At 44.1% G+C, this 112,088-nt stretch carries 125 protein-coding genes and 4 pseudogenes (2 of these 129 cut by a window edge); 73 read left to right on the top strand and 56 right to left on the bottom strand.

Going from position 1 to position 112,088, the window contains the following annotated elements:
• The 3 genes from ahcY to HFV01_RS28780 all read left to right on the top strand — a co-directional run.
• A protein-coding gene (gene ahcY, locus HFV01_RS28770; RefSeq protein WP_006622690.1) for an adenosylhomocysteinase crosses the window boundary here: on the top strand, positions 1–365 show its end. It extends 916 nt beyond the left edge of the window; only the last 365 of its 1,281 coding nucleotides appear in the window; its start codon lies beyond the left edge, outside the window; it ends in the stop codon at positions 363–365.
• A gap of 121 nt (positions 366–486) precedes the next feature.
• Positions 487–1,110, top strand: a complete 624-nt coding sequence (locus tag HFV01_RS28775) for an exopolysaccharide biosynthesis protein (protein ID WP_006622691.1) — start codon at positions 487–489, stop codon at positions 1,108–1,110.
• Positions 1,111–1,318: 208 nt separating this feature from the next.
• Positions 1,319–1,777, top strand: a complete 459-nt coding sequence (locus HFV01_RS28780; RefSeq protein ID WP_233497954.1) for a hypothetical protein — start codon at positions 1,319–1,321, stop codon at positions 1,775–1,777.
• A 140-nt stretch (positions 1,778–1,917) separates the two neighbouring features.
• On the opposite strand, the gene HFV01_RS28785 is transcribed toward HFV01_RS28780, so the two are convergent.
• A complete protein-coding gene (locus HFV01_RS28785) occupies positions 1,918–2,922 on the bottom strand; it encodes an iron ABC transporter substrate-binding protein (protein ID WP_006668990.1) in 1,005 nt (334 codons plus the stop codon).
• 283 nt (positions 2,923–3,205) lie between these two features.
• The gene (locus HFV01_RS28790) at positions 3,206–4,684 is read right to left on the bottom strand and encodes a bifunctional orotidine-5'-phosphate decarboxylase/orotate phosphoribosyltransferase (RefSeq protein WP_006622695.1); all 1,479 of its coding nucleotides are present in this window, start codon (positions 4,682–4,684) and stop codon (positions 3,206–3,208) included.
• A gap of 58 nt (positions 4,685–4,742) precedes the next feature.
• Here HFV01_RS28790 and HFV01_RS28795 point away from each other — a divergent pair, with 58 nt between their 5' ends.
• Positions 4,743–5,378 (top strand): DUF3611 family protein, encoded by a 636-nt coding sequence (locus HFV01_RS28795; RefSeq protein ID WP_006622696.1) that lies wholly within the window; start codon positions 4,743–4,745, stop codon positions 5,376–5,378.
• Between the two features lie 47 nt (positions 5,379–5,425).
• Here the strand turns inward: HFV01_RS28795 and pflA are convergent, their stop codons facing one another.
• Both pflA and pflB read right to left on the bottom strand, forming a co-directional pair.
• A complete protein-coding gene (gene pflA, locus HFV01_RS28800; RefSeq protein ID WP_006668988.1) occupies positions 5,426–6,175 on the bottom strand; it encodes a pyruvate formate-lyase-activating protein in 750 nt (249 codons plus the stop codon).
• Positions 6,176–6,297: 122 nt separating this feature from the next.
• The gene (gene pflB / locus HFV01_RS28805; protein WP_006622698.1) at positions 6,298–8,589 is read right to left on the bottom strand and encodes a formate C-acetyltransferase; all 2,292 of its coding nucleotides are present in this window, start codon (positions 8,587–8,589) and stop codon (positions 6,298–6,300) included.
• Positions 8,590–9,323: 734 nt separating this feature from the next.
• On the opposite strand from pflB, the gene HFV01_RS28810 reads away from it, so the two are divergent.
• Positions 9,324–9,671: a histidine triad nucleotide-binding protein gene (locus tag HFV01_RS28810; RefSeq protein WP_006668987.1), complete on the top strand. Its 348-nt coding sequence runs from the start codon at positions 9,324–9,326 to the stop codon at positions 9,669–9,671.
• Between the two features lie 9 nt (positions 9,672–9,680).
• Here the strand turns inward: HFV01_RS28810 and HFV01_RS28815 are convergent, their stop codons facing one another.
• Together HFV01_RS28815 and HFV01_RS28820 are read right to left on the bottom strand one after the other, a co-directional pair.
• Entirely contained in the window at positions 9,681–11,306 is a 1,626-nt protein-coding gene (locus HFV01_RS28815; protein ID WP_193520664.1) for a methyl-accepting chemotaxis protein, read from the bottom strand.
• Positions 11,307–11,512: 206 nt separating this feature from the next.
• Positions 11,513–12,178, bottom strand: a complete 666-nt coding sequence (locus tag HFV01_RS28820; RefSeq protein ID WP_006668986.1) for a uridine kinase family protein — start codon at positions 12,176–12,178, stop codon at positions 11,513–11,515.
• Between the two features lie 117 nt (positions 12,179–12,295).
• Between HFV01_RS28820 and HFV01_RS28825 the strand changes: the two genes are divergently transcribed.
• The 4 genes from HFV01_RS28825 to HFV01_RS28840 all read left to right on the top strand — a co-directional run bounded on the left by HFV01_RS28825 (position 12,296) and on the right by HFV01_RS28840 (position 18,902).
• The gene (locus HFV01_RS28825; RefSeq protein ID WP_006622702.1) at positions 12,296–12,925 is read left to right on the top strand and encodes a hypothetical protein; all 630 of its coding nucleotides are present in this window, start codon (positions 12,296–12,298) and stop codon (positions 12,923–12,925) included.
• A gap of 440 nt (positions 12,926–13,365) precedes the next feature.
• The gene (locus HFV01_RS28830; protein ID WP_006622704.1) at positions 13,366–13,920 is read left to right on the top strand and encodes a PadR family transcriptional regulator; all 555 of its coding nucleotides are present in this window, start codon (positions 13,366–13,368) and stop codon (positions 13,918–13,920) included.
• Positions 13,921–14,018: 98 nt separating this feature from the next.
• Positions 14,019–15,593, top strand: coding sequence for an efflux RND transporter periplasmic adaptor subunit (locus HFV01_RS28835; RefSeq protein WP_193520665.1), 1,575 nt, complete (start codon positions 14,019–14,021; stop codon positions 15,591–15,593).
• 42 nt (positions 15,594–15,635) lie between these two features.
• Complete coding sequence (locus HFV01_RS28840; RefSeq protein WP_193520666.1) at positions 15,636–18,902, top strand: efflux RND transporter permease subunit; 3,267 nt, start codon at positions 15,636–15,638, stop codon at positions 18,900–18,902.
• Here HFV01_RS28840 and HFV01_RS28845 read toward each other — a convergent pair whose 3' ends face one another.
• Positions 18,903–19,532, bottom strand: coding sequence for a TMEM165/GDT1 family protein (locus HFV01_RS28845; protein ID WP_006668982.1), 630 nt, complete (start codon positions 19,530–19,532; stop codon positions 18,903–18,905). It abuts the gene before it with no gap.
• A gap of 418 nt (positions 19,533–19,950) precedes the next feature.
• On the opposite strand from HFV01_RS28845, the gene malQ reads away from it, so the two are divergent.
• Positions 19,951–21,468, top strand: a complete 1,518-nt coding sequence (gene malQ, locus HFV01_RS28850; protein ID WP_046318902.1) for a 4-alpha-glucanotransferase — start codon at positions 19,951–19,953, stop codon at positions 21,466–21,468.
• An 8-nt stretch (positions 21,469–21,476) separates the two neighbouring features.
• Here the strand turns inward: malQ and HFV01_RS28855 are convergent, their stop codons facing one another.
• Positions 21,477–22,403, bottom strand: coding sequence for a helix-turn-helix domain-containing protein (locus tag HFV01_RS28855; RefSeq protein WP_193520667.1), 927 nt, complete (start codon positions 22,401–22,403; stop codon positions 21,477–21,479).
• A gap of 12 nt (positions 22,404–22,415) precedes the next feature.
• Positions 22,416–23,189 carry a pseudouridine synthase gene (locus HFV01_RS28860; protein ID WP_006622711.1) on the bottom strand — a complete coding sequence of 258 codons (774 nt, stop codon included), beginning with the start codon at positions 23,187–23,189 and terminating at the stop codon, positions 22,416–22,418.
• Positions 23,190–23,414: 225 nt separating this feature from the next.
• On the opposite strand from HFV01_RS28860, the gene HFV01_RS28865 reads away from it, so the two are divergent.
• Positions 23,415–24,107: an LmeA family phospholipid-binding protein gene (locus tag HFV01_RS28865; protein WP_006668979.1), complete on the top strand. Its 693-nt coding sequence runs from the start codon at positions 23,415–23,417 to the stop codon at positions 24,105–24,107.
• Here the strand turns inward: HFV01_RS28865 and HFV01_RS28870 are convergent.
• From HFV01_RS28870 to HFV01_RS28880, 3 genes are all read right to left on the bottom strand, one after another.
• Positions 24,104–24,994 (bottom strand): phosphatidate cytidylyltransferase, encoded by an 891-nt coding sequence (locus HFV01_RS28870; protein WP_006622713.1) that lies wholly within the window; start codon positions 24,992–24,994, stop codon positions 24,104–24,106. The two genes, HFV01_RS28865 and HFV01_RS28870, sit on opposite strands and share 4 nt — an antisense overlap.
• A 94-nt stretch (positions 24,995–25,088) precedes the next feature.
• Complete coding sequence (gene cbiT, locus HFV01_RS28875) at positions 25,089–25,691, bottom strand: precorrin-6Y C5,15-methyltransferase subunit CbiT (protein WP_006668978.1); 603 nt, start codon at positions 25,689–25,691, stop codon at positions 25,089–25,091.
• Between the two features lie 59 nt (positions 25,692–25,750).
• Entirely contained in the window at positions 25,751–27,241 is a 1,491-nt protein-coding gene (locus HFV01_RS28880; protein ID WP_006622715.1) for an aminotransferase class I/II-fold pyridoxal phosphate-dependent enzyme, read from the bottom strand.
• A gap of 114 nt (positions 27,242–27,355) precedes the next feature.
• Here HFV01_RS28880 and ychF point away from each other — a divergent pair, with 114 nt between their 5' ends.
• Both ychF and HFV01_RS28890 read left to right on the top strand, forming a co-directional pair.
• Positions 27,356–28,447 (top strand): redox-regulated ATPase YchF, encoded by a 1,092-nt coding sequence (ychF, locus tag HFV01_RS28885; RefSeq protein ID WP_193520668.1) that lies wholly within the window; start codon positions 27,356–27,358, stop codon positions 28,445–28,447.
• A gap of 146 nt (positions 28,448–28,593) precedes the next feature.
• Complete coding sequence (locus HFV01_RS28890; protein WP_083806237.1) at positions 28,594–28,938, top strand: phage holin family protein; 345 nt, start codon at positions 28,594–28,596, stop codon at positions 28,936–28,938.
• A 73-nt stretch (positions 28,939–29,011) separates the two neighbouring features.
• Here the strand turns inward: HFV01_RS28890 and HFV01_RS28895 are convergent, their stop codons facing one another.
• Positions 29,012–29,356 (bottom strand): hypothetical protein, encoded by a 345-nt coding sequence (locus HFV01_RS28895; RefSeq protein WP_006668975.1) that lies wholly within the window; start codon positions 29,354–29,356, stop codon positions 29,012–29,014.
• 95 nt (positions 29,357–29,451) lie between these two features.
• Between HFV01_RS28895 and HFV01_RS28900 the strand changes: the two genes are divergently transcribed.
• Both HFV01_RS28900 and ftsH read left to right on the top strand, forming a co-directional pair.
• On the top strand, positions 29,452–30,981 hold the full coding sequence (locus HFV01_RS28900; RefSeq protein WP_046318873.1) for a YifB family Mg chelatase-like AAA ATPase: 1,530 nt from the start codon (positions 29,452–29,454) through the stop codon (positions 30,979–30,981).
• Between the two features lie 34 nt (positions 30,982–31,015).
• Positions 31,016–32,881 carry an ATP-dependent zinc metalloprotease FtsH gene (ftsH, locus tag HFV01_RS28905; protein WP_006622720.1) on the top strand — a complete coding sequence of 622 codons (1,866 nt, stop codon included), beginning with the start codon at positions 31,016–31,018 and terminating at the stop codon, positions 32,879–32,881.
• Positions 32,882–32,890: 9 nt separating this feature from the next.
• Here ftsH and HFV01_RS28910 read toward each other — a convergent pair whose 3' ends face one another.
• Both HFV01_RS28910 and HFV01_RS28915 read right to left on the bottom strand, forming a co-directional pair.
• Positions 32,891–34,396 (bottom strand): inorganic phosphate transporter, encoded by a 1,506-nt coding sequence (locus tag HFV01_RS28910; protein ID WP_006622721.1) that lies wholly within the window; start codon positions 34,394–34,396, stop codon positions 32,891–32,893.
• Between the two features lie 77 nt (positions 34,397–34,473).
• A complete protein-coding gene (locus HFV01_RS28915; RefSeq protein ID WP_008056024.1) occupies positions 34,474–35,136 on the bottom strand; it encodes a DUF47 domain-containing protein in 663 nt (220 codons plus the stop codon).
• A gap of 284 nt (positions 35,137–35,420) precedes the next feature.
• Here HFV01_RS28915 and HFV01_RS28920 point away from each other — a divergent pair, with 284 nt between their 5' ends.
• A complete protein-coding gene (locus HFV01_RS28920) occupies positions 35,421–36,158 on the top strand; it encodes a hypothetical protein (RefSeq protein ID WP_318286047.1) in 738 nt (245 codons plus the stop codon).
• A 28-nt stretch (positions 36,159–36,186) separates the two neighbouring features.
• Here HFV01_RS28920 and HFV01_RS28925 read toward each other — a convergent pair whose 3' ends face one another.
• Both HFV01_RS28925 and HFV01_RS28930 read right to left on the bottom strand, forming a co-directional pair.
• Positions 36,187–36,759: a Uma2 family endonuclease gene (locus HFV01_RS28925; RefSeq protein WP_006622725.1), complete on the bottom strand. Its 573-nt coding sequence runs from the start codon at positions 36,757–36,759 to the stop codon at positions 36,187–36,189.
• A 422-nt stretch (positions 36,760–37,181) separates the two neighbouring features.
• Positions 37,182–37,511 carry a Uma2 family endonuclease gene (locus HFV01_RS28930; protein WP_006622727.1) on the bottom strand — a complete coding sequence of 110 codons (330 nt, stop codon included), beginning with the start codon at positions 37,509–37,511 and terminating at the stop codon, positions 37,182–37,184.
• Between the two features lie 793 nt (positions 37,512–38,304).
• On the opposite strand from HFV01_RS28930, the gene HFV01_RS28935 reads away from it, so the two are divergent.
• Genes HFV01_RS28935 through HFV01_RS31525 form a run of 3 tightly spaced genes read left to right on the top strand, consistent with a single transcriptional unit; the run spans position 38,305 to position 38,968 of the window.
• Entirely contained in the window at positions 38,305–38,589 is a 285-nt protein-coding gene (locus tag HFV01_RS28935) for a hypothetical protein (protein ID WP_006622729.1), read from the top strand.
• On the top strand, positions 38,586–38,822 hold the full coding sequence (locus tag HFV01_RS31520; RefSeq protein WP_006622730.1) for a hypothetical protein: 237 nt from the start codon (positions 38,586–38,588) through the stop codon (positions 38,820–38,822). Before HFV01_RS28935 ends, HFV01_RS31520 begins: the two co-directional genes overlap by 4 nt.
• Positions 38,819–38,968, top strand: a complete 150-nt coding sequence (locus HFV01_RS31525; RefSeq protein WP_231296511.1) for a toxin-antitoxin system TumE family protein — start codon at positions 38,819–38,821, stop codon at positions 38,966–38,968. Before HFV01_RS31520 ends, HFV01_RS31525 begins: the two co-directional genes overlap by 4 nt.
• A 64-nt stretch (positions 38,969–39,032) precedes the next feature.
• Here HFV01_RS31525 and HFV01_RS28945 read toward each other — a convergent pair whose 3' ends face one another.
• Positions 39,033–39,212: an antitoxin gene (locus HFV01_RS28945; RefSeq protein ID WP_006668967.1), complete on the bottom strand. Its 180-nt coding sequence runs from the start codon at positions 39,210–39,212 to the stop codon at positions 39,033–39,035.
• Positions 39,213–39,469: 257 nt separating this feature from the next.
• Between HFV01_RS28945 and HFV01_RS28950 the strand changes: the two genes are divergently transcribed.
• From HFV01_RS28950 to HFV01_RS28965, 4 genes are all read left to right on the top strand, one after another.
• Entirely contained in the window at positions 39,470–39,673 is a 204-nt protein-coding gene (locus tag HFV01_RS28950) for a hypothetical protein (RefSeq protein WP_006622733.1), read from the top strand.
• 6 nt (positions 39,674–39,679) lie between these two features.
• Positions 39,680–40,063, top strand: a complete 384-nt coding sequence (locus tag HFV01_RS28955; protein ID WP_006622744.1) for an HNH endonuclease — start codon at positions 39,680–39,682, stop codon at positions 40,061–40,063.
• A 498-nt stretch (positions 40,064–40,561) separates the two neighbouring features.
• A complete protein-coding gene (locus HFV01_RS28960) occupies positions 40,562–40,828 on the top strand; it encodes a hypothetical protein (protein ID WP_006622742.1) in 267 nt (88 codons plus the stop codon).
• The gene (locus HFV01_RS28965) at positions 40,819–41,199 is read left to right on the top strand and encodes a type II toxin-antitoxin system VapC family toxin (protein ID WP_006622746.1); all 381 of its coding nucleotides are present in this window, start codon (positions 40,819–40,821) and stop codon (positions 41,197–41,199) included. The genes HFV01_RS28960 and HFV01_RS28965 overlap by 10 nt, the downstream gene beginning before the upstream one ends.
• 170 nt (positions 41,200–41,369) lie before the next feature.
• Here HFV01_RS28965 and HFV01_RS28970 read toward each other — a convergent pair.
• Positions 41,370–42,599, bottom strand: a pseudogene (locus tag HFV01_RS28970) (NB-ARC domain-containing protein); the annotation flags it as partial.
• A gap of 27 nt (positions 42,600–42,626) precedes the next feature.
• Here HFV01_RS28970 and HFV01_RS28975 point away from each other — a divergent pair.
• From HFV01_RS28975 to HFV01_RS29010, 8 genes are all read left to right on the top strand, one after another.
• Complete coding sequence (locus HFV01_RS28975) at positions 42,627–42,770, top strand: hypothetical protein (protein ID WP_006622739.1); 144 nt, start codon at positions 42,627–42,629, stop codon at positions 42,768–42,770.
• A 260-nt stretch (positions 42,771–43,030) separates the two neighbouring features.
• A complete protein-coding gene (locus HFV01_RS28980; RefSeq protein ID WP_006622740.1) occupies positions 43,031–44,029 on the top strand; it encodes an AAA family ATPase in 999 nt (332 codons plus the stop codon).
• An 8-nt stretch (positions 44,030–44,037) separates the two neighbouring features.
• Positions 44,038–46,515 (top strand): S8 family peptidase, encoded by a 2,478-nt coding sequence (locus HFV01_RS28985; protein WP_006622741.1) that lies wholly within the window; start codon positions 44,038–44,040, stop codon positions 46,513–46,515.
• A 442-nt stretch (positions 46,516–46,957) separates the two neighbouring features.
• On the top strand, positions 46,958–47,224 hold the full coding sequence (locus HFV01_RS28990) for a hypothetical protein (RefSeq protein ID WP_006622742.1): 267 nt from the start codon (positions 46,958–46,960) through the stop codon (positions 47,222–47,224).
• A 394-nt stretch (positions 47,225–47,618) separates the two neighbouring features.
• On the top strand, positions 47,619–47,822 hold the full coding sequence (locus HFV01_RS28995; RefSeq protein ID WP_006622743.1) for a hypothetical protein: 204 nt from the start codon (positions 47,619–47,621) through the stop codon (positions 47,820–47,822).
• A gap of 6 nt (positions 47,823–47,828) precedes the next feature.
• The gene (locus tag HFV01_RS29000) at positions 47,829–48,212 is read left to right on the top strand and encodes an HNH endonuclease (RefSeq protein WP_006622744.1); all 384 of its coding nucleotides are present in this window, start codon (positions 47,829–47,831) and stop codon (positions 48,210–48,212) included.
• 529 nt (positions 48,213–48,741) lie between these two features.
• Complete coding sequence (locus tag HFV01_RS29005; RefSeq protein ID WP_318286048.1) at positions 48,742–48,972, top strand: hypothetical protein; 231 nt, start codon at positions 48,742–48,744, stop codon at positions 48,970–48,972.
• The gene (locus HFV01_RS29010; RefSeq protein ID WP_006622746.1) at positions 48,963–49,343 is read left to right on the top strand and encodes a type II toxin-antitoxin system VapC family toxin; all 381 of its coding nucleotides are present in this window, start codon (positions 48,963–48,965) and stop codon (positions 49,341–49,343) included. The genes HFV01_RS29005 and HFV01_RS29010 overlap by 10 nt, the downstream gene beginning before the upstream one ends.
• A gap of 170 nt (positions 49,344–49,513) precedes the next feature.
• Here HFV01_RS29010 and HFV01_RS29015 read toward each other — a convergent pair whose 3' ends face one another.
• Positions 49,514–50,884 (bottom strand): ATP-binding protein, encoded by a 1,371-nt coding sequence (locus HFV01_RS29015; protein ID WP_193520670.1) that lies wholly within the window; start codon positions 50,882–50,884, stop codon positions 49,514–49,516.
• Positions 50,885–51,203: 319 nt separating this feature from the next.
• On the opposite strand from HFV01_RS29015, the gene trpS reads away from it, so the two are divergent.
• From trpS to HFV01_RS29035, 4 genes are all read left to right on the top strand, one after another.
• The gene (gene trpS, locus HFV01_RS29020) at positions 51,204–52,205 is read left to right on the top strand and encodes a tryptophan--tRNA ligase (RefSeq protein ID WP_187758684.1); all 1,002 of its coding nucleotides are present in this window, start codon (positions 51,204–51,206) and stop codon (positions 52,203–52,205) included.
• Between the two features lie 79 nt (positions 52,206–52,284).
• Positions 52,285–53,835, top strand: coding sequence for a cobalamin-dependent protein (locus tag HFV01_RS29025; RefSeq protein WP_187758683.1), 1,551 nt, complete (start codon positions 52,285–52,287; stop codon positions 53,833–53,835).
• A 60-nt stretch (positions 53,836–53,895) separates the two neighbouring features.
• Positions 53,896–54,387, top strand: coding sequence for a prolyl-tRNA synthetase associated domain-containing protein (locus HFV01_RS29030; protein ID WP_187758682.1), 492 nt, complete (start codon positions 53,896–53,898; stop codon positions 54,385–54,387).
• A 21-nt stretch (positions 54,388–54,408) separates the two neighbouring features.
• Positions 54,409–55,917, top strand: coding sequence for a sodium:solute symporter family protein (locus HFV01_RS29035; protein WP_187758681.1), 1,509 nt, complete (start codon positions 54,409–54,411; stop codon positions 55,915–55,917).
• A 196-nt stretch (positions 55,918–56,113) separates the two neighbouring features.
• Here the strand turns inward: HFV01_RS29035 and HFV01_RS29040 are convergent, their stop codons facing one another.
• From HFV01_RS29040 to HFV01_RS29070, 7 genes are all read right to left on the bottom strand, one after another.
• Positions 56,114–56,269, bottom strand: coding sequence for a hypothetical protein (locus HFV01_RS29040; protein ID WP_193520671.1), 156 nt, complete (start codon positions 56,267–56,269; stop codon positions 56,114–56,116).
• A 359-nt stretch (positions 56,270–56,628) separates the two neighbouring features.
• Complete coding sequence (locus HFV01_RS29045; RefSeq protein ID WP_006622758.1) at positions 56,629–56,994, bottom strand: DUF5615 family PIN-like protein; 366 nt, start codon at positions 56,992–56,994, stop codon at positions 56,629–56,631.
• Positions 56,995–56,999: 5 nt separating this feature from the next.
• A complete protein-coding gene (locus HFV01_RS29050) occupies positions 57,000–57,227 on the bottom strand; it encodes a DUF433 domain-containing protein (protein ID WP_006622759.1) in 228 nt (75 codons plus the stop codon).
• Positions 57,228–57,415: 188 nt separating this feature from the next.
• Entirely contained in the window at positions 57,416–58,519 is a 1,104-nt protein-coding gene (locus tag HFV01_RS29055) for a T3SS effector HopA1 family protein (protein ID WP_193520672.1), read from the bottom strand.
• A 24-nt stretch (positions 58,520–58,543) separates the two neighbouring features.
• Positions 58,544–59,713 (bottom strand): phosphotransferase, encoded by a 1,170-nt coding sequence (locus HFV01_RS29060; protein ID WP_193520673.1) that lies wholly within the window; start codon positions 59,711–59,713, stop codon positions 58,544–58,546.
• A gap of 240 nt (positions 59,714–59,953) precedes the next feature.
• The gene (locus HFV01_RS29065; RefSeq protein WP_006668952.1) at positions 59,954–60,193 is read right to left on the bottom strand and encodes a PIN domain-containing protein; all 240 of its coding nucleotides are present in this window, start codon (positions 60,191–60,193) and stop codon (positions 59,954–59,956) included.
• 16 nt (positions 60,194–60,209) lie between these two features.
• Entirely contained in the window at positions 60,210–60,434 is a 225-nt protein-coding gene (locus HFV01_RS29070) for a UPF0175 family protein (protein ID WP_006668951.1), read from the bottom strand.
• A gap of 434 nt (positions 60,435–60,868) precedes the next feature.
• Here HFV01_RS29070 and HFV01_RS29075 point away from each other — a divergent pair, with 434 nt between their 5' ends.
• The 3 genes from HFV01_RS29075 (at position 60,869) to HFV01_RS29085 (ending at position 61,946) form a co-directional block, all read left to right on the top strand.
• Positions 60,869–61,258, top strand: a complete 390-nt coding sequence (locus HFV01_RS29075; RefSeq protein WP_193520674.1) for a type II toxin-antitoxin system VapC family toxin — start codon at positions 60,869–60,871, stop codon at positions 61,256–61,258.
• 3 nt (positions 61,259–61,261) lie between these two features.
• Positions 61,262–61,477: a hypothetical protein gene (locus HFV01_RS29080; protein WP_111890891.1), complete on the top strand. Its 216-nt coding sequence runs from the start codon at positions 61,262–61,264 to the stop codon at positions 61,475–61,477.
• A gap of 199 nt (positions 61,478–61,676) precedes the next feature.
• The gene (locus tag HFV01_RS29085) at positions 61,677–61,946 is read left to right on the top strand and encodes a hypothetical protein (protein ID WP_006668949.1); all 270 of its coding nucleotides are present in this window, start codon (positions 61,677–61,679) and stop codon (positions 61,944–61,946) included.
• Positions 61,947–62,107: 161 nt separating this feature from the next.
• Here the strand turns inward: HFV01_RS29085 and HFV01_RS29090 are convergent, their stop codons facing one another.
• The 4 genes from HFV01_RS29090 to HFV01_RS29105 all read right to left on the bottom strand — a co-directional run bounded on the left by HFV01_RS29090 (position 62,108) and on the right by HFV01_RS29105 (position 63,839).
• Positions 62,108–62,398, bottom strand: coding sequence for a type II toxin-antitoxin system VapC family toxin (locus HFV01_RS29090; protein WP_006622769.1), 291 nt, complete (start codon positions 62,396–62,398; stop codon positions 62,108–62,110).
• A 2-nt stretch (positions 62,399–62,400) separates the two neighbouring features.
• Entirely contained in the window at positions 62,401–62,619 is a 219-nt protein-coding gene (gene vapB, locus HFV01_RS29095) for a type II toxin-antitoxin system VapB family antitoxin (protein WP_006622770.1), read from the bottom strand.
• A gap of 520 nt (positions 62,620–63,139) precedes the next feature.
• The gene (locus HFV01_RS29100) at positions 63,140–63,463 is read right to left on the bottom strand and encodes a helix-turn-helix domain-containing protein (RefSeq protein ID WP_006622772.1); all 324 of its coding nucleotides are present in this window, start codon (positions 63,461–63,463) and stop codon (positions 63,140–63,142) included.
• Positions 63,464–63,467: 4 nt separating this feature from the next.
• On the bottom strand, positions 63,468–63,839 hold the full coding sequence (locus tag HFV01_RS29105; protein WP_006622773.1) for a type II toxin-antitoxin system RelE/ParE family toxin: 372 nt from the start codon (positions 63,837–63,839) through the stop codon (positions 63,468–63,470).
• Positions 63,840–63,923: 84 nt separating this feature from the next.
• Here HFV01_RS29105 and HFV01_RS29110 point away from each other — a divergent pair, with 84 nt between their 5' ends.
• The 4 genes from HFV01_RS29110 to HFV01_RS29125 all read left to right on the top strand — a co-directional run bounded on the left by HFV01_RS29110 (position 63,924) and on the right by HFV01_RS29125 (position 66,301).
• Positions 63,924–64,160 (top strand): type II toxin-antitoxin system HicB family antitoxin, encoded by a 237-nt coding sequence (locus tag HFV01_RS29110; RefSeq protein WP_193520675.1) that lies wholly within the window; start codon positions 63,924–63,926, stop codon positions 64,158–64,160.
• Entirely contained in the window at positions 64,161–64,283 is a 123-nt protein-coding gene (locus tag HFV01_RS29115; protein ID WP_108615277.1) for a type II toxin-antitoxin system HicA family toxin, read from the top strand.
• A gap of 124 nt (positions 64,284–64,407) precedes the next feature.
• Complete coding sequence (locus HFV01_RS29120) at positions 64,408–65,601, top strand: AAA family ATPase (protein ID WP_048895302.1); 1,194 nt, start codon at positions 64,408–64,410, stop codon at positions 65,599–65,601.
• The gene (locus HFV01_RS29125) at positions 65,594–66,301 is read left to right on the top strand and encodes a hypothetical protein (protein WP_187758226.1); all 708 of its coding nucleotides are present in this window, start codon (positions 65,594–65,596) and stop codon (positions 66,299–66,301) included. The genes HFV01_RS29120 and HFV01_RS29125 overlap by 8 nt, the downstream gene beginning before the upstream one ends.
• A 98-nt stretch (positions 66,302–66,399) precedes the next feature.
• Here the strand turns inward: HFV01_RS29125 and HFV01_RS29130 are convergent, their stop codons facing one another.
• On the bottom strand, positions 66,400–66,651 hold the full coding sequence (locus HFV01_RS29130; RefSeq protein WP_006622777.1) for a hypothetical protein: 252 nt from the start codon (positions 66,649–66,651) through the stop codon (positions 66,400–66,402).
• Positions 66,652–67,066: 415 nt separating this feature from the next.
• Here HFV01_RS29130 and HFV01_RS29135 point away from each other — a divergent pair, with 415 nt between their 5' ends.
• The 3 genes from HFV01_RS29135 (at position 67,067) to HFV01_RS29140 (ending at position 67,581) form a co-directional block, all read left to right on the top strand.
• Positions 67,067–67,222 carry a hypothetical protein gene (locus tag HFV01_RS29135; RefSeq protein ID WP_006622779.1) on the top strand — a complete coding sequence of 52 codons (156 nt, stop codon included), beginning with the start codon at positions 67,067–67,069 and terminating at the stop codon, positions 67,220–67,222.
• Positions 67,219–67,353 (top strand): hypothetical protein, encoded by a 135-nt coding sequence (locus tag HFV01_RS31530; protein WP_318286050.1) that lies wholly within the window; start codon positions 67,219–67,221, stop codon positions 67,351–67,353. The genes HFV01_RS29135 and HFV01_RS31530 overlap by 4 nt, the downstream gene beginning before the upstream one ends.
• Before the next feature lie 72 nt (positions 67,354–67,425).
• Positions 67,426–67,581, top strand: a complete 156-nt coding sequence (locus tag HFV01_RS29140; RefSeq protein WP_187758228.1) for a hypothetical protein — start codon at positions 67,426–67,428, stop codon at positions 67,579–67,581.
• A 252-nt stretch (positions 67,582–67,833) separates the two neighbouring features.
• Here HFV01_RS29140 and HFV01_RS29145 read toward each other — a convergent pair whose 3' ends face one another.
• From HFV01_RS29145 to HFV01_RS29155, 3 genes are all read right to left on the bottom strand, one after another.
• Entirely contained in the window at positions 67,834–68,055 is a 222-nt protein-coding gene (locus HFV01_RS29145; protein WP_006622783.1) for a hypothetical protein, read from the bottom strand.
• Positions 68,056–68,057: 2 nt separating this feature from the next.
• Entirely contained in the window at positions 68,058–68,258 is a 201-nt protein-coding gene (locus HFV01_RS29150; RefSeq protein ID WP_235720187.1) for a type II toxin-antitoxin system HigB family toxin, read from the bottom strand.
• 255 nt (positions 68,259–68,513) lie between these two features.
• Positions 68,514–68,750 carry a hypothetical protein gene (locus HFV01_RS29155; protein ID WP_192808262.1) on the bottom strand — a complete coding sequence of 79 codons (237 nt, stop codon included), beginning with the start codon at positions 68,748–68,750 and terminating at the stop codon, positions 68,514–68,516.
• Positions 68,751–69,488: 738 nt separating this feature from the next.
• Here HFV01_RS29155 and HFV01_RS29165 point away from each other — a divergent pair.
• The 5 genes from HFV01_RS29165 (at position 69,489) to HFV01_RS29185 (ending at position 71,116) form a co-directional block, all read left to right on the top strand.
• Positions 69,489–69,851, top strand: a complete 363-nt coding sequence (locus HFV01_RS29165; RefSeq protein WP_006622789.1) for a DUF6972 family protein — start codon at positions 69,489–69,491, stop codon at positions 69,849–69,851.
• Positions 69,811–70,101: a hypothetical protein gene (locus tag HFV01_RS29170; RefSeq protein WP_006622790.1), complete on the top strand. Its 291-nt coding sequence runs from the start codon at positions 69,811–69,813 to the stop codon at positions 70,099–70,101. The genes HFV01_RS29165 and HFV01_RS29170 overlap by 41 nt, the downstream gene beginning before the upstream one ends.
• Positions 70,102–70,140: 39 nt before the next feature.
• Positions 70,141–70,353 (top strand): hypothetical protein, encoded by a 213-nt coding sequence (locus tag HFV01_RS29175; RefSeq protein WP_152343995.1) that lies wholly within the window; start codon positions 70,141–70,143, stop codon positions 70,351–70,353.
• Positions 70,354–70,405: 52 nt separating this feature from the next.
• The gene (locus HFV01_RS29180; protein ID WP_006622801.1) at positions 70,406–70,672 is read left to right on the top strand and encodes a hypothetical protein; all 267 of its coding nucleotides are present in this window, start codon (positions 70,406–70,408) and stop codon (positions 70,670–70,672) included.
• Between the two features lie 189 nt (positions 70,673–70,861).
• Entirely contained in the window at positions 70,862–71,116 is a 255-nt protein-coding gene (locus HFV01_RS29185; RefSeq protein WP_006622802.1) for a type II toxin-antitoxin system VapC family toxin, read from the top strand.
• Positions 71,117–71,399: 283 nt separating this feature from the next.
• On the opposite strand, the gene HFV01_RS29190 is transcribed toward HFV01_RS29185, so the two are convergent.
• From HFV01_RS29190 to dacB, 3 genes are all read right to left on the bottom strand, one after another.
• Complete coding sequence (locus HFV01_RS29190) at positions 71,400–73,220, bottom strand: ABC-ATPase domain-containing protein (protein ID WP_193520676.1); 1,821 nt, start codon at positions 73,218–73,220, stop codon at positions 71,400–71,402.
• Positions 73,221–73,311: 91 nt separating this feature from the next.
• On the bottom strand, positions 73,312–73,866 hold the full coding sequence (locus HFV01_RS29195) for a hypothetical protein (protein WP_006622805.1): 555 nt from the start codon (positions 73,864–73,866) through the stop codon (positions 73,312–73,314).
• A gap of 23 nt (positions 73,867–73,889) precedes the next feature.
• Entirely contained in the window at positions 73,890–75,314 is a 1,425-nt protein-coding gene (dacB, locus tag HFV01_RS29200; RefSeq protein ID WP_006668932.1) for a D-alanyl-D-alanine carboxypeptidase/D-alanyl-D-alanine endopeptidase, read from the bottom strand.
• A 77-nt stretch (positions 75,315–75,391) separates the two neighbouring features.
• On the opposite strand from dacB, the gene HFV01_RS29205 reads away from it, so the two are divergent.
• A complete protein-coding gene (locus tag HFV01_RS29205) occupies positions 75,392–76,177 on the top strand; it encodes a 2-phosphosulfolactate phosphatase family protein (RefSeq protein ID WP_006622807.1) in 786 nt (261 codons plus the stop codon).
• A 214-nt stretch (positions 76,178–76,391) separates the two neighbouring features.
• Here HFV01_RS29205 and glgB read toward each other — a convergent pair whose 3' ends face one another.
• Together glgB and HFV01_RS31535 are read right to left on the bottom strand one after the other, a co-directional pair.
• Positions 76,392–78,698: a 1,4-alpha-glucan branching enzyme gene (gene glgB, locus HFV01_RS29210; protein ID WP_008056071.1), complete on the bottom strand. Its 2,307-nt coding sequence runs from the start codon at positions 78,696–78,698 to the stop codon at positions 76,392–76,394.
• A gap of 52 nt (positions 78,699–78,750) precedes the next feature.
• A pseudogene (locus tag HFV01_RS31535) lies at positions 78,751–79,147 on the bottom strand (zinc ribbon domain-containing protein); the annotation flags it as partial.
• Between the two features lie 654 nt (positions 79,148–79,801).
• Here HFV01_RS31535 and HFV01_RS29220 point away from each other — a divergent pair.
• From HFV01_RS29220 to nadB, 4 genes are all read left to right on the top strand, one after another.
• The gene (locus HFV01_RS29220; RefSeq protein ID WP_006622812.1) at positions 79,802–80,380 is read left to right on the top strand and encodes a hypothetical protein; all 579 of its coding nucleotides are present in this window, start codon (positions 79,802–79,804) and stop codon (positions 80,378–80,380) included.
• A gap of 101 nt (positions 80,381–80,481) precedes the next feature.
• The gene (locus tag HFV01_RS29225; RefSeq protein ID WP_006622813.1) at positions 80,482–82,419 is read left to right on the top strand and encodes a peptidoglycan D,D-transpeptidase FtsI family protein; all 1,938 of its coding nucleotides are present in this window, start codon (positions 80,482–80,484) and stop codon (positions 82,417–82,419) included.
• 56 nt (positions 82,420–82,475) lie between these two features.
• The gene (locus HFV01_RS29230) at positions 82,476–83,273 is read left to right on the top strand and encodes an MBL fold metallo-hydrolase (protein WP_006622814.1); all 798 of its coding nucleotides are present in this window, start codon (positions 82,476–82,478) and stop codon (positions 83,271–83,273) included.
• A gap of 66 nt (positions 83,274–83,339) precedes the next feature.
• A complete protein-coding gene (gene nadB / locus HFV01_RS29235) occupies positions 83,340–85,115 on the top strand; it encodes an L-aspartate oxidase (protein ID WP_193520677.1) in 1,776 nt (591 codons plus the stop codon).
• Positions 85,116–85,183: 68 nt separating this feature from the next.
• Here the strand turns inward: nadB and HFV01_RS29240 are convergent, their stop codons facing one another.
• A complete protein-coding gene (locus HFV01_RS29240) occupies positions 85,184–85,453 on the bottom strand; it encodes an FmdB family zinc ribbon protein (RefSeq protein WP_008056081.1) in 270 nt (89 codons plus the stop codon).
• A 209-nt stretch (positions 85,454–85,662) separates the two neighbouring features.
• On the opposite strand from HFV01_RS29240, the gene HFV01_RS29245 reads away from it, so the two are divergent.
• Positions 85,663–86,274, top strand: a complete 612-nt coding sequence (locus HFV01_RS29245) for a hypothetical protein (protein ID WP_006622817.1) — start codon at positions 85,663–85,665, stop codon at positions 86,272–86,274.
• A 25-nt stretch (positions 86,275–86,299) separates the two neighbouring features.
• Here the strand turns inward: HFV01_RS29245 and HFV01_RS29250 are convergent, their stop codons facing one another.
• The gene (locus HFV01_RS29250) at positions 86,300–86,761 is read right to left on the bottom strand and encodes a hypothetical protein (protein WP_006668929.1); all 462 of its coding nucleotides are present in this window, start codon (positions 86,759–86,761) and stop codon (positions 86,300–86,302) included.
• Between the two features lie 121 nt (positions 86,762–86,882).
• Between HFV01_RS29250 and HFV01_RS29255 the strand changes: the two genes are divergently transcribed.
• Both HFV01_RS29255 and HFV01_RS29260 read left to right on the top strand, forming a co-directional pair.
• Complete coding sequence (locus tag HFV01_RS29255) at positions 86,883–87,473, top strand: EndoU domain-containing protein (protein ID WP_039932726.1); 591 nt, start codon at positions 86,883–86,885, stop codon at positions 87,471–87,473.
• Positions 87,470–87,784, top strand: a complete 315-nt coding sequence (locus tag HFV01_RS29260; protein WP_006622820.1) for a hypothetical protein — start codon at positions 87,470–87,472, stop codon at positions 87,782–87,784. Before HFV01_RS29255 ends, HFV01_RS29260 begins: the two co-directional genes overlap by 4 nt.
• Here HFV01_RS29260 and HFV01_RS29265 read toward each other — a convergent pair.
• The 3 genes from HFV01_RS29265 to HFV01_RS29275 form a co-directional block, all read right to left on the bottom strand.
• Positions 87,781–88,914, bottom strand: coding sequence for a glutathionylspermidine synthase family protein (locus HFV01_RS29265; RefSeq protein WP_006668926.1), 1,134 nt, complete (start codon positions 88,912–88,914; stop codon positions 87,781–87,783). The two genes, HFV01_RS29260 and HFV01_RS29265, sit on opposite strands and share 4 nt — an antisense overlap.
• Before the next feature lie 99 nt (positions 88,915–89,013).
• Positions 89,014–90,450, bottom strand: coding sequence for a hypothetical protein (locus HFV01_RS29270; protein ID WP_193520678.1), 1,437 nt, complete (start codon positions 90,448–90,450; stop codon positions 89,014–89,016).
• Positions 90,451–90,453: 3 nt separating this feature from the next.
• Positions 90,454–90,828 carry a hypothetical protein gene (locus HFV01_RS29275; protein ID WP_006622824.1) on the bottom strand — a complete coding sequence of 125 codons (375 nt, stop codon included), beginning with the start codon at positions 90,826–90,828 and terminating at the stop codon, positions 90,454–90,456.
• Between the two features lie 207 nt (positions 90,829–91,035).
• Between HFV01_RS29275 and HFV01_RS29280 the strand changes: the two genes are divergently transcribed.
• On the top strand, positions 91,036–91,350 hold the full coding sequence (locus HFV01_RS29280; RefSeq protein WP_006622825.1) for a hypothetical protein: 315 nt from the start codon (positions 91,036–91,038) through the stop codon (positions 91,348–91,350).
• On the opposite strand, the gene HFV01_RS29285 is transcribed toward HFV01_RS29280, so the two are convergent.
• The 3 genes from HFV01_RS29285 to HFV01_RS29295 form a co-directional block, all read right to left on the bottom strand.
• On the bottom strand, positions 91,296–93,302 hold the full coding sequence (locus HFV01_RS29285; RefSeq protein WP_193520679.1) for a CHAT domain-containing protein: 2,007 nt from the start codon (positions 93,300–93,302) through the stop codon (positions 91,296–91,298). The genes HFV01_RS29280 and HFV01_RS29285 overlap by 55 nt on opposite strands.
• Positions 93,303–93,310: 8 nt before the next feature.
• Positions 93,311–93,562: a hypothetical protein gene (locus tag HFV01_RS29290; protein WP_006622828.1), complete on the bottom strand. Its 252-nt coding sequence runs from the start codon at positions 93,560–93,562 to the stop codon at positions 93,311–93,313.
• Positions 93,563–93,651: 89 nt separating this feature from the next.
• Entirely contained in the window at positions 93,652–94,254 is a 603-nt protein-coding gene (locus HFV01_RS29295; protein WP_006622829.1) for a CHAP domain-containing protein, read from the bottom strand.
• A gap of 392 nt (positions 94,255–94,646) precedes the next feature.
• Here HFV01_RS29295 and HFV01_RS29300 point away from each other — a divergent pair, with 392 nt between their 5' ends.
• The 14 genes from HFV01_RS29300 (at position 94,647) to argJ (ending at position 105,904) form a co-directional block, all read left to right on the top strand.
• Positions 94,647–94,901 carry a pentapeptide repeat-containing protein gene (locus HFV01_RS29300; RefSeq protein ID WP_006668922.1) on the top strand — a complete coding sequence of 85 codons (255 nt, stop codon included), beginning with the start codon at positions 94,647–94,649 and terminating at the stop codon, positions 94,899–94,901.
• Between the two features lie 207 nt (positions 94,902–95,108).
• Positions 95,109–96,308: a magnesium/cobalt transporter CorA gene (gene corA / locus HFV01_RS29305; RefSeq protein WP_006622831.1), complete on the top strand. Its 1,200-nt coding sequence runs from the start codon at positions 95,109–95,111 to the stop codon at positions 96,306–96,308.
• A gap of 71 nt (positions 96,309–96,379) precedes the next feature.
• Positions 96,380–98,149 (top strand): serine/threonine-protein kinase, encoded by a 1,770-nt coding sequence (locus tag HFV01_RS29310; RefSeq protein WP_006622832.1) that lies wholly within the window; start codon positions 96,380–96,382, stop codon positions 98,147–98,149.
• A gap of 44 nt (positions 98,150–98,193) precedes the next feature.
• A complete protein-coding gene (gene pgsA / locus HFV01_RS29315; RefSeq protein ID WP_006622833.1) occupies positions 98,194–98,730 on the top strand; it encodes a CDP-diacylglycerol--glycerol-3-phosphate 3-phosphatidyltransferase in 537 nt (178 codons plus the stop codon).
• Positions 98,731–99,041: 311 nt separating this feature from the next.
• Complete coding sequence (locus HFV01_RS29320; protein WP_006668921.1) at positions 99,042–99,941, top strand: HAMP domain-containing protein; 900 nt, start codon at positions 99,042–99,044, stop codon at positions 99,939–99,941.
• A gap of 7 nt (positions 99,942–99,948) precedes the next feature.
• A complete protein-coding gene (locus HFV01_RS29325; RefSeq protein WP_006668920.1) occupies positions 99,949–101,004 on the top strand; it encodes a sensor histidine kinase in 1,056 nt (351 codons plus the stop codon).
• A 177-nt stretch (positions 101,005–101,181) separates the two neighbouring features.
• Positions 101,182–102,774, top strand: a complete 1,593-nt coding sequence (locus HFV01_RS29330) for a glycoside hydrolase family 57 protein (RefSeq protein WP_006622839.1) — start codon at positions 101,182–101,184, stop codon at positions 102,772–102,774.
• A 219-nt stretch (positions 102,775–102,993) separates the two neighbouring features.
• Entirely contained in the window at positions 102,994–103,191 is a 198-nt protein-coding gene (gifA, locus tag HFV01_RS29335) for a glutamine synthetase inactivation factor IF7A (RefSeq protein WP_006622840.1), read from the top strand.
• Between the two features lie 54 nt (positions 103,192–103,245).
• A complete protein-coding gene (gene gifA, locus HFV01_RS29340; protein WP_006668917.1) occupies positions 103,246–103,443 on the top strand; it encodes a glutamine synthetase inactivation factor IF7A in 198 nt (65 codons plus the stop codon).
• 85 nt (positions 103,444–103,528) lie between these two features.
• Complete coding sequence (gene gifA / locus HFV01_RS29345) at positions 103,529–103,696, top strand: glutamine synthetase inactivation factor IF7A (protein ID WP_193520680.1); 168 nt, start codon at positions 103,529–103,531, stop codon at positions 103,694–103,696.
• 54 nt (positions 103,697–103,750) lie between these two features.
• On the top strand, positions 103,751–103,948 hold the full coding sequence (gene gifA / locus HFV01_RS29350; RefSeq protein ID WP_006668917.1) for a glutamine synthetase inactivation factor IF7A: 198 nt from the start codon (positions 103,751–103,753) through the stop codon (positions 103,946–103,948).
• A gap of 54 nt (positions 103,949–104,002) precedes the next feature.
• The gene (gene gifA, locus HFV01_RS29355) at positions 104,003–104,200 is read left to right on the top strand and encodes a glutamine synthetase inactivation factor IF7A (protein ID WP_006668917.1); all 198 of its coding nucleotides are present in this window, start codon (positions 104,003–104,005) and stop codon (positions 104,198–104,200) included.
• A gap of 73 nt (positions 104,201–104,273) precedes the next feature.
• Positions 104,274–104,468 (top strand): glutamine synthetase inactivation factor IF7A, encoded by a 195-nt coding sequence (gene gifA / locus HFV01_RS29360; RefSeq protein ID WP_006668916.1) that lies wholly within the window; start codon positions 104,274–104,276, stop codon positions 104,466–104,468.
• A 194-nt stretch (positions 104,469–104,662) separates the two neighbouring features.
• On the top strand, positions 104,663–105,904 hold the full coding sequence (gene argJ / locus HFV01_RS29365) for a bifunctional ornithine acetyltransferase/N-acetylglutamate synthase (RefSeq protein WP_006622841.1): 1,242 nt from the start codon (positions 104,663–104,665) through the stop codon (positions 105,902–105,904).
• A 75-nt stretch (positions 105,905–105,979) separates the two neighbouring features.
• Here the strand turns inward: argJ and HFV01_RS29370 are convergent, their stop codons facing one another.
• From HFV01_RS29370 to HFV01_RS29405, 8 genes and pseudogenes are all read right to left on the bottom strand, one after another.
• The gene (locus tag HFV01_RS29370; RefSeq protein WP_006670568.1) at positions 105,980–106,681 is read right to left on the bottom strand and encodes a Uma2 family endonuclease; all 702 of its coding nucleotides are present in this window, start codon (positions 106,679–106,681) and stop codon (positions 105,980–105,982) included.
• Between the two features lie 118 nt (positions 106,682–106,799).
• Positions 106,800–107,522, bottom strand: a complete 723-nt coding sequence (locus tag HFV01_RS29375; protein WP_193520681.1) for a Uma2 family endonuclease — start codon at positions 107,520–107,522, stop codon at positions 106,800–106,802.
• Between the two features lie 118 nt (positions 107,523–107,640).
• A pseudogene (locus HFV01_RS29380) lies at positions 107,641–108,322 on the bottom strand (Uma2 family endonuclease).
• Between the two features lie 118 nt (positions 108,323–108,440).
• Positions 108,441–109,081: pseudogene (locus HFV01_RS29385) on the bottom strand (Uma2 family endonuclease).
• A gap of 118 nt (positions 109,082–109,199) precedes the next feature.
• Positions 109,200–109,880: a Uma2 family endonuclease gene (locus tag HFV01_RS29390; protein WP_193520682.1), complete on the bottom strand. Its 681-nt coding sequence runs from the start codon at positions 109,878–109,880 to the stop codon at positions 109,200–109,202.
• 118 nt (positions 109,881–109,998) lie between these two features.
• On the bottom strand, positions 109,999–110,763 hold the full coding sequence (locus HFV01_RS29395) for a Uma2 family endonuclease (protein WP_193520683.1): 765 nt from the start codon (positions 110,761–110,763) through the stop codon (positions 109,999–110,001).
• 118 nt (positions 110,764–110,881) lie between these two features.
• Entirely contained in the window at positions 110,882–111,667 is a 786-nt protein-coding gene (locus HFV01_RS29400; RefSeq protein ID WP_108615191.1) for a Uma2 family endonuclease, read from the bottom strand.
• 118 nt (positions 111,668–111,785) lie between these two features.
• Positions 111,786–112,088, bottom strand: partial view of a Uma2 family endonuclease gene (locus HFV01_RS29405; RefSeq protein ID WP_006670567.1) — the final stretch only. The gene runs 336 nt beyond the window's last position; only the last 303 of its 639 coding nucleotides appear in the window; its start codon lies off the right edge, out of view; its stop codon occupies positions 111,786–111,788.

A 112,088-nucleotide genomic window follows, 5' to 3' on the forward strand; every position in this document is an offset into this window, starting at 1 on the left:
AAATTGACCTGAAAGATCTCGCAGAACGTTCTACCGAAATCAAGGAAGTTCGTAATTTTACCCAACAATATAAGCTCAAAAACGGTAAATCTGTTGTGGTTTTGGGTGAAGGACGTTTGATCAATTTGGCTGCTGCTGAAGGTCATCCTAGTGCCGTTATGGATATGAGTTTTGCTAACCAAGCCATGGCTTGTGAATATCTGGTCAAAAATCAAGGCAAACTCGAACCCGGTCTGCACTCTATCCCCCAAGACGTGGATCAGGAAATTGCTCGTCTGAAATTGAAAGCCATGGGTATTGCTATTGATACCTTGACATCAGAACAGATTGAGTATATGAATTCCTGGACTGTTGGCACTGACTAATCTCTCCAGTTTTTCTTGGGGTTGGATTTAGGCAATATCTGTCAAGGCAACCGGAGACGGTTGCCTAAATATATTCTGGTTGATTGATTCCGGTTAGTTTTTTTATCTTTAGCTGTGGCTTGTGGCAAAACTTTCTGTTGAACTTCAGCGCTATTTTTGGGAAGAGTCCCGTTCCTCTCAGGTAACGCTGGGTGATATTATTACTCTGGCAGGAGAGCGGATTTTTGGGTTTTTGTTTGTGGTGCTGGCGCTGCCTTCCGCCCTTCCCATTCCGGCTCCTGGCTATTCGGTTCCCTTTGGGATTTTATTATTTTTGTTAGCTATTCAATTGGTGGCGGGTTCACAAACGCCTTGGTTTCCGGATTCATGGCTGAACCGTGAATTGCCTTTGGAAAAGGTACAGGGAATTTTAAAAGTGGGGATTCCTTGGTTACAGAAAATTGAGGTGGTTTGCCGTCCCCGCTTGAGTTTTATTTGTACTCATCCGGTGGGAAAGGTTGTGATTGGTTGTGCGATCGCAATTATGGCAGTCTCCATGATGCTGCCTATTCCCTTAACTAATACACTACCAGCGATCGGGATTTTTATTACCGGATTTGGGCTGTTGGATGATGATGGGGCGATTACCTTGGGGGGATTAGTAGTTTGTCTCATGGGAGCAGTCCTTTCCGGTTTAATTTTACTGTTTGGCTATGAAGCAGTGAAAGCCGGGATTAATTACCTACGGTTGTCCATCAGTCGCTAAGATCACCCCAACTGGCTCCGAAAAGTGATCACCATCACTACAACTTAGTTGATTGGGTCATCAGTTAATTTGCGTAGTCTCACCTAGAAACCCTATGAACATCACGAGAATCGATCCGAGAAATCACTGAGATTTTCGGAAACCTTTGGGATGATGAAGATACTAAAAGGTTGGCCGCTTACTTGTCCTGGAGAGAAATATGATTGTGATGACTACATCTACCAAAACTTATATCAACCCAGATGGCTCACTCGCGCAACTGCCTCTGTCCACCAAATTCGGGAATATAGAACTTAGACAGATTTACCATCTAGCCCAAACTCAGAATTGGGAACCTGAAACTCTGGAAAGTCGCATCGATCGCGCTTTGTCCATGGTGGATGCTAATTGGGCGAATCCCAAAGAACAGCTTTTGTTAGAATTAGTTCGTCAGGGTAGAGCCGACCAAATCGATGGTATCGAATATTGGACTACCCAAATTGACGAAACACGGGCGGCGGGAATTTGTCTTGACCCGGTTACATTGACACTAGAAGTTATGGTGATTGACTTACAGTGGTTTACCCCTATCCATCGGGAACAGGTGAGAACCCTATCAAGATTATGTCAGCTTACCAGTTTGAGTTGTTATGATTCAGAATCCGGCTCTACAAATTGGTTGCTATAGTTGACCTGAAGTGCAATAATGATCATTATACTTACCAACATATTTACGAAAATATCACGAAACTAGCGTTTAATCGCCCTCTCATCATCAACAGCTAGGGTGCGTCAATCGCCAATATGTTCGCACCCTAAAGTCTAGTTCTATAACACGCCCGCCCGTTGTAGCAGTACCATGGTCCCCTGTAAGTCAGCTAGATTGGCTAAGTCAATTCTTGGGGGATTGATTTGCTCAATAGATAACTGTCGCTCTGGGGCTGGTATTCCTTCGACTAGGGGATATTCTTTTGTTTCTCGAGCGAAGAAGTTTTGGGCGTTATTGGTGAGTAAAAACTGGATAAATCGCTGTGCATCTTGGGCGTTTCTGGCTGTGTCGAGAATAGCTACTCCGGCTATGTTAATTAATGATCCTGCGTCGCCACGGGTGTAGTGGTGAGCGACGGGGAAGTTAGGATCATCTGCTAAGAAGCGATATAGGTAGTAGTTATTGACTAACCCAATATCTACTTCTCCTCGACCTACGGCTTCAACAATGGTCGTATTGTTCCGGTAAACTACAACCCCATTATTTCTCATGGCTTGGAGCCATTGCATGGTTTTAGCATCACCTTCTACTAGGCGCATGGCGGTAACGAAGGACTGAAAAGAACCGTTGGTGGGAGCCCAGCCAACTCTCCCCCGCCATTTGGGTTGGGTGAGTTCGGAGATGGAGTTGGGTAGTTCGTTGCGGTTGACCTGCCTGGTGTTGTAGGCTAGTACCCGCGCTCTACCTGTAATCCCTACCCAGTGGTTGTTAGGGGAACGGAAACGAGAATCTACTCTGCTGATGATTTGTGCGGGAATGGCGCGAGTTCGACCGGCTTTTTGTAAGGCTCCCAAGGCTCCAGCATCTTGGGCAAAAAATATGTCAGCAGGGCTATTGCGTCCTTCTTCAATAATAGCGATCGCTAATTCGGCAGTGTCACCATAGCGGACTCTAATATTAAGACCTAGCTCCTGTTCGGCTCGTTTGATTAATGGACCAATCAGAGCCTCTTGTCGCCCAGAGTAAATAGTTAAAGTCTGATTCTGAGACTGGCTAACTTGGGCTATACCCAGAACTAAGGCTAGGGTGAGCATCCCCGCTAAAAAATGTCTACGTTTGAACATTTGTTACCCTCATATAGTTTTTGTTAGGGACAGTTATTAAGAATTAGTTGCATCTAATTCCAGATATACTATATCACTAGGTGGGGAGTTAAACAAGAATTTTTGTTAATAAACAAACGGCAATACGGCCATAAACCGGAGGTCAGAGGCTGGTTAATAGGTATTAATAGATTCTTGGTTGGTAGAAAAAAAGTGCTATTATATCATAACCGATCGCATTAAGTTTATTGATAAGTCATGTCAATATAGCCCAATGGAGGGAATAAATGACTATAATAGTCAACTAGATGTGCTGTTGGAACAGTTTAAATTGTTGAGATGAAATGTGGTTAGCCTGGTATAAGGTTTGGGAAATTTCATCGAGACTTAATACCGCATGACCACGATAGCCATTTTCTGTCAACCTTTCCATGACCTGGCGACCATGATCGATAAATACCACAATATCCTCAACCCTTAGTCCTGCGGCTTGTAATGTGGCGGCTCCTTTCATGACACTATTGCCAGTAATGAGGATATCATCGACAACGACAACGAGTTCCCCTGACTGAAAATGCCCTTCGATCGCCCTTTTAGCGCCATAGGTTTTGACTTCCTTTCGTGGAAACACCATAGGTCGTCCTAAACGGAGAGATAAACCAGTGGCTGTAGGTAGAGACCCATAGGGAATACCCGCAATGCGATCGAAATTAAGATTTTGGAGAATTTCTGCGTATGCTCCCACAATCTGATGAAAAATCTGGGGCATGGAAATAATCCGGCGCAAGTCAATATAATAGGGGAGAACCTCTCCTGATGATTGCACATGGTCGCCAAACATAATGCAACCAATATCATAAAGTTGCAGAATCAGGTCGCGGTGGGGTTCATTTTCCAAGAAACAGACATCAGGAAGCCACAGGTCACAGCTAGGACTACCTTGCATAACCCGCAGGCGTTCGTCATTGATAGCATCTCGCAAAGACCGCACCGCCTCTGTGACAGTTCCCCGTTGCAATAAACGTGGTGGTAGAGGTAGCAATAGACCCGCACCGTCAGCACCCAAACCCGCGGCCAGAATTTGGATCAGATCATCTTGTTCGGTTAGATCGTTTTCCTCAGCACTATTTCCCTGAACCAAAATCAAACGCTCTGGAGCTTGGCGACGAATTCGTGCTAACATATCCGCCATGACCCCGACCTCTAACCCGACCTGTTCTGGAGTTCCCCAGGTTTGGGTAGCTCGCACCAATTCCAAGTAAAGAGGATGTGCGGGGTTAGGATATTCTTGGAGTAGGTTAGCGGAGGGGTTAGCAGTCGCACACAGGACAAATACTGCTTTATTAGGATAGACCAGAAAGGGTGTGACCAAATCCTGTCCGGTGTAGGGGGATACGGTGCAAGCATCAACCCCCCATTCTGTAAAAATCATGCGCGCAAACAGGCTGGCGCTATTGAGATCAGCGTGTTTAGCATCGAGAATGACGGGTATTGTAGAGGGGATATGGTCTAAAATCTGCTGTAAAAGATGCCACCCGGACAAGCCAAGCCCTAAATAGGTATTTAAAGTTAGTTTATAGGCACAAACTAAGTTGGCGGTTTGCTCTACGATCGCCTTTAACCATCGATACCACTCCTCCACGAGTTTACCATCATCGACCAACCCTAGGCCCTGCTCATTCTCAAAGTTAGGCGGATATACTTCCGGGTCGGGGTCAAGGTTCACATAGAGCAAACTTTGGTTGCGCTCAATGCTGCTAATTAGTTTATCGAAAAAATTCATGTTGCCTCCATTTAATCGAACCGCTAGAATACTGTGATTCACTAGGAATTTATGGGCAATGTCTGAGCAAGTTAATTTCCAATCATCTCCGTCCCATATTAATCAAATTGCCTTGGCTTTTCAAAAGGGAGGGTTGATCGGCTTATGTTTGCAGGTTTTTTTTGGGGTTGTACCCATTTTTCTGTTGTTGTTTGCGTTATTTCTCAGTCCCGCCAGAAATAGACTCGGACAATCATTTGTGGGTTTAGTTCTGGCTTATGGCTGTTTGTTGGCTCTAGGGTTTACCATTTACTGGTGTTTTCACTATACCCGAATTGGTGATCAACTGACTGACCCAGACCGTCGTCCGAGTAAGGCTAGTGTAACTCGCTCTCTTTGGATTGGGTTAGGAACTAATATAGCGGGTATGATTTGTGCTATGGTCGTGGCAATGTGGAAGGTGGGGGCTCTATTATTTAGAATGCTGTCTGTGCCACCGGGAGCCGCCACGATTTATAATCCGAGTGAGGGAGCGACTATTTTAAGTCGCAGCGGTCCGATTATTGTACCTATGGATATGATTACACTACAGGCTGCTCTTAATGCTATGGCGGCGGAGTTTGTGGGGATTATTGTATCTTTATTTCTGCTCTATCAAATTACTCAAAGTTTCTCTAATCGGGAAAAAAGGGTGACTGATTTGGGGGGTGAATGAGGAGCGATCGCTTTAAAATTAAGTCAGATTAACGCTGGTAGTAAGTGTTAAGCTACCACCGCCAAACCATACTTTTCAAAGATGTTTATAGCTGTGCTGACTTGTTCTGGGGTGGGTTCGGGAGTATCTTTAAGTTTATATTCGTAGCCGATTTCCTCCCATTTATATTCACCCATTTTATGAAAGGGCAAAATCTCGACTTTTTCTACATTGGTGAAGCCGGACACAAACTTAGCTAATGCTTCCATATTATTGATGTCATTAGTTAAATTTGGTACTAACACAAACCGCACCCATGTCGGTTTATTAATCTCATGTAAATACTTGGCAAAATTCAGGGTTGGTTCTACGGAAACACAGGTGACTTTCCGATAGGTTTCGCTGTGATAAGATTTGATATCTAAAAGCACTAAATCGGTATAATCTAGCACTGGTTTAGCTACATTCAGGGGGATATAACCAGAGGTATCTAAGGCTGTATGAATCCCCAATTCCCGACAGCGGCGGAAGATTTCAGCGACGAATTCTGGCTGCATTAAAGGTTCGCCGCCAGTGACGGTAATACCGCCATTAGAAAACCGCATATAGGAGCGATATTTGACTACTTGTTGGATGATTTCTTCGACGCTGACTTGTTGACCGCCTGCTACTTCTTGACAGTCGGGGTTATGACAATAAAGACAGCGCAGAGGACAACCTTGGGTAAACACCACAAATCTAATTCCTGGACCGTCTACGGTGCCGCAACTTTCATAGGAATGAATTTGACCGAATATTTGACTTTGAGAATCAGACATAATTGCGATGAGAGACAACAGAAACCCGGATTGATTAAAACCGGGTTATTACAGACTAACTAATGATGGACAGCAACCGAGTTAATCACATTTTACTGCTGATTAACCCGGTGTATAAATCCCTAGATGCGACTATGGAAAGTACGATTAATCACATCTAATTGTTGTTCGCGGGTCAGCTTGATAAAGTTGACGGCGTAACCGGATACACGAATGGTCAGTTGTGGATATTTTTCGGGATGTTCCATGGCTTCGACCAAGGTTTCCCGGTTCAGGACGTTGACGTTAATATGATGACCGTCGTCGGCGAAGTAACCATCTAACATTCCCACGAGGTTGCTGATGCGATCGCTTTCCTGTTTTCCTAATGCTTGTGGCACAATGGAAAAGGTGTAAGAAATCCCGTCTTGAGAATGCTCATAGGGGAGTTTCGCGACGGAAGCCAAAGCGGCGATCGCTCCTTGTGTATCCCGTGCGTGCATAGGATTAGCACCCGGTGCAAAAGGTTCGCCAGCTTTCCGACCGTCTGGAGTATTACCAGTTTTCTTACCATAAACCACATTAGAAGTAATGGTGAGAATTGACTGGGTAGGAACTGAGTTGCGGTAGGTTTTGTGCTGACGGATTTTGTTCATGAATTGCTTAACCAAATTGGCAGCAATATCATCAACGCGATCGTCATTATTACCGAATTTGGGATAATCCCCTTCGATTTCATAATCCACTACCAAACCTTGGTCATTGCGGATAACTTTGACCCGAGAATATTTAATAGCAGAGAAAGCATCAGCCACCACAGACAGACCCGCCATACCACAAGCCATCGTCCGATATACATCACGATCATGCAGTGCCAATTCAATCCGCTCGTATGCGTATTTATCGTGCATGAAGTGAATAATGTTCAGGGTGTTGACATACAAACGAGACAACCATTCTAAACAGCGATCGAATTTTTCTGCCACATCATCATATTCCAGATAATCGCCCTGAACTGGAAGCCATGAGGGGCCGATTTGCTCGCCTGTGGTCTCGTCTTTACCGCCATTAATCGCATACAGCAGCGCCTTGGCTAAATTCGCCCGTGCGCCGAAAAACTGCATTTGCTTACCGATTTTCATGGCGCTAACACAGCAAGCAATGCCATAATCATCCCCATATTCTGCCCGCATCAAATCGTCATTTTCATACTGGGTAGAACAGGTTTCAATGGAGACTTTCGCACAGTAGCGCTTAAAGTTCTCTGGGAGACGTTCCGACCATAAAATAGTCAGGTTGGGTTCAGGAGCAGCACCCAATGTGTAGAGTGTGTGTAAGAACCGGAAACTGTTTTTTGTGACTAAGGGGCGACCATCTTCACCCATACCGCCAATACATTCTGTCACCCAGGTAGGATCACCAGAAAATAGTTGGTTGTATTCAGGAGCCCGCAGGAACCGCACCATCCGTAATTTCATCACGAAATGGTCGATAATTTCCTGAGCGCCACTTTCCGTGAGAGTGCCATTTTGCAAATCTCGCTCGAAGTAGATATCTAAGAAATTAGATACCCGTCCCAAAGACATAGCCGCGCCATTTTGTTCTTTGACTGCTGCTAAATAGCCAAAATAAGTCCACTGTACCGCTTCTTGGGCGGTGGCGGCGGGTCGTCCAATGTTTAACCCGTATGATGCTGCCATTTCTTTGAGTTCTTGGAGCGATCGGATTTCTTCGCAGATTTCTTCGCGCCGCGAGATGGTTTCTGAGTCCATTGCGTCTAATTCCAGAGACGCTTGTTGCTCCTTCTTGTCTAAAATTAGGCGATCGACTCCATACAGCGCCACCCGCCGATAGTCACCAATAATGCGACCGCGACCATAAGCATCTGGTAATCCCGTCACCAGTCCAGAATGGCGCGCTAGGAGAATTTCTGGCGTGTAAGCATCAAAAACGCCATCATTGTGGGTTTTGCGATACTGAGTAAAGATTTTTTCTGTTTCTGGGTCCAGTTCATAGCCGTAGGCTTCTAGGGATTTTTTCACTACCCGAATACCACCATAAGGCATAATCGCTCGTTTCAGAGGTTTGTCAGTTTGCAAACCCACGATTTGCTCTAAACTGCGATCTATATAGCCCGCACCATAAGCAGTAATCCCAGAAGGAATTTTAGTTTCTGCGTCTAAAATGCCCTGTTTGCGTTCCTCTGCCATCAGTTCCTTTACCTGATCCCAGAGGTTATTGGTGCGTTCTGTAGCATTAGCTAAAAACCCGCTATCTCCTTCATAAAGACTGTAGTTTTTTTGGATAAAATCACGAACATTTACTTCTTTTGTCCATTTACCCTGTTTAAATCCTTTCCATTCGGGAGTTATACTACCACTACTGTTGTCTGTAGGTGATGTCAGTTTAGTGGGTCTTTCTACAGTTGAAACCATATCTTTAAGTTTCCTCTTGTTCAGTTCTTTAGGCTTGAGGCAGTCTCACAAATTAGCAACCAGCATATTCCCCGATAAACACCGCCAAATCTGTGGGTAATTTACCTTGACCAACACAGTTCACAGATGGGGCGCTATCCACAACTCCAAACTACATACATAATTGGCAGACTATACATGACCGGAAAATGAGAAATCTTGACACAAAATAATTACAGCCATCTGGGTTGCACGTACTATCTATACAGTTGTTAATCGGGAAATCTAGTGGACAGTCGCAGGTGTTATTTTTCTTTCTAGCAGTAATTTTCAATCACCACCTACGACGGATTTTCGGATTTAACTTTCAACGAATACAGAGCTATTTGCTGACTAACCTCTTTTTTTTCTTATACTATTAATAACTCAAAATACAGTATTTGTAAATAGTAAAAAGTAGGATTTAGTATCCAGTTTTTGTCCTTATATATGCTTGGATGCCTACATTAGGTAGGATTAAGTAGGACAAAGTAGGATTAAGTAGGACAAAGTAGAATTTAATAGTCTGGTTTTCTGGCCAAAGCTGGCTCGGATCAGGAGTTGAGCAGCCCCTTTCCTGGCTGAGGAATTCAATAGCAATTTAGGTGTATTAATTATAGTGCCCAAAATTAAACTTTTTTTAAGAGTTCAGAGCTAATTTGCCCTTGTCAATTCGGGGGTATCATTGTATAATACGACAGTTTGGGGACCAAATTATGAGCAATTCAGAAACAATTTTTACGAAAATCATCCGGCGGGAAATTCGAGCGGATATCGTCTATGAAGATGACCTAGTGTTAGCCTTCCGAGACGTTGCACCCCAAGCACCCGTTCACATTTTGGTAATTCCCAAAAAACCAATTCCTAAATTAGAGGAAGCCAGCCCCGATGACCATGGGCTGATGGGACATTTACTGCTGAAGGTGAAACAAGTAGCCCAGGAAGCTGGGTTAACTAATGGTTATCGTGTAGTCATTAATAATGGTTCTGATGGTGGACAAACTGTAGATCATCTTCACATTCATATTTTGGGAGGTCGGGCCATGCAGTGGCCCCCTGGTTGAGGTTGATTTCTAGGTTTCCGACTTGAGATTTTGGGCAACTTGATTAAGTCGTTGAATACCGATTTTAGTTTCTCGCAAGCCGTTAGCAGTCTCAGCGGCACTTTGATTAAGACTATTCATAGCCTGGAAGACTTGGTGAATTGCTTGGGCTTGTTGTTGGGAACTCAGAGAGATTTGTTGGGAATTTAAAACCACTTCATTAACAGCCTCTAGGGTGGCTTCCTGGTTGCTAATAATCACATGATTAATGGCATCACTGACATCTGTAGAGGCTTTTAAAACGGGGTTAATGGCTTCGGTAACTTTTTCAAAGGCATTAACAGTCCCCTGGGAAAGTTCGATAGTTTGTTCTGTAGTCTTGCTACCTTCATTAGTGACTAATACGGTACTATCGATCGCCCTTTGAATATTATTAACTAAAACGGTAATTTTTTCGGCTGACTGTTTACTCTGGTCTGCCAATTTGCGGATTTCCGTGGCTACCACTGCAAAACCTTTACCATGAGCGCCAGCACGGGCAGCCTCTACAGCCGCATTCAATGCTAACATATTAGTCTGGTTAGCCAAATCAGCAGCCATATTAGTAATCATGCCAATTTGTTCAGTTTGCTGGCTGAGTCGAACAATTTGATCAGCAATAGCCTCTACTTTTTCCTTGAGATTTAACATTTTCTCTAGGGTTTGCTGTACCGCCTCCGTTTCGGACTGAGCAAGTTTTAACACCTGCTGGGCGCTTTCAGAAGAAAACTGACCGAGAGTGAGGACTTGCTGGGCGCTTTCGATGGAAGATTGAGCGAGACCCAAGACTTTACGGGCGCTTTCATCGGAGGATTCTGCCTGTTCTGCCATTGACCGGGCTGCTTCCCCTAACTCATCCATTGTAGCAGTAGTTTGATTAATTGCTCCGGCCTGTTGGCTGGCGTTGCGTTCTTGTTGTTCTGTGGTACTAGCAATCTGATTAGAAGAACTGGCAATTATACTAATACTATCATTAATAGTCCGGCTAATGCGGGAGGAAATTACCAGAGCCAAAATAATAGCTAAAGTCGCAGCTATGAACATTCCCAATGCAGCGATCATAGTGAGAGTATTCATGGCATTTTCCAACTCTCTATATTTAGCATTGAGAAGCTGTTGCTTTTGCTGGTCAAGATTTTCTCCTGTAGCTGCTAACTCACTGACACTGAGGGCTTGGGCTTGTGCCTGGGCTTGGGGTAATTGATTGTTCTCAATCAGATCAAATACGTTTCTGGAAATGCGATCAATCTCATTACCAGCTCGTCTAATTCTGGTTAATTCATCCCTCAAACTGGGATCATCAATCTGCCTCATCAAATTTTCATAATTAGTGGTGAACTGCTCAAAGCCTTCTTGATAGAGAGTTTCGTAGTCTTCTGACTGGGGAAATAAAAGGCTCATTCGCACATTTCGCAACATTTTAGAAATGCCAACAATTATTTGATCAACTCCTTCCATTTGCAGTTGAGTGGTCTCGACTGCGGCGGTGAGTTCGACGACGTTGGTAGCTTTGTAGTAGATTACTGATACTACTCCAAAAGAGAGTAAAATGGGTATAGCATATCCTATCAATATGCGCCATTGTAGTTTGATGGTTTGTCGTTTAGATTCAATCATTAATCAGTGGTGTATAAAACATTAACAGGGAAATAAAAGGCTTTCAGGTTGGTTCATCACAAGCCCATAGTTCAAAAGGTTGCTGTTGGGCTCTGGACTTGGGTAATATATATCATAAACTTGCCTATATAGGGATGTTGGAGATATATAGGCTCTGGAAATATCAGCAAGTTAAAATATTTGAGATTCAGGCTAAATAGATGAACTCAAGGGCTAGGGTCTGGCTTGAGTCCCGGCGATGCTAGTCGAAAATCGTTATTAATACTTGCTGTGGCTGCTTGTCTAGGTTGATCTCGTTCCCAGTGAATTTTTTGGGCGGGAAAGTAGATGGCCTGATATGCTTGAACTGTTTCTTGTTGAGATAAACCCTCTTGCGATCGCACAATAGCTCGTTCTAATGCGGTTTCCCAAGTACATTCAACCCAAAAAGAAAGGTCATAGTATGACTGGAACTCTTGTTTTAACAAAAAGATTCCTTCCAAGACGATTATATCAATATTGTCGAATTTATATCTATGCTTTTGATATTCTGTGGCGGTTTCTTGAGTATAATCAACGTCAATAGACACTGATCGCAGTTGGCGCAGGGGAAAGATTAATTGGCTAAATAACTGGTCGAAGCGAATCGCATATTGATAGAAGTGGGCGGCGGGGTTAGTCTGGCTAAATCTTTGGTGGGGTAGATGAAGCCACCCATCAACATTGATGCTGGCTACCCGCAGATTTCCCTGGCTAAGTATTTTGACAATTTGGGCGGCGATATAGCCTTTTCCAGAAGCATCAATTCCCGAAATGGCGACTAGGATTGCTTGCTGAGGTGACAGCAATTTACGCTGAATGGCGATCGCATCAATAATATCATTAAGATTCATGAGTTAATTTACTGCGATGTTGGTATATAATGGGTTAGCTACTAATTTTTATGGGGCTGTTAATTCGGGATTCTGTCTATCTGGTAAGGGGCGACAATCTTTACAGAGGTGAGTTCAATGGCTGAAATGACGGTAACAGATGCTTTGGCAGAATTAACGCTACTGGGTAAGCGCATAGAATCAGCTAGAACGGCTTTAGAAGGTAATACATTAATCACTGTGGTAGAAGTGGGAAAAACTCCTGTGGGCTACAGAAACCGGGATGAGTATAACACTAAAGCACGGGCGGCGGTGCAAAAAGTGGATGCTTTAATTGCCCGTCGGCGTACAATTAAAAGGGCAGTGGTTTTGTCTAATGCGGTGACCATGGTATCGGTAGCGGGGGAAGAAATGACTGTGGCTGAAGCGATCGAGATGAAAAACTTTATCGCCTATTATGAGTCAGTTCTGAATACGATGCAATCGGCTTATACTTCGGCGCGCAAAGATTTTGACATAGCGCAGGCGCGGGTAAAGGAAAGACTGGATAAATTGGCGATGGAAGTATTAGGCAAAAATGCGGCTTCGGAAAAGTATCAATCCCTGGCTGATAGTTTTTTGGGGCGGGAGGGAGTAGAAATACTTGACCCTACCAATTTGACTTGGGAATGCGATCGCCGCCAAGAGTTTGTGGAGGAGTTTAAATCCACTGTAGACCGGGTGCTTTCTATTAGCAACGCCCGCACTTTGATTAACATTCCTGATTAGCCTATTTATTATCGAGCATCAATAATTAGGTGCTGGTCTCTCGAAAAACTCTAAATTTATGGCTCAGAGATGGATCTTCTTGGCGAAGCATACCATCTCGGTTATCTGGCTTAAAGTTTAGCGGTCAACGATTAATCTTTAATCCTCAACCCTTAAACCTTAGACTGTCAACCCTCAACTGATAAAACTTAAACCTCGATTAAACCCTGGGGTTTGGTTATGGGTTCCATAAAACCTTGAGTTTATCCACCAGGCTGGGAGGTCAGCACCTTTTTATGAGATGATTGATACTGTTTTGTGGTGGTTGGTATGGGTGGATCTGCCATACAGAGGGGGAGAGAAAACCTGAGACTAAAGGCGATCGCCAACTTTTTTAGCCTATTTCTTGACTGGTAGGCGAAAATTGGCTATATTGTCAACACAAGTATCAATTTGATATAATGTTGGAACTATCTGCATTAGGGCTACTACAGCGCGAACCTTTACACGGCTATCGACTGAAGCAGCGCCTAGAGCTGTTTATGGGAAGTTGTATCAGTGTTAACTATGGTGCAATTTATCCCTTGCTGAAACGTTTGGAAGAACGGGGATATATTCAAGTTATCCTAGAAGAGGCAGGGGACGCGGGTTCGAGTCGGAAGGTTTATGGTATTACCGCGGCTGGACGTGAGCGATGGTTATACAAAATGCTAGAACAGCCACAAGAGAGCTGGGTTAAAAGCCGTTCTAGGTTTCTAATTAAGTATTTCTTTTTTAGTGACTTAAATCTACAAAACCGCCTGTTGTTGCTAGAATATCGCCTCAGAGCTTGTGAGGAAAGGATGAAATATCTGAATCATAAAGAGGTTGAATATGTGCCGATTGATTCCTATCAATTAGATATCTGGAAAAGGGCGAATTTTGTGTTGGAATCGGAGGCAAAATGGCTGAGTCAAACCTACGATAATTTGCAGCAGGAAATAGAGGGAGTGGATTCTCTGTCGGAAGATAGATAACAAATTTAAATAGCTGTCAGGTACAATGGCAGTAGACCAGGTAAATTTATCGGGTCGCTAATTTTCGAGAAAATCTTATAATCATACTACAATTTATTATGTCTTATCCATCATCAGAATCATCAAACCCGAATTATCATGAGTCTGTCGTGGCAGTTGAGGGGATACCTGAACAGTCACAAAGAGAAGACCAAAAGCAGATAGAAAGCGATCGCCATTCGCAATCAGAACCTAGTAATAAATCCAATTGGGTATCAGCCACGGTAGGAATATTACTCGCCCTAGGAGTAGGCTTTGCTGGGGGTCAGTGGTGGTACTCTAGTAAAGCGCAAGCGGACACTACCCCAGCGGCGGCGACTAATTCCCCCCAAAGACCGAGGGGAGTTCCGGTGAGAGTCAGCAGCATAGAAACTAGGAACTTTCAGGACGCTGGGGAATTTGTGGGAACGCTACAAGCGCGGGAGTCGGTGGAAGTAAGATCGGAAATAGACGGGAGAATCACCCAAGTATATGTTAGGTCAGGAGAAATAGTAAATCAAGGGCAGGCGATCGCCCGTTTAAGAAGTGATGACCTAGAAGCGCAACTGCGACAAGCCCAAGCCAACCTAGTACGAACCCAAGCCAGAGTATCAGAATTACAAGCCGGAAGTCGCCCGGAAGAAATTGCGGAAGCCCGTGCGAGATTAGGGGAATCTATCGCCCGCCTAAGTGATGCGGAATCGGGTAGTTTACTGGCAGAAATCAATCAAGCGAAAGCCCAAATAGATGCCAATATAGCAGCAGCAGAATTAGCGGAAAAACGGGTAACTAGATTTCAAGAACTCACGGAAGCCGGGGCAATTTCCAGAGATGAATTTGATGCTTTAGTGTCGCAAAAACAAACCGCCCAAGCCAACCTGAGAGCATCCGAAAGACGACTAGAACAATTGCAGCAAAATCGCCAATCAGAAATAGCCCTGAGACAAGCGGGAGTCGAACAATCTGAACAGGCGTTAAGACGATTAGAAAGCGGCACGAGACCCCAAGAAATCGACCAAGCGGAAGCCCAAGTAGCGGAAGCCGCCGCCCGTGTTCGCCAGTTAGAAGTGCAGCTACAAGAGACGACTGTACAAGCACCTTTTACGGGGATAGTTGGTGATGTGACGGCGAGACCGGGAGACTTTGTGAGCCGGGGTGGGACCTTAACCACCCTCACAGAAAACGATCGCCTAGAATTGAGATTATCTATTCCCCTAGAACGCCAAGGGGACCTACGAGAGGGACTAGCAGTAGAAATGCAAGACCCCCAAGGTGAACCTATCGGAACCGGACGCATTAGCTTTATTTCCCCGACGGTAGATCCTAATTCTCAAAGTATCTTAGCCAAAGCGACATTTACTAATCCTGACGGACTCCTCCGTACTGGTCAATTCGTGAGGGCGCGGGTAATTTGGAATGAAAAACCAAACACAGTAGTTGTACCCATGACCGCCGTACAATTTTCGGGAGATGAAAGGTTTGTATTTACCACGGAAGGGGGAGAAAATCCCACCGCCAAAAGACAGGTAATTCGCTTAGGTTTAATTAGGGACCAATATGCGGAAGTGGTGGAAGGTTTACGACCGGGTGAAAAACTGATAGTTTCCGGTATTCAAAGACTGTCAGATGGTGCAGCTATCAATCCTCAAAATTAACTGGGGTCGAGTCCAAGAGTCAATAAATAGTGAGGGTTAATTGTGTTTACCAATTTCTTTATCAAACGTCCTGTTTTTGCTACGGTCTGTTCCCTGGTAATTATCCTAGTCGGTTTTGTGGGATTCACCCGACTACCTGTGCAAGAATTTCCCAGCATTGATCCTCCGATTGTGAGAGTTAGGACGACCTATCCGGGGGCGAATGCGGAAGTAGTAGAAACGGAAGTTACGGAGATTCTGGAGGCGGCTATTAACGGGGTTCAAGGATTAAGAACCATGACCTCCTCTAGTCGAGAAGGGCTAAGTTCTATCAATGTTGAGTTTGAATTGGAACGGGATTTAGAAGTAGCCGTCCAGGATGTTCTCTCCCGTGTGTCTAGGGCGACGGGGCGACTACCTTCTGATGTGAATAACCCGGTAGTTTCTAAGGATGGTAGCGACGACGATCGCATTATGTGGATTGCCATATATGGCGATCGCTTTAGCACATTAGAACTCAGTAATTATGCCGACCAATTCCTGAGAAACTCCCTAGAAACTGTTAACGGGGTCGGTAGTATTTTCATCGGTGGGGAACGTCGCTACGCCATGAGAATTTGGCTAGATGCTAAACGGATGGCTGCCCGCAATGTGACCCCCCTAGATGTAGAAAATGCCCTACAGAGACAAAACGTAGAAATCCCTAGCGGTCGCATCGAAGGTGAGACCATGGAATTTCCCGTCCGCACCCTAGGAAGACTACAAACCCCCCCTGAATACGAAGACCTAATTATCAGACGCAACCCCGACGGTACACAAATACGCATCGGAGATATTGGCTATGCAGAAATCGGCGCAGAAAGCGATCGCACCATTGCCAGATTTAGGGGTCAACCCGCCGTTACCATAGGAGTTAGTAGACTTTCCGACGCGAACCTTTTAGAAGTGGCTACAGGGGTTAAGGAAAGAATGAAAGAACTTTCCCAAAACTTCCCCGAAGGCATGAATTATACCGTAGCAGTAGACTACTCGGAATTTGTGCAAGTTGCCATTGATGAAGTATGGCAAAGTCTCCTGTTAGCCATATCCCTGGTGGTGTTAGTCATCTTCCTATTTCTGAAAAACTGGCGGGCTACCCTAATTCCCACCATCACCATTCCCGTTTCATTAATTGGCGCATTTGGTGCCATGTTTTTTCTGGGATTTTCCATTAATGTATTGACCCTATTTGCCCTAACCCTAGCCACCGGATTAGTGGTAGATGATACCATTGTGGTTTTAGAAAATATCGTCCGCTATATTGACGAGAAGAAAATGCACCCTTTCCAGGCTGCCATTCATGCCATGGGGGAGGTGGTATTTGCTGTAATTGCCACTACTGTGGTGCTAATTGCCGTATTTGTGCCAGTCAGTTTTTCCGGGGGAGCAACCGGACAGATTTTTAATGAATTTGCCATCACCCTAGCCATTTCTGTGGTCTTCTCATCCTTCGTTGCTCTCACCTTAGCGCCCGCTGTTTCGGCGATTATCTTAAAACCATCCCACAGCAGTAAAAACCTGTTGATGAGGCTGCTATCAGCCCCTCTGAATGCCTTTGATTGGCTGCTCGATCGCATCGCGAATATCTATGATGCCAGTTTGCGATTGTTGATCTCATTTAAACCTGTGATTTTGCTGGGATTTGTAGCATCTCTGGGTCTCACAGCTTGGCTATTTGTACAATTGCCTCAAGGGTTTTTGCCAACGGAAGATAGGGGGCGGATTTTTGTGCCGATTAATGCTCCCGAAGGAGCCAGCCTCAACTATACTAATAATGTGGTTAAGCAAGTTGAAGAAATCTTGGCTGATGTCCCGGAAATGCGGGCATTTTTTACCCTAACCGGATTTGGGAGAGGCGCAGCCCAAGCTAACCGAGGCTTTGCTTTTACTAGCCTTGTCCCTTGGTCAGAACGTACAGAACCGGAACAGTCTCAACAGGCGATCGTGCGACGTTTATTTGGCAAGTTTTCGCAAATTACCGATGCCATGGTATTTGCAATTAATCCGAGTTCACTACCAGGAAGTCGCCTCGGTCAACCTGTACAATTTGTGCTTCAGGGAAATGATATTAGCGAGTTGGCACAAGTTTCGGAACAATTGGCTATGGCGGCGAATGAATTACCTCAGTTGGTCAATATGGACACCGATTTAAAGCTGAATAAGCCGGAATTGGTCTTAGAGGTAAATAGATCCCAAGCCGGAAATTTGGGGGTTTCTGTGCAAGAAATAGCCCGGACTTTGCAAATTATGCTGGGTGGTCGGGAAATTACCAATTTTAACCGGGGAAATCAACGTTATGAAGTGATAGTTAGGGGACAGTCGGAATTTCGGGCTAGTCCTGAAGATATTGGGGAAATATCTGTGCGATCGGAGTCGGGTCAAATGGTCCCCCTCAGTAATTTGGTGACTATCCGTGACTCGACTCTACCACCGCAAATTAACCACTTTAACCGCTTCCGGTCGGCGACTTTAGAAGGTAGTGCCGCCCCAGGATATAGTCTCGGTGAAGCCTTAGAAGCACTCCAAGATCTAGCCGATCGCACTATTCCTGAGACCATGAGAACAGACCTAGCTGGAGAGTCCCGCGAGTTTAGTCAAGCTGGAGACGCGACAATTTACATTTTCGGGTTATCCCTAGCCTTTATTTTCCTAACTTTGGCGGCGCAGTTTGAAAGTTTTGTGGATCCGTTTGTGATTTTATTAGCGGTCCCCCTATCCCTATTAGGTGCTTTTGGGGCGCTATGGTTTGCTGAATTGGAGTTAAATATTTATAGCCGCATTGGTTTGATTATGTTAATCGGACTTTCGACTAAAAACTCGATTCTCATTGTGGAATTTGCTAACCAACTGCGAGAAATGGGGCGGTCTATTACTCAGGCGGCGATCGAGGCGGGAAAAGTCCGTTTTCGACCCATTTTGATGACGGCTTTATCGACTATTTTTGGGGTCATGCCTCTGGCTTTTGCCACAGGTGCGGGTGCAGTTAGTCGGGTTTCTATTGGTATGTCCGTCATGGGAGGAATGCTGGTTTCCACTCTACTGAGTTTGTATATTGTGCCAGTGTTTTATATCATTGCTACCACTTTACAGTCCCGTTTAGTGGGTGATAAACACCCCGCCACCCGTCAGGCTTCAGAACCTGTGTATTATGCCCCTGAAAATGCTAATGGTAACGGCTACACTATCATAACTGGCAATGGCAATGGCAATGGCAATGGCAATGGCAAAACTACGGTTAATAAACCTTTAGAAACAGCCCCAAAATCCAGTCATGATAGTTCCCAAAACTGATTAAACGGAAACGTTTTCGACACCATTAATTAAAGCCACCAAGCCGAAAACAATAAATAAACATCCGCTAACGGCTGTAATGGTGCGTTCGGAAATGCGACCCGCAATTATGCGGCCTCCCAAAACGGCGATCGCAGTTGAGATACTATGCCCTAAAATCACCCCTGATATTACTCCCACGGGGTGATAAGTGGCTGCTAAAGCAATGGTAGCAATTTGAGTGCGATCGCCCCACTCCGCGAGGAAAGTTAAAGTAAACGCTTCCAGCAATATCCGCAGCTTCGACTTATTATTAGCTAAATTTGACGCGGCTACTGCCTTCCTAGCCTCCTCTTCTTCCTCACCACAGGACTGAGAGGACGGCATTTTACTTGCTTGGTATAACAATTTAATTCCAAATAAACCAAACAGGGAAATCGTCGCCCAGTGCAGATAAATTTCCGGCAAGAAAGCCACCACTCGACCCATAACCACAGCAATAATTGTCATAGATGCCAAAGCTGCCACCACCCCGGTAAAAACCAGCCTTCTCGGGTATCGCATTGACAAAATAACAGCAATAAAAAAGGTTTTGTCACCTAATTCCGACAAGCTAATCAATAAAAGTCCCGCCGTAAATGCAGTTAACATATTATCAGTGTTTCCTCCCCTTGAATAAATAGGACATAGAGCCGATAATTAGCGCCCCAAGCATTGTATCATAAAAATCCGATTTTCGTCGCAATTTACGGTTAATAAATAGGGCATTTCATAAATTAATCATCTTGGTTTCATCGAGGTTTCACAATTCCGGCAATCCGGTAATATCAACCCATGAAAGAGTAGGTAAGATGATAGTGATTATGAAGAGTCCCACTACCAGAACCGAGAGCGATCGCCCTAGAGTTTGGACAGAATCAGCTTTTAATTATGCCAAATCCGTCCCTAGCAGGAGTAAAATGTAGGACAGGGGATGGTATTTTCCTGATGGCAGGTGGATCAAGAAGCTGTGCCGAGAGGACAAGCCACCCTGTCACCAGTGGAAACAATTATATCTTTTAGGTTTCTTATGTCATTTCAGCCCAGATCTAGCGGCATTTTATTACACCCTACCTCCCTACCAGGTCGATATGGCATCGGGGACATAGGGCCGAATGCTTATCAGTTTGTGGACTTTCTCAGAGACAGTCACCAACAACTGTGGCAAATCCTGCCCCTAGGTCCAACCGGGTTTGGAAATTCTCCTTACCTTTCCTATTCCGCCTTTGCGGGAAATCCTCTGTTAATCAGTCCTGATATGTTAGCCGAGACCGGACTACTGACAGCAAAAGATTTAGACAAAATCCCCACCCTACCCACAGATATGGTGGATTTTGACCGGGTAAGAGAACTGAAAACCCCTCTATTTCTTAAAGCCTTCCAGAATTTTCGGAAACAGGAACCATCAGACCTTCATCGCGAATTTGATGAATTTTGTGGCCAGAAAAGCTACTGGCTAGATGACTACGCCTTTTTTATGGCTCTCAAAGATGCCCAAGACGGGGCGAGTTGGCACACTTGGGATGATGAAATTTCCCGGCGCAAGCCAGAAGCGATGAAAAAATGGCAGGAAAAACTGAGCGAAGAAATCTTTTTCCATAAGTATCTGCAATTTACCTTCAATCGTCAGTGGGCAAATTTGAAGCGCTACGCCAATGAACAGGGAATCCAGATTTTTGGAGATTTGGCGATTTATGTAGCCCATGATAGTGCGGATGTGTGGTCTCATCCCGAAATTTTCTGTTTAGACGGAGAAACGGGAGAGGCGGCGTTAATGGCAGGAGTCCCACCCGATTATTTTAGCGAAAGTGGGCAACTGTGGGGTAATCCGGTTTATAACTGGGATCGCCTTAAACAAAATGGGTTTGATTGGTGGGTGCATCGTATTCAATCAATGTTGGATTATGTAGACCTTATTCGGATTGACCATTTCCGGGGTCTGGAGTCTTTTTGGGCAGTTCCCCAGGGGGAAACTACTGCCATGAATGGTGAGTGGGTAAATGCACCGGGAGAGGATCTATTCCACACCATTGAGGAAAAGTTAGGGCGACTGCCGATTATTGCTGAAGATTTGGGGATTATTACGCCAGAGGTGGAAGCCTTGCGGGATAAATTTGAGTTACCGGGTATGAAGGTGCTGCATTTTGCATTTGATTCAGGACGGGATAACCCCTATTTACCCTATAACTACACTTCCCCTAATTGGGTGGTGTATACGGGAACCCATGATAATGATACGACTGTGGGTTGGTTTAATAATCGATCGCTTAAACAACAGGCTCATGTAACTCGTTATTTAGGTTATCTAGGTGAGGTGCTAAATGATGGCATTCACTGGGATATGATTCGGCTGGCTTTGTCATCAGTGGCTAATCAGGCAATTTTCCCCCTACAAGATGTGTTGGGATTGGGAAGTGAGGCTAAAATGAATAAACCCAGTACCGCTGAGGGTAACTGGGCTTGGCGTTGTGAGCCTGGGTTGCTAACTGATGAAATTGGCGATCGCCTGAAGTTCTGGACAGATACCTATGGACGCGCGCCTAGATAAAAGGTGAACTAGGAACTGGGAATATCGGCGGTTTCATCGCTATTCCCAGCCTTAAATACCGCTTCTTGCACCATTCCCGGTTCTCCCAAGCGTCTGGCTTCGCCGTTGTTGACCTTCACCAATACGCCTCCGGCATTTCCGGCCACTACCACCACTTCAGTTTTAGCTGTCCAGGTTTTTTGAGTGCCACCGGGTAATATTCCCTGAAATTCGGTTTTTCCGTCTATTTCAATCAGTACCCAAGACTCATCCTTAACCACTATTCCCACTTCAACATCCTGAATAATAGGTTGTGGTGCGGGTGCGGGTGTCGGTGCGGGTGCGGGTGTCGGTGCTGATGATTCTGCTACCACTACGGTAGTGGAAGATTGAGACACTAACTGACTCTGTGGGGGGGATGGTGTTGTGGTTACCGGATTTGGCTGTGGCGTGACCACAGTATCCCCACTAGCTGATTCTGTCTGTGTAACTGCTAATTCACCGGATTGGGGAACCAGATAAGACAGCGCATTAACGGCACAAATAATCAGTAGAGTATAAGTTAGATACAGATGAGTTGGCCGTAATTGTGGCAGAGACAGCAATTTAAGCGATCGCGCCAGAGTCTTTTCCCCAGGTTCCGGTAAAAAGAAATTGGCTAACTCCTCTCCATTCAGCCCCAAAGCATCCGCATATTGGCGAATCAGACCCTGAGTATAAATAGGTTCAGGTAGGTTATCTATTTCACCCTCTTCGATGGCTTGGAGTAAATGGGTGCGAATACGGGTATAAGCTGCCACCATACCCAAGGAGAAGGAATTTTTCATCCTGGCATCACGCAACTGTTGACCAATATCTGATAGGCGTTGTGCCTGGTCATGATCAACTCGATTTTGTGGTTGCTTGTGATTTTCGGATCTATTTTGAAAAATTGGGTGAGTAAGAGTTAATTTCATAAGCCATGATCCTCAAGAACAACTGCCAGATTTCCAGACACAGACTCGATTCTTTAGCAAATGCACTTCAGAGTTTTTCAGGGATCTATATTCACCTGAAGCTAATTCAGGTTTCCCAGTCGAGTTGAGATAAATAGGCCCAATTGCTGTCCGATGCAGTTGAACCACTGGATAACCGAGAGCCTCTGCTACTCGCCGAATCTGTCGGTTTCTCCCTTCTCGTAAAACCACTTCTAGCAAAGTCTGAGAGCGGCTCGGTTTCCCGATGGGCCTAACTTGAGCTGGTAATGTGTTTTTACCAGATAGTAGGATACCTTGTCTCCACTGTTCTAAAACAGATTCTGGAGGACAGCCTTGGACTAGAACTTGATAGGTTTTAGCTACATGATAACGGGGATGGGTTAAAAGAAATGTCAGTTCACCATCATTTGTGATGAGTAATGCACCGGTTGAGTCGCTGTCTAAGCGACCTACGGGGTGCAGTCCCTGTCCGACTCGCATTTGACGCGGCAGCAGGTCTAAAACCGCTTTTCGGCCTTGGGGTTCTGCACAGGTGCAAACTACGCCTAGGGGTTTATTTAGCAGTAGGTATAGGGGTTGGGGTTGACTGGAAGGGTGCAGTGCGCGTCCGTCAATTTCAATGCGATCGCATTTGGGATCTGCTTTCTGGCCTAAATAAGCGCGATCGCCATTTACTTTGACCCTTCCTGATAGTATCATCTCCTCGGCATGACGACGAGAGGCGACTCCCCAGTGAGATATGATTTTCTGTAGCCTTTCATTCATAGAGGTTGACGACAGGGCATCCCTTATGGATGTTGGATTACAACGGGGTGATTTGCTGGGTAGAAGGCACTGATTTTCCTTAACTATGGGAGTTATAGGAGTTTCCGTAGTAGTGGATCAATCTGTAGGTGAGACTGACGAGTTAGATTCTTGCATATATCTATGCTGCATATACCAATATTACAACAATTCTTGATTTTTTGATAACAAATTAACAGCGAGATTATGACGGGGACTAAAACTGAGGAAAAGAAACTGATCGCAACGGTTCTATCGGCGGCGCTACAGCTTTGGTTGCGATCGCAAGTGGAGGGGGTAGAATCTTTAAAAATCCACGTCGGAGGTGGTAACCGATCGCTACTAAGGGGATCTATTCCCACCGTGTCCGTCTCAGCCAAGGCTGTGATTTATCAGGGCTTGCATCTTTCCCAAGTGGCTTTGAGTAGTTCCGGTATCCGTATCAATTTACGTCAGGTTCTCCAGGGTAAGCCTTTACAGCTTCTGGAAGCGATCCCGGTTGATTGTGATTTGCAAATTCTCGCCTCGGATCTTAATGCTTCCGTGAGTTCGCCACTTCTAGCCAATGCCATTACCCAACTGCTACAGTCTCACTTACCACTGACTGAGGGAACCCTCGAACATCTGCAATTAAGGCTCAATAGCGATCGCCTGACGTTAAATGCTGATTTAATCACAGATTCCCATGGGGCGATCGCCCTTAGTTTAGATAGCCAATTACAGCGGATCAGTTCCACCCAACTGTTACTACACCAGCCCTATATCAAAGCCGATCCCCTCATTAGTGCCACTGTGCTAGAGTCAATTCCGATTGACTTAGGAACTGATGTAGATATTGAGGATCTGAGTATCAGTAAGGAACAGCTTACCCTACGGGGGAAAATTTGGGTCAATCCCTAGGTTTTGAATAAAGGTAGCACCAAGGTGACAAAGTAATAGACTAGGGGGGCGGTAAAAACATAGCTATCAGCGCGATCGAGAATGCCGCCGTGACCGGGGATGAGTTGACCGGAATCTTTGACTCCAGCATCGCGCTTCATCATTGATTCGGTCAGGTCTCCCAAAAGACTAGCTATGCCAATTATAATACCCAGGGCGAAACCTGTCCAGAGAAACTGCGGCCATTGCAGAAACCAAGCACCAGCGATCGCCACTCCAATGCTACCTAAAATCCCGAATATAGCGCCCTCTACGGTTTTTTTGGGGCTAATATCAGAAAGTCGGGTCCGCCCCAAAAATTTCCCAAAAATGTATGCGCCAATATCCGCCGCCCAAATGCAACCAAAAGCCAGCAGACTGGCGGTCAATCCTTCAGTGAGGGTATAGGATAAATCCCACGATGGCGGAAAGTATCTGAGTTGAGGTAGGTTAGTGGTGACATGGGTTAACAGGGGACTGGAACCATCTAGCCCCACCCGTAGCCTAATCCAATAACTGGGTAAGTATCCACCATAAAACAGACCCAAAATGGAGGCGGCAATATCAGCAATGCTAGAGATTCTGGGTTGAAATAGCAAGTAGAAGCAGATCAGGGTTCCGGCTAGAGCGAAGATAGCATCTACTAGGTTGGGGGCGATCGCCGCCGTAACTAATAGGGCTTGACTGACAACTAGGGTAGTTTTCCCGGCTGGTTCGATGCCTTTAGCCCGCACCAGTTGAAAGTATTCTAACTGACCTAGGTACACAATCACCCCAAAGCCGAGGGTAAAGTACCATCCCCCTAGGGTTAGCATGAGCAAGGCGAGGGCGATCGCCACAATTCCACTGATGACACGAGACCAAGACATGGTTGATTAACAAGTGAACTGAATAGCAAATTGGCAAAAGATGACAGAGAAGTTACCCTGACCGCCTAGGGTAGAATAAGGGGTAATTTCCGCATTAACTGATTTTCTCACCACTAAGGATAAACATAGGATCAATTGCTACTAAACTTTGCGATCGCCCTCGACTCTCCAGGCGGTTAATGGAAGATTGGACTACCTCCACATTCCGCACCTGTAATTGAGCAAACCCTTCCGAAATTAGGTACAAGGTCTCTAAATTTGACGCAGTGGCTACAAGACGGCCTTGGGGCTGTAAATATTGCCACACCGTAACTAGAATATCTTTGATGGCTTTTCCTCCCTCTAAACAGACGCGGTGGGGAAGGTTCTTGAGTCCATGCAAACAGTCGGGGGCGTTTCCTTCAATGACATCTACATTGGTGACACCGAAGCGATCGCAATTAGTGCGGATCAGATTAGCCACTTCCCCATCTCTTTCCACGGCAATAATTCTACCCTGGGGACATAATAAACCAGTTTCTACCGCAATGGTTCCAGTTCCCGCCCCAATATCCCACACTATACAATCTGGCTGTAGCCGTAGATAGGAAATCAACAGCAATCTTACCTCCCGTTTACTCATGGGAATTCCTGGTAAACGTTCAAATAGGTCATCGGGAATGCCTGGGGTAATATAAGGCCAAAGTGGGGAAGACATAAAATAATTGGTGACTTGTGCTGCTAGGGGACTTGAAATAGAAAGCCAGGGCGGGAGTTTCAATGATCAATTACCCGCAGGGTTGCTAAGGTATTATCGCTACATCCGGTAATTTCTCCCCCCAAGGCTTGTACCTGTTGCAAAAATGCGATCGCTTTTTTAGATATAGCTTCCCCCGGCCACAAAATTGGCACACCTGGGGGATAGGGACAAACACACTCAGCGCTAATTTTACCCGGACAGTCTGGAGTTGGTAGTGAGATGGTTTTGGCAAAAAAGGCATCTCGGACAGACATCGCCGAAACCTCAGCTATGGGGGTAGCAAAGGCTGATATAGTATCGATCATCTGCCAGTCCTGCTGGTTTAGTGTGGGGGAATTTTCTAGTTCTCCAGATACAGCCTGCTGGCTGAGAAATGCGAATCCCTTAATCATCTGATCGATATCCCCTTGGCTGTTGGCGGGACTGATGATCATCGTCAAGTGTTCGAGATCTGGTAACTCAGCAGTTACCCGAAACTGTTGATGCAGAATTGTGTCTGCTTCATAACCACTTAACCCGCAGTCGCTGACCTTAACCGTTAACCGGGTTGGGTCTAAAGCAACACACCCAGCAGTTACCGGGGGATGATAGACCCGTAAACCGGGTAAGTTTTCTAATTGAGTTTTTGCCCTCTGTGCTAATTCTAGCGCTTCTGTGAGCCTTTTTTGACCCTGATTGACCATTTGATGGCGGGCTGCATCCAGAGAAGCTAACAGCAGATAACTGGGGCTGGTGGTTTGTAGCATTTGTAGGGCGTTATCCAGACGGGTGAGGTTGATGCGATCGCCTTTAATCTGTACCATTGAGGCTTGATTCATTGCCCCTAGCACTTTATGGGTAGATTGTACCGTTAAATCAGCCCCGCATTGTAGGGCGCTTGGGGGTAGTTGCTGATGAAAGTGAAAATGTCCGCCATGGGCTTCGTCTACCAGTAGGGGGATGTTATAGTTATGAACTATGGTGGCTATGGCTGCTAAATTACCACAGATGCCGTGATAGGTGGGATATACTACCATCACGGCTTTGATGTCTGGGTGTTCATCTAGGGCTTGGGCGATCGCTTTTGGGGTCAGACTCAGCGGTAAATGCCAATCCTGGTCATATTCAGGATTAATAAAAATAGCCCGCGCCCCCGATATCACTAATCCTGAGATTACCGATTTATGAATGTTTCGCGGTAGGAGAATTTTGTCTTCTGGGTCACAGGTCGCTAAAATTGACGCGATAATCCCCACCGTTGAACCATTGACCAAAAATCTGCACAGGTCGCCCCCAAACGCTGCCGCTGCTAATTCCTGAGCCTGTTTAATCACTCCCTCCGGTGCGAATAGATTATCTAATTCTGGCAATTCTGGCAAGTCCGCCCTAAATACTTGCGACCCGAAAACCGCGGCCAAAGATTCGGGAATTCCCTGTCCCCGCCGATGTCCTGGGGTATAAAAAGCCGCACCCGGTGTTTCCGCCGCTTGTTTAAGGGCTGTTAATAGGGGAGTTTGATTTTGATCCATAATTGATCCACATCCACACAGGTCGCAGATTCCGGCTGATCTATTATTTAGATTTTGACTGTTTACTGGTATTATAACATATATCCAACCACTATAAAAATTTTATAGAACTGTATGCTTACCGCCGGAATTGTAGGATTACCTAATGTCGGAAAATCTACTCTTTTTAATGCCCTAGTTGCTAATGCTAAAGCCCAGGCTGCTAATTTTCCCTTTTGTACCATTGAACCTAATGTCGGGGTCGTCGCGGTTCCTGATGAACGTTTACAGGTATTAGCTAAAATTTCTAATTCCGAACAAATTGTCCCTACCAGAATTGAATTTGTTGATATCGCTGGACTCGTGCAAGGTGCTAGTCAAGGGGAGGGATTGGGTAATCAGTTTCTCTCCCATATTCGGGAGGTAGATGCGATCGTTCAGGTCGTCCGCTGCTTTGAAAATGATGATATTATTCATGTGTCCGGTTCCGTCGATCCGGTGCGGGATATTGAAATTATTAATCTGGAATTGGCTTATCGTGATTTGTCTCAGGTAGAACGTCGCATAGAACGCACCCGCAAACAAGCCCGCACTAGCAAAGAAGCCCAGTTAGAATTGGGTGCTTTAGAGAAAATTTCCGCCGTCTTAAACGATGGAAAATCTGCCCGTTTGGTCGATTTATCTGAAGAAGAAGCCGAGGCGATTAAGGGCTTGGGTTTATTGACCAGAAAGCCGATTATTTATGCTGCTAATGTGTCCGAAGATGATTTGGCTACCGGTAACGAATGGGTCGAAAAAGTGAGAGCGATCGCTTCCCAAGAAAATGCCCAAGTTGTGATTATATCCGCTCAAGTAGAATCAGAACTTGTAGAACTTTCCGACTCCGAAAAGCAGGACTTTTTGGAATCACTGGGAGTGCAAGAAGGCGGTTTAAAATCCCTAATTGCGGCTACCTATAAACTCTTAGGACTGAGAACATTTTTGACCACCGGACCCAAAGAAACTCGCGCCTGGACTATCCACGAGGGAATGTCCGCACCCCAAGCCGCCGGAGTTATTCACTCTGATTTTGAAAGGGGTTTTATCCGCGCCGAAACCGTAGCTTATCAAGACTTAGTTACTCATGGGTCTATGAATGCGGCTAAGGATAAAGGCTTAGTCCGCAGTGAAGGTAAGGAATATATCGTCCAAGAGGGGGATGTCATGTTGTTCCGATTTAATGTTTAATAGAGTTGGCGGGAGATTTCTTTCAGGGGTGAGGTAGAATTACTCAACTCAAGGCTGGCGGGTCATGGCTGATTAATTAGTAACACATCTCATCAAGAAATCCTCCGACCATACAACTTAATACTGAGGTCTAAATGATGGGTCTAATGAATTTAATCATTGCTTGGTTGGTGACTGCGGTCAGCTTATTTTTAATTGCTAAACTCAGCAAATTTACCGGGGTAGAAATTGAAGACTTTAAAAAAGCCTTAACATCCTCCGCTGTTTTCGGGTTATTAAATCTCTTAGTCCGACTTGCTGTCCCTCTGACCGTGGTTTTTTCGAGTTTCATTATCACCTTATTGTTGAATATGGCGATTTTTGGACTAGCGGCTTGGCTAGTGAGAGGTTTCTATCTCCGTCGGGGTATTTGGAGTGCTTTAATTGGCGCTTTGGCTTTGAGTTTCATTAACTCGATTTTATACGAAGTTCTCGAGAATGTTGGGATTTAAAGAGAGAGGTCAACTGAAAAGTTAGTGGCTATATGGGAATGGCTTACTCCCTTATAGCCATTAATTAGGATGGTTAGTGAGGCGATTTCGGTTGAGTTTTGAGAATCGCACTTTTCAAGAGTTCTTTATTAATTGTTGTGGGTGTAGCCGCCGCAGAATTAGCGCCAGGACGCGCCGTAGCCGCTGGGAAATGGGAAGTTTCCGTAAAATTCCAATGATTGAGAATGTCCAATTGTGCATCAACAATGGGATCATATTTTTCGTACCAACTAGCGATCGCCGTTGATAAAGTTTCGATATCATCTGGTAAAGGTTCAATTAAAGTCAGCAGTTCTTGACATTTAGCATCAGTGAACAATTTAGGCTGAGTTGTCAGGAGTTTAATAAACGCTTCTAGGTTTTGCTTATAGAAAGACATAGCAGTTAGTTAAGATTTTCTGAAATTTAGGATAATACTTATCCTACTAATATACCATAAAAATAGCCATCCTACAAGTCATCAATAATTGTATTATGTTAGCGAGAGTTTGGAGTGCGTCCGTAGTTGGTATTGATGCGGTAAAAGTCGGAGTTGAGGTAGATCTTTCGGGAGGACTCCCCAAAATCATTGTTTTAGGTTTACCTGATACAGCGGTTCAGGAGTCGCGGGAAAGGGTGAAAGCCACCCTCAAAAATGCTGGTTATAGTTTCCCCATGGGAAATATAGTAATTAACCTAACTCCCGCCGATTTGCGGAAGGAAGGGCCTTGTTTTGACCTCCCGATAAGTATTGGTATTTTAGCAGCTTCCGAACAGATAAAAGCCGATTTATTGGGAGATTTTCTGTTTTTAGGGGAAGTATCCTTAGATGGAAGTTTGCGTCCGGTAGCGGGGGTATTACCTATCGCAGCCGAAGCGCAAAATATGGGAATTACTGGCTTAGTAGTTCCCGAAGACAACGCTAGGGAGGCGGCGGTAGTTCAGGGGGTTTCGGTGTATGGTTTTAAGTCGATTTTCGAGGTAGTAGATTTTCTGAATAATCCCGACAATCATCAGCCCATCAGGTTAGATAGTTCGCGGATTTTAGCTACCCCAAAATCCACTAATTTAGACCTAAAAGATGTTAAAGGACAATCCCACGCCCGCCGCGCCTTGGAAATTGCTGCCACCGGGGGTCATAACCTCATTTTTGTAGGTCCGCCAGGTAGTGGTAAAACCATGTTAGCGAGACGTTTACCAGGTATTTTACCGCCGTTAAACTTTGAAGAAGCCCTAGAAGTTACCCGCATTCATTCGGTAGCGGGACTGTTAAAAAATCGGGGAACTTTAGTGAGCGATCGCCCCTTTCGTAGCCCCCACCATTCCGCCTCTGGACCCTCTTTGGTAGGTGGTGGAAGTTATCCCAAACCGGGGGAGATTTCTTTAGCCCATCGCGGCATTTTGTTCCTCGATGAATTAACCGAATTTCGCCGGAATGTTTTGGAGTTTTTAAGACAACCCCTAGAGGATGGATTTGTCACCGTCACCCGCACCCGTTTATCAGTCGTTTTCCCCTCCCAATTCACGTTAATTGCGAGTACAAATCCCTGTCCTTGTGGATATTATGGCGACCCCATACAAGCCTGTACCTGTTCTCCTCGTCAACGGGAACAATATTGGGCAAAACTATCAGGTCCTCTGATGGATAGGATTGATTTGCAAGTAGCAGTTAACCGACTCAAGCCGGAAGAAATTACCCGCCATTCCAACGCGGAATCATCAGAAACTGTACTAGAAAGAGTCCAAAAAGGACGGGAAAGGGCTTATCATCGATTCCAAGATGAACCCCATTTACAGTGTAATGCAGAGATGCAGAGTCGCCAAATTCAGCGGTGGTGTCAACTAGACCAGGGGAGTTGTCAACTTCTCGAAGCAGCTATCCGCCGTCTAGGACTGTCGGCGCGGGGAAGCGATCGCGTTTTGAAAGTAGCCAGGACGATCGCCGACCTAGCGGGAGAGGACAACATCAAACCTAACCATATTGGCGAGGCTATTCAATATCGCACATTAGATAGAATGCAGTAGAATAGATAATAGATCTCCACTGTGGTATCAACCTATGAGTATTAAGAAAAAACCGAAAATTCCTAAATCCAGAAAAATCGCTAATTTACTCTTAATTCTAGCCGGGTTGATTTTAATTGGCAATTGGTTAGTGCCGCAAATTACTCGACCCAGAATTCCCAAAGTTCCCTATAGTTTGTTTATCCAACAAATTGAAAGGGGGGAGGTTAAAGCGGTGTTGCTGGGAGATAATGAAATTCGCTATCAACTGCGATCGGAAGGAGACGAACCCCCCCGAATTTTAGCGACTACTCCAGTTTTTGACCCGGAACTTCCCAGACGTTTACAAGCCCTAGGAATAGATTTTGGTGCGCCGCCACCTCCCCAAAATGCCTGGTTTAATGTCTTGTTAAATTGGGTGGTTCCGCCATTGATTTTAGTGGCGGCTTTTCAATTTTTTATGAAACGAGACCCCCAAGGTGCTTTATCAATTAGCAAAAGTAAAGCGAAGGTATATGTGGAGGGAGAGTCGGAAAAAATTACCTTTAATGATATTGCGGGAGTTGAGGAAGCAAAAGCTGAACTAGCGGAGGTGGTAGACTTCCTCAAAAATCCCCAAAGATTTATCGAAATTGGCGCGAGAATTCCCAAGGGTTTACTATTAGTAGGGCCGCCAGGGACAGGTAAAACTCTGATGGCGAAAGCAGTGGCTGGAGAGGCGGGAGTCCCGTTTTTTAGCATTTCGGCTTCGGAATTTGTGGAGTTATTTGTAGGGACTGGGGCGGCGCGAGTTAGGGATTTATTTGAACAGGCAAAAACGAAGGCACCTTGTATTATTTTTATTGACGAATTAGATGCGATCGGCAAATCCAGAAGCGGCGGGGGTGGCGGTTTTCAAAGTGGTAGCAGTGATGAAAGAGAACAAACCCTTAACCAATTATTGACGGAAATGGATGGGTTTGCAGCGGGGGCGGAAACGGTGATTGTGTTAGCTGCTACTAACCGCCCAGAGGCTTTAGATGTGGCTTTATTACGTCCGGGAAGGTTTGACCGTCAAGTGTTGGTTGATCGTCCTGACTTGGCAGGTAGAAAAGCGATTTTAGATATCTACGCGAAACGGGTTAAATTAGCCTCTGATGTGGATATGCAAGCGATCGCTACTCGTACTCCTGGTTTTGGGGGTGCAGACCTGGCGAATTTAGTTAATGAGGCGGCTTTGTTGGCGGCGAGAAGGCATCGGAAACTGGTCGGACAACAAGAGTTTTATGAAGCCATAGAAAGGGTGGTTGCTGGGCTGGAAAAACGCAGCCGGGTTTTGAGTGAGAAAGAAAAGAAAATTGTCGCTTATCACGAAGTCGGACACGCTATAGTTGGGGCGTTAATGCCGGGGGGTGGAAAGGTGGCTAAAATTTCGATTGTTCCCCGTGGTTTAAGTGCTTTAGGCTATACATTAAAAATGCCGACTGAGGATAGATTTTTAATGGATGAAACTGAATTTCGCGAACAAATTGCCACTTTATTAGGGGGGAGGGCTGCGGAAAAAATTGTTTTTGAACGGGTGACTAATGGGGCTTCTGATGACCTGCGCCGCGCTACTAATTTGGCGGAAAAAATGGTGACTACTTACGGTATGAGTCAAGTCCTAGGCCCTTTGGCTTATGAGGAAGGGGGAAAACCTAACTTTTTGGGAATGGGTGATGGTAATAGACGACGTTCTATTAGTGAAAAAACAGCGGAGGCTATTGATGCAGAAGTTCGGGAAATTGTGGAAAATGCTTATCAACAAGCCTTGGATATTCTGGAATTTAACCGAGATTTATTAGATACGATATCCCTGAAAGTTTTGGAAACTGAGGTTATCGAAGGGGAGGAATTACAAGGGCTTTTAGATGTTGTGAAAAATCCCGCCATTGACAGTTAGACGGTCAGCCTAGTTAACCATTCTCAGGGGTGCATGAAAGCGATCGCCTACATAATTAAGTTGTTGCTGTAGTTTGGTGTTATCATCTTTATAGCGGGTTATGGGCGGCTGAAATTGCCAGGACTCTGATTCTTCGGCGAGGGCTTCTGCTAACTGCCAACGATGAAAAAATGTCCGCCCAGATAACCGCCCAATGGCACGAATTTGGTCGGAATTGAGATAGCTTGTATTCAGGTTTTTAATTTGGAAAGGGTCGATATATATTAGGTGAATTTGGGCGAGGGAAAGCAGTTGTTTTTCCTGTTCTTTATCTAGGGTCATGCGCGCCCTAACTTCATCTCGAAAATTGACCCCGCCGCTAATAGTGCGATCGCTGATATCTTGTAGGGGTTCGGTAGGTATTCCCACCTGTTCCAATTTGTTTAAAACTGTTTGGGATAGCTGATATTCCACACTTTGATAGACAGGTTGATTAAAGACATTTTGTAAAATAAATAGCATAACTAGACTAATAATGGCTGCTATAATAGGGGTGGAAACCCAGCCGGAAGCAATACCCAATAAAACACGCCAGCGAATTTGGCGGGCGCTTTTAATACCCTTCAAAAGTCCAATGCCAATAACCCCCCCAACGACGGCTTGAGAACTAGAAACGGGAATGAGGGGAATAGTCGGTAAGCCGGCATTAGCTAACAGGCTTTCTAACCCGGTGGAAGAAAATATATATAATACTAAAGAATGGGCGACAACGACGACAAACGCGGCGACGGGAGAGAGAGGCATTAAGCTATTACCAACGGTCATCATTACCCGTTTTGAGTAAGTGTAAACACCAATAGCGATCGCAATTCCCCCCATTAAGAACAGTTGTTGAACTGAGGAAATACTCACGGACCCAATATTAAAGTTAGTGAAGGGTGAAGAAGACACAAACACCCCCATAACATTACCAATATTATTAGCGCCGAGGGCTAATGAACCGAAAGCGCCTGCTAAAATTAACCCAGCGCGGGTATAAAGATCTAACCGCAGCAAATGCAGTCTCAGACGGTCGAGAATAGCTATGACCACCAAATAAAGCCCGGCGGCGAAAATAGCGCCCAAGATGGGGCAAGCAACCCAGGTTCCGAGAATTTTTATGAGGGTATCGGTATCTGTTATGGAACCACTAAATTGATTCCAGCCAATAATAGCACCGACAACGGCTTGGGTGGTGGAAACAGGTAAACCAATTTTGGTCATCCAGAAGACGGTTAAAGCAGCAGCAAAAGCAGCAGTAAAAGCACCAGCAATGGTATTAACAGCGCCTAATTCTCCGAGTCCAGCAGCGGCACCAGCCCCCCCCACTACTGCGCCGATAATTACGAATATACTACAGATAAAGGCTGCTGTACTAAACTTTACCATGCGACTACCAACGGCAGTCCCGAAGACATTGGCGGCATCATTTGCGCCCAAAGACCAGCCTAGAAATAAGCCACTGGATAGAAAAATTAAAATTGCGATCGCGTCCATGTTTACCTGATTTATGACTGGCTTACCAGAGAAAATTTAACTAAATTTTCCCGCAAATAGGAGATAATTAAGCAGTTTTAGAGGACTCGCTTAATCGCATAAATTGATAACTCATCCCCAGCATCTTCAGCAGCATCAGCGAGACGGTCAATCAAATCAACTCCGTCGCGTAACTGCATTTTACGTTCCAAAGGCAGTTGAGAATTAAAGATATTTGTTTTGAGTCTAATAGCAATGCGATCGCTTTCTGTTTCATAGACTCGGACGCGATAAAGATGATCGCGAACCGCATCAGGATGACGGAAAAAAGCCCGCGCCGCAATGACAACAGTTTCCACACTTTTAACCACCATTCCCGTCAATTCTTTAAAGTCTTGATCATAGTCTTCTGGAATATCTGGATGTTCAATAATAATGCTTTGATAACTGTCGCCAAACAAATCAATTAAATAGTATAAATCCTCCAACAAACTTAAAACATCACCCCGGGAGTCAGGAATCAACATTTCCGTATATAGTTGGGATTCAATCGCCCGCCTAAGTTCATTGCATCGCCTCTTTAAATCCCGCAATTGCTGCATTTTATTCTCACAGCTTGCCGTCACATATTGAGAATCTAAATAAGCGGAAATTCCCATCTCAAAATATAGACATCCTTCAGATATCTTATCCAGAAACTCATCTATTTGACCTTCGATAAATTTAGTTTTACCAAACAAAGGCGGAATGTCTTTTTTCATAATATTTCTACCCATAAAACGCCAAGATTAACCGCCCCCAATAATCTCACTAGGGGCGGGCGATACCAATTTCAACTTTCACCAGTAACAATCCCTGATTTTATCATTAATTGACCAGAGATAAAGAAACCCGGTTTTTGTGAGATTTTATTTATATTCACCAAGTTGAGTCGCTTGGGTGGAGTCACCAAACCTAACACCACTATCTGTGAGTTAATGTTGGGTTTCACCCAACCTACAAAATAGATTCGTGTTGGGTTTCGCCCAACCCAACAAATAAATTCGTGTTGGGTTTCACCCAACCTACCTTCTGGGTTTCACACAACCCAACAAATAAATTCGTGTTGGGTTTCACACAACCTACTTTCTGGGTTTCACCCAACCCAACAAATAAATTTGTGTTGGGTTTCACCCAACCTACCTTCTGGGTTTCACACAACCCAACAAATAAATTTGTGTTGGGTTTCACCCAACCTACCTTCTGGGTTTCACACAACCCAACAAATAAATTTGTGTTGGGTTTCACACAACCTACCTTCTGGGTTTCACACAACCCAACAAATAAATTCGTGTTGGGTTTCACCCAACCTACCTTCTGGGTTTCACACAACCCAACAAATAAATTTGTGTTGGGTTTCACCCAACCTACCTTCTGGGTTTCACACAACCCAACAAATAAATTTGTGTTGGGTTTCACACAACCTACCTTCTGGGTTTCACACAACCCAACAAATAAATTCGTGTTGGGTTTCACACAACCTACCTTCTGGGTTTCACACAACCTACAAAATGGATTTATGTTGGGTTTCACCCAACCTACCTTCTGGGTTTCACCCAACCCAACAAATAAATTCGTGTTGGGTTTCACACAACCTACTTTCTGGGTTTCACACAACCTACAAAATGGATTTATGTTGGGTTTCACACAACCTACCCGGCTGGGATTCAGAAAACGCAAGGCTTCTCCGAGAGTGACAGAAGATAAATACAATGTGAATACCGTTGGCAGCGATTTGTGTTAGACTCCTCAGACTCTCCTATTGACCCAGCTTACCAGAGGCGATCGCAGTTCAAGATCAACCCCGGCAAAACCCCCTCACCCGACAACTCTGGCGGCGAGTTAACCACCTCCACCGGTTGCTGAGGGCGATAAATGTGGACTATCCGAGAACTGGGGTCAATCAACCATCCTAAACGAGTGCCATTCTCCACATATTCTTGCATTTTCTCCTGCAACTGAGTCAACGAATCGCTGGGAGAACGCAATTCCACCACAAAATCGGGACACAGGGGCAAAAATCCCTGTTTCTCTTCAGCCGTCAACCCCTCCCAGCGTTCCAGGGGAATCCAAGCTGCATCGGGGGAACGGTTGGCTCCATTGGGGAGTTTGAACCCTGTTGAGGAGTCAAAGGCGATTCCCCCTTGCGTCTGACGATTCCACAATCCCAATTCTAAACAGAGTTCAAAATTACGGTGTCCGGTTTCACCACCAGTAGGGGGCATAATAATCAGGGTTCCGTTAGCGTTGCGTTCAAATTGTAAGTCGCGGTTATCCTGACAAAGTTGGAAAAACTGCTCGTCGTCAAGATGGAGTGCGTCCGTATTTATAGTTAAGCTGTTCATTAAGGGAAAAGTATATGTGAGGGTCAAGGTATACGTGGATAAACAAAGTTGATACCCGGGTGAATGATACACGCTATATTGTAGGCAAGATTGTTAATCTAATTATAAATAGTGGTCTTAAACACCACCTAAAACCATTGAATAACACAGGAATAAAAGAATCAGCCAGCCCTGCCAATGTCCAAAAAAACCACATCCCATTAGCTATAACACTTTGAGAGATTAGGATTCCCAACGAGACACACAAACCCATAATTAAGCCCCCCAATACTGTAAAAACAAGCCCAGCTAATACATATTGTCCCTCGGTAACATCTAACCAAAGAAGTATCGCCACCCCCAGCAATAGCCCTATGACTGCTCCCCATAGCGAAGCAGCTTTAAGATCCATTGTTTTACCGTTTATAAATTTTGATCTAGTTTCAGGTTCTAATATAGCATAAATTGCACTTCAATATCAACCTCGGCAAAACCCCTTCACCTGAAAACTTTGACGACGAGTTAACCACGTCCACCGGTTGCTGAGGGCGATCAATTTGGACTGTCGGAGAACTTCGGTCAATCAACCATCCTAAACGAGTGACATTCTCTACAGATTCTTGCATTTTCTCCTGTAACTGAGTCAACCAATCGCTGGGAGACCACAATTCCACGACAAAATCGGGACACAGGGGCAAAAATCCCTGTTTCTCTTCAGCCGTCAACCCCTCCCAGCCTTCCTGGGGAATCCCAGTTGAGTAGCTTGGATTCATGTTGGGTTTCACTCAACCTAACAAATAAATTCGTGTTGGGTTTCACCCAACCTACCTTCTGGGTTTCACTCAACCTAACAAATAAATTCGTGTTGGGTTTCACCCAACCTACCTTCTGGGTTTCACTCAACCCAACAAATAAATTCGTGTTGGGTTTCACCCAACCTACCTTCTGGGTTTCACTCAACCTAACAAATAAATTCGTGTTGGGTTTCACCCAACCTACCTTCTGGGTTTCACTCAACCTAACAAATAAATTCGTGTTGGGTTTCACCCAACCTACCTTCTGGGTTTCACTCAACCCAACAAATAAATTCGTGTTGGGTTTCACCCAACCTACCTTCTGGGTTTCACTCAACCCAACAAATAAATTCGTGTTGGGTTTCACCCAACCTACCTTCTGGGTTTCACTCAACCCAACAAATAAATTCGTGTTGGGTTTCACCCAACCTACCTTCTGGGTTTCACTCAACCTAACAAATAAATTCGTGTTGGGTTTCACCCAACCTACCTTCTGGGTTTCACTCAACCTAACAAATAAATTCGTGTTGGGTTTCACCCAACCTACCTTCTGGGTTTCACTCAACCTAACAAATAAATTCTATCTCTGATTAATCTTGGATGGGGAAGCGCGCCCCCGTATCATTTGGATGAATGTCGTAGAATAGAGAGCAAATCCATATTTGGGATCGCCTAACGACTAGTCCCACCAAAAGCTGCCTCTTGGTGGATATTATCGGTTTCCACATCGTCAACTGTGCGAGCATCTTATTCATCAAACTTCAAAGCTATTATGAATCAAAAATTAGTCCAGTCTTTGGTGCAAATTATTCTGTCGCTCTCCGATGAAGATCGGCAATATCTGGAACGTGAAATCCAGAAATATTCTCTGGCTAAACAACTTGAAAATTTAGAAGATAAGCTAAAAATATTTGAAGCTAAATATCAGATGTCATCCCAGGAATTTTATCGACAATTCCAGGCTGGTAAACTTGCGGATTCAAGCGATTTTTTTGAGTGGAATACATATTATGAAATGCTGAATTTAAGCCAGGTTAAGATTTCTGATAAATCATGAAATTAGACCAATATATTGCCGCTATTAACGAGAAGCTGGCTGGTAGCCCAATCATTAGTGCAATCGAGATTAGTGATGAGAGAATTTTAGGCGATCGCCGATACTTTCGGGCTCGTTTGACCCTGATTAACAGCGACTTCTTAGAAATTGCTGAATCATTCACCATTCAATATAACCAAATTTTTACCTTAGATTATCGTTTCAATGGATCGATTCATCTAAACAACTGCTGAGAAAACGCTGGGATAGTGTTAAGCATTTTCCAGGTTTACCCAATTTTCCCCATCATGTTCATATCGGCTCAGAAATTAACGTCGAGCCAGGGCAATCTCGAAATATCTTAGAATTTATATATTTTATGGAATCTGAGTTAAGATAAACTATTAATCTTTATGTAAGATAATCTAAATAATTCTTTGTTCAGAAAAGCCAATCGCCATTTGTCAATCCTCTGGGAACTCTTCCAGGGCATCAAACATCACCTGCCAGGGGTTTTCTTTGGGCAGCAGGACAACCGCATTGCCCAATCGTTTAATCACCACTTCATCCCCAGAAAAACGATAACTCTTAGGCAAGAGTACCGCCTGACTATTCCCACTCATAAACAGCTTTGCCGTGTCCATTGGTCACTCCGTATATACAGAAGGGGGGGAGATACTATTATTTATTATAGCAAATATTATGCTCGTCAAGCAATTCTGTATGGCAATCTATAAAATTAATTCAGATTTCCTAGTCCAGGCGATCGCACCCCCGAAAAAAAACCGGGTTTCTGCGATAATTTTGGTTTTATGTTAATATTTATTAAAGAACCTCGGTTTCTCAGATCGGGCGATTAGAATAGAATCATCGTAAATACAGACCTAGGCTAACGACACTTATGCCCGAAATCGTCGAAATTCCCATTGAACTGACTCGCTTTCAACTGCCCCCAGCCGTTCAAAATCGATTGCAATTTCTCTTAGATCGTCAGGATGAAGGCTATCCTTTGTCTCAAGCAGAAAGACAGGAAGCCGAGGGACTGGTGGAACTGGTGGAATTTTTATCTTTGTTACAGTTACGTTCAACGCGAGTGAGTCAATAATTATCAATGACCAAAATTCCAGCTACTCTCCGTCGCTTGGTGATTCAGCGAGCCAATAATCGTTGTGAATATTGCGGGATTTCTCAGGTGGGTCAAGTCGCTACATTTCACATCGACCATATTATTCCCGTTGTGGCTGGGGGCGAAACTACGGCAGACAATTTAGATCTTGCTTGTGTTTCCTGTTCGCTTCGCAAGGGAGCGCGTCAGGAAATTGAGGATCCTGAAACAGGCGAGGTTGTCTGTATTTTTAATCCTCGCCAACAAAGATGGAATACTCATTTTGCTGGGAATGGCGTGGAGGCGATCGTCGGGTTAACGGCAACGGGTAGAGCAACGGTGAAAGTTCTTAATTTGAATCGGTCAACGATGTTGGCAATTCGGGCATAAGAAGAATTACTGGGGCGACATCCACCCCCGGAAGATATCAATTAAGTAGAGGTCGAGCGATCGCTTTCTCTGATTCCAAGAACATTGTGTGCATTTTTTGATGATGGCTATGGCTGGAGAGCGAAGCGATCGCACCCCCGAAAAGAAACTGGGTTTCTACAACAGCGCATTTCTGCCAAGATTTATTAAAGAAACCCGGTTTCTCCATAAATAGCCTAAGGGGTAGTGTTAGGGGCGACGAGAATTTAATTACCTAATAATTAGCCTAAAAATCCGCCCCGTAACGCACCATCATCAACCAGACAAAAATCATCTAATTGTATAGATACAAATATCCGTATCAAGCAAAATTTTCATACAATTTGCTCTCGTTCCATCGGTAGGGAGCGATCGCGCTCAATTGGCAAATCCTCTGGAAACTCCTGAAGGGCATCAAACATCTATTTATAGCAAATATTCTGCTACTCAAGCAATGCCGAAATGAATTATGTTATAATTATGGCATTAACTCAACTAAATGGCTTCCGAAAATTTATGATCATTCGAGCTAAAGGAATTAAGCGCGGTCAAACTATTATTTTGAATGAATCGCTTTCTCTACCGGATCAAGAAGTGGAAATCATGGTCATACCTATCTCCGATCCTGGGAGTGAACCCTTGACCAAAAATACATTAGCTGACTTTGTGGGAAAGCTGCAAAATTCACCCAATTTTCAAGACGATCCGGTTGTAATTCAGCGTCAGATGCGTGATGAGTGGGATTGATTTGTTGTAGATTAATATTAGATACTAATGTGGCGATCGCCATTCTCAAAGCCTATTCATCAGCGATCGCATTGCTGGCAACCGAGCAGCTAGAATTTGAGAACTGTGCCATCAGTCAAATTACGCGAATGGAGTTACTCAGTTATCCTAACTTAGAGGCAGAAGAGGAGCAGACGATTCAAAACTTGTTGGCAAATTTATTAGTCTTGAAATTAGATGAAAAAATTGAACAAGAGGCGATCGCCTTTCGACGCAACCATAATGTGAAGTTGCCGGATGCGATTATTGCAGCAACGGCGAAGGTTTATGGGTTACGCTTGCTAACGTTGGATCGGCAATTACAGGCTAAATTTAGCACTGACTTACCTTAATGGGTGGGCTATGGTCAGGAAAAGAAACTGGGTTTCTACAACAGCGCATTTCTGCCAAGATTTATTAAAGAAACCCGGTTTCTCCATAAATAGCCTAACGGGTAGTGTTAGGGGCGACGAGAATTTAATTACCTAATAATTAGCCGAAAAATCCGCTCGGTAACGCCAGCCTAGGAAATTAAATTTTTCACATATTGTTTAATCACTGGTTGTAGGGTGAAACCGGATGATTTGTTCAGGAAATTTCGTCGGTTTAAAGATTGTATCCCTTTCAGAAAATCGGCATCTGATAAAAGTTCGGGTGGTTTCTGGCTGATATCTACGGATTTTTCTTGGTTAGCTAACCACCCCATGAGGATTTTCTCGACTTCCGACAACCGTTGATAATGTGGTTTGATGAGAGTTTCTAGACTTCCTAAATATAGAGTAGGATAGGATAGGAATTTTTCGACACTACCGTTAAATAGTTCTAGGATATCAGTGGCGATTATACTTAACCATAAAGGGTTGCCATTGTACAGTTCAATCAGCTTTGACCATTCAGGTTTATCTTTGAGTTTTCTAGCCGTGAGGAGTTGGCTGGCTGATTTCCCTAACCCGGCAATTTGTAGAGTTTTGCCGTAGTTTTCTTCAGCTTCCATGGCGGCGATTTCTAGGGGTTGTTCCCAACCGAGTAGCAACAGACAACTTTGATGAGAGCATCTGCCAATTTCATGGAGGAGATGACTATAGTTTTGGTATTCTGGGCGATAATTGCCGACTAATTCTCCAGGGTTTAAGGTTTCTTGAAAGTCGTCGAGGATGATTAAACAACGGTGGTTTCTGAGATGGTCTAAAAAAGAGTTACGAGAGTTTAAATAGTTGATGATTGATGGGTTGTGGCTGGGAGGTGGTGGGGCGAGAGATTCGATGATATGACTTTGTAGGGCGTTGAAATTGGGGAATTGGCGATGACTGCGCCACAGAGTGCGATCGAAGTTGTCTTTAATCTCTTCTACCAGTTTTCTAGCCAGGGCGGTTTTCCCAATTCCGGATAGTCCGGTTAGGCTGACAATGCGGCTATGTTCTTCTAGTATCCACTGCTTGAGGGTAGCTAGTTCCTGGGTGCGATCGCAGAAGCGGCGGCTATTTTCGGGGGCTTGGCTGAGGTCGTGGCGTGGTGGAGGTGGGGGGGTGGTGGTGTCTTGGGGCGATCGCTTTTTCTGACTCTTAGGATAGCCGTATAAGTCGCTGCAGACATTTATTTGATTACCGATATGCACCCCATCATTATGATAAGAAAATATTTCATTTTCGATGAGCGATCGCACATTCTTTTTTTTCACATTCTCTCCCAACAGGTCAGACAGGAGTTTCCATAAGTCGGACGCTGATTTCTTGACGTGATCATTGCCACAGTATTTCTGGAGGCTTTGCCCTGGGGATCCATGGAATATACGAAGGCGAAAACCATTGCCCGGGTTCACGATGAGCAGTTTAGGGAGGAGTTGCTGGAAGAGGCGATCGCACAACCTCTGTCTCTGAGTAAAATTAAGGAACCTATCCGCCAATATCAGGCTGAACAGCAATAATATGTACCTTTTTTTAAAAGTTCAATTTATGCAGTTTATATAGAAATAAAAACACATTAAATATAATAAAAAATGTCAATTGTTAAAGCATAGTATTTGACTGGTCGTTCAGTATTCATTTTTTGAATCTATTAAATGAACCCATCACCCTCAAAAGTAAACGATTTGGGTAAATTTTTGCTCTAGTATGAGATCTGATGAGTTATAATATATTATAGCATCACCAAGGGTGGGCTATTCTAGTAGGGGATACCAGATTTATGTCTACTGCTCGTCAAATCATAGCGCTTATAAAAAGCCACATAGAAGGCGAAGAGCAGCAGTTTTGTTCTGCCGCCCTTCAAATTGCAGCCCATGAAGCAAGGCAGGGACATGGAAAATTGGCTCAAGAAATTCGCGAGTTAATTGATGAAGCTAAAAACCGGGGTTCGGCGCTCGATCGAAAAAATAGCGCAGTCCCCTTAGTTCAGCCAAAAGGTGAATTAGCTAATTTACTATCAGCACGTTACCCAGAGACTAAGCTAAGTGATATGGTACTCTCATCAGAGCTTGAAACCAAACTTAAACGTATTCTTACAGAACAGAAACAACGAAATCGTCTGCAAGATTATAACCTATCTCCTCGTCGCAAAATTCTGTTGGTCGGTCCGCCCGGTTCTGGCAAAACAATGACTGCTGCAGCTTTAGCTGGTGAGTTACAACTGCCGCTGATGACTGCTATTTATAGTAGCCTGATTGGTAAGTTTATGGGAGAAACTGCCAGCAGACTTCAATTAATTTTTGATGCGATGTCACTAACACGGGGCGTTTATTTTTTTGATGAATTTGATGCCATTGGGGCGCACCGCAACAGTGCCAATGATGTGGGAGAGATTCGGCGCGTATTAAATTCATTTTTATTATTTATAGAGAATGACCAAAGTGATAGTTTAATCGTCGCAGCGACCAATCATAACAATTTATTAGATGAAGCTCTTTTTAGAAGATTTGATGATGTGATTTCATATACACTTCCCAGCGAAGAAATGATTCGCCGCGTTTTAGAAAATAGGCTAACATTATTTGATATTCATTGGCATGATTGGTCAGAGATTTTTAAGGCGGCACAAAATTTAAGTTTGGCTGAAATTGTTCGTGCTGCGGATGAAGCAGCAAAACAGGCTGTACTATTAAATACTGAACAAATTGACCATGAACATTTGCTGGCGACTCTTTTAGAAAGACGCAACATTAACCATTTAGTATTGACCAAAGTGTAGGCGCGATTATGTCCCAAGAATCCCGTGATTTTCCTCATATTTACTTACCGGAAAACGGCCAGAGTGAAAATTATACACGACCCCGACAAGGTGGTGGTTCTAATTTATCTCCCGATCGCGATCGGATAGCTCATGCTAGGTATTTAGAGGAACAAATCGGCAAAGCAATTCAGCAAGCTAATCAAATATTAAACTCTCGTGATTCTCAGCTTGCTACTGGAGTACCGGGGTTTTACTTAGAATTTCAGATTAAAAGTGAGGAAACCATTGCTTTAAAGTCCTTAGAAAACAGGAAAAAAAATATTGAATTGGTGGCAGTGAAGAAAATTCATGACCAGGAAGACATGGTTTTGGCAACAGTTTTTGTTCCAGAGTCAGCCCAGGACTACTTTCTAAAAAAAGTAGAACAGTATCGAGACGAAGATACAGATACAGACAAACCCAAAAATCAGGCACTTGTCGCTCGGTTAGAAGCGGTTCAAATTGGCACAGTACAATCACTATTTACTGATGTTCCTGCCTTGTTTCCCGAAAATGGGCGGGAGGTTTGGTGGGAAGTTTGGCTCCGAAAAGAGAAACAGGGAGAATTTAATCAGATTACTCAAAAGCTGGAGATTACCACAAAATATCATGCAATTTCTTTCCCAGAACGTGAGGTGGTTTTGGCAATGTGTAATTGGGAAGCAATGGCACGAGTCATCAATAATTCTGATGTAGTAGCAGAATTACGCCTCGCCAAAGATACGCCATCAATGTTTCTGGGAATGCCAAATATAGAACAAGAGCAATGGGTTGACGATTTAGAAAAACGACTAATTGCACCAGCTAAACACGCGGTATCAATTTGTGTATTAGATAGTGGAGTTGCCAGAATTCATCCATTACTTTCGCCGGGACTGGATGCCAATGATATGCACGCAGTTGAACCATCTTGGGGGGTTAATGATAGCGCTTTTTGGCGCGGTCATGGTACAGCAATGGCTGGTTTATGTTTGTATTCTGACCAACTCATCGATTTGTTAGCCACATCGGGACAAGTGAAACTTTTCCACCGCCTTGAATCAGTTAAAATTCTTCCCAATACCGGACAAAATCAACCTGAGCTTTACGGTGCAATAACAGAGCAGGGTGTTTCTTTACCTGAAATTGCAAATCCCCATCGCCCTCGGGTTTTTTGTATGGCGGTAACAAGTAGTAGTGACTCTACAAAAGGAACGCCATCATCTTGGTCAGCAGCAGTGGATCAGCTATGTTTCAATGATGGTGAATTCCGCCGATTGATGATTATTTCTGCTGGTAATATTTCTCAAGAAATTATAGCAGAAGATTACCTCAATATTAATGATGTTGAAACCATAGACAATCCTGGGCAAGCGTGGAATCCTCTAATTGTGGGTGCTTATACTGAAAAAATTAATATTATCGACTCTAATTATCAGGGTTGGCTGCCCTTAGCCCCTGGGGGCGACCTGTCTCCTCGTAGTAGAACTTCAGTTACATGGGACAGTCAATGGCCGATTCGTCCAGATGTGGTGTTTGAAGGTGGAAATATGGCTTTTGATGGTGAAAATCCAGCAGCAGCCATTGACGATCTTTGTCTGCTAACCACTCACTACCGCCCAAATATCAGAATGTTCGATCGCATGAGCGATACAAGCAGCGCAACTGCTCTTGCTAGTTACATGGCAGCACGTATTATGTCAGAACAGCCCAACTATCGACCGGAAACGATACGCGCACTGATTGTCCATTCTGCGGAATGGACTCCGGCAATGCAGAATCACTTTGAGGCTGCATCCTCTAAAACTGCTAGAGGTGCGCTTTTGAGACGTTATGGTTATGGAGTGCCTGATTTAAGTCGTGCGCTTCAAAGTGCCAGTAATGATTTAACCCTAGTTATTGAAGATGAACTCCAACCGTTTTGTTTAGAAAATAGCCGGGTTAAAACTAAAGAGATGAAGTTTCATAAGTTGCCTTGGCCGAGTGAAAAACTAGAAATCTTAGGAGAAGCAAAGATAGAGTTAAAAATTACTTTATCCTATTTTATTGAACCCAATCCTGGAGAGAGGGGATGGGCATATCGACATCGTTATCCTTCTCACGGGTTGCGCTTCAAGGTCAAAGACTCTTTAGAAACTGATAATGATTTCAGATGGCGAATTAATCAAGCTGTTCGAGAAGAGAAAGAGGACAGAAGAAGTTCAAGTCATTCTGATGATCATAATTGGTTTCTTGGCTCAAATACCAGGGATGGCGGTTCTATACATTCTGATATCTGGTATGGTACTGGTGTGGAATTAGCCCAGAAAGATGCGATCGCGGTCTATCCAGTGGGGGGATGGTGGAAAGAAAAACAATATTTAGATCGGTACGATCAAATGGCACCCTATTCACTGGTGATTTCCATTCGGGTCCCCGGAGTTGAAGTGGATATTTACACTCCCGTTTACAATTTAGTGAGTACATCTGTGGCAATTGAAACTTAAACAATTAGCCAAATATTATGATGATTTTTAATGGCGATAATTTCAGCGGTAGGGTGTGTTAGGGGCGGCGCTAATTTAATTACCTAATAATTAGTCTAAAAATCAGCCCCGTAACGCACCATCATCAACCAGGTAGGGTGTGTTAGGGGCTGCCATAATTTAATTCCCTAATAACTATCTGAAAAATCAGCCCCGTAACGCACCATCATCAACCAGACAAAAATCATCTAATTGTATAGATACAAATATCCGTCTCAAGCAAAATTTTCATACAATTTGCTCTCGTTCCATCGGTAGGGAGCGATACTATTCCCACTCATAAACAGCTTGGCAGTTTCGATTGGCTGCTCCGTCTATACAGAAGGGAGGGGGGGGATACTATTATTTATTATAGCAAATATTCTGCTCGTCAAGCCATGCCGAAATGAATTATGTTATAATTATGGCATTAACTCAACTAAATGGCTTCCGAAAATTTATGATCATTCGAGCTAAAGGAATTAAGCGCGGTCAAACTATTATTTTGAATGAATCGCTTTCTCTACCGGATCAAGAAGTGGAAATCATGGTCATACCTATCTCCGATCCTGGGAGTGAACCCTTGACAAAAAATACATTAGCTGACTTTGTGGGAAAGCTGCAAAATTCACCCAATTTTCAAGACGATCCGGTTGTAATTCAGCGTCAGATGCGTGATGAGTGGGATTAAATTGTTATTAGATACTAATGTGGCGATCGCCATTCTCAAAGCCTATTCATCTTCATCTCCAGAAAAACGATAACTCTTAGGCAAGAGTACCGCCTGACTATTCCCACTCATAAACAGCTTTGCCGTGTCCATTGGTCACTCCGTATATACAGAAGGGGGGGAGGGGAGATACTATTATTTATTATAGCAAATATTATGCTCGTCAAGCAATTCTGTATGGCAATCTATAAAATTAATTCAGATTTCCTAGTCCAGGCGATCGCACCCCCGAAAAAAAACCGGGTTTCTGCGATAATTTTGGTTTTATGTTAATATTTATTAAAGAACCTCGGTTTCTCAGATCGGGCGATTAGAATAGAATCATCGTAAATACAGACCTAGGCTAACGACACTTATGCCCGAAATCGTCGAAATTCCCATTGAACTGACTCGCTTTCAACTGCCCCCAGCCGTTCAAAATCGATTGCAATTTCTCTTAGATCGTCAGGATGAAGGCTATCCTTTGTCTCAAGCAGAAAAACAGGAAGCCGAGGGACTGGTGGAACTGGTGGAATTTTTATCTTTGTTACAGTTACGTTCAACGCGAGTGAGTCAATAATTATCAATGACCAAAATTCCAGCTACTCTCCGTCGCTTGGTGATTCAGCGAGCCAATAATCGTTGTGAATATTGCGGGATTTCTCAGGTGGGTCAAGTCGCTACATTTCACATCGACCATATTATTCCCGTTGTGGCTGGGGGCGAAACTACGGCAGACAATTTAGATCTTGCTTGTGTTTCCTGTTCGCTTCGCAAGGGAGCGCGTCAGGAAATTGAGGATCCTGAAACAGGCGAGGTTGTCTGTATTTTTAATCCTCGCCAACAAAGATGGAATACTCATTTTGCTGGGAATGGCGTGGAGGCGATCGTCGGGTTAACGGCAACGGGTAGAGCAACGGTGAAAGTTCTTAATTTGAATCGGTCAACGATGTTGGCAATTCGGGCATAAGAAGAATTACTGGGGCGACATCCACCCCCGGAAGATATCAATTAAGTAGAGGTCGAGCGATCGCTTTCTCTGATTCCAAGAACATTGTGTGCATTTTTTGATGATGGCTATGGCTGGAGAGCGAAGCGATCGCACCCCCGAAAAGAAACTGGGTTTCTACAACAGCGCATTTCTGCCAAGATTTATTAAAGAAACCCGGTTTCTCCCTGAATAGCCTAACGGGTAGTGTTAGGGGCGACGAGAATTTAATTACCTAATAATTAGCCGAAAAATCCGCTCGGTAACGCACCATCATCAACCAGACAAAAATCATCTAATTGTATAGATACAAATATCCGTATCAAGCAAAATTTTCATACAATTTGCTCTCGTTCCATCGGTAGGGAGCGATCGCGCTCAATTGGCAAATCCTCTGGAAACTCCTGAAGGGCATCAAACATCTATTTATAGCAAATATTCTGCTACTCAAGCAATGCCGAAATGAATTATGTTATAATTATGGCATTAACTAAACGGCTTAAGAAAATTTATGATCATTCGAGCTAAAGGAATTAAGCGCGGTCAAACTATTATTTTGAATGAATCGCTTTCTCTACCGGATCAAGAAGTGGAAATCATGGTCATACCTATCTCCGATCCTGGGAGTGAACCCTTGACCAAAAATACATTAGCTGACTTTGTGGGAAAGCTGCAAAATTCACCCAATTTTCAAGACGATCCGGTTGTAATTCAGCGTCAGATGCGTGATGAGTGGGATTGATTTGTTGTAGATTAATATTAGATACTAATGTGGCGATCGCCATTCTCAAAGCCTATTCATCAGCGATCGCATTGCTGGCAACCGAGCAGCTAGAATTTGAGAACTGTGCCATCAGTCAAATTACGCGAATGGAGTTACTCAGTTATCCTAACTTAGAGGCAGAAGAGGAGCAGACGATTCAAAACTTGTTGGCAAATTTATTAGTCTTGAAATTAGATGAAAAAATTGAACAAGAGGCGATCGCCTTTCGACGCAACCATAATGTGAAGTTGCCGGATGCGATTATTGCAGCAACGGCGAAGGTTTATGGGTTACGCTTGCTAACGTTGGATCGGCAATTACAGGCTAAATTTAGCACTGACTTACCTTAATGGGTGGGCTATGGTCAGGAAAAGAAACTGGGTTTCTACAACAGCGCATTTCTGCCAAGATTTATTAAAGAAACCCGGTTTCTCCATAAATAGCCTAACGGGTAGTGTTAGGGGCGACGAGAATTTAATTACCTAATAATTAGCCGAAAAATCCGCCCCGTAACGCCAGCCTAGGAAATTAAATTTTTCACATATTGTTTAATCACTGGTTGTAGGGTGAAACCGGATGATTTGTTCAGGAAATTTCGTCGGGTTAAAGATTGTATCCCTTTCAGAAAATCGGCATCTGATAAAAGTTCGGGTGGTTTCTGGCTGATATCTACGGATTTTTCTTGGTTAGCTAACCACCCCATGAGGATTTTCTCGACTTCCGACAACCGTTGATAATGTGGTTTGATGAGAGTTTCTAGACTTCCTAAATATAGAGTAGGATAGGATAGGAATTTTTGGACACTACCGTTAAATAGTTCTAGGATATCAGTGGCGATTATACTTAACCATAAAGGGTTGCCATTGTACAGTTCAATCAGCTTTGACCATTCAGGTTTATCTTTGAGTTTTCTAGCCGTGAGGAGTTGGCTGGCTGATTTCCCTAACCCCGCAATTTGTAGAGTTTTGCCGTAGTTTTCTTCAGCTTCCATGGCGGCGATTTCTAGGGGTTGTTCCCAACCGAGTAGCAACAGACAACTTTGATGAGAGCATCTGCCAATTTCATGGAGGAGATGACTATAGTTTTGGTATTCTGGGCGATAATTGCCGACTAATTCTCCAGGGTTTAAGGTTTCTTGAAAGTCGTCGAGGATGATTAAACAACGGTGGTTTCTGAGATGGTCTAAAAAAGAGTTACGAGAGTTTAAATAGTTGATGATTGATGGGTTGTGGCTGGGAGGTGGTGGGGCGAGAGATTCGATGATATGACTTTGTAGGGCGTTGAAATTGGGGAATTGGCGATGACTGCGCCACAGAGTGCGATCGAAGTTGTCTTTAATCTCTTCTACCAGTTTTCTAGCCAGGGCGGTTTTCCCAATTCCGGATAGTCCGGTTAGGCTGACAATGCGGCTATGTTCTTCTAGTATCCACTGCTTGAGGGTAGCTAGTTCCTGGGTGCGATCGTAGAAGTGGCGGCTATTTTCGGGGGCTCGGCTGAGGTCGTGGCGTGGTGGAGGTGGGGGGGTGGTGGTGTCTTGGGGCGATCGGTTGGGCGGGATTTTTGAGGGATTGTATAAATCACTACAGAAATTTATGTTATTACCAATGTGCAGACTGCCTGTATTAAATGAATAGAATATTCCATTTTCGATAAGCGATCGGACATTCTTCTTTTTTACATCCTCTCCCAAAAGCTCCGACAGGAGTTTCCATAATTCCGATGCCGACTTCCGGACATGATCACTGCTGCAATGGTATTCCTCAGCGATATCCTGATATCCCTTGTGTTCCCATACCCCCTCCAAGATAGCCCGTTGCAGCGAGTCCAGATGCTTCCCAGTCTTGCCAAAAATCAACTCATCCGTCCACTGCAAGGCTTCATGAATCTCCATAGCTCCTCAATTGGCTCCTACTTTTGGGTACTTTAACCCCCTATTATCCCACATTTCCCCCCGTCTGGCAACAAAATCCCACATTCCCCCCCTTTTTTTACTTTTAACATCCTAGGAAATACCCCCCTAAATCCCCCTGTCATGGGGTTGACGAACTAAAAATCAGTTGCGAAAATAGTTTGCATCAATCAATAAAACAAGTAGCTCATTTATTTGTAAGATAATTTGATGTGGCCTTTGATAATACAAAATAAATTATAAGTGTCCTCATATCGCACCCAATCTTTCAACCGCAAGAAAAGAGATAAGCATTAAGCAAATGACTAAGCATATTATTCTTACCGGCGATCGGCCAACTGGACCTCTCCATTTAGGCCACTACGTTGGCTCATTACGAAATCGTGTTGAGTTGCAACATCAGCACACTCAGTTTCTTATTATTGCGGATATGCAAGCCTTGACAGACAATGCAGACAATCCTGCCAAAGTTAGCTCCAATCTAACTGAGGTAGTATTAGATTACTTGGCTGTGGGAATTGACCCCGATGCAACTACCGTTTTTGTTCAATCTAAAGTTCCAGAGTTAGCTGAACTAACAATGTATTACCTCAATATTGTTTCTGTTAATCACCTGGAACGCAATCCTACAGTTAAAGATGAAATTAACCAGAAGGCGTTTGGCAAGCAAATTCCGGCTGGATTTTTAATGTATCCTGTTAGCCAAGCAGCAGATATTACTGCCTTTAAAGCGACTCTAGTACCAGTTGGAAATGACCAATTGCCTATGATAGAACAAACATCCGACATAGTACAGCGTTTTAATAACTTATATAATTGCCAAATTCTCATTAAACCGCAGGCTATGATTGCTGATGTTGCAAGGTTGCCAGGAATTGACGGAAAGGCAAAGATGAGTAAATCTCTGGGGAACGCTATATATCTAAAAGACAGTAGCGATGAGATTTGGCGTAAAGTAAAAGAGATGTACACCGACCCTAACCATATAAGGGTAGAAGATCCTGGCACAGTGGAAGGAAATCCCGTTTTTAGGTATTTAGATGCTTTTGACAGCGATCAAGAGGCATTAGAAGAAATGAAAGCTTACTATAGGCGTGGTGGACTTGGTGACATGAAAGTTAAAAAACATCTCAATTATGTTTTACAATCTACCCTCCAACCAATTCGTGAACGGCGTGAGCAGTTTGCTAAAGATATTGGCTATGTTATGTCTATTATTCAGCAAGGAACTGAAAAAGCTCGTCTAGTGGCAAGTCAGACACTTTATGAAGTGAAGGAGGCGATAGGAATCCAATATTGGTAAATCACTTGCTATGTCTCCTCTTTTATCTATCGCAAGTTGCCCTCTTCTGCACATTAAGTATTTTAAAAGTGAGATAAAAATGGCTAGTGTAATTTTTGTAAAACCCGCTCTAGAAACTGATGCTACCTGGGAAATGGTCAGGACGAGTGTTTATCTTGGTATTTGGTATTTGGCTTCTCATCTGAAGCAACAAGGCCATGATGTAAGATATTTAGATGAGGTAGTCAGAAACAACGGTTTAAAGAAAAGCCGTTTGTATTCTACTCGACTGAATGATAAAAATGAGTATAAATACCAAGAGCTTGATATATCTTTAGAGGAATACCGCAATCTAAAAAATGAATACTTTGAATCCAATTCTCCCAAAGAGTTTGTTGAAAAATATTCTGCTTTCAATACAAGCGAAATTATTAGAGTGATCGCAAGAACGGGTAATCCTATAGAAGAAACTTTAAAAGAAATAGAAAAAATCCATCCAGACTTTGTTTTTATCCCTTTAATTGCTAGTGCAAATTATAGATCTGCGACCACTCTTGGTCGAGCCATAAAGGAGAATTTTCCAAAAACAAAAGTTGTATTTGGAGGACAACATATCTCAGCTTTGTGGGATGAGTTTATCCAAGAAAACACATGGGTAGATCATGTTATAACGGGTGATGGTATAACGGTGATAAACGACCTAGTAATAGGTCGCCTTAATTCTAAAGTTATTCACGGCCAATTTCAACCTTTAGAAAAATTTCCTCTGCTTGACTATTCCATCATTGAAGATACGGGATATCCTGTAGATCAAATGTATTCTTATCCATCTTTTGGTCGAAAGTCAATAGATTTTATGTTTTCCAAGGGATGCTTTAGGAGTTGTGAGTTCTGTGTTGCTGGAAATCAAGAAGGCAATACAACCACTTACTGGGATTGGGATTTAATTGATGAGCAGCTCAAAATTTTTACAGAATATGGGATCCAAGAAATTATTGTCCAAGATGATGCTTTTATATATCAAACAGAAGCTTTAGAAAAAAAATTAAAGCTTTTAGATAAATATAACTTGCATTGGCAAATATCTGGAGGATTTGATTTTGAAACCTTAAGTCCTTCCATCACAGAAAAACTTATCAACCATAATCAAACAAGCAAGGCGAAACTTACAGGCATTTATATGCCGTTTAACCCTAGAGCATGGAATAAAGGATCTAGTGCTACGCAAACAATGGTGAGTAAGTATGTAAAAAACTTTGAATGCCTCAAAAAACTGAGGCTAGAAGGTAATATTTATGTTTTCACTAGCGATATTATTGGCACTCCCGAACATACTATTGAAATAGTCAATCATGATATAAATGTTCACAAAGAGATGATTAAAGAAGGATATTTAGATGCTGCATTGACATTAAGTGCAACAATGTTGCCGGGAACTGTATGGTTTAAAAATAACTACAAAAATATAATTAATACCAGAGATTATCCTGGATATTCCCTATTTACCACCCATCATAGAACAGAAAATATTCCAAATCCATCAACAATAGAAGAGCTAATTGTTCATCGAACTAAAGAACTTAATAATTTGCAGTCAACATATAATTGGCAAACTGCTTTTCCTAATTCGACATGGAAATATACTAACTGATGTAAATTCTTAATTGATAGATCTTTCCAGTAAAATTGTAGCAAGGAGTTGAGTTATCAAATGATATATGAAATTTTAGATCAAGTAGGTATAGAGTATGAAAAAGTATTGCATCCACCAGTTAATAATAGTGAAGAAGGTGAAAAATACTATGCCCAATTTAATGTTGGGACAAGTAAAAACTTGTTTTTTCGCAATCGAAAGGGCAATAAATACTATTTAGTTATTATAAAACCTGAAAAACAAGTAAACTTAGATTTATTGGCTAAAAATTTAGGAGAAAAACGATTAAGTCTTTCTTCGGAAGAAAGACTATTAGAATGTCTGGGACAAACTCCTGGTTCAGTTTCTCCATTTGGTTTAATTCACGATTTAGATAATAAAGTTAATGTTATTATTGATATTGATGTAATGAAAAATGAAAAGCTTGCATTTCATGTTGATGAAAACACCAGCGGAATTATTATCAATAAAAGTGATTTTATAAAATATTTGAAATGGACTAAAAATAATTTTGATATTATAGATTTTTCAAAAATTATTATTATATGACTAAGCTATTCAGCATCTAAATTGGGAAAAATTTTTACCCACAATGCTGGGAGTGTTAGCATCTTGCTCCGTAGGACCCTCCAGTTTAAATACCCAACAGCTTATAAATTTATTGTTTCTGCAAGCGTTTCTATCATAAATCTGAATAAAAATATGTTTAATTTCGGCACTGGTTTGATTACTATAGTTTTTATTAGCTTTTACTTAGCTGGATTGGCTGTAATTGGATATAAGGTGTTTAATGAAAAGAACCATGAAGATTATATAATAGGCTCTCGGAATGTGGGCTATATATCAACAGCAGGTTCTATAGGAGCTGGTTTTCGAGATGGAGTGGGGCTTATATTTTGGATTGGGACAGGATTTACAATTGGCTATGGTGGATTATGGTTGATTTGTGGAATGATGACATCAATTTTTTTGCTCTCAATAATAGGACCACGCTTTAGAGAAACAGCGAAAAAAGAAAATTATATAAATATTAGTGATATGTTGTCTGCACACCTGGGAAGGATAACAGAGTTAACTGTATCAGTAATTATTCTTGTTTTTTCTTCTGTGTATGTAGCAATACAAATATTTGTTATTAGCAATTTATTACAAGAAATTTTTTCTATTTCTTTCTATTTCAGTGCTTGTACTACCTTTCTGGTAGTAGCAATATATATGGTATCTGGTGGGTATAGTTCTGTTGTAAAAACAGATGTAATTCAACTGGTTTTGGTGTTTATGTTAATTTTTGTGCCTTTTTTTATACGGCCTTCTGTTAGTAACATACTGGATTTAAACAGCTTATTTTCGCTAAATCTATTAGACTCGATAGGGTTGTTTGGAATTGGTTTTCTCTCTATTACATCGGGCGCAGAAGTGTGGCAAAGAATCATTTCTGCAAAAAACAATCATGTCATAAGAGTAAGTTTTCCCATTTCAGCTATAATTTTATTAATTATGACTTTAAGCTTGATTTTTATTGGTTTTGGTGCACAACAAATTTTGGAATCAGAAATAGCTTCTGATCAAGTTTTATTTATGCTTTTTAAAGAACAAGGAATTCCTTCTCTAATACTAGCCTATATTGCTGTTGCCATAATTGCTGCAAGTATGTCAACTTTAGATACATTTGCTTATGTGTTCTGCTCTACATTTATTAAAAATTTATTAACTCAAAAAAACACTTTTTCTCAAGAAAAGTACGTCAAAACATCAAGAGTAGTAGTTGTTATTTTTTTAGCTATAATGACTATATTTTCAGCCTCTATTACTGATATAATTAGACTTTTATTTGATGCGTCTAGTTTTTTGTTTATAATGACTCCAGTTTTTTTGTTGGGCATTGCGGGTTTTATAGAAAAATCCAATTATTTAGATAAATATATTGCTTTAAGTATGTGGATTAGCTCTGCATTATATGTATTTTTATTCATAAATGGTTATTTTACTAATTTACTCATAAACTTAATTCCTGCCATGCTTTGCTTTGTTTTATGTTTATTATTTATTTTGCATTATCGTAAAATAAGACACACTTAAAAATTATGGCTTGACTGGATGATTGGTGTATAGAAGCCATTCCCTTGATTGAGCGAGAGCAGCAGGGTGTCTTCTGGGGGGGAGTACGGAGCCTAATTTTTACTCAATCCCCCTCATCCCTCAGAACGCAGCATCACCATTAAACCCTGAATGGAATGGGGTGTGACTCTAAGTTAGAATATTTGGGTTATTCCCCTCATTTGTGGCAGAGGGTGACAGAGCCTACATCTGCTTCAATCTTAGCAGCCGGGGGTGCGATCGCCCACAATTGCGGAGGCCATATCGCCTCTTTAAATTGCTCCTTAGCCCGGTCAATGGGTTTGAGGCAACAACACTCAACAACCCTCAGCAAGTTGTTAATCTAACAACTTCACGATTCCCTGCGAAACGGGGATGCGATCGCCCCAATCCTCTAACTAGCACAATTATGTCTCAATTTTACCGGACACAACACCGTAATTTCACGTAGATGATGACCGCAAATCCCCATGATTTCGTATCACCGAGGTTGGTTTTTCGAGACATAACTAACACAATTATGTCTTTTTTATCTCGCTCCCCCCAGGGTTCGGGTGGTGGCGGGTCAAAAAAATAGCCCCATGACCTAATGAGGCTAAAATCTACCGATGGGCCGATCGCTCTTTCCCAGATAGGCGATAAGCCTGACGGCATAGCGACCCTTACCGCTCTGTTTAATCTCAATCATCAGCCTCAAACAGACGGACGACGAATTCGGGTTTGTATGTCATCTGCCACCACCAGACAACCTTGTAAAGTCGCCAGTGGATCTTCCCGCACAACCCGCTGCAAAACATCAAGCACGGCCTGACGACTTCCACAGCGAGAACGCAACAGTAAAATTCCCGGATGAGTTCCGGGTGGAAAACGTCGGACATCAGAAAAATCTAAGTCGAGAGTAATAAAAAAGCGTCCCTCAGTACAAACTTGCTGCCATACAACTTCATCGTCTTCACCAGACAATCCTTCATCAGTAACTCGATCGCAATCGTAACCTTCATTTCGGAGAAACTCTGCATGGGTAATACTAAGATTTTCGTCTAATTTGACTAAGAGCATTATGATCACGTTGGCGACAGTTCTTCTTCTCTTGCTAGTGCCGCCGCATAAGCGATCGCCGAGCGCACATTTTCTAAAGTCAACGGTGGATATTCCTCAACAATTTCTGCTAATGTCAATCCCTCAGCCAGGTTATCCAGGATGACCGAAACCATAATCCTGGTTCCTTTAATACAAGGTTTGCCATGACAAATATTGGGGTTTTTCTCAATTTGTTCTTGCCAATTAAGCATGGTTTGCCCTCTACCAAATTGTTAAGCATAACTTGTCCTAGTTTAGCATAAAACCAACCGGCTACGAGAGCGATATCTGAGCCTGGTCGAAGCGATCGCTTTTCTGACTCCCTGAGCTCTGCTCCAAGAGGAGTTCGCGCAGCACCCCGGAGGCAATCGCTCTTTGATTCCCAGATAGGCGACTAATATCAGCCTGCGAACTCTAATCCCTGATAAACATCCTCAGAATCTGCATTCAAATAAGGACGCTGCCAATCAATCCCCAACCCAGAAAACTGCTCAGAAATAGCAGCAATCCGACCCGCCGCAGAATTGTCCTCCTGTTGCCAAGCCATCAATAACCCATTAGCTATAATCTGACAGCGATTCATCCCAAAACTCTCCTCACTGCCAAACTTTTTGTCCGGTTCTTCCGCCAACCCCAAACCCGGTGCTAACTCCAGAGTAAACAAAGGTATTTCTGGCTTAAAAACAGACTTATTTTCTTGATAAACATGAGCCACAACCTGCCTGACCAACTCATAATCTGTTTTGCCAAAATAAAGCACCCCAGCATCATACCGTTGATAATCAGCCGGATTATACAAAGCCTTAAAACTAAAAGGAATGCCCCTCTCATTTAACCTTTCAGTCAACCCAGCCATCACAGCCACCGCACCTTCAGGAGTAACATTAAAATAGATCCGCACCATAGCTTCCTCTCTCTGTAAACCGGCATTACCCACCGCCATATAAAAGCCATTTTGCACCAAATTCTTAGGCATCAAAATTGACACAACATCCCCCACTGCTGCCGCTTTTTCAGACTCTTGAAGATGCTTTTCCCGTTGGATATGCAGCCGCAAACCGCCCTTAGTTACAGCCAAACTGCCATCGGTTTCTTCTCTCAAAATCGACCAACCCGCATCAAAATATCCCTCACCCTTGTTCGCTGCTTCCAACTGTAAATAAAAGTCCATAGCTACGCCCGCAAAACTATTATTCTCCAAATCTAATGGCTGACCCTTATTCTCAGAACCTAATGCTTGGGATGCTTGCATCGACCCATTATAATAAATGCCATAAAGAAAACTCCGCAACTGTAAGCTCATGTACTTATCCTGCATTTCCTGGGGTAAAGCCTGAATCCGAGGCAATATCTCAGCAGGCATTTCCCAGGGTTGATAGTTCGGATGATGAATCGAAAAATCGGCGGAAATTTGGACATTTTCAACAATATCTGACAAAACTTCCTTTAACCGACCTCCAACTTCAGAGGCTAATTGATGAGATTGAGAATTAAGTAATGACATGATTTTTCAAGATACTCAACGATATTAAACTTTGCCAACAACAGAAGAATTCATCTGATTTAACTGAGTAGCAGTAGCCCCAAAAATCGTGGGCATTGATGATTCAGGACGAGATAACAAAGCCTTGGCTACCTGAAGCATAGCAATTCCCGTATTATTAAAGGTTTTTTGATACTGAATCATTGCCAAAATCCCAATAATTAAAGAAAAACCTGCCAACTGTACGACCTGCTTTAAGAAATCAGGACGATATTCTAAGATTTCTGGGAAAGTTTCTAAATAAGCTAAAGTTAACCCACCGATAGATGGCTGAAGTAATTCTAGGGGAGTAGTGGCTAGTCGCAAAGATTCTTCAATACTAAGAGAATTACTAATCACTAAGCTACCCAACCAAATTTGTAGATAACTGGCGATCGCCATTCCCAAATCAAATGCTGGATCTCCCCAATCAGACCTTTCCCAATCAATCAAGCGGATCGCATTTCCATTAATATCTTCCCAGTTTCGATTCAGAAGAATATTATTCAGCTTGATGTCATTGTGAGTCAGACAAACAGGAGAAATAGTTTCAGTGACTCGATGAACTGCTTGTCCTAAGCTATCATATCGTTGATAAAGTGCAAAAAATTTCAATCCATCCATCGGAGCCATACCAAAAATTTCAGGACCGATCCTTTCCAAACTCTCTAATAATAGCGGAGATACTTTGGGTTTTCCTGCCACCTCTTCTTGGACAAAAAATTCCCGATAAATACTCTGATTCCAGGTATCACGATGAATCGTCGCCAAACAACTGCCAATTTGAGCAGCAACCTGAACCGGAAAGAGATTGTTTTTAGAATAAAACTCTGCTAAATCCTGATAATTATCCAGATAAGTAGAAACTAAAATTGAGTTATCAGCATCGTGGAGCAGTAATTCTGGCAGAAAACTACGCCAATGGTCAAATTCAGGAAAGCTCTGTAGAAATTTGGGGATTCGCCATTCCCCAAAAAACTCGCCCACAGTTTCTTTTTCCGAATTGATAAATTGTTCTTGTTTAACCAGTAACTTTCGACCCTCTGGTAAAGTCACCAATAAATTAAAATTTTTAGCCTCAACCTGCTCTACTCCTGGATTTTCTAGGGAGCGATCGCAGATTTTTTGGTCGATTAAATAGTCATAAACATTTTGAGAACTTAACACAAATTTCATAATTACAATTATTCTCAAATATGGCTGCTCTGTTTTGATTGATTTTCATCATAATTGATGATAGCCTTATTGCCAACCTCTTCATCTGTATTAAAAAGACATAATTAATACAATTATGTCTAAACTTCAACTAATCTCGCCAGTCAAACAAGCTGTTAGATTGTTTTATTGCTAATTGCGATCGCTCCCTAGACAAAGAAACCGGGTTTCTGTGAGAGTTTTTGCCTCCTCACCAAGATGTCAACTAGAAACCGGGTTTCTCCACGGGAGACAAAGAAACCGGGTTTCTGTGATAGGTTTGTGCATCCTAATTGCCGATCGCACTGCTGTAATCACAGTGTCCCCAGCCCGGGAATCCAACAATTCCTCATGCACCGCACAGGGAATTAAAATCCTACCATAAAGCTGAGGCATTAGGCTAAATTGCTCGACCTTCGCTAAAAATGGGATAAGGGGTGAAGTGTTGCTGACAACAATCATAATCACTCCGTTTCCTCTAGGTTTTGAGGTCTTGCTGAAACTCATCAATCTCATAATGGACGCAAATACCTCGCTCAGAAATCAGTTTTTGAAACTGCATCCGATGCCACCCCAATAACTCACTGGCTTTACCCAAACTAATTTTATCTTGCTGAAACAACATCAGCACAATTTCCCCAAATAACTCATTTTCAGAAAAGCCACTAGCCTTTACTAAATCATCGGAAATCACTAAACTCATCGGGAACTCTCCTAGGCTGAAATCTCCTGCTTAAATCCTAGCAGCGACGAAAGCGATCGCCCACAATTGCGGATACCATATCGCCTCTTGAAATTGCTCCTTAGCCCGGTCAATGGGTTTGAGGCAACAACTCTCAACAACCCTCAGCAATTTGTTAATCTAACAACTTCACGATTCCCTGCGAAACGGGGATGCGATCGCGCCTATCCTCCAATGGTTGTAACATAGATATAGAAACCGGGTTTCTCCAGGGGATGCACTCTCTTGAGCGAGGTGTCACTAGAAACCCGGTTTCTCCACATATAGGCGATCGCCTTCGCATAAAATAGAGTGACTTGACTTTTATCTATATGAATGAGACTGTTTACATCGAAACAAGTATTTTAGGGTATCTCACCGCTAGATAGACCAAAAACTTGATTATCGCTGCCCACATGGAGATTACAAGGGACTGGTGGGAACTGCGCCGGAACGCTTTCACTCTCTATACATCAGAAGCCGTTTTAGAGGAAGTGGCACAAGGAGATCCAGCGATCGCCGCCCAACGACTAGAGATTTTAGGTAATTTTCCTTTGCTGACTTTGAATCAAGCGGTAGAAGCTTTGGCAGCACAATTTTTAGACCGAAGCAATTTGCCCCCTAAAGCCAAGATAGACGCGATCCACATAGCTGCTGCCACTGTTCACGGTATGGATTATTTGTTAACATGGAACTGCAAGCATATCGCCAATGCCCAAATTCAAGGAAAATTGGCCGAAATTAGTCTAGATTGTGGCTATGTGCTGCCTGTTCTCTGTACGCCCAACGAACTCATGGGAGATTAGTCTATGTGGAAAGATGAAATTGTCGAAGAAATCCATCAAATTCGCGATCGCTATGCCAAGTCTTTCAACTACGATTTGAATGCCATATTTGAAGACCTCCGCAAAAAGGAAGCAGAAAGCGGCAGAGAAGTTGTCAATTTGTCGCGCCCACCGGGTTTAAAAACCCGTTGGAGTGGACGAGATTTTGAGGGTGAAGTCAAGAAAACCAAGCCCAGTTAGGATGAGCCATCGTTAGGTGCGATCGCCCCTAATTGCAAATACCATATCCCCTACACTCAGAAACCTTCTGTCTTTCTGCATCCTCACAGAGATTTTGCCATCAACCCGGTTTCTCAGTTCCAATTACCATCAATCAAAACCCTCGTAGGTTGGTATGATAAAATTAATCAGGTCAAGCCATTTTAGGAAAGTTAAAGCTATGACCACTAAACAACCTCGCTACAGTAAAGAGGAATTCGCTCGTCTTGGGGATGAAATTTATGAATTTAAGGTTCGCCCACAAGTAGAGGCAGGTAATGAGGGCAAGATTGTGGCGATTGATTTAGAAACTGGAGATTTTGAAGTCGATGCTAGTGAAATTGCCGCGTGCGATCGCCTTGAAGCCACTCACCCTGATGCTCAAATCTGGATTGTGCGAATCGGTTCCGGCTATGTCCGTCGCTTCGGTGGACTAAGCAAGAGAATTTGATGATTACCGGAATCGTTAATAGAGATTTTGAACCGATTATTCCCCATATTCACATCCTGCCAACTTATCACCAGACTCGGTGAATGGAATAGGCATCAAAAGCCGAATCGCGACTAATCAAAACCAAGGGATGATTCATGGCTTGTGCCACCAAAATCCGATCAAACGGATCGCGATGATGGAGGGGTAAGCTCAGGTAGAACTCCGTATAGTGCGAATGTAATGGGCAGAACGCCGATTTTTAGTTGTTGTAGCACTTCCTCTAATTCTGAGAATGATTTCTGTAACCTAAGTTTGCCTAAACCCAATTTAATTGAAATTTCCCATAAACTGGCAATACTTACGGAGAGATTGTTATTGGCATCTTCCAGAATTTCGGTGGCTCTATCACTTAAATTTTCACTGTTTTGCAAGTACCACAGTAAAGTATGGGTATCCAGTAGGCAATTCATCTTTACATATAATCCTTTAAATCTTCCAGAGGTTCATCAAAATCATCAGACATCCAGATTTGACCCTGCCAAATACCCAGTCCGCCTCGCTGGGGTGCTTTGGCGGTTTGAACAGCGTCTGCCGCATATCGGTTCACCAAAAATTCTGTATAGTCCAAAACTGACTGCTTGACAGATTCTGGGAGTTTTTCCACATTTTTTAAAATGGCATTTTCTATCATTTTTTTACTTAAAAATATGCCTCTCTATGAATCAATTAACTCTCATATCTGGCTTTCACAAAAGCCGGAATTTGATGGGGGTCAGTCCACCCGGGGGGTTTATGGAAGCCCAACCAGTGGACTATAGCTAGTGATTTTTACTCACTTAATCCTATAGCATTCCTAAATGAATTGTGGAAGACCCTCACCCCCAACCCCTCTCCCAGAACGGGAGAGGGGAGAAGAAAATGTCACAACTGATTTAGGATTGCTATAGTTTTCTTGTTTTCAAGATAACACATCCCGGCCATCAATGCCAGCAACATAGATTTTCGTTTAGTTCAAAATTTGAAGACCTCCGCAAAAAGGAAGCAGAAAGCGGCAGAGAAGTTGTCACTTTGTCGCGCCAACCCGGTTGAAAAACCCGTTGGAGTGGACGAGATTTTGATGGTGAAGTCAAGAAAAACAAGCCCAGTTAGGAGCGATAGTTAGGAGCGATAGTTAGGAGCGATAGTTAGGAGCGATCGCCTTTAATCTTCCCTTACAACCCCACCACTCGTGTTTCAGCTTGTCTGAAAGACTTGGGTTTTACTACGATTTCTACATCCCGACCCAACGCATTTAAAAAACGAAACAACCGAGTCGTGGAAAAACCCGATAGCTTGCCATTCACTAATGCCGCCACTTTAGGCTGGTCAATTCCCAACATTTCTGCCGCCTCAGTTTGAGTCATATTTTGGGCGGCGATAATACCACTAATTCTCCGGGCAAGTTCTGCCTTGACCAGTAATTCATCAGAATTTTCTAACTCTAAATCGGCGAATACATTGCCACTTCCTGCTTGTACTTTAATCGGGTGATTCATATTTTTACTGCTGATTGATGTAATGTTCGGAGTAATGTTCTTTGGCACGTTTAAGCCTTCCCTCGATTAGCTCAATATCCTGCTTAGGCGTGGCAATCCCTTTTTTTGACTTCTTCTGAAAAGCGTGGAGGACATAGACCACCCCCGCTAACTTTAAAGTGTAAACGGCTCGATAAGTGTCTCCGTCAAAATCTTCGACAACTTCAAGCACCCCAGCCCCCTTAAAGCCTTTGAGTGGTTTCGCAGACGGGTGCTTTTCACCACATTGAGCCAGATATAGCGCATAACCAACACCTTGCCGAACCTCCTCCGGGAACTCCTTTAAATCCTCAAGAGAACTGCCAACCCACTCAACTGGTTTTAGTAATTCACTCATGCCTCAATTATGCTACTTTTGGCATATCATGTCAATCCCTGAATCCTGCTAGACTGAACTTAAGAAACTGATGAAGCTAAGTTGATGAAAATTAAAGCCATTATTCATCCAGCAGAAGAAGGGGGTTATTGGGTAGAAGTCCCAGCCCTTCCCGGTTGCATTACCGAAGGTGATACCTGGGAAGAGGTCACGCAGAATTTACAAGACGCCGTTGAGGGTTGGCTGAGTGTTGCGAATAATAGCCGGAAAAAAACAGAGCCCACAGACGAAATTGTGGAAAAACAGGGCTGGTTTTTACAGAGAATTACAGGAAGCCACTAGATTTACGACAATCCCCCAGAACCCAAAATTCTCTCTATTCCTGTCCATAGTAATCAGGAATTAAAAATTGGCACTTTAAAGGCATTGATGAAAGTAGCCAATCTCACCGAGGAGGACTTGTGAAAAAAGACCCCGATTCAATTAACCAGCAATCATCCTAGCCTCTTTTGTGCCATAATGGTTTTATTTGAACCCGTGAGGGAGAGGTTGCTGCCCCGATGGGAGGAGAGGATGGGATAAGATACTGATGACGATGATTCGCGAGGTCACAATTCGAGGCTTCAAGTCCATTTACTCCGCCACCCTAGAACTTGGTCGAGTGAATTGCTTCATTGGGGCCAATGGAGCGGGCAAAAGTAACTTGCTGGAAGCTCTGGGAGTCTTAGGCGCGGCAGCTAATGGCGTGGTTGATGATGAAAGCCTGCTGCGTCGTGGGGTGCGGGCGGGCTTACCCAGGCTGTATAAAAGCTCTTTTGCGACCGATCGCACTCCGGCCCACATTGCCATTGAGGTCACCGGCTCAGGTAACGAAGCCTATCGCGTTTCTTTGCTCAACCCCCTCGATTCCCCTGAACCGGCTTGGTCCTATAAAACCGAAGTCCTCAGCGACGGCAATCAGGAAATTCTTTCTGATGGCATTCGCAACAAGAAGAACCTCAACCCCAAAGCGGGCTTGGCTGCCTTGCAGTTGGTGGAGTTAGACCCCCAGAATCCGGCGGCTCAACTGATGCAGCGCCTCCAGGAATTTGCCATTTACTGCCCGAACACTCCCACTCTGCGTGGCATTGTCCCGGACCAACAATCGCGCCTCCCCCTGGGTGTGAGCGGTGGACTACTCGCTGAAGGGTTTGCCTCCCTGCGCGAATATTTAGAGGGTAGAGGGGAAGAAGGTGAGGAGATTCTGGAGCAAGTGCTGGAGTTGATCGACTGGGTGGCTGATATCCAAACCACCAGCTATGGAACGAATCTGCTCTCGCCCAAGGTGCCTCGGACTAAGCTCCTCCTGAAATTCAGCGATCGCTTCATGAACCAAAGCCGCAACGAACTCACCGCCTACGATGCCAGCGAAGGCGCACTTTATGTCATCTTGGCGGCGGTGCTTTGCCTGTTACCCCAAGCTCCCCGACTGCTGGCGATCGACAATCTGGATCAAGCCCTGAATCCCCGACTGCTGGTCCGGCTGATTTCCCGTCTTGCGGGCTGGCTTCAGGATAATGACTGCGATCGCCAACTGCTGTTAACGGTCCATAATCCCGCCGCCCTCGATGGTCTGGACTTACTGGATTCTGAGGTGCGCCTGTTTGTGGTAGAGCGCAATAGCAATGGTCAAACCTGTATCCGTCGCCTCACACTCACCCCCGAACTTACTCAACTGAACCAGCAATATCCCCTCTCACGCCTCTGGATTATGGGGCATCTAGGAGCGGTGCCCAATGTCTGATCCGTTAAAAATTGCCCTAGTAGCCGAAGGGCCAACGGATTTGGAAGTGATTCAAGCCGCCCTTAAAGCCATCTTACCCGATCCATTTATCATGACCCTGGTGCAACCGGAAGCGACTCAACCGCAAATGGGATGCGGTTGGGGCGGTGTGCTGAAATGGTGTGACGCGGCGCAACAGAGGCATCATGGCTCCCTGGATACGGACCCCACCCTGATGAGCTTTGATGTGCTGATTATTCATGTGGATGTGGATGTATCGACGGGTGAATATGACAATTGTGGACCCGCAGTGACAGAATTAGCGCAGCAGAACAAGTGGGGAACTCTCCCCTGCTCACAGCCCTGTCCTCCCGTAGCTGATACGGTGGATGCTCTGATGATGGCGATTCAAAGCTGGTTAGGAGGGGCTACTCCTGGCGATCGGACGGTGTTCTGCCTACCTGCCCAATCCTCCGGTACCTGGTTAGCAGCGGCGGTACTAGCTCCAGGGCATCCCCTCCTAGCCCAAGGGGAGTGCAATGTCAATCTAGAGAATAGACTGGCAACCCTACCCAAGGGACAGCGCATCAAGAAAAACAAGCGAGATTACCAAGTTCATGGGCCAAGCATTACCCAGCATTGGACACAAGTCAAAGGACTTTGTACCCAAGCCGCCAATTTTGAGCAGACTGTATTAACGGTAGTCCGTTCCTTGGAGTAGGGGCTTGGTGCTTTTTCTCTAGCTCTGTCAAGGTGTATTTTTAGGGGCTTCGATGCGATCGCCTGAAAAGGGTGATGAGACAAAACCCTGACATGAGGTCAGTCATAAACCCTGTTTTTCTTATCAATATGTGCGCCAAAATAAGTTGAATCAAACTGATGTAATGGTTCAGCTTGACTATCGATCGCCCCAATTAAGTCACCGATTTTTTCAGATAACGGTTCCGCTTCAGGCTGGGGTTTTTCAAGTTGAGATAAAATCCAACTTTCGGGAGTTAACCCTTGTTTTTGGGCGACTTCTAGGATGGCTTGATAAGTTTTTTCAGATAGAATCAGGGTATGTTCTGACATAATTTTACTCAGTTAACCTGCTCCGATTTTAACTCTAATCCATACAAATGGCAACGATGCAATTCAAGCCCAAAAGTAGGGGCGTTACCAGGAAAATACCCAGGCTAATTTTTGCCAAATACTGCCATTCTCCCGAACCCGCCTTTACCCCGGTCAAGGGGCTGTGACTCTAAGCTATAGCAGTTCCCGGACTCATGAGGTACGTTTCAAAGCCCCTCTCCCTTTCTGGGAGAGGGGTTTGGGGTGAGGGCCGTACCTTATGGAGATGAGAAACGCTATAGGAGATTTGGGTTATTCCCATCATTTTTGGCAGAGGGTGACACAGCCTACATCTGCTTAAATCTTAGCAGCCACGAAAGCGATCGCCCTCCAATTGCCGATACCATATCCCCTACACTCAGAAACCTTCTGTCAGATGCAAAAACAGATTGCCCATCCCAAATCGAGCAACTGGTTAGAGCAAATTAGCGGCTCTTTCAAAGATGAACCGGCTTTTGAAGAAATCCTCGCATTAGGGCAAGCCATTCGCCGAGGCGATGAGTCCGTATTAGATCCCTCAGAAATCAAATGAGATATTTATTAGATACAGATGATCTGAGCATTCTGCAACGTCAATCTGGGGCAGATGATCACAATATTTTGGCACGAATGGCTCAATATACCCTCGATAATTTGGCGATTTCAATTATCACAATTCAGTAACCAATGCTGGGCTGTGATGCCTAGATTAACCGCCCTCGTTATCCCAATGAATTGGTTAAAGGTTATGAAATCATGGAACCGCTAGTAGCTGACTTTCAACGATTACCCATTCTCCCTTTTGATGCGATCGCCTCCCAAACCTTAGACCAGTTAAACTCACAACCGATTCAACTGGCTCAGATGGATGCGCGAATGGCGGCGATCGCGCTTTCTCAGCCAATGATTTGATTAACTCGTAATCATGGAGACTTTAGCAAAGTGGCAGGATTAGCAATAGAAAATTGGACAATTTGAAGTAGGGGAATGTAGATAGCGATCGCTCTTATTAAATTACTCTTCAAATCTAGGCGATCGCTCTCATTGTTCGGTGTTCTCTGTGTCCCTGTGGTGAAAAATCCCCAGGGTGATTTTATCGAGAAATAGAGGGGCGATCGATTATCAGAAATGGACCGATTTAACTCATTGCTTCAGAGTAAACCATCAGTCTTGAAGTTCAGGAACCCGATCGCTTTCATATTGTTCAATTAAAACACCGAGAATATCCATCAGTGAAGCCAGAGGATGTGCTTCATCTTCGCCAACTTCATCAATCAGGCGATCGAGCCAATCAACCAGATCTTGATAACTGGCTTCATCGCGGGGAATGACTAATTTAGTTGCTAGGGGCTGCCACAATTTTTGAGTTTCATCAATGCTCAACATTTTTACTCTCTCCATTTTCCTCGATCATACTCTGCATGAGTCAAAACTGCCCGAATATAAATTTTTTGTCGATTATAGTGAATCGCCGCTATTAACCGTACTTTGTTCCCACCAATATTAAACACTGTGAGGTTATCAACTTGGTCAGCACTGGGAAACTCGTTACGAAGTTCAACAAAGGAATTAAATGTTCCTGATTTCACCAGTTGATATCAACGAGCCAATGCGCTTTCTGTGTCCGGGTACTTTGCTGCAAATTCATTGAGCCGTTTGCGTGTGATAACGTGCATAATGAAACTCAGGGATATTACCCAATTATATCATCGGTTTTAATGTCTGCGTCGCGCTCCTTAAATTTCCTCTCCCAAGAACGAAAAAGGCGATTTCCTCTGCGAATCTTAAAGAGTTAGTCAGGAAGTAGGTTGGGTTGAGGAAGGAAACCCGATGCCCACAAATATTTACCCTAGAAACTCAACGATTCTCTCCGGGATGTAAAAGCGATCGCCCTCCAATTGCGGATACCATATCCCCTGAGACTCAGAAACCTTCTGTGAGAGTTTCTGCATCCTCACAGAGATTGTGCCAGAAAATCGGTTTCTGAGGTACAATTGCTGTAAACCAAAAATCTCAACCCTGCTTGTCCAGACAATATCTATATGAACAGTCAAGAAATCACTGCCATATTTGATGGTCAATCCTTGCAATTAGAATCGCCCTTAAACCTAGAAGTAGGAACAAGAGTCAGCACCCCCGGCTGAAGCACGGGGGCTTCCTGCCCCCCGCTTTCAGGTAGCTGACCAGCTTAAGCCTTAACTGGCTACGTTCAGAGCAAGAGTTAAAGTTCCTACCCTGGAATGCGTGCTAGTTCCAGGCACTAGAACCAAATCGTTAAACAGTCCTAAGGGGTTAAGACAGTGCGATTTGGAAAGTACCGACTCTGAACATTAGCGTTCGCGCAGCGTGCGCGTTAGCGCAAGCGCAAACATTACCCCGCAAGGGAGTCGGAGCCAACCATAGCTCCATGGAGGGGCAACCATACCCCTCCACCCCGCAAGGGGGTGCTGGCGGCTAAAGCCGCTTGAGTCGGTTTTCCTCTCCGCGATAAATCACGGAGCTTCCAACCCTCCCAGGAGTTTTACGTGAAAATTACTGTGGAAACCCTATTTGCCCCTAAAGACACCCCCAAGACATTTCTACAAACAGCCCAGTCCTTACAGTTACAAGGGAAGCCCGATTGGTCCGAGAACATTGACCAGTATCTATACGGAAACTCCATTACTGAGGATGATTGAAGTCTTTTTAGATACATCTTTTGCCATTGCTTTATCTTCCATTACAGACCAACATCATGGTAAAGCCGTTTAATTAGCCACTCAACTAGAACACGCCAACCCGGTTTTTATTATGGAGAGATAGCTAGTACAGCAAATCAGATGAGTGGTATTGACAGAGAAATATATATAGAAAACCGAACCAGTCTGATTGACAAACATTTACCCGAAACCGAAAAATCCCAAAGAGAACTGAAAACCGAAGGAATGGTCTATTTATTTAACGATCGCCAGACAATGGAGAGGGTGGGAGAGGAAATTAAGCAAAGAGGAGAAAGGACGGGAGCGGAAGATTCAGAAGACAAATACGAACGCTATGGATTATTTTTTGCCGAACCAATTGGGTATATCCTCAAATTAGATGGAACGAGAATTCCTCTCCACTATGGAGAAATAAAAATAAAAAAAAGCACAGGGAAATATCATGTCATACCTCGCACCAGACCGCGCACCACAAAATCCTGAAAACGCCAAAACGCAAATTACGACCAGAGAAGAAAAACAATGGGAGTTTGCCGAAATCTGGGTAGACCCTTGGCTTTCACCCCCTCATATTCTGATGTTAGTTAAAGAACAATCCGGTAAATTCTCGATTCAAAATCCGGCAGAAAACTATAAATCTATCTTTACCAGTGATACTTACGAAGAAAGTCAAATGTGGTTGCTGGAAGATGAATACGAACGAGTCACAGGTCGGTTTGGGCAACCGGAGTAAAAGCAAGGCGATCGCTTTTTGTTATAGGGGTAGGTTGGGTTGAGGAAGGAAACCCGATGCCCACAAATATTTACCCTAGAAACTCAACGATTCTCTCCGGGATGTAAAAGCGATCGCCCTCCAATTGCGGATAACATATCCCCTAGACTCAGAAACCTTCTGTCAGAGTTTCTGCATCCTCACAGAGATTTTGCTATAAACCCGGTTTCTTGGCATAAGTCAGAGCGATCGCCCATGCTAGAATTATCATAGACCGTAAGGCTGAATGCAGCGTAGAAGCATTAACGTTGAGGAGAATATAACCATGTCTGCAAGAGAACAATTAATTCGTGAGATTTCCCAAATCCCGGATCCTTTAGTAACAGAAGTGTTAAACTTCTTACTCTTCATCAAAGCCAAAAATCAACAAGATGATTCGGCGGCATCAAATTCAGAAACTCAAGAAGAACCATCTTTTTTAAAGTTTATAGATAAAATTAATTCTGAAATTATCGCAGAAGAAAACACCAAGCTACCAACGGACTTCTCCAAGAATATAGACCACTATTTGTATGGATCGCCCAAGGAATAAGCATGAAAAAAATCTTGGCGGATACAGGTTATTGGATTGCCTTACTACAGTCTGTTCAGAAATCATCTGATCACCTCTCAAAGTCCCTCTCCCTCTCTGGGATCCAGATTTAGGGTGAGGGCAATATATTAAGCGACTGGTGAACAAGCTGTAAATCCCGATGACGATCTACATCCCCAAGCTAGAAACATGGCAATTTATCTAAAAAATGTGTCTATTGTCACCAGTGAAATGGTGTTTACTGAATTACTCAATGCTTTTTCGGGAAAGGGACGTTTTTATAGAGAAAAAGCTGTGATATTTATTAATTACGCCTTGGATAATTCTGAAATTCAAGTTGTCAGTCAAACCAATGAACTCTTTAAAAGCGCACTTGAGTTATATCATAGCCGACCCGATCAAGCATGGAGTCACACAGATTGCACCTCATTTAAAATTATGTAACAACAAAATATATTAGAAGCACTGGCTTATGATAAACATTTTGAACAAGCTGGATTTGTTGCTTTATTGCGTTAGGGAATTACGCGATCGCACCCTATTTTTTCCCTCTCCTTGAACCCTGAAACCGGGTTTCTTTGGTAGGAGCGATCGCCTTCCAATTGCGGATACCATATCGCCTGAGACTCAGAAACCTGGCTGATGTGAGGGTTTCTCTATCTTCCCCAAGATGTCAACTAGAAACCGGGTTGATCGGCATTTCTGTGACCAGTAACAATGGTTAGTGTCATGATAACTCGTCTGATTTAACCTCCAAACTTCGTAGGCGGTTAATAGCTGCCGCTAATTCAAAACGTCGGAACATAGCTAAATCTCCCTGGGGAAAAGGACTAATGATATCCAAACCCTTTTCATCAAGATCTGCCATAACTTGATCAAGAATTTCTGGGAGAGTTTTTACCCCATCAATGTATCTGTTTTTAGCGTAAACCATCGCCTCAGCGATCGCCTTTAATTGGTCTTTAGACACCAACTGTTCCACCGCCGATAAATCCACATCCTCCGACCCAAAACTTACCTCATCCACATCTCGCACTTTCACCCGCACATCTCGCTTTCCACGACTAGGATCAAGACTTTCTGGTAGGGGAACCCGTGGCTTAATCTTACCAAACTTTTGACCCCCTTCTGAGGTGCGACCCGTGGTATATTCAGCGGCGATCGCCTTAGCTTTTTCGGTCAATTCCACTGGCTGAAAATTATCCATAGCTATCACCGTATCAGCCACATCAAAATAGTCGCCACTTCCCCCCATCACCAGAATAGTAGACACCCCATAATCATCGTATAGTTGTTTAACCTTATCAATAAAAGGCGTAATCGGTTCCTGTTCCTTCGCAATTAAAGCCTGCATTCGGCGATCGCGAATCATAAAATTAGTCGCCGCCGTATCCTCATCTACCAGTAACACCGGAGGAGTCCGTTTTTCTCCTAAAATTAAGGCTTCCAAGGCTTCCATAATATTAGCCGCTTGGGACGTGCTACCACTAGCATTTTCCGTGGAAAAATCAGTAGTCGATCGCCCTTGGGGAAGCTGATTAATAAAAGGTGAAATATCCACCCCCGCCACACTGCGACCATCTTCGGCGCGCACTTTCACAGCAGCCGCGTCCGTCACCACAAATTCTCTGCCATCATCAGGGATATGGTTATAAACTCCCCTTTCAATAGCTTTAAGAAGAGTCGATTTTCCATGATATCCACCCCCCACAATTAGCGTAATTCCCCTAGGAATACCCAAACCCCTAATCGGTCCCGCGTTGGGTCGGTTTAGTTCAACTTCTAAGGAACCCGGAGACTGAAAAGCGATCGCATTTTCCCTCGATAAGGGGCGGTCATTCACCCCACTTTGGCGCGGTAAAATAGCATTATTAGCAATAAAAGCTACCAGGGAATGATCGCCTAATTGTTGTCGCAGACTTTCCGTATCTTCCACCGTTTCCACGTGACGCTGACAGGCTGCTTGGTCTAGGTTTTCGTATTTGAGGGCGCGATCGACAATAGCCGGAATATCCTCACATAACATAGCCACCGCTTGGCGACCCAGAATATTGCGACCCCTGGCTGGGAGTCCCACAAAAAAGCGAATTTCGATGCCTTTTTCCGACGCGGCGGCTATCGGTTTCCCCCGTTGTAGCGCCGGGTTTCCTCCTATGGTTTTCGGGGTTCGGTTAGCGACCTCCACTAAGTAGGCGGAAGTCCGCGCCAGCACTTCCTGACCAACCCTGGTAATCGCAATCATACCACTTTTACCCGTACCCCGACGACTGCTAATTTCATAAGCCGCGCGGTCAAACTGTCGGGTAAGATAGTCTCTTAGCGCCACTTCTCGGATCGGGTTTTTGTATAGTTGCGGCGGAAAATTGGCGATCGCTGGTGGAATTTGTACCCGAAATTTACTGGGGGAAGCAAAGGGATCGCCCTGGACATAATCAATAATTAGGGTAAAGTCGGGAAATTCATATTCACCCGATATATCTTTATAGGCTTTATAACCTCGGTTGTCGAGGTCTAGTAATTTTTGATGCAGATACTGTTTATTATTCATCGGCAAAGTTGACCATTCAAATATATATTATACCAGCCCTTCATGCCGCCATAATATTTTAGCAAATTCGGGGCTGTATCGTCCGCAATTTTTACCCTATTTCATCCGCATCTATATTTAGCTGTTTTTCGCCAATTTCTATATAGTTGTGATGGCCATAAATATAAGGAAATGTCCTCGCTGCAATTTTCACGAATACCGGAGGGGCCGGAAGTAGATGACTTAAACTAGCATCAAATTCGTTGTTGATTTCCCTCAACACTTTAATTTCTGTCTCTAGGGTATCTGATAATTTGTTGATTTTTGCCGATTGCTTGATTAATTTTTCCCAGATAATTTGGGCTTGGGTTTCATACATTTGAGATTGCTTGGCTCTCAGAGATGCTTGCAGATTTTTGACCTTCATTACAGCCACTTTAATATCTTGGTCAATATGCTGTAAGTTAACTGGCAGGTCAGCGATCGCTTGTTGTTCTTGGTGATGAAATTCGGTCATGGCTGCCGCTGATTTATCTTCAGGAAATATCAACTTTACCTGAAAATCTGACCGGATACGGCGGACGGCATGATATTCAGCGATCGCCTCATTTAATCTCTGATTAAGGCTATCCCATTCCTGTTTCAGTTCCCCCAGACTTTTCGCCATAATTTTACCTCTAATTTTATCGACTAATCACAGGGTTGTAAACTACTTAAAAGCACTACTATTCTATCAATAGCTTCTCGTAATTCCTGAGTTGATAAATTCGACTGATTCACTATGATAGCAAAAACCAACGGCGAATAACTCTCAGATTTTACATAACCCGCCAGAGAAGACATCCCTCTCATAGTACCAGTTTTTGCCCATACCTGACCCTGTGCTGGCGTATTTTGAAAGCGTCTTTCCAGAGTGCCACTGACCCCCGCCACCGGGATAGCATCTTGATAAATTTCCCAGTGGGGAGAGTTCCACATTACCCGCAAAGTTGCCACCAACACTTGGGGAGTAGCCAGGTTATGACGAGACAACCCAGAACCATCTCGCAGTACATATCCTGACCGACTAACCCCTAAATTATCTAGCACTTCCGCTATCATATTTAATCCCGAACTGGCTGCATCCAAACTAGGTCTTTGGACTCCCAAAGTTCTAACAATTGCCTCAGCAAATACATTGTTACTTTGCATATTTAAAGTCTTCACCAATTCCGACAATGGCGGTGATTCCACCCAGGCAACTTCCGGTTCCGAACGCTGAGAATAATTAGCCAGTATCCCCCTATTGACAGATATTTCTTGTTGTGATAATATGGTTGTGAATCCCTCCAAAAAGTTGGCGCCCGGATTAACAACAGCCGCAAAAACATTTTCTGGTTCCGCCCCAATATGCAACTGCCCAGACACCCGAATAATCGGTTCCGTAAAAGAGCGCCCAATCGCTACAAATTCAGGTTCTGTAGTGCTAACAGTCCGGGTTTGATTATCAATTTGCCAGCCGATTCCTTGTTCAGGTCTAACCCAGGTTACTCGTAAAGGTTGCCCCACATTTTCAGTCGGCCAGAGTTTTAAATCTAGGGAATTTTGATGTAAAATCAGACTATTAACCGGGGCTCCATAACCCGCTTGTACATCTTCCCATTCCCAGTTAGGATTGACAGTCATCCCCGGAAAATATCCGTCCTTAGCCACCAAGGTATCAATTTGGGAAATACCGCGATCGCGCAATTGTTGGGCTAAACTTTCCAGTTCAGTATTAGTAATGGTCGGGTCACCTCTTCCGACAATATAAACATTGCCATTGCCACTACTATAAACAGAAGTACGGATGCGAAAATCTGGCCCTAGTGTTTCTATACTCGCCACCGTAGTTAAGAGTTTAATCGTCGAGGCGGGGAGAAAAAAACGCTCCGAGTCCAGACTATATAAAACTTGGCCAGAGTCTAGGGACTCAACCATAATTCCCCAGCGGGAACGAGAGAATTTGGGGTCAAGGGCGATCGCATTAATTTCAGTTTCTAGTACCGCTGGACATATAGACCTAGGTTCGTTGGCCATAACCGGCACAGAGAAACTGATCAGAGTCGAAAAGAGAGCGATCGCAATTGATTTCATAGTCCTTATTTGGAGAATTGCCACACAGATGTGGAAATATATAAACTGTCAGTATTAATTTAATACATATAACCGTCGTGAAAATTTTTGTTTACCATACCCCCGAATTAACTCCTACAGACAGCATTCCCGATTGTGCGATCGTTGTTGATGTACTCCGAGCCACTACCACCATAGCCACAGCTCTGAACGCAGGGGCGGAAGCCGTGCAAGTCTTCAGCGATATCGATGAACTCATGGAAGTCAGCGAAAAATGGCCCGCCGACAAACGCCTACGAGTTGGTGAAAGGGGGGGGCAAAAAGTCGAAGGTTGTGACCTAGGTAATTCTCCCCTCAACTGTACCCCAGAAGTGGTTGAAGGTAAACGACTCTTTATGACCACCACTAACGGGACCCGCGCCCTCCAGAAGGTTCAGAATGCCCCCGTAGTAATCACATCAGCTTTAGTAAATCGCCGAACCGTCGTAGAATATCTAATGACCACCAAACCAGAAACCATCTGGATAGTAGCATCAGGTTGGGAAGGTAGCTTTTCCCTAGAAGACACCGCCTGTGCCGGAGCCATTATTAATAGCTTGTGTTCAGAAATGGGTTATCCCATAGATAACCTAGGGGGGAATGATGAGGTTTTCGGTGCTGTAGCCCTTTATTACCAATGGCAAAATCAACTATACAAACTCATGAATACCGCCAGCCATGGTCAACGTCTAGCACGTCTCGAATGCTACGACGACCTGAAATATTGCGCTGACACAGACATTGTAACCGTGCTACCCATCCAAAGCGAACCAGGGGTCTTGATTAAATCGAAAATGAAAATGCAGAGTCTTCAATATTGGATTGAACAATCCCTCCCCTTATAGGCTGTTTATTGATGGCTAAGAAAAATTCTCTGGCTATTAGATCATAAATAATTGATGAATTACTCCCCTCTCTGCCTATGGGAGAGGGGTTGAGCGTGAGGGTTGGAAGTATGCTTGATTAGGAAAGACAGGTTGATATTCTATGAGCAGCAACTGAAAACCCGGCTTCCGCAAAGAAACCAGGTTTTCTGTTGTCACAATGTTTTAATTAGACTTATTGTGCATCATCAGTTTCCGACTGCTGAAAAGCCTTAGCAGTTTTCTCTTGAGCCAACTTGAGAATCAGCACGCCGAGAGGAGGCAGACACAAATCAAGGGATTGGGGATAATTATGGAACCACCACTCATCAGTCCATTTTCCGCCCAAATTACCCATATTGCTGCCACCGTATTCACCAGAATCGCTATTAAACAACTCCGTATAGAAGCCGACTTCGGGAACGCCGACGCGGTAATGGCTATGGGGTTGGGGAGTGAAATTACAAACCACTACCACAAACTCACCTGTATCCTTAGAACGGCGGATAAAAGAGACCACACTATGGCGGTTATCGCTACAATCAACCCACTGGAACCCGGCTTCCGCAAAGTCCTGGTCATAGAGAGCCGGTTCACTGCGGTAGAGAGTATTTATATCTTTAAAAAAGCGCTGAATCCCTTTGTGTGCATCAAACTGCAACATTTCCCATTCCAAGGTTCCCCAAGCATTCCACTCCTTCCATTGAGCAAACTCCATCCCCATGAAGATAGTTTTCTTACCAGGGTGAGCAAACATATAGGTAAATAAAGCGCGGACATTAGCAAATTTTTGCCAATCATCCCCTGGCATTTTACCGAGAATATTGCTTTTACCATGTACGACCTCATCATGAGACAAAGCCAACATGAAATTCTCGCTGTGGTGATACCACATACTAAAGGTAATGTTATTTTGGTGGAACTGGCGGAACCAGGGGTCCATGTGGAAATAATCCAACATATCGTGCATCCAACCCATGTTCCACTTGAGGTTAAAGCCTAAACCACCGACATAGGTTGGCCAGGAAACCATTGGCCAGGAAGTGGATTCTTCAGCAATGGAGAGGATACCAGGGAAGTAGCTAAAAATGACATGGTTAGTCTGGCGAATGAAGTCAGCAGCTTCGATATTTTCACACCCGCCATAATCGTTAGCGACCCATTCCCCATCTTCCCGACAATAGTTGAGGTAAAGCATGGAAGCGACAGCATCAACCCGAATACCATCGATGTGATACTTCTCAAACCAAAACAGAGCATTAGCTACCAGGAAGTTACGGACTTCATTACGCGAGTAATTAAATACAAGGGTTCCCCATCCTTTGTGTTCACCTTTGCGGGGGTCTCCGTGTTCGTAAAGGTGGGTTCCGTCAAAGAATGCCAACCCGTGACCGTCTTTGGGGAAGTGACCAGGTACCCAGTCCACAATTATCCCAATACCGTTTTGGTGACACTTATCTACGAAGTACATAAAATCTTCGGGAGTGCCAAACCGGGAAGTGGGAGCATAGTAGCCTGTAACCTGATAACCCCAGGACCCATCAAAGGGGTGTTCGGCAACGGGTAGAATTTCGATATGGGTAAAACCTAGTTCTTTGACGTAGGGAATCATTTGATCGGCCATTTCCCGATAGGTAAAGAACCGACTACCGGGATCCAGTTCTACGGCCTGTACAGGAGGCTCAACGGTTCCATCGGGTAATGTGTGGGGTTCAGAAAAGGGAGCGCGATTCCAAGAACCTAGGTGACATTCATAAACAGAGACGGGGTGTTCGAGAGGGTCGGTATTCCGCCGCTTCTCCATCCATTCGTCATCGTTCCACTTGTAGTTATTTAACTCAGCTACAATTGAGGCGGTTTTGGGTCGGACTTCCTGTTGGAAACCGTAGGGGTCGGATTTTTCGTAAATGTGACCCTCGAAGTTTTTGATTTCGTATTTGTAGGCTTCTCCTACACCAATTTCAGGAATAAAGAGTTCCCAGACTCCGTTACCAAATTTCCGCATTTGGTGTTTGCGACCATCCCAGTGGTTAAAGTTCCCCAGAATTGAGACGTTGCGAGCGTTGGGAGCCCAAACGGCAAAGTAGACCCCATCCACGCCATTTAAGTTCATGGGGTGAGCGCCGAGTTTTTCGTAAATACGATGGTGATTACCTTCGGTGAATAGGTGAATATCAAAATCGGTTAATTTGGGGGAACGGAAAGCATAGGGGTCGTGGGTGACGCGCTCGTGTTCCCCTTCCTTGAAGCGCAGTTTATAGTTTTTCAGTTCGGGAATATCAATAACACACTCGAAGAAGTGGGGGTTATGAACGGAGTACATGGGGTACTCTTTCCGTTCTTCGGGTAGTACAACCCATGCTGCATCAGCGGTGGGGAGATAGGCTCGCACGGCCCATAGGCTTTTTCCATCTTTCTCAATTTGATGGGGGCCTAGGACTTCAAAGGGGTCGTGGTGATGGTTCCAAACAATCTTGTCAATCTGATCTAATGCTATGGTCATGGATATCAAACGCTCTACAACAAAAAGATTACTAGAGTTAACACTGATACATTTACGCGACATTTTTCCGGTTGTTCCCGGACAATGCGACGATAGCACTATTACCCGTTAAGATAACAGAGGCGGTATCCCGCAAAGCTTTTAGAAAGATTCCAAAAGCACCGTTTCAGTCCCGTGGTAGAGTGAACCCGCACTCAGGACATCGGAACACTTTTGAGCCATCTAGCTGGGAATGGACATGACCACAGTGAGTACAGGTTTTGCTGGTGTATTCTTCGGTCACATCTACAACTGTGGTTCCAGTTATTTCCGCGCTTATGTCTCAGGGTTAGTTTGAATCGATAATGCGCCCATGTCAGCATGGCGCGGGCAGTCTTAGACCTGATTAGACGCTTCACCTTGGCAACCATATTGGAAGTCTCGAAGGTGGGCCAAAAAATCCGGCTGTGTTATGGGATGGCCAGGGATGCGATCCAATCAACCAAGGGGTTGAAGTCCTCACCGGGTAGTCCCCACGCCCATTTCAGCTCTATTTCATACCCGAAGGTCTCGCACCATACTTGGTATTATACCGTATTGCCGTAAAATGTTAACCTAATTTGAGATTAAATCATGCTCCCACAAATTCAATTTAATGGGATTTCTTCGACTGCCAGCACAGAAACGCGGTTCTGAACCTACAGTCCCTAGATCGAAAAAGGCATTTAGGCTATGGGGTAGCCAGCCAGGTTTCGGTGTGTGTTCTGGAGGCAGCACACAACCACATTGGTCAACTGTCAGCTAGATCATCGGTTCCAATCAGCCTTAATTCCTCGATCGCCAATTGGCTAATTGCTCGGTGAATTTGAGCCGCGATCAGGTCCCAGGAGTTTCCCCCCAAGTATTGCCGTTACAAAATCGGGCATTTGGATTGGTGGCTAATTTAACACAAGTATACAAAGCTGGGTGAAACTTGGGACATTTAATTTATCAGCCAAAATTAATTAATTGTTCAAGATATACCAGAGCATATCATCTGTGGTACTATAACAGTAGGTTTTTGTGGTTGCCGGATCAGGTCTGGGCAAAACTAAGTAACTAAACATTGTGATCAGGTGTAAGTGATGGCTGTTGCGTTTAAACCCCGCCGCCCCAGTAAACGGGTCGAGGTGAACCCTTTTGTTGTAGTCCAAAATCCTCACAATGTGGTTTCTCTCGATCGCATTCGTCAGAACCGGGTCAAACCGGCTCCCTACTCCCGACAGGAACCTCCCATCAGCACCATAGAGGCTCAAACTACAGTGGTGGAAGTTCTGCCCAGGACGCAGGAACTACCCCTATGGTTAAAATCTCTAATTACTGTTAAACAACTGTCATCGATCGCAGCCTGTGTTTTGATGGGGGGTGCTATGACTTTCTATGGGCTGAAGGTTTATGGGGAGTCTCGCTGGACAGGACAATATCCGAGACTAGAACATCTGCGACAACAAGAGCAACAACTGCGCCTGGCTAAGGAAATACTCAAACATACTATTGTAGAATCGGCCGGTGACCCTGATGCGGGTTTGGAAATTCCTACCCCTGATAATATTATATATGTGCAACCAGCCCCTCCGCGTCCAGCTACGGGGCGAGAACTTTCCTCGATTGTCAATCCTCCCTGGTCTTCGCCTCCTCAAACAAATCGGCCTTTGGCTTATTAGCAGTCAGGTAATGCTTCTCGACCCATGATAGGAGTGCTTCTGGGACAATGGCGCGTAAAGATCGAACACAGTTGGTTAATACTAGCAGGGTGAAATAGCCAATGGCTTCTTCTGATTATTCTTCGGGTTCGAGTCGATCGCATGAATCTGGTTTTTCTTCCCGTGGTAATCGTCAACCATTACGGGGCAGAATCAAGAAGCGATACAGCCAAGGCGACACTATGCGATCGCCAGGTTCTGCTAGTGTTTACCATCCCCCAAAAAATCTAATCTCTAAACCCTCTAGCAGAGTCTCCCACAGGAGGCCAAAGCCGATTAAGTCCGCTAAATGCAGTCCGGTTCGCCTGTACTTGGTGTGGTTAATCCTACTGGCGGGAATTTTCGGGCTAGGTATTCGCATATTTCATCTGCAAATCATCGAAGGTCCTTTTCTGCAAGAAAAAGCTGAATATCAGCAACAACAGCGTTCTCTACCGTTTATTCCCCGTCGTCCCATTAGCGATCGCAATGGTACAATTCTGGCTTTTGATCAGCAGATATATACCCTGTATGCTCACCCAGTTTTGTTTAAAAGCCCGCCGGAGGAAATCGCCCAGCAACTAGCCGGAGTAGTGGTAAGGACTGATCTAAGCAGTCCCACCACTCAGGAACTGCTGAATTTATTTAATGTAGCCCAGAGTGGTCTAAAGGTGGCGGATGGGTTATCAGAACAGGTGAGGCGCAGGATTCTCCGATTACAGATTGATGGCTTAGAATTAGTTCCTGAGCGGCGGCGACTTTATCCCCAACAAAATTTAGCTGCTGATGTTGTCGGTTATGTAGACAAAGAAGGCCGAGGTCAAGCCGGAGTTGAGTATAGTCAGGAAAACCTGCTTAAACGTAGTATGCCTTCCCTGCTGTTCCAACGGGCGGTAAATGGCGCATGGGTTCCCTCTCAACTGGCTGGGGGTTTTATCCAAATGGATGACCTAGAATTGCGGCTAACCATTGATTCTCGTATGCAGCGCATTGTCCGCAGCACCCTAGCGGAACAGGTGGAGGCTTTTAACGCCAAACGGGGAACTGTGATTGTTATGGATGCCGAAGATGGTTCTATACTTTCGTTGGTGAATGAGCCTTCTTATGATCCTAATCATTACTATAAGTTTGACAAGGAACTATTTAAAAATTGGGCTTTGACGGATTTATATGAACCCGGTTCTACCTTTAAGCCGATAGCAGTGGCTTTAGCTTTAGAGGCTAAGGCGATCGCACCAGATAGTTACATTAATGATGAAGGTAGCATTCAGATCGGACCTTGGACTATCTCTAATGCTGATTATAGTTCCGCAGGTGCTAGGGGCAATGTGTCGATTACCGATATCGTCAAATATTCGAGTAATATCGGCGTGGTGCGGATTGTGCAACGCCTGGACCCAAAAGTTTATTATCAGGGTCTACAGCGTCTAGGTATGGGGAAAGTCGTTAATGTTGACTTACCCTTTGCGGCGACTGGTCTGCTGAAAAGTGCTGAAGACTTTGTGAATGTACCGATTGAGATTGCTACCAGTTCCTTTGGTCAGGGATTGTCGATTACTCCTCTGCAATTAGCCCAAATCAATGCTACTTTAGCCAATGGTGGTAAGTTGGTAACACCCCATGTCGTACAAGGGTTGTTTAATAGCCAGGGACAGTCCTACTTGCAAACTTCCATCCCACAACCGGAGCAGGTTTTTTCCGCAGAAACCGCCCAAACCGTTTTGGAGATGATGGAAACTGTAGTTACGGATGGGACTGGTAAAAATGCCCACATTCCCGGATATCGCATTGCTGGAAAAACCGGAACTGCTCAAAAAGCTAGTTCTACGGGTGGTTATTATCAGGGGGCTTATATTGCCAGCTTTGTTGGTATTATCCCCGTGGACAACCCTCGCTATGTAGTTGTAGCGGTAGTGGATGAACCAGAAGGGGGAAGTGGTGGATTGGTGGCTGCTCCCATTGTTAGGTCAGTAATGGAGGGGCTGATTAAAGTTGAACAGATACCCCCATCTAAGTTTTAGTGGGACTTCACCAGGCTATATGATTAAATTTGAACATCCATCGACCTGATCATGTCATGAAGCTAATATTTTTAGGTTCGGGTTCAGCCTTTACCGTGGGGGCTGATAACTTTCAATCTAATATGATGCTGGTAGCAGAAAATAATCGGAAACTGTTGATTGACTGTGGGAGTGATCTGCGACATTCTCTGTATCAGTTGGGATGGTCTTATCGAGATGTTACTGATATTTATATTAGCCATATTCATGCTGACCATACGGGAGGCTTGGAATATATGGGGTTTACGACTAAATTTGACCCTAATTGCTCACGCCCTAAACTTTACCTGAGCCAAGAACTGGTTGACCTGGTATGGAATAATTGTCTGGCGGGAAGTATGACTTCTATTGAAGATGATTTGGCTACATTAGAAACCTATTTTGATATTGAACCGATTTCTCCGGGGTCTGGTTTTACTTGGGAAGGGGTTGATTTTACTTTGGTTCCTACTATTCATATTCAAGACAAATATCAGGATGTTCCTAGTTATGGTCTGAGTTTCTCCGTGGGGGGAGTTGAGGTGTTTTTGACTACGGATACTAAGTATTGTCCGCAAAAATTGCAGGGTTTTTATGAAAGTGCTAATCTGATTTTTCATGATTGCAATACGGCTCCAGTTACTGGGGGTGTTCATGCTCACTATCAGGAACTTATCACCCTACCCGACAAGATTAAAAATAAAATTTGGCTGTATCACTACCCGCCAGGTTCGCTGCCTAATCCTCAACAGGATGGCTTTCAAGGGTTTATTAAACGGGGGCAAACTTTTGTTTTTGAAGATGGTAAATTTTTGGTAGAAATGCCAACTAAATAATGGGGGTAATGGGTGATAGATAATGGGTAGCACACCGCCGCCCCTGGTCTGGGGTGGATGGTGTCCATGGCCCTAGGCTTTTTTCGGCAATTGCTGAAATTCCAGAAAAGAATCGATATACTCGTTGGAAGCGTCGAATTTAACAGCATGAAACATAACCCCAACCCCACTTCGGAGTTCTCGGAGTCGGCGGAGGAAATTCCTAATCAATTTGATATCATTGTGGTGGGAAGTGGTGCGGCTGGACTCTATGCCAGTCTTTGCATTCCGCCTCATTTGCGCGTCGGTTTAGTTACTAAAGATAGCCTGGGAAGTGGCTCTAGTCCCTGGGCTCAGGGTGGCATTGCGGCGGCTATTTATCCCCCAGATACGCCAGAATTACACCTGGAGGATACTTTACAGGCGGGGGCGGGATTATGCGATCGCCAAGCTGTACAGTTTTTGGTAGACCATGCGGCGGAGGCGATCGAGTTTTTAGTGAATTTGGGTGTGGACTTTGACCGCACTGGAGAAAAATTAGCCACTACCCTAGAAGCCGCCCACTCTTATCCCAGGGTTCTCCACTCCCGCGACACTACGGGAAGGGCGATCGTTGATGTCCTCATGGCTACGGTATTGAAACGCCCTAATATTCAGGTGGTTTCTGGGGCGATCGCTTTAAGTATATGGCAAAATCCTCAAACTGGGCGTTGTCAGGGTGTTAGTGTCCTGTATCAAAGTCAAATTCGCTGGCTACAAGCTAAGGCTGTCGTATTAGCCACTGGTGGCGGCGGTCAAGTTTTCGCCAAAACTACTAACCCTGAAGTTAGCACCGGAGATGGCATTGCGATCGCATGGCGAGGGGGGGCTGCGGTCCGAGATTTAGAATTTTTCCAATTTCACCCCACAGCCTTAATGAAACCCGGCGCACCCCATTTTTTAATCAGTGAAGCTGTGCGAGGAGAAGGGGCTCATTTAATCGATCGCCAAGGGCGGCGTTTTGCCTTTGACTATCACCCAGCCGGGGAATTAGCCCCTAGAGATGTCGTGAGTCGCGCCATTTTTATGCACCTACAAAAAACCTCAGATCACCCCGCTGAGGATAATGTGTATTTGGATATGCGACCCATACCACCAGATCAAATTCGCCATCGTTTTCCGAATATTATTAACGTCTGTCAACATTGGGGCATTGATGTCTTTAATGAACCTATGCCTGTGGCTCCTGCTGCCCATTATTGGATGGGAGGTATTACCTGTGATTTAATGAATCGCACCTCTATGCCAGGGTTATATGCCATTGGAGAAACTGCCAGCACCGGAGTTCACGGCGCTAACCGTTTGGCTAGTAATTCCCTATTGGAGTGTTTGGTTTTTGCTTCTCAATTATCCAAAATTGAAATGGATTTGACTGACCATAAATATATCGATTATACACCTTCCATGATATTGGTGCAAGGTAAATCTGATTATGCTCAAGAATTAGAGAAAATGGAGGAAATTCGCCACAGTTTGGCGGCTTTGATGTGGGAAAGTGCCGGAATTTGTCGGACCCAAACCGTCCTAGAAGCAGCTATCCCCATTGTTTTAAATTGGCGCAAGGAGTTGCAAAAATTACAAATCAGTAAATATTTGCTGACCATGAATCCTCGGCAAAATATGCAGTTATTATCTCCTGAATCGGGCAAAACTTTGAAAGCGTTGGCGGAAACTTTCAACCTGTTAGATATCGGATATTTGATTCTGCGAAGTGCCACTTTTCGCAAGGAAAGCCGAGGGGGACATTACCGCCTAGATTACCCAGAAACTAGCCCAGATTGGCAAATTCATACTGTGAATCGGGTTAATCTACCGACGAAATGATTAACCAGGATTAGCCATCCCATTAGTAGGAGAGGGTTAATCCATGGCGATACTCATTTAGGAGTCGATTAATCTTGGGCGGTCACATTCTCATAAACCCCCTTATCTCGCTTGACTAGCTTGGTAAACCCCGCATTTCTGTAATCAGCATTAGAAGTGGGAATAGACAGCATGGGTGAACTCAAGAGGCGACGGACGGGTGCATCTTCTGGGGTATCCCCCACTTCACAACCCGCTAACTGACAAACCTCGCCCCAGGTTTTCACCTCCCGATTGATACTGTGCATCACCTCAATCTTGCGGTTATTGCTAGGACACAAATAATCGTAGATTGGCATAGCAGTTTTCTCAAACAGATAAAGAAGCCCTATATTCATTTTTACCATAAAAACTTAAAATTTACATAAAATTTGAACGACACGGCCCTATTGATGATAATCTATGTCGTAGCGATGAAGCCCCACCGGGGTTAGGGATGATTTACGGACTCTGGTGGGTCTCAACCCTGGTCTGGTTGTCTGAGATCTAGTTTTAAGGAGAAATTTAGATGAGTGATTTTAAGCCTACCCCGGAGACGGATTTAACCACTACTCAATTATTAGACCGATATCACATTAATGATACTAGCCTCCTCAAAACCTGGGCAACACTGCACGGATTAAATGGCAATCGTAGCACCTATTCCCCTCAAGAAATCGATTTGCTGGATCATGTTCATCATCACCTTCATAATTTGGGGATGACTATTGATGAATATCAAAATCTACTTAACCGCCGTCCTTATCGTACTAATTATCAGCCTCCACAACCTGTTAATAATTCCTCTCATTCCCCCAATTCCTCGGCGGAAACTACCCCGACATCTGATGATGAAATGGTGGATGGTGCGGCGGCTACCGTTGACCTGTTAATGGCTCAATATTCCGAGGCGATCGAATGTGTCGGAGAACGCATTGCCGAACACTTTATTGATGAATTAGATGCCTCGGTTATGCGACATTTGGCGAAAAAAGTCCAGGAACGTCAGGCGATGAAATCTGGTCAGCCTAATCGTTTTTTGCGGACTATTCAATCGGTTTTAAAGCCTAGCAATAATCCCAGGTTGACTGATGCTAAATCGGAACCCTGGGAAATGGAAAGTAATCATCGTTTGGGATAAGTTATGATTAATCAGGCTGATATCCCTAAAAACGTCGATGGGGAATTGGCACTGTAGACCATCGATTTGTCTGATTTTCTAAACGTGCTAATCTCCAGATTCTACCTTGGGCTTGTCTTTGTAGGTAAATCTGAAATCGGTTCTGCTGTTCCCGCCACCAGCGATCGCTAAATTTAACACTCAGGTTATAGGTTCCCTCAACTTTAAATCCTTGGAGGTTGTTAATCATTATTGGTTCCATATTCGAGATGGCTACCCGTGTGATTTTAAATGATTGGGGAGACCTGGCAAAATCTGATTGTAGCTTGAGTTGTTGATGGATTTCTTTAATCTGTATGGTTAGGGCTTGTTGAATTAAGGTGGGTGTTGGTGTTATTCCCACCGGAGAACATCCCCATAACGTCAATGCTAATAAAGGTATAATTACAGTGATTATAGGTAATTTCCTGGTAGGGGTAAATTTTCTAACCCACAGGCGATCGCTCATTTTAGCCCAAAATTTCTCAATACTGTTTACAGACTGGGATCTGCTCCCATCATCTTACCCTGGAAAATTGCCTAAAATTATGTTATCATATAACAGTGATCATCACCATACCATCCATAAAATGAAAACCACAACCCCTAGGCGGAAGGTCGCCAAATTAATCAACATTTTAGGGCTATTTATGGCAACAGTGGCTATATTGGTGTTTGCTGCTAGTGAACCCGGAAAAGCGAGTAACTGTTTAAATTCCAGCCATTGGGTAGCCGCCTATAATAACCGACAAGTTAATCATACACATATTTTTTGTGGGGAGCTGAATCAACGGGGGAGACTGGTAGGATTTCATTCGCGTCCTGGGGGAAGAAATCCCTCCACTGTTGCCAGATTTAACATTACCCAACCCGCCAATAGTCAGGGTATTTACGCAGGAGAATGGACTTATCAAGGGTCATCTCAAGCCACCAAATTTTCGACTATGTTTCCCGATCGCTGTACTCCCACACAGGTAATTAACTCCATTGCTCACGCCGCCGACAATAGGATATCATGTCCTTCTAACGCTCCTAATTGGGCTTGGTGTGGCTATAATAGCCCTAGCGGCGGAGATAATCGGTTTTGTCAGGCTAATGATGGCAGCCAATACGTCGTCGTTGGGGCTACTAATTCAGATGGTAAAATTAACACAGGATTTCCTTTAAGGTTGTCAAGATGAGTATGGAAACTAATTGGGACTGGTCAGAGTGGAAACAACAAAGTAACGCCCACCGCCTGGTAGTGGAATTTTTAACTTTGGATGTTCAAGATAACTGCGAATATGTTAGGCATATCTGCAATCAAATTGCGGCGTTAGAAAATGGCGAAATGGCTGATTGTATCTGTTCTGGTAATGCTTATTATGTGAGTTTGTCCCCCCAAAATGTGACCATTGAGAATTTGATTATAGATGATGAACCCATCGAAACTATCTCTCTCAATGAGTTTAAACAGGCTATTTTATGCTGGCAAGAAAAACTTGAAAGTTAGATGAAATAATGGGGGATAAACTGGCTAGTATTCTGGGTGATGGGGGTACGATCTTCTCGAATACCAATCCCGGCTGCTTCCCCACCGATAACCCAAGAACCCAGCACCGGATAACAACCTTGAAATTCTGGGAGGGGAAAGTAGGCTTGATAAATCACGGGTACATCTTGATATATCCCTGGGGTTTGATAAGTGCGATCGCCATAATAAATGCTAATATTAGCACCCTCTCGGGAGAAAATAGGTTTACTGATGTAGGGATGTCGCAGGGGGCTAGAATCGAAATAAGCAGGTAATAAATTAGGGTGATCTGGAAATAATTCCCAGAGAATTGGTAAAATCGCCTTATTGCTGAGAATCATTTTCCAGGGTGGTTCTAGCAATTGCATCGGTTCATTCAGCAGAAACTGGCTAAATTCATCATCAACTATCCACTCCCAAGGGTAGAGTTTAAACATTAACTTAATTGGCTTATATTCCCAATCACAAAAACACATCCTATGAGAATCCCAACCCACTTCATCTATATATAGATGTTTGGTTTCAAAACCTGCTTGCATCGCCAAATCTCTTAAATATTCAACAGTCCCCAAGTCTTCCTCTGTATCCCGTTCGCAGGTGAAATGTAGATACTTTCCTTGTGGGGGTGAATTTTCGTAAATTGTCTGGAATTGGGCTAGTAATTTTTCATGAATTGAGTTAAACTGATCAGCATCAGGAAAAACCTCTTCTAACCACATCCATTGTACCACACTGGCTTCTAACAAAGCCGTCGGAGTATCGGCATTATATTCCAGTAATTTGGGGGGGTTAACGCCATCATAAGCCAAGTCAAACCGACCATATAAACTCAGGTCTTCCCGCGTCCAAGACCGACAACATAGTTCAAAAAAATCTGGGTCGATTGACAGTTGCTGATAACGTTGTTCCGACACAATACAATCAACGGCTTCTAAGCAGAGTTCGTGTAGTTCCTGGGTAGCCGCTTCTATTTCGTCAATTTGTTCGCTGGTAAATTGATAACAAACCCTTTCGTTCCAATACAATCCATCTAGTTCGTAGAAATGAAATCCCACCTCGTCGCATTTGTCTTGCCAGTCAGAACGAGGTGTGATTGAAATACGCTGCATTTTTGAACTTACCATAGTCTGATTACTAGAATATGCTATCAGAGGGGGTTTGTCAAGGGGAAAATCTTAAAAAAACCTTAAATTCCTCAGCCTTGATGGTTATCGCTTTTTCAAGTAGTTATTATACCACTCAAGTAACCCACCATTGATAGAACCGACCACACCACCGACTAGCAGGAAGACGAAAAGACTCCAAAATAAGGCAGAAATTCCGGGATTTAAGATATATTGATTTTGGTCATCTTTCACCAGGAAACCTTGTTCAATATGACCGGAAACCGCCGAAGCGACAATACCTCCCGCACCCAGTCCAGCCCCGAGAATTTGGATGGTGTGTTCTAAGGAGCGATCGCATTCTGTTTGTTCAATTTCTACTAATCCGCGAATGGTGTTAATCAGTTCTGAAAACAAGTCTTGTCCGGGGATTAAATACTCTAAATCGACTTCTATTTGTTCGATAAATGTACTTCTGGCTTTGGCTTGAAACTCATGCAAAAAAGGCAAGTCATCTTCAGGTAAGGCGATATCTTCCAGTTCTTTCACACAGGTTTGATAGTTTTTTAAGTTGGTTTCAATGGTGTTTAAGTGGAGTTTAATCTCTTGAATATGGTTGAAATATTTAAAGGATAGTCGGGGTAGTTTGGTTAATTCCTGCTTTAAAATCTCTAGTTTTGGCGGGGTGGGTTCTGGTAATTCCTCAAGGATTTTGAGATGGGGGGATAATTGTTGATAGAGTTGTTTCGCCTGTTGATTACACCAACGGGACTGGCGATAAGCATAGAGGATTTTATGGCGACAACATAATAGATGAATCAAGGGTTCATAATATACCCCTTGGCTTTCTAACTGTTGAGTTTCCGGGGAATTATTCAACCAGATTAATAGATGATTGGTAGGGGTTTGATATTCAAAAATCGGACTCCCGAATAACTGACCCTCACTGGGGGGATGTTTTAATAAAAGTTCGGCTTCTGGGGTGGGAAATAATCCCCGAATACAAGCATTGAGGAAATGGCGATCGCTTTTATTTTCCGCCGCCATGGGTTCAGCCCAAAACAGGAGAGTTTGTCCCAAATCAGATTGGATAAAATCGGGATTTAAGCAATTGTGGGGATTGATAAATGTCTGCAATTCCGAGACTTTCACAACTGCTTCCGGTCGATAAAAAGTAATATCAACGGCGTAGGTATCATGAATTTGCAGCGGATACACTCCCCCCTGAATTTGAGGATAATTAGCATCCGGTTTCCCATAGAAATATAAAAAGGTATCTGGGTCAGGTTTCAACAGTGGGATATGGTCCGAGTTATTATCCGTTGACGCAAAATCAATTTTCCCGTCAGGTTTCTGGATTTGTTTAATCAAGTCTTTTAACTGAGGAGAACCCAATTTAATTCCCAATTCCCGGCATTTTTCCCACAGATGGTCTGATGTTTCAATGGGTTCATCTCCCGACTGCAAAATGTTTCGCAGTTGAAAGGCGATTAAGGTTAGCTTCGGGTTTTTCACAGTCTCTAACTGAGTATCGGCGACCATCTATTAATTATCAGTTGATGATTTCTTGGGGGGAGTTTGCTTAGTTGGCTGACTTTGCACAATGCTATTTTTTAATAACTCTTTAGTGATTCGAGGTTGGCTAGGAGTTGAAGAGAAGCTAGTAGTTCCGGCTAAACGTTGATCACTGGGTTCTGACTGCTGGCTATAAATATAGTTGTTCAATATTTGAAACTGACTATTCACAATATTATTATATTGTTCATACCACATAGATATAGCACTAGATAAGGTTTCAGTATCATCTGCTAAGGGTTCAATTAACTTAAGTAGTTCTTGACGTTTTGGGTCGGTAAACAATTGAGGCTGTTCCTGTAGGAGTTGGACAAAAGCGGCTAAGTTTTGTTCCTCAAAAGACATAGACTTATTTGAAAACGCATCATTATATCCATTGTATCAGATTTCTGGTTTGGGTGCGAATTTAGAAACCCGGTTTCTGGGACTTTGGTTAGATAGACAATGGGTAATCCCAGATGATAGAATAGGGTAGGGGGTGTCTCAACCATTAAAATTAGCTTTGCGAACCCCTAAAAATCCCCATTTATATAGTGCTTTGAGGAAAACAACATGACCGACTTAAAAGAAATCACTATTAAAGTTCCGATTGATATCGCCGAATATTATCGCCATGCTGACCAACTCGAAAAGCTACAGATAGAGACGAAGATTGCTTTTGTGCTAAAAAATCAATTGCTTTCCAGGACATCAGCGACAAACAAGCTGCGTCAAACCATGACAGAAATCGGAAAAAAAGCAGTTGATAACGGATTGACTCCCGAAATTTTAGCCAGTATTTTAAATGACATCGAATTTAGAAACCCGGTTTCTCAAAGAAACCGGGTTTCTGTAACTTTCCCCACCGCACAAAATGCCCCCCAGTAGTAGGGAGAAGCAAAGGGTTGATCATCTTTTATCTGTTGTAAAGACATCCTTAACTTCATTTTGTGGGCGGGTTTTATCCAATTTAATAAATCGGATTTCGTGACATTCCTTAACCATTTTTGGGCAGAATTTAAAGCGATCGCTACATTATATCCATCCCTTAATAATTCATAAAACCGAATCATTAATAACGCCGTGGAAATATCACTAACCGCCCAAAGGGAACTCACCACATTAGTCGAACCCGCCACCAAAAAGCCACTGGGTAAGCCGATATATTCATCACTGTTGGAGAGAATATCAATCAACCCCGTCTCGCAGGCGGAAAGCGTCACCAACCGACAGCAACCCAAATCGAAAGTAAACACATCCCCCAACGTTAAACATTGACTTAAATCAACAGTTTTGTTATCATTAACAGGTAGGTGGCAGTTGCGGTCAATCGGCGAGGGAGGCGGTTCTAGGTAGCAGTTGGCGAGTAATAAAGCGGACAGTAGGGGATTGGCAAAATTAAAATAACCGTGGCAGGAAAAATGGTGACAATGGGCTGATTTTAGTTTCCTTTGGTGTGCAGAATTTAACTCGGTTTTGGTCGCCTTTTTGTGAGCTAAAATAGTCTGGGGTTGAAAATCGCTGGAAATGGTCTGAACTTCTAAGTTGGTAAACTCCAAATCTTCGGTGGGGTTTTGGATGGCAAAAAGTTCCGAAAAATTCGGGCGATCGCGATTATTTGCGGTTTGCAGAAGTTGACAACTGGGTGCATAACTAACCCCGCCGGAAAATCGATCCATTAAATAGGTGATATTTCCCCCGGATACCGAGAGGGGGATAGCGTGAAGGGGGAATAAATGCAGGAAGCGGTTAGGAATTAAAACCAGGCGATCGCATTTGTTAGCCGTCTTCTGGATAGTCGCGAGCAGTTCATGAATATGGAGAATTTCCCCCAGTTTTTGCAGGCGGGAAATCAGGCTATTTTGCCAATTTTGACTCGTGCGGTTTTGATAAGCATTTAAGTAGTCATTAGCCCACTGGATTAATTGCTGATAATCTGCTGGACTAGACTGCCAGAGTGTCACCCTTTCCCCGTCGGTTGCGGTGGGTTTTGTCGGGGGTGTGACGATAAACACCAAAAAGCGATCGCTCAAAATATACCATTCTAAAATCGCGGTATTTTCCCCTGTTAACGCTTGAATTTCTGCAAAAGGCATAGGCTGAACCTTTTGGGTGCGGCGGAATTCCGGGTCAATGGGGGTAATATCAAGGTTAATCAGGCGATCTAGTTGTTCCTGAAGTTGGTAGAGGCGGCTGCGGTCTGGCGGTGAAGTTGGCGCGGTGGTGACATTAGCGCCGCGTTCTCCCATTGTTGTGCCGCCAAAGTTGTCGCGGTTGCGTTCTTCAATTTCCAGGCGACGTTGTTCGGTTTCGATATCTCCACGCAGGCGGGTGAGTTCATCGAGGACGGTTTGGGGAATATCGCCTTTGGGGTAAAGGTCACGGGTTGCCATGAGTTCAACCAGGTTACAGGTTTTGCTGCGTTCCACATATTCAATGGCGGCGGTATAGTTTTTCAGTTCGATGCAAACTTCGACCATGTGTTGATAAAGCGTCTGCCATTCTTCGGCTAATTTCTGTTTATCTGCATCTCCCCCTTTAACAATTTCTGTCCGGATATCTTCGACGGTTTCAATGGCATTATCAAAGGTATCATAAGCGAGTTGCCATTGTTTTAATTCTTGATAAGCAACCCCTAAATTAAATGATGTTGTTAGATAATCGTAAGGAAAAGCTTGGCGGGTTCTCACTTCTAAAGCGTCTTGATAGTAAGCGATCGCCTTTTCAATATTCTCGGCACGCTGACCTAACGGGAATTTTGCTATTAAATCGCCAAATATCACAATAATAATCCCACGCTTCCTGAATATGGCGATTATTTTCAAATCTAAGTATAGCATCACTATAGCTAAGTGTCAACCCCAGAGAAACCCGGTTTCTTCGAGAACCGGGTTTCTTTATCCGCCATTAAATCATCAACAGTCACTGGTTGAGTTTTACCCTGTTTATATTCAGCATGAGCCTCAACAATACTCTCAGCAATTTCTTTCCGCCTTTTTTCGGATAATCGTTTTTGCAGAATTTCAATTAAAAAATCTTGCTCGGACTCCGACAGAGACTCTGCTAGTTCCAAAACTTGATGAAAATTAGCTGGTGGCATAATCCTCTGATGTGGTAAGTATTAACAGTTAGTGATTAGATACCAAGAAGCACTCATAAACCCAGTTTTCGAGAACCGGGTTTTTTTTACTAAGAAGAAGAATCACGGCGAGTCAAAGCATCTAAGAGGTTGCGGTGATATTCTGGGACTGTATCAGTTGGCGTGGGTTGACTGGTTTCAGGAGTCGGGGGAGTTGGAGTAGTGTTTTGGGTTGCAGGTGCTGGTGTAGGCTGTTGTTTATAAGCCGGACGACCATAACCCATAATCCCCCCAGGACGACGTTGGCGACGCATGACTGCTCCGCCATTAGATTCATTACCAACCGCTGTGTTACCCTCAATACTGGTGACACTACCATCAGAATGAATAGTTTCTACAATTCCCACATGATCAGAGATGCCGTCCCCCTGCCAACAGTAAAATACCACATCCCCAACCTGTGGCTGAGAAAACCATCGGCCCTGTCTCTGAAACCAATGTACCCCATCTTGACAATAGGCAAATCCTTTGGAGGTGCGAATTGGTAGGGTCAGACCCGCGCGATCGAAGCAGTAGGACACGAAAATCGCGCACCAAGGCACATGATTCATACCATACCACTGACCATATTTATTTTGATTACTGTGTGGGGGTGATTCAGTGTAGCCTATTTCCGCCACAGCCACTCGCAGAACATCATTTGCTGTCGTCATGGTAGAATTTTCCTTTACTATTTATCTTAGTTATATCTCAATTATCAAATCATTAGTTTAGTTTTTGGTCTCCAATTAGCACAGTTTCTCAACTGTCCTGATACCCAGAACCCCTGGCACTACTAAAAATCTCCGCTGCCACCATCATTTTACAACAGTATTGATCTAGATCACTGTCTTAGTCCACTCAAATCACTCTCCGAATTGATCAAATTCACCAACCTTTAGCCATAATATCACAGAAATTGTCTGTCATCTGCCGCATAATGGAAACCATAACAGGGAGCCGGGAATCAGGAGTTAAAAGGACTCTACCCTTAGCGTCAGTGGTCTGTTTAATAACTGTCCTGGTAACTGCTATATCAAAGCACCAAATCTGGGGAGACAGTATCATGAAAGCTAATGGTTCCAAAAAGTCGTTTTTTATTAATCTCAAAGGTGCGGATCTGACTAATGCTAATTTGGCGGGTATTAATTTGGGTAAGGCAGATTTAGAACACGCTATTTTTGAGGGTGCTAATCTGCAAGATGCTGATTTTAGTCAGGTTCGCAATTTGCGAGTTTCCCAAATTAAACAGGCTGTAAATTGGCAATCTGCTCGTTATCATCAATCTCTTCAACAAGAATTAGGTATCGCCAACTATTGAAAGAAGCAAATCGGGACGCAACGACTGAAATAGTGTTGCGTCCACAGTTAGTCTGAGATAAATTATGATTTAATGATATGGGATAGACTCAATCTGGCTAGTTAAATTAACTTGTTGACCAAAATTTCAACAATTGGTCATCCCGCAACTGCGATCGCCTATTTAAACTTAGAGGGAATTTCGATACAATAATCATCATAGTAATTTATGGCGATCGCATATTTTATGACCTCAAATGTCAAACCCCCATCTAGTCCCGACCCAGAATTAGAAATCACCGAAGAAGACGAAGAACAATCAGAGTTAGACTATTTTTTTGACGAACCCGGAACCCTCCCCGGAACCCTAGACCTGAAAAGTGATGCAGTTCCTCCTCAACTGGTAGTCATTGAGTACAACCAGACTACTGCTATGCGTACTATCATCAACAGTCCCTCAGAATATACTCGTTATCATGATTCTGAATGTATATCCTGGTTAGATATACAAGGTTTAGGAAACTTAGAAACCTGGCGACAGATGACCGAAATTTTTAACCTTCATCCCATTGCTTTAGAAGATGTGGTGAATGTTCCTCAGCGTCCGAAAGTTGTTTATTATGACAATCCCGATCATGTAGTAATTATCGCTTGGATGGTCATGTTAAGTCCCCGGTCTCAAAAATTACATAAAGAACAGGTTAGTATTATTTTAGGGGAACATTATGTAATCACAGTTCAAGAAAAGCCTAAATATGACTGTTTAGAACCTGTCAGAAATCGGATTCGCCAAAATCAAGGTAATATTACCAAATATGGCACGGACTATCTGGCTTATGCTATTTTAGACGCGATTATTGATGAATTTTTCCCGGTCTTAGAAGTCTATAGCGATATGCTAGAAGATTTAGAGGATGAGGTTTTGTTTCAGCCACAATCCAAAACCATGCAGAATATCTATAAAACGAAACGGGATCTGATTGTTTTACGTCGCGCGATCTGGTATCAGCGAGAATCCTTAAATATCCTGATTCGCGACAAAAATAAATTGGTCAGCAAAAAAGTGCGAGTTTATCTGAGAGACTGTTATGATAATACAGTCAATATTCGCGATATGCTGGAGACTTACCGGGAGTTAGCCTCAGATCTGATTAGTATTTACCTGTCGTCTATGGGAAACCGCATGAATGAAATCATGAAAGTTTTAACGGTCATCTCGACAATTTTTATTCCCCTAACCTTTGTTGTCGGTGTCTATGGAATGAACTTTGACCCGGAAACCTCCCCCTGGAATATGCCAGAATTAAAATCCTATTATGGTTATCCAATATCCCTAGCATTAATGGCAATTATGGCGGGTAGTTTAATTTACTTTTTTTGGAAACGAGGTTGGTTTAATGATTTCTCCCAATTTGACCGCGACCATTAGTGAAAATCTGGGTAATTCCGCAAATAGCCACTATTTGACTGTTTTTTGTTCACCTTCACAGCTAACTTACTATGAAAACTGAACAGATAATTGCTGGACGCTATCGAATCATCAAATGCTTAGGAGAAGGGGGATTTAGTACCACATACTTAGCCATAGATCAGCAAAATTCGGCTAATTCTCCCTGTGTGGTTAAACACTTCTCCCCCCAATGGAAAGGTCGGGAAAGTCTCGCCAAAGCCTCGGAACTATTTGAACTAGAAGCCACCCGTTTAGAAAATCTCGGTAAACATCCACAAATCGCCCAAATTTTTAATTACTTTAAAGTTGACAATAGCCAGTATTTGGTGCTAGAATATATTGAGGGTGATAATTTATCGGAAATCCTCGCCAAGAGGGGAGTATTTAACGAGTCTCAAATTCGCTACCTACTGGCTAACTTATTGCCAGTGCTAGAATTTGTACATTCCGAGAATATTATCCACCGAGACATCAAACCAGAGAATATTATCCGTTCTGCTAACGGACAATTGGTGCTGGTAGACTTTGGCGCAGCTAAAGAGGCGATCGGTAGTGCTTTACTACGCACAGGAACTATAATTGGCACACCGGAATATATTGCTCCGGAACAACTAAGAGGAAAAGCCTCGTTTGCTAGTGATTTATATAGTCTAGGTGTCACTTGTATACATCTACTCACGCAAATGTCACCGTTCGACTTATTTGATACTGGAGAATTTTGCTGGGTGTGGCATCATTATTTAGTGAATAATCCCATCAGTGATGAACTGACAAAAATTCTGAATCGGCTGATTGAAGATGCGACTAATAACCGCTATCAATCAGCGTCAGAAGTTCTGCAAGATCTAAATGCTCGTAGTAACCAACTTAGCGTAATTACGCAACCAGTTAGCTTCCCCTCGGCTAAAAATAGTGTGGGTTGGAAACGTCCCCAAACTTTGAGCGACTATTGGAGTTCTGTATCTTGTGTCGCCTTTAGTCCCGATGGTAATATTTTGGCGGGAGGTAGTTTCGATCGCACTATTCGACTATGGCGACCACAGACGGGAGAATTTATGATATCTTTACTAGGATCTTCTCAACCCATTCTGGCGATCGCCTTTAGTCCAGATGGAAAACTCTTAGCGGGGGGTAGTGGTGACGGTCAGATTCATCTATGGAACCTAGAAAACAGCGAAGAAGTGATCGCCATTGCGGCTCATGAAACCGACCGAGTTTCCATGTCTATCACCTTTAGTCCCAAAGGCGATATTATTGCCAGTGGTAGTGACGATGGAACCGTGAAAATCTGGAAACTTTCCACCTGTCAACTATGCCACACCTTACAACATTCGCGGGGGATTAATGGCATTGCCATTTCAGCCAATGGGGAACTGTTAGCAGCAGCCAGTAGCGATAATTCTATCCACCTATGGGAGGTAAATAGTACCGAACACCTAGGGCAACTTTTAGGACATGAGCGGGACATTAATGCGATCGCTTTTAGTCCCAATAGTCAAATCCTCGCCTCAGCCAGTAGTGACAACACCATCAAACTATGGGATATGGAAACTCAGCAACTCCTAAAAACCTTAACCGGACACGAAGACTGGGTGAGAACTGTTGCATTTATTCGCTCTCCCGACCAAGACCGAAAATCACTGCTAGTCAGTGGTAGTGCCGATCGCACCATCAAAATTTGGGATCTCGACCAAGGAAAAGCCATTGATACCCTAGTAGGACACACCAAAGATATTAATGCGATCGCCATCAGTCCCAATCATCGCACCATCGCCAGTGGTAGTAGTGACAACACCATCAAAATTTGGCGACGGGAATAGTTTTTACAAACCCAATAGCCATCAAACCCCAAATTCCATCAACCATGAATTTACCCACATTAATCACCACCTCCCGTCTCTTAGGGATTCCCTTTATCTTGTGGACTTTAGAGCAACCGACCCCAGAAAATCGCTGGCTCTGTCTAGGTATTTTTATCATCGTCGCCGCCACCGATTGGCTAGATGGCTACCTAGCCAGAAAACTGAACCAAGTCACAGACCTAGGAAAAATCCTCGATCCTCTCGTAGATAAATTACTGGTATTAGCTCCCCTGTTAGCACTGGTAGAAATCGGCGAAATTCCCGCCTGGGGAGTGTTTCTGATTTTGGGGAGAGAATTAGCGATCGCTGGGTGGCGAGTTAATCAAACCCAAATTTCCGGAGCCAACCTGCTAGGAAAAATCAAGACCGTTGTGCAAATAGTCGCCATTGCTTTATTAATTGCTCCCCTTTCCCCCATTTGGGAAACAATTGCGATCGGCATATTTTGGCTCGCCGTAGCCATCACCTTAATTTCCGGTCTAATTTATATTTTACCCCCCATACCCAGCCAACAAACCCCCCCAAATCATTCTAGCTAATTTCAGTAAAACCGGAACTTTTCCCAGTGAACTTTCACCACCCGAACAGCCTAACAAATTCACAAGTTCTGTTAAAATACTTATAGACACCTGCTCTCAGGTGTGCATTCCCCTAGAAGCAGGGTGTAGGGTGTTAGGTATAGGGGGGTCAATACACCAATAATAACTTGATCTTAATAATTTTCTGCTTTTATCTTTAGGTGTTCTCGTGAGTTTATCTATGGTTTTTCTCCCCAATTGTTGTGCCAAAATTAACGCCGTAACTACCAATTTGGATAACTTGATAACTAGGTTTATCATAGGTGATTTACATGGGAAAGTTTCAGGGTAAACGAGTTTCGCTAGTCCAAAAACTCACTATAGCCATGACCCGGTTAGTCATCATAGTAGTAACCAGCGTCACTTGGCTTTCCCTTCAGCTTCAGCAACACAGTTTTAAACAAGAACTAGAACAACAGGCTAATATATTACTAGAAACCATCTCCATTGCGTCCGCTGAACCTTTGGAAGTTTCTGATGTTCAGTTTCTCACCCGACTAATGGAGCAACTAGGAACTGCTCAAATTTTAGTTTCCGGTCATATCTATCAAGCCGAAGGTAGGGTAATTGCAGATGTCTATAACTCGGAGATTTTTACCAATGATATCGACCTGAAACCTGGGGTTGTGGAGTTACTGAAAACCTCAGAAACCCTGTTGAATTGGCAGTATGACAATCAACAACTATTGGGAGTAAAAGCCGTTACCTTCAACGGTAAAATCGTGGGTGCTGTCAGTGTCGGACTCTCGACGCAACCCTTAGAAAATAAAATGGCAACCGTCCGCAATCAGGGTTTAATTATTGCTATGATTGCCGCCATTGCTGGAGCTTGTCTCGCCTCGATAATTAGCCGTTCAATTACTGAACCCCTTAAACAAATGACCGCCGCCACCAAAGAATTAGCCGCCGGAGATTTAGAGTTAAAAATCGACTTACAAAGCCAAGATGAACTTCAGGTTTTAGCGGATTCTTTTAACAAAATGACTAAACAATTGCGAGATTTAGTCGAAAGCAAGGAACAACTAATCACCAGCTTAGAACTACGAGCGGAAGCACTCCGAAAAAGTGAGGTTAAAAACAGAGCATTGCTTAATGCTATCCCCGATTTAATGCTAAGATTTAATCAAGAGGGTCTGGTTTTAGACTTTCAAGCATCTAGGCGAATTAATTAAGTCAATTTTGGATTATCTACACCAGAGTATTTATGATTTATTGCCGAATAATTTGGCTAATCTTTATCTAAAAAATGTCAATAAAGCTCTAATTACTCAGGAAGTACAAGTATTTGAATATGAATGGTTTTTTGATGAAAAACGCCATCATTTTGAAGCCAGAATTGTCGTGAGTGGAGAAAGTGAAGTTTTGGCAATCATCCGTGATATTACCCAAAGTAAATTAGCTCAAATTGAATTACAACGAGCTAAAGATGCTGCCGAAAGCGCCAACCATGCTCAAAGTGAATTTCTAGCCAGCATGAGTCATGAACTGCGTACACCGTTAAATGCCATTATTGGTTATAGCGAACTTTTGCGAGAAGATGCTGTGGATTTTGGCTATACAGATTTTATTCCCGACCTGGATCAAATTCGAGCATCAGGACTGCATCTGTTAACTATTATTCAAGATATTTTAGATATTTCCAAATTAGAATCAGGGATGATGACGGTTTGCTTAGAAAACTTTAATATTGCCACCTTAATCAAAGAAATCGAAGCACTGGTGCAGCCATTATTCCCCAAAAATCATAACCAACTTAAAGTCAACTGTACCCCTGATGTTGAGGGAATGTATGCCGATCGCATCAAAGTCAAACAAGTATTGCTTAACCTTCTGAGTAACGCCGCCAAATTCACAGAAAATGGCTTGGTCAACTTAAATGTGATTTATATAGGTCAGCTTGACACCAAAATCTCGGCCTACCTGCGGGAAAATTTAGCCTCATCAGTCTTAGTGAATGACGAACACCAATTACAAGGTGGGGTGGCTTTTGAGGTCATCGATACGGGAATTGGCTTGACCACAGAACAGATGACCAAAATCTTTGAACCCTTCGAGCGAGCGGATAACTCCACCACCCGCCGCTACGAAGGAACCGGGTTAGGACTATCAATCAGCAAAAGATTTTGTGAGTTAATGGGAGGAGCCATCACCGTGGCCAGTGAAATCGGCGAAGGGTCAACCTTTACGGCATATTTCCCCCTAGTTATGGGTGAAAACACATTTACGGGAATGTGACACCCCAAGAAATCAGGCGATCGCTTCCCAATCGCCAATTTCATCAAAGCGCGGCTCGACCAATTCCGGTAGAATTAACATTGTCCTGTGATTACCATAGTGATTTAAAATCTTAACATATTGTGAATCCACCGGGACCCCAACTCCCTATAAATCCTTAATTTGCCCTAAATCATTATGTCTATTGGCTATCTCGCCCTGGTACTCCATGCTCACCTACCCTTTGTCAGACACCCCGAAAGTGACTATGTATTAGAGGAAGAGTGGTTATTTGAAGCCATTACCGAAACCTATATTCCTCTGATCCAAATGTTTGAAGGGCTCAAACGTGATCGCATTGAATTCAAAATGACCATGAGCCTGACCCCCCCTCTGGTGTCCATGCTCCGCGATCCGCTTTTGCAAGAACGCTACGACCAACACTTAGCCAAACTACAGGAATTGGTCGAGAAAGAAGTTGACCACAACCAACACAATGACCATCTAGTTTATCTAGCCAAACATTATATTGAAGAATTTGCCGAAGCCCGTACCCTCTGGGAAAGATATAGCGGGGATTTAGTTACAGCCTTTAAGCAATTCCAAGACAGCAACAACCTAGAGATTATCACCTGTGGAGCCACCCACGGCTATCTACCCCTAATGAAAATGTACCCCCAAGCGGTACACGCCCAAATCCAAGTCGCCTGCGAACACTACGAAGAAAACTTTGGTCGCCCCCCTAGAGGTATCTGGCTGCCAGAATGCGCCTATTATAATGGTTTGGAAACGATTGTAGCCGACTGTGGTTTACGCTACTTTCTCACCGATGGCCATGGGGTACTCTATGCCCAACCCCGTCCCCGATTTGGTACCTATGCCCCCATTTTTACGGAAACCGGAGTCGCCGTTTTTGCTCGCGACCATGAATCATCCCAGCAGGTCTGGTCTTCCCAGGTGGGATATCCCGGCTCTCCCGAATATAGAGAGTTTTATAAAGATTTAGGTTGGGAAGCTGAATATGAATATATTAAACCCTATATCATGCCCAACGGTCAACGGAAAAATACGGGCATCAAATATCACAAAATTACTGGGCGCGACTTAGGACTAGCAGATAAAGAACTCTATGACCCCTATTGGGCTAAACAAAAAGTCGCGGAACACGCTGCCAATTTTATGTTTAACCGAGAGCGCCAGGTTGAACACCTACAGGGGATTATGCAGCGCCCCCCCATTATTGTCTCTCCCTATGATGCGGAACTTTTCGGACACTGGTGGTATGAAGGACCTTGGTTCCTAGATCTTCTGTTCCGCAAGACTTGGTTTGATCAAGATGTTTACGCGATGACCCATCTAGCTGATTATTTACAGACTTACCCCACCCAGCAGGTCTGTCGTCCGGCTCAGTCGAGTTGGGGTTATAAGGGATTTCATGAATATTGGCTTAACCATACTAACTCCTGGATATATCCCCATTTACATAAAGCGACAGAGCGCATGATTTCCCTCGCTTGTCGAGAAGCGCTTAATGAGTTGGAACTGCGGGCTCTCAATCAGGCGGCGCGGGAATTGCTGCTGGCTCAATCCTCTGACTGGGCTTTTATTATCAGTTCTGGGACTATGGTTCCCTATGCTGTGCGCCGCACTAAATCCCATCTCATGCGCTTTAACAAGATTTATGAGGATATCAAGATCGGTAAAATTGATGCGGGATGGCTCCAAAAGGTGGAAACTCTCGATAATATCTTCCCCAACATTAACTATCGGGTCTATCGACCTGTGATGTAGCCTCACCCCTACCCCCGCTCTAACCCTCCTATCATCCTATCAACCCTAGCCACTAAGGGGGCTGGGGCTTTTTTGTCAGAATGCGATCGCTAATTTAGCCCGAAACTAATGTTAAATTTTGTAAACTTCTGGTATTCTGTAAAATAGACTACAGAATTTTATAGTATAGTAGTAAGCGTGGGGGAAAAAACCCACTCAAATCACTAGGAGACAAAAAACATGGGTACTCAGGACCAAGCACGGGCGTTAATGATGGGTCATCACCAAAATATCAAGAACCGTCAGCAATCTATGCTCAACCGTTCGGCTCAAGAAGTAGGTATGGAAGATGTGGGTGACTACTACAGCACCATCCAAGGGAAACCTAACTCCAATTCAAGTATGAGTTACGATCGCAGTTCCTCATCAATGAGTTAAAGCACTTCAACCCTTTTTCAATCAGTTAATTCCATATACTAGGAGACAAAAATCATGGGTACTCAGGACCAAGCACGAGCTTTAATGATGGGTCATCACCAAAATATCAAGAACCGTCAGCAATCTATGCTCAACCGTTCGGCTCAAGAAGTAGGTATCGACGATGTGGGCGATTATTATAGCACCATCCAAGGGAAACCTAACTCCAATTCAAGTATGAGTTACGATCGCAGTTCCTCATCAATGAGTTAAAGCACTTCAACCCTTTTTCAATCAGTTAATTCCATATACTAGGAGACAAAAATCATGGGTACTCAGGACCGAAGCACGAGCTTTAATGATGGGTCATCACCAAAATATCAAGAACCGTCAGCAATCTATGCTCAACCGTTCGGCTCAAGAAGTAGGTATCGACGATGTGGGCGATTATTATAGCACCATCCAAGGGAAACCTAACTCCAATTCAAGTATGAGTTACGATCGCAGTTCCTCATCAATGAGTTAAAGCACTTCAACCCTTTTTCAATCAGTTAATTCCATATACTAGGAGACAAAAATCATGGGTACTCAGGACCAAGCACGAGCTTTAATGATGGGTCATCACCAAAATATCAAGAACCGTCAGCAATCTATGCTCAACCGTTCGGCTCAAGAAGTAGGTATCGACGATGTGGGCGATTATTATAGCACCATCCAAGGGAAACCTAACTCCAATTCAAGTATGAGTTACGATCGCAGTTCCTCATCAATGAGTTAAAGCACTTCAACCCTTTTTCAATCAGTTAATTCCATATACTAGGAGACAAAAATCATGGGTACTCAGGACCAAGCACGAGCTTTAATGATGGGTCATCACCAAAATATCAAGAACCGTCAGCAATCTATGCTCAACCGTTCGGCTCAAGAAGTAGGTATCGACGATGTGGGCGATTATTATAGCACCATCCAAGGGAAACCTAACTCCAATTCAAGTATGAGTTACGATCGCAGTTCCTCATCAATGAGTTAAAGGACTGCAACCCTTTTTAAATTCCTCATTTCAATCTGACTTAATAAATATCAATTAGCGGGAGACCAAAACCATGTGTACTCAAGATGAAGCCAGGGCGCTAATGATGCGTCATCATCATAACATCAAGAACCGTCAGCAATCTATGCTCAACCGTTCGGCGCAGGAAGTAGGTATCGATGTTGGGGATTATTATAGCACGATTCAAGGCAAACCCCATTCCGACTCACGGGATAACTACGATCGCTCCCGAGCTTCGATGAGTTAAAATTTCAACACCACGAAAAATTGAAAAATCTTTGTCCCCACCCCCACCTAGCCGTCTTCAGGTGGGGGATAGTTAATTATCCATGAATTTGTTTGTGCAAATCCCCACTGTAGCAATCCCGCTGGGTGGGGATTTTCAATTAAAACTTGGTATAATGCCTTCTGCTCAAGAGTAGATGCTAGAAGGCGAAACCTATGTCAGAGTGGCAAAAGATTGATGGTGGCATCACCGCACCCAAGGGATATAAAGCCAGTGGAATCACCGCCGGGCTCAAACCTTCTGGAGCGCCAGACTTAGCGTTGATTATATCAGATGTAGAGGCGATCGCAGCGGGGGTATTTACGACATCCCAAGTGCGCGCCGCCTGTGTAGATTATTGTCGGCAAAAGTTAGAAGCGAAACCCAGTGTGCGGGCGATTTTATGTAATTCCGGTCAAGCCAACGCCGGGACAGGACAGCAGGGGTGGGAAGATGCCCAAGATAGTGCGAAAGCCTTGGCGGCGGCGTTAAATATTGATCCAGATTCGATTTTACTAGCTTCCACCGGAGTCATCGGTAAACGGATTAAAATGGAGGAACTCATAGCAGCCATTCCCCAATTAGTGTCTGAGGTTTCCGAAAACGGCGGGACAGCGGCAGCCGGGGCAATTATGACGACGGATTTGGTGATGAAATCCATTGCTTTAGAAACTCAATTTGGCGATCGCCCGGTGCGGATTGGTGGCATTGCCAAAGGTTCGGGGATGATTCATCCTAATATGGCAACAATGCTGGCTTTTGTCACCTGTGATGCTGCGGTTTCTCCTCCTCTGTGGCAAGAAATGCTGACTAGGGCTGCCAATCGTAGTTTTAATCAAATTACAGTTGATGGGGATACTAGCACCAACGACACGCTGATTGCTTTAGCTAATGGTCAGTCCCGCACTCCGGCAATTACTGGACCCGGACCTGATGCTGATAAATTAGAAGCGATGCTGACAGCAGTTTGTGAACATTTAGCTAAGGCGATCGCCAGAGATGGAGAAGGGGCTACCTGTTTAATTGAAGTGCAGGTAACTGGCGCACCCACAGAAGCAGCGGCGGCTATGGTTGCTAAAACTATTGTTGGGTCTTCTTTATTAAAGGCGGCGATTTTCGGTTGTGACCCTAATTGGGGAAGAATTGCGGCTGCAGCCGGACGGGCTGGGGTTCGTTTTGACCAGGATAAGTTAGAGATTTCCTTGGGTGAGTTTCAACTGATGAAAAATGGTCAGCCTTTAGCTTTTGATGCAGCTGCGGCCAGTAATTATTTAAAACTGGCTAAAACTGCGGCTTATCTTCAGGAAGATACAGTGTTAATCAAGGTTAAAATTGGTGATGAGCCAGGAAGTAGTAAGGCTTGGGGATGTGACCTTAGCTATGATTATGTGAAAATTAATGCAGAATACACTACTTAATTGGTCTTGACCTGATCAACCCGGTTGCTCACAGAAACCGGGTTGATTGTTCCGACAAATATCAACTATTCGCGCTCACAGGGTTTCTGGATCGATACCCAATTCCCGGAGTTTCGCCAAGGCGCGATCGCGTTCTTGTTTTGCCTTATCCCGTTCTTGTTGTGCCTCATTGCGTTCTTGTTGTGCGCGATCGCGTTCATCAAACAAATCCCCCGGTTCTTTGAACAATTCCCCATTAGGGTGATACACTGCTAAACCATCATCAAACAGCTCAAAGCGAATGTTCAACAGTGGAGAAGTCCAGGGGAAATCTAGGGGGGTAATTAACACCAAGCTATCTTCGGGGGTAGCCCGTTGAAAACCCCAAAAATTATGGGATTGGGGATTATAAAAATACATCTCCAGCACGCCATACTGTTGATAAAATTGTTGTTTGGCAGCCATTTCGCTCATGGTGTTACTGGGAGAGAGGATCTCAAACACCACTTGCGGCGGAATGTTGTCTTCTTCCCACTGTTTATAACTACCGCGCGCGCCATCAGGACGACCTAACACCACCATCGCATCAGGGGCTTGTCTGGGAGCGGGGGGACGTTCTACCTGGACGGGATACCAGAGTAAATCCCCCGCCACAAAAGCCACTTGTGACTTGAGAAGTTGTTTAAGGTTGCTGACTAGCCGCACAATCCAGCCATACTGGAGGGTATTTTCCGCCATCGGTTTACCATCAGAGTCGGGGTAGAGGATATGAGGGGGGATAGGAGTTTGAACCATCATTCAGTACCCGGATGAATCAATATTCACCTATTATATAGCGACCCTAGAACGGTTGTGGAATCAGCCCTCGCCCTCAATCTGAATCCCAGAGAGGGACAGGAACTTTTGCTCACAATTATCAGAGGGTTTCTGGATCGATACCCAATTCCCGGAGTTTCGCAAAGGCGCGATCGCGTTGTTGTTGTGCCTCATTGCGTTCTTGTTGTGCGCGATCGCGTTCTTGTTTTGCCTCATTGCGTTCTTGTTGTGCGCGATCGCGTTCATCAAACAAATCCCCCGGTTCTTTGAACAATTCCCCATTAGGGTGATACACTGCTAAACCATCATCAAACAGCTCAAAGCGAATGTTCAACAGTGGAGAAGTCCAGGGGAAATCTAGGGGGGTAATTAACACCAAGCTATCTTCGGGGGTAGCCCGTTGAAAACCCCAAAAATTATGGGATTGGGGATTATAAAAATACATCTCCAGCACGCCATACTGTTGATAAAATTGTTGTTTGGCGGCCATTTCGCTCATGGTGTTACTGGGAGAGAGGATTTCAAACACCACTTGCGGCGGAATGTTGTCTTCTTCCCACTGTTTATAACTACCGCGCGCGCCATCAGGACGACCTAACACCACCATCGCATCAGGGGCTTGTCTGGGAGCGGGGGGACGTTCTACCTGGACGGGATACCAGAGTAAATCCCCCGCCACAAAAGCTACCTGTGACTTGAGAAGTTGTTTAAGGTTGCTCACTAGCCGCACAATCCAGCCATACTGGAGGGTATTTTCCGCCATCGGTTTACCATCAGAGTCGGGGTAGAGGATATGAGGGGGGATAGGAGTTTGAACCATCATTCAGTACCCGGATGAATCAATATTCACCTATTATATAGCGACCCTAGAACGGTTGTGGAATCAGCCCTCGCCCTCAATGTGAATCCCAGAGAGGGACAGGAACTTTTGCTCACAATTATCAGAGGGTTTCTGGATCGATACCCAATTCCCGGAGTTTCGCAAAGGCGCGATCGCGTTCTTGTTGTGCCTCATTGCGTTCTTGTTGTGCGCGATCGCGTTCATCAAACAAATCCCCCGGTTCTTTGAACAATTCCCCATTAGGGTGATACACTGCTAAACCATCATCAAACAGCTCAAAGCGAATGTTCAACAGTGGGGAAGTCCAGGGGAAATCTAGGGGGGTAATTAACACCAAGCTATCTTCGGGGGTAGCCCGTTGAAAACCCCAAAAATTATGGGATTGGGGATTATAAAAATACATCTCCAGCACGCCATACTGTTGATAAAATTGTTGTTTGGCAGCCATTTCGCTCATGGTGTTACTGGGAGAGAGGATTTCAAACACCACTTGCGGCGGAATGTTGTCTTCTTCCCACTGTTTATAACTACCGCGCGCGCCATCAGGACGACCTAACACCACCATCGCATCAGGGGCTTGTCTGGGGACGGGGGGGACGTTCTACCTGGACGGGATACCAGAGTAAATCCCCCGCCACAAAAGCTACTTGTGACTTGAGAAGTTGTTTAAGGTTGCTGACTAGCCGCACAATCCAGCCATACTGGAGGGTATTTTCCGCCATCGGTTTACCATCAGAGTCGGGGTAGAGGATATGAGGGGGGATAGGAGTTTGAACCATCATTCAGTACCCGGATGAATCAATATTCACCTATTATATAGCGACCCTAGAACGGTTGTGGAATCAGCCCTCGCCCTCAATCTGAATCCCAGAGAGGGACAGGAACTTTTGCTCACAATTATCAGAGGGTTTCTGGATCGATACCCAATTCCCGGAGTTTCGCAAAGGCGCGATTGCGTTTTCATCAAACAAATCCCCCGGTTCTTTGAACAATTCCCCATTAGGATGATACACAGCTAAACCATCATCAAACAGCTCAAAGCGAATGTTCAACAGTGGAGAAGTCCAGGGGAAATCTAGGGGGGTAATTAACACCAAGCTATCTTCGGGGGTAGCCCGTTGAAAACCCCAAAAATTATGGGATTGGGGATTATAAAAATACATCTCCAGCACGCCATACTGTTGATAAAATTGTTGTTTGGCAGCCATTTCGCTCATGGTGTTACTGGGAGAGAGGATCTCAAACACCACTTGCGGCGGAATGTTGTCTTCTTCCCACTGTTTATAACTACCGCGCGCGCCATCAGGACGACCTAACACCACCATCGCATCAGGGGCTTGTCTGGGAGCGGGGGGACGTTCTACCTGGACGGGATACCAGAGTAAATCCCCCGCCACAAAAGCCACTTGTGACTTGAGAAGTTGTTTAAGGTTGCTGACTAGCCGCACAATCCAGCCATACTGGAGGGTATTTTCCGCCATCGGTTTACCATCAGAGTCGGGGTAGAGGATATGAGGGGGGATAGGAGTTTGAACCATCATTCAGTACCCGGATGAATCAATATTCACCTATTATATAGCGACCCTAGAACGGTTGTGGAATCAGCCCTCGCCCTCAATCTGAATCCCAGAGAGGGACAGGAACTTTTGCTCACAATTATCAGAGGGTTTCTGGATCGATACCCAATTCCCGGAGTTTCGCAAAGGCGCGATCGCGTTCTTGTTGTGCCTCATTGCGTTCTTGTTGTGCGCGATCGCGTTCATCAAACAAATCCCCCGGTTCTTTGAACAATTCCCCATTAGGGTGATACACAGCTAAACCATCATCAAACAGCTCAAAGCGAATGTTCAACAGTGGAGAAGTCCAGGGGAAATCTAGGGGGGTAATTAACACCAAGCTATCTTCGGGGGTAGCCCGTTGAAAACCCCAAAAATTATGGGATTGGGGATTATAAAAATACATCTCCAGCACGCCATACTGTTGATAAAATTGTTGTTTGGCAGCCATTTCGCTCATGGTGTTACTGGGAGAGAGGATTTCAAACACCACTTGCGGCGGAATGTTGTCTTCTTCCCACTGTTTATAACTACCGCGCGCGCCATCAGGACGACCTAACACCACCATCGCATCAGGGGCTTGTCTGGGAACGGGGGGACGTTCTACCTGGACGGGATACCAGAGTAAATCCCCCGCCACAAAAGCCACTTGTGACTTGAGAAGTTGTTTAAGGTTGCTCACTAGCCGGACAATCCAGCCATACTGGAGGGTATTTTCCGCCATCGGTTTACCATCAGAGTCGGGGTAGAGGATATGAGGGGGGATAGGAGTTTGAACCATCATTCAGTACCCGGATGAATCAATATTCACCTATTATATAGCGACCCTAGAACGGTTGTGGAATCAGCCCTCGCCCTCAATCTGAATCCCAGAGAGGGACAGGAACTTTTGCTCACAATTATCAGAGGGTTTCTGGATCGATACCCAATTCCCGGAGTTTCGCAAAGGCGCGATCGCGTTGTTGTTGTGCCTCATTGCGTTCTTGTTGTGCGCGATCGCGTTCTTGTTTTGCCTTATCCCGTTCTTGTTTTGCCTCATTGCGTTCTTGTTTTGCCTCATTGCGTTCTTGTTGTGCGCGATCGCGTTCATCAAACAAATCCCCCGGTTCTTTGAACAATTCCCCATTAGGGTGATACACTGCTAAACCATCATCAAAAAGCTCAAAGCGAATGTTCAACAGTGGGGAAGTCCAGGGGAAATCTAGGGGGGTAATTAACACCAAGCTATCTTCGGGGGTAGCCCGTTGAAAACCCCAAAAATTATGGGATTGGGGATTATAAAAATACATCTCCAGCACGCCATACTGTTGATAAAATTGTTGTTTGGCAGCCATTTCGCTCATGGTGTTACTGGGAGAGAGGATTTCAAACACCACTTGCGGCGGAATGTTGTCTTCTTCCCACTGTTTATAACTACCGCGCGCGCCATCAGGACGACCTAACACCACCATCGCATCAGGGGCTTGTCTGGGAACGGGGGGACGTTCTACCTGGACGGGATACCAGAGTAAATCCCCCGCCACAAAAGCCACTTGTGACTTGAGAAGTTGTTTAAGGTTGCTCACTAGCCGGACAATCCAGCCATACTGGAGGGTATTTTCCGCCATCGGTTTACCATCAGAGTCGGGGTAGAGGATATGAGGGGGGATAGGAGTTTGAACCATCATTCAGTACCCGGATGAATCAATATTCACCTATTATATAGCGACCCTAGAACGGTTGTGGAATCAGCCCTCGCCCTCAATCTGAATCCCAGAGAGGGACAGGAACTTTTGCTCACAATTATCAGAGGGTTTCTGGATCGATACCCAATTCCCGGAGTTTCGCTAAGGCGCGATCGCGTTCTTGTTGTGCCTTATCCCGTTCTTGTTTTGCCTCATTGCGTTCTTGTTGTGCGCGATCGCGTTCTTGTTTTGCCTTATCCCGTTCTTGTTTTGCCTCATTGCGTTCTTGTTGTGCCTCATTGCGTTCTTGTTGTGCGCGATCGCGTTCATCAAACAAATCCCCCGGTTCTTTGAACAATTCCCCATTAGGGTGATACACAGCTAAACCATCATCAAACAGCTCAAAGCGAATGTTCAACAGTGGAGAAGTCCAGGGGAAATCTAGGGGGGTAATTAACACCAAGCTATCTTCGGGGGTAGCCCGTTGAAAACCCCAAAAATTATGGGATTGGGGATTATAAAAATACATCTCCAGCACGCCATACTGTTGATAAAATTGTTGTTTGGCAGCCATTTCGCTCATGGTGTTACTGGGAGAGAGGATTTCAAACACCACTTGCGGCGGAATGTTGTCTTCTTCCCACTGTTTATAACTACCGCGCGCGCCATCAGGACGACCTAACACCACCATCGCATCAGGGGCTTGTCTGGGAACGGGGGGACGTTCTACCTGGACGGGATACCAGAGTAAATCCCCCGCCACAAAAGCCACTTGTGACTTGAGAAGTTGTTTAAGGTTGCTCACTAGCCGGACAATCCAGCCATACTGGAGGGTATTTTCCGCCATCGGTTTACCATCAGAGTCGGGGTAGAGGATATGAGGGGGGATAGGAGTTTGAACCATCATTCAGTACCCGGATGAATCAATATTCACCTATTATATAGCGACCCTAGAACGGTTGTGGAATCAGCCCTCGCCCTCAATCTGAATCCCAGAGAGGGACAGGAACTTTTGCTCACAATTATCAGAGGGTTTCTGGATCGATACCCAATTCCCGGAGTTTCGCAAAGGCGCGATCGCGTTCATCAAACAAATCCCCCGGTTCTTTGAACAATTCCCCATTAGGATGATACACAGCTAAACCATCATCAAACAGCTCAAAGCGAATGTTCAACAGTGGAGAAGTCCAGGGGAAATCTAGGGGGGTAATTAACACCAAGCTATCTTCGGGGGTAGCCCGTTGAAAACCCCAAAAATTATGGGATTGGGGATTATAAAAATACATCTCCAGCACGCCATACTGTTGATAAAATTGTTGTTTGGCAGC

This window comes from Limnospira fusiformis SAG 85.79 (genome assembly GCF_012516315.1).
In the GTDB taxonomy this organism is placed as follows: Bacteria; Cyanobacteriota; Cyanobacteriia; order Cyanobacteriales; family Microcoleaceae; genus Limnospira; species Limnospira fusiformis.

Excerpts from the sequence above, each read along its gene's own strand:
- HFV01_RS28895 (WP_006668975.1), bottom strand. The coding sequence starts at position 29,356 with ATGTCTTTCTATAAGCAAAACCTAGAAGCGTTTATTAAACTCCTGACA.
- HFV01_RS29220 (WP_006622812.1), top strand. The coding sequence starts at position 79,802 with ATGGCTGTTGCGTTTAAACCCCGCCGCCCCAGTAAACGGGTCGAGGTG.
- HFV01_RS29165 (WP_006622789.1), top strand. The coding sequence starts at position 69,489 with ATGAGTGGTATTGACAGAGAAATATATATAGAAAACCGAACCAGTCTG.
- HFV01_RS29275 (WP_006622824.1), bottom strand. The coding sequence starts at position 90,828 with ATGTCTTTTGAGGAACAAAACTTAGCCGCTTTTGTCCAACTCCTACAG.
- argJ (WP_006622841.1), top strand. The coding sequence starts at position 104,663 with ATGTCAGAGTGGCAAAAGATTGATGGTGGCATCACCGCACCCAAGGGA.
- pflB (WP_006622698.1), bottom strand. The coding sequence starts at position 8,589 with ATGGTTTCAACTGTAGAAAGACCCACTAAACTGACATCACCTACAGAC.
- HFV01_RS29065 (WP_006668952.1), bottom strand. The coding sequence starts at position 60,193 with ATGATTGTTGTCAGCAACACTTCACCCCTTATCCCATTTTTAGCGAAG.
- HFV01_RS28890 (WP_083806237.1), top strand. The coding sequence starts at position 28,594 with ATGAATTTAATCATTGCTTGGTTGGTGACTGCGGTCAGCTTATTTTTA.
- HFV01_RS28955 (WP_006622744.1), top strand. The coding sequence starts at position 39,680 with ATGACCAAAATTCCAGCTACTCTCCGTCGCTTGGTGATTCAGCGAGCC.
- HFV01_RS29195 (WP_006622805.1), bottom strand. The coding sequence starts at position 73,866 with ATGGCGAAAAGTCTGGGGGAACTGAAACAGGAATGGGATAGCCTTAAT.
- gifA (WP_193520680.1), top strand. The coding sequence starts at position 103,529 with ATGATGGGTCATCACCAAAATATCAAGAACCGTCAGCAATCTATGCTC.
- HFV01_RS29125 (WP_187758226.1), top strand. The coding sequence starts at position 65,594 with ATGTCTGATCCGTTAAAAATTGCCCTAGTAGCCGAAGGGCCAACGGAT.
- HFV01_RS29170 (WP_006622790.1), top strand. The coding sequence starts at position 69,811 with ATGTCATACCTCGCACCAGACCGCGCACCACAAAATCCTGAAAACGCC.
- HFV01_RS28950 (WP_006622733.1), top strand. The coding sequence starts at position 39,470 with ATGCCCGAAATCGTCGAAATTCCCATTGAACTGACTCGCTTTCAACTG.
- HFV01_RS29265 (WP_006668926.1), bottom strand. The coding sequence starts at position 88,914 with ATGCAGCGTATTTCAATCACACCTCGTTCTGACTGGCAAGACAAATGC.
- HFV01_RS29370 (WP_006670568.1), bottom strand. The coding sequence starts at position 106,681 with ATGATGGTTCAAACTCCTATCCCCCCTCATATCCTCTACCCCGACTCT.
- HFV01_RS31520 (WP_006622730.1), top strand. The coding sequence starts at position 38,586 with ATGAAATTAGACCAATATATTGCCGCTATTAACGAGAAGCTGGCTGGT.
- HFV01_RS28995 (WP_006622743.1), top strand. The coding sequence starts at position 47,619 with ATGCCCGAAATCGTCGAAATTCCCATTGAACTGACTCGCTTTCAACTG.
- HFV01_RS28835 (WP_193520665.1), top strand. The coding sequence starts at position 14,019 with ATGTCTTATCCATCATCAGAATCATCAAACCCGAATTATCATGAGTCT.
- HFV01_RS28945 (WP_006668967.1), bottom strand. The coding sequence starts at position 39,212 with ATGGACACGGCAAAGCTGTTTATGAGTGGGAATAGTCAGGCGGTACTC.
- gifA (WP_006668917.1), top strand. The coding sequence starts at position 103,246 with ATGGGTACTCAGGACCAAGCACGAGCTTTAATGATGGGTCATCACCAA.
- HFV01_RS29190 (WP_193520676.1), bottom strand. The coding sequence starts at position 73,220 with ATGAATAATAAACAGTATCTGCATCAAAAATTACTAGACCTCGACAAC.
- HFV01_RS29130 (WP_006622777.1), bottom strand. The coding sequence starts at position 66,651 with ATGTCAGAACATACCCTGATTCTATCTGAAAAAACTTATCAAGCCATC.
- HFV01_RS28790 (WP_006622695.1), bottom strand. The coding sequence starts at position 4,684 with ATGAATTTTTTCGATAAACTAATTAGCAGCATTGAGCGCAACCAAAGT.
- HFV01_RS28865 (WP_006668979.1), top strand. The coding sequence starts at position 23,415 with ATGACGGGGACTAAAACTGAGGAAAAGAAACTGATCGCAACGGTTCTA.
- HFV01_RS28915 (WP_008056024.1), bottom strand. The coding sequence starts at position 35,136 with ATGAAAAAAGACATTCCGCCTTTGTTTGGTAAAACTAAATTTATCGAA.
- pflA (WP_006668988.1), bottom strand. The coding sequence starts at position 6,175 with ATGTCTGATTCTCAAAGTCAAATATTCGGTCAAATTCATTCCTATGAA.
- HFV01_RS28825 (WP_006622702.1), top strand. The coding sequence starts at position 12,296 with ATGGCTGAAATGACGGTAACAGATGCTTTGGCAGAATTAACGCTACTG.
- HFV01_RS28820 (WP_006668986.1), bottom strand. The coding sequence starts at position 12,178 with ATGAATCTTAATGATATTATTGATGCGATCGCCATTCAGCGTAAATTG.
- HFV01_RS29050 (WP_006622759.1), bottom strand. The coding sequence starts at position 57,227 with ATGCTTAATTGGCAAGAACAAATTGAGAAAAACCCCAATATTTGTCAT.
- HFV01_RS28975 (WP_006622739.1), top strand. The coding sequence starts at position 42,627 with ATGGAATATACGAAGGCGAAAACCATTGCCCGGGTTCACGATGAGCAG.
- HFV01_RS28810 (WP_006668987.1), top strand. The coding sequence starts at position 9,324 with ATGAGCAATTCAGAAACAATTTTTACGAAAATCATCCGGCGGGAAATT.
- HFV01_RS29145 (WP_006622783.1), bottom strand. The coding sequence starts at position 68,055 with ATGTTGAGCATTGATGAAACTCAAAAATTGTGGCAGCCCCTAGCAACT.
- HFV01_RS29225 (WP_006622813.1), top strand. The coding sequence starts at position 80,482 with ATGGCTTCTTCTGATTATTCTTCGGGTTCGAGTCGATCGCATGAATCT.
- corA (WP_006622831.1), top strand. The coding sequence starts at position 95,109 with ATGGCGATCGCATATTTTATGACCTCAAATGTCAAACCCCCATCTAGT.
- HFV01_RS28795 (WP_006622696.1), top strand. The coding sequence starts at position 4,743 with ATGTCTGAGCAAGTTAATTTCCAATCATCTCCGTCCCATATTAATCAA.
- HFV01_RS29255 (WP_039932726.1), top strand. The coding sequence starts at position 86,883 with ATGAAAACCACAACCCCTAGGCGGAAGGTCGCCAAATTAATCAACATT.
- HFV01_RS28990 (WP_006622742.1), top strand. The coding sequence starts at position 46,958 with ATGGCATTAACTCAACTAAATGGCTTCCGAAAATTTATGATCATTCGA.
- HFV01_RS28980 (WP_006622740.1), top strand. The coding sequence starts at position 43,031 with ATGTCTACTGCTCGTCAAATCATAGCGCTTATAAAAAGCCACATAGAA.
- HFV01_RS29055 (WP_193520672.1), bottom strand. The coding sequence starts at position 58,519 with ATGTCATTACTTAATTCTCAATCTCATCAATTAGCCTCTGAAGTTGGA.
- HFV01_RS29110 (WP_193520675.1), top strand. The coding sequence starts at position 63,924 with ATGAAAATTAAAGCCATTATTCATCCAGCAGAAGAAGGGGGTTATTGG.
- HFV01_RS29390 (WP_193520682.1), bottom strand. The coding sequence starts at position 109,880 with ATGATGGTTCAAACTCCTATCCCCCCTCATATCCTCTACCCCGACTCT.
- HFV01_RS28830 (WP_006622704.1), top strand. The coding sequence starts at position 13,366 with ATGTTGGAACTATCTGCATTAGGGCTACTACAGCGCGAACCTTTACAC.
- ftsH (WP_006622720.1), top strand. The coding sequence starts at position 31,016 with ATGAGTATTAAGAAAAAACCGAAAATTCCTAAATCCAGAAAAATCGCT.
- HFV01_RS29180 (WP_006622801.1), top strand. The coding sequence starts at position 70,406 with ATGTCTGCAAGAGAACAATTAATTCGTGAGATTTCCCAAATCCCGGAT.
- HFV01_RS29135 (WP_006622779.1), top strand. The coding sequence starts at position 67,067 with ATGCAAAAACAGATTGCCCATCCCAAATCGAGCAACTGGTTAGAGCAA.
- cbiT (WP_006668978.1), bottom strand. The coding sequence starts at position 25,691 with ATGTCTTCCCCACTTTGGCCTTATATTACCCCAGGCATTCCCGATGAC.
- HFV01_RS29230 (WP_006622814.1), top strand. The coding sequence starts at position 82,476 with ATGAAGCTAATATTTTTAGGTTCGGGTTCAGCCTTTACCGTGGGGGCT.
- HFV01_RS28935 (WP_006622729.1), top strand. The coding sequence starts at position 38,305 with ATGAATCAAAAATTAGTCCAGTCTTTGGTGCAAATTATTCTGTCGCTC.
- HFV01_RS28785 (WP_006668990.1), bottom strand. The coding sequence starts at position 2,922 with ATGTTCAAACGTAGACATTTTTTAGCGGGGATGCTCACCCTAGCCTTA.
- nadB (WP_193520677.1), top strand. The coding sequence starts at position 83,340 with ATGGCCCTAGGCTTTTTTCGGCAATTGCTGAAATTCCAGAAAAGAATC.
- HFV01_RS29005 (WP_318286048.1), top strand. The coding sequence starts at position 48,742 with ATGATCATTCGAGCTAAAGGAATTAAGCGCGGTCAAACTATTATTTTG.
- pgsA (WP_006622833.1), top strand. The coding sequence starts at position 98,194 with ATGAATTTACCCACATTAATCACCACCTCCCGTCTCTTAGGGATTCCC.
- HFV01_RS29400 (WP_108615191.1), bottom strand. The coding sequence starts at position 111,667 with ATGATGGTTCAAACTCCTATCCCCCCTCATATCCTCTACCCCGACTCT.
- gifA (WP_006622840.1), top strand. The coding sequence starts at position 102,994 with ATGGGTACTCAGGACCAAGCACGGGCGTTAATGATGGGTCATCACCAA.
- HFV01_RS29105 (WP_006622773.1), bottom strand. The coding sequence starts at position 63,839 with ATGAGTGAATTACTAAAACCAGTTGAGTGGGTTGGCAGTTCTCTTGAG.
- HFV01_RS28870 (WP_006622713.1), bottom strand. The coding sequence starts at position 24,994 with ATGTCTTGGTCTCGTGTCATCAGTGGAATTGTGGCGATCGCCCTCGCC.
- HFV01_RS29245 (WP_006622817.1), top strand. The coding sequence starts at position 85,663 with ATGAGTGATTTTAAGCCTACCCCGGAGACGGATTTAACCACTACTCAA.
- HFV01_RS28815 (WP_193520664.1), bottom strand. The coding sequence starts at position 11,306 with ATGATTGAATCTAAACGACAAACCATCAAACTACAATGGCGCATATTG.
- HFV01_RS29085 (WP_006668949.1), top strand. The coding sequence starts at position 61,677 with ATGACCACTAAACAACCTCGCTACAGTAAAGAGGAATTCGCTCGTCTT.
- HFV01_RS28985 (WP_006622741.1), top strand. The coding sequence starts at position 44,038 with ATGTCCCAAGAATCCCGTGATTTTCCTCATATTTACTTACCGGAAAAC.
- HFV01_RS29300 (WP_006668922.1), top strand. The coding sequence starts at position 94,647 with ATGAAAGCTAATGGTTCCAAAAAGTCGTTTTTTATTAATCTCAAAGGT.
- HFV01_RS29075 (WP_193520674.1), top strand. The coding sequence starts at position 60,869 with ATGGAGATTACAAGGGACTGGTGGGAACTGCGCCGGAACGCTTTCACT.
- HFV01_RS29285 (WP_193520679.1), bottom strand. The coding sequence starts at position 93,302 with ATGCTATACTTAGATTTGAAAATAATCGCCATATTCAGGAAGCGTGGG.
- vapB (WP_006622770.1), bottom strand. The coding sequence starts at position 62,619 with ATGATAGAAAATGCCATTTTAAAAAATGTGGAAAAACTCCCAGAATCT.
- HFV01_RS29000 (WP_006622744.1), top strand. The coding sequence starts at position 47,829 with ATGACCAAAATTCCAGCTACTCTCCGTCGCTTGGTGATTCAGCGAGCC.
- HFV01_RS29080 (WP_111890891.1), top strand. The coding sequence starts at position 61,262 with ATGTGGAAAGATGAAATTGTCGAAGAAATCCATCAAATTCGCGATCGC.
- HFV01_RS28855 (WP_193520667.1), bottom strand. The coding sequence starts at position 22,403 with ATGAAATTAACTCTTACTCACCCAATTTTTCAAAATAGATCCGAAAAT.
- ychF (WP_193520668.1), top strand. The coding sequence starts at position 27,356 with ATGCTTACCGCCGGAATTGTAGGATTACCTAATGTCGGAAAATCTACT.
- HFV01_RS29295 (WP_006622829.1), bottom strand. The coding sequence starts at position 94,254 with ATGACGACAGCAAATGATGTTCTGCGAGTGGCTGTGGCGGAAATAGGC.
- HFV01_RS29100 (WP_006622772.1), bottom strand. The coding sequence starts at position 63,463 with ATGAATCACCCGATTAAAGTACAAGCAGGAAGTGGCAATGTATTCGCC.
- HFV01_RS29015 (WP_193520670.1), bottom strand. The coding sequence starts at position 50,884 with ATGGAGATTCATGAAGCCTTGCAGTGGACGGATGAGTTGATTTTTGGC.
- gifA (WP_006668917.1), top strand. The coding sequence starts at position 104,003 with ATGGGTACTCAGGACCAAGCACGAGCTTTAATGATGGGTCATCACCAA.
- HFV01_RS29330 (WP_006622839.1), top strand. The coding sequence starts at position 101,182 with ATGTCTATTGGCTATCTCGCCCTGGTACTCCATGCTCACCTACCCTTT.
- HFV01_RS29185 (WP_006622802.1), top strand. The coding sequence starts at position 70,862 with ATGGCAATTTATCTAAAAAATGTGTCTATTGTCACCAGTGAAATGGTG.
- HFV01_RS29060 (WP_193520673.1), bottom strand. The coding sequence starts at position 59,713 with ATGAAATTTGTGTTAAGTTCTCAAAATGTTTATGACTATTTAATCGAC.
- HFV01_RS29320 (WP_006668921.1), top strand. The coding sequence starts at position 99,042 with ATGGGAAAGTTTCAGGGTAAACGAGTTTCGCTAGTCCAAAAACTCACT.
- dacB (WP_006668932.1), bottom strand. The coding sequence starts at position 75,314 with ATGAAATCAATTGCGATCGCTCTCTTTTCGACTCTGATCAGTTTCTCT.
- HFV01_RS29250 (WP_006668929.1), bottom strand. The coding sequence starts at position 86,761 with ATGAGCGATCGCCTGTGGGTTAGAAAATTTACCCCTACCAGGAAATTA.
- trpS (WP_187758684.1), top strand. The coding sequence starts at position 51,204 with ATGACTAAGCATATTATTCTTACCGGCGATCGGCCAACTGGACCTCTC.
- HFV01_RS29045 (WP_006622758.1), bottom strand. The coding sequence starts at position 56,994 with ATGCTCTTAGTCAAATTAGACGAAAATCTTAGTATTACCCATGCAGAG.
- HFV01_RS28845 (WP_006668982.1), bottom strand. The coding sequence starts at position 19,532 with ATGTTAACTGCATTTACGGCGGGACTTTTATTGATTAGCTTGTCGGAA.
- HFV01_RS28910 (WP_006622721.1), bottom strand. The coding sequence starts at position 34,396 with ATGGACGCGATCGCAATTTTAATTTTTCTATCCAGTGGCTTATTTCTA.
- HFV01_RS28860 (WP_006622711.1), bottom strand. The coding sequence starts at position 23,189 with ATGAATGAAAGGCTACAGAAAATCATATCTCACTGGGGAGTCGCCTCT.
- HFV01_RS29290 (WP_006622828.1), bottom strand. The coding sequence starts at position 93,562 with ATGCCACCAGCTAATTTTCATCAAGTTTTGGAACTAGCAGAGTCTCTG.
- HFV01_RS29395 (WP_193520683.1), bottom strand. The coding sequence starts at position 110,763 with ATGATGGTTCAAACTCCTATCCCCCCTCATATCCTCTACCCCGACTCT.
- HFV01_RS29280 (WP_006622825.1), top strand. The coding sequence starts at position 91,036 with ATGACCGACTTAAAAGAAATCACTATTAAAGTTCCGATTGATATCGCC.
- HFV01_RS28880 (WP_006622715.1), bottom strand. The coding sequence starts at position 27,241 with ATGGATCAAAATCAAACTCCCCTATTAACAGCCCTTAAACAAGCGGCG.
- HFV01_RS28930 (WP_006622727.1), bottom strand. The coding sequence starts at position 37,511 with ATGAATCCAAGCTACTCAACTGGGATTCCCCAGGAAGGCTGGGAGGGG.
- HFV01_RS29310 (WP_006622832.1), top strand. The coding sequence starts at position 96,380 with ATGAAAACTGAACAGATAATTGCTGGACGCTATCGAATCATCAAATGC.
- HFV01_RS29260 (WP_006622820.1), top strand. The coding sequence starts at position 87,470 with ATGAGTATGGAAACTAATTGGGACTGGTCAGAGTGGAAACAACAAAGT.
- HFV01_RS29030 (WP_187758682.1), top strand. The coding sequence starts at position 53,896 with ATGATATATGAAATTTTAGATCAAGTAGGTATAGAGTATGAAAAAGTA.
- HFV01_RS28925 (WP_006622725.1), bottom strand. The coding sequence starts at position 36,759 with ATGAACAGCTTAACTATAAATACGGACGCACTCCATCTTGACGACGAG.
- HFV01_RS29270 (WP_193520678.1), bottom strand. The coding sequence starts at position 90,450 with ATGGTCGCCGATACTCAGTTAGAGACTGTGAAAAACCCGAAGCTAACC.
- HFV01_RS28900 (WP_046318873.1), top strand. The coding sequence starts at position 29,452 with ATGTTAGCGAGAGTTTGGAGTGCGTCCGTAGTTGGTATTGATGCGGTA.
- HFV01_RS31530 (WP_318286050.1), top strand. The coding sequence starts at position 67,219 with ATGAGATATTTATTAGATACAGATGATCTGAGCATTCTGCAACGTCAA.
- HFV01_RS29120 (WP_048895302.1), top strand. The coding sequence starts at position 64,408 with ATGACGATGATTCGCGAGGTCACAATTCGAGGCTTCAAGTCCATTTAC.
- HFV01_RS29140 (WP_187758228.1), top strand. The coding sequence starts at position 67,426 with ATGGAACCGCTAGTAGCTGACTTTCAACGATTACCCATTCTCCCTTTT.
- malQ (WP_046318902.1), top strand. The coding sequence starts at position 19,951 with ATGTCATTTCAGCCCAGATCTAGCGGCATTTTATTACACCCTACCTCC.
- HFV01_RS28960 (WP_006622742.1), top strand. The coding sequence starts at position 40,562 with ATGGCATTAACTCAACTAAATGGCTTCCGAAAATTTATGATCATTCGA.
- HFV01_RS29070 (WP_006668951.1), bottom strand. The coding sequence starts at position 60,434 with ATGAGTTTAGTGATTTCCGATGATTTAGTAAAGGCTAGTGGCTTTTCT.
- glgB (WP_008056071.1), bottom strand. The coding sequence starts at position 78,698 with ATGACCATAGCATTAGATCAGATTGACAAGATTGTTTGGAACCATCAC.
- gifA (WP_006668916.1), top strand. The coding sequence starts at position 104,274 with ATGTGTACTCAAGATGAAGCCAGGGCGCTAATGATGCGTCATCATCAT.
- HFV01_RS29025 (WP_187758683.1), top strand. The coding sequence starts at position 52,285 with ATGGCTAGTGTAATTTTTGTAAAACCCGCTCTAGAAACTGATGCTACC.
- HFV01_RS29375 (WP_193520681.1), bottom strand. The coding sequence starts at position 107,522 with ATGATGGTTCAAACTCCTATCCCCCCTCATATCCTCTACCCCGACTCT.
- gifA (WP_006668917.1), top strand. The coding sequence starts at position 103,751 with ATGGGTACTCAGGACCAAGCACGAGCTTTAATGATGGGTCATCACCAA.
- HFV01_RS28780 (WP_233497954.1), top strand. The coding sequence starts at position 1,319 with ATGACTACATCTACCAAAACTTATATCAACCCAGATGGCTCACTCGCG.
- HFV01_RS29240 (WP_008056081.1), bottom strand. The coding sequence starts at position 85,453 with ATGCCAATCTACGATTATTTGTGTCCTAGCAATAACCGCAAGATTGAG.
- HFV01_RS29090 (WP_006622769.1), bottom strand. The coding sequence starts at position 62,398 with ATGAATTGCCTACTGGATACCCATACTTTACTGTGGTACTTGCAAAAC.